The sequence below is a fragment of the Amycolatopsis sp. DSM 110486 genome, assembly GCF_019468465.1.
Classification (GTDB): Bacteria; Actinomycetota; Actinomycetes; order Mycobacteriales; family Pseudonocardiaceae; genus Amycolatopsis.
On sequence record NZ_CP080519.1, the window covers coordinates 9,848,242 to 9,963,584 of the forward strand.

Annotated in this window: 107 protein-coding genes, 4 tRNA genes and 6 pseudogenes (2 of these 117 only partly in view); 43 read left to right on the forward strand and 74 right to left on the reverse strand. The window is 68.2% G+C overall.

Going from position 1 to position 115,343, the window contains the following annotated elements; genetic code table 11:
* From K1T34_RS47495 to K1T34_RS47540, 10 genes and pseudogenes are all read right to left on the reverse strand, one after another.
* Window positions 1-231, reverse strand: the 5' portion of a protein-coding gene (locus tag K1T34_RS47495) for an XdhC family protein (RefSeq protein ID WP_220241364.1). It extends 282 nt beyond the left edge of the window; 231 of the gene's 513 nt are visible here — the first part of the coding sequence; the start codon lies at window positions 229-231; its stop codon lies off the left edge, out of view.
* Window positions 232-266: 35 nt separating this feature from the next.
* Window positions 267-755, reverse strand: a complete 489-nt coding sequence (locus K1T34_RS47500) for an NUDIX hydrolase (protein WP_220241365.1) — start codon at window positions 753-755, stop codon at window positions 267-269.
* The gene (locus tag K1T34_RS47505) at window positions 752-1,897 is read right to left on the reverse strand and encodes a glycosyltransferase family 4 protein (RefSeq protein ID WP_220247782.1); all 1,146 of its coding nucleotides are present in this window, start codon (window positions 1,895-1,897) and stop codon (window positions 752-754) included. Before K1T34_RS47505 ends, K1T34_RS47500 begins: the two co-directional genes overlap by 4 nt.
* 16 nt (window positions 1,898-1,913) lie before the next feature.
* Window positions 1,914-2,831, reverse strand: a complete 918-nt coding sequence (locus tag K1T34_RS47510; RefSeq protein WP_220241366.1) for a phosphatidylinositol mannoside acyltransferase — start codon at window positions 2,829-2,831, stop codon at window positions 1,914-1,916.
* 140 nt (window positions 2,832-2,971) lie between these two features.
* Window positions 2,972-3,595: pseudogene (gene pgsA / locus K1T34_RS47515) on the reverse strand (phosphatidylinositol phosphate synthase); the annotation flags it as partial.
* Between the two features lie 100 nt (window positions 3,596-3,695).
* Window positions 3,696-4,226: a MarR family winged helix-turn-helix transcriptional regulator gene (locus K1T34_RS47520; protein ID WP_220241367.1), complete on the reverse strand. Its 531-nt coding sequence runs from the start codon at window positions 4,224-4,226 to the stop codon at window positions 3,696-3,698.
* Window positions 4,227-4,292: 66 nt separating this feature from the next.
* Window positions 4,293-4,841 (reverse strand): HIT domain-containing protein, encoded by a 549-nt coding sequence (locus tag K1T34_RS47525; RefSeq protein WP_220241368.1) that lies wholly within the window; start codon window positions 4,839-4,841, stop codon window positions 4,293-4,295.
* Window positions 4,838-6,865: a threonine--tRNA ligase gene (gene thrS / locus K1T34_RS47530; protein WP_220241369.1), complete on the reverse strand. Its 2,028-nt coding sequence runs from the start codon at window positions 6,863-6,865 to the stop codon at window positions 4,838-4,840. Before thrS ends, K1T34_RS47525 begins: the two co-directional genes overlap by 4 nt.
* Window positions 6,866-7,045: 180 nt before the next feature.
* A complete protein-coding gene (locus K1T34_RS47535; protein ID WP_220247783.1) occupies window positions 7,046-8,632 on the reverse strand; it encodes a sugar transferase in 1,587 nt (528 codons plus the stop codon).
* A gap of 995 nt (window positions 8,633-9,627) precedes the next feature.
* Window positions 9,628-9,702 (reverse strand) — tRNA-Val (locus K1T34_RS47540).
* 385 nt (window positions 9,703-10,087) lie between these two features.
* Between K1T34_RS47540 and K1T34_RS47545 the strand changes: the two genes are divergently transcribed.
* The 4 genes from K1T34_RS47545 (at window position 10,088) to K1T34_RS47560 (ending at window position 10,886) form a co-directional block, all read left to right on the forward strand.
* On the forward strand, window positions 10,088-10,513 hold the full coding sequence (locus tag K1T34_RS47545; protein WP_220241370.1) for an SsgA family sporulation/cell division regulator: 426 nt from the start codon (window positions 10,088-10,090) through the stop codon (window positions 10,511-10,513).
* Window positions 10,514-10,640: 127 nt separating this feature from the next.
* Window positions 10,641-10,713: transfer RNA gene (locus tag K1T34_RS47550), tRNA-Gly, on the forward strand.
* Window positions 10,714-10,739: 26 nt separating this feature from the next.
* Window positions 10,740-10,810 (forward strand) — tRNA-Cys (locus K1T34_RS47555).
* A 1-nt stretch (window position 10,811) separates the two neighbouring features.
* Window positions 10,812-10,886, forward strand: a tRNA-Val gene (locus K1T34_RS47560).
* Between the two features lie 49 nt (window positions 10,887-10,935).
* Here K1T34_RS47560 and K1T34_RS47565 read toward each other — a convergent pair.
* Both K1T34_RS47565 and K1T34_RS47570 read right to left on the reverse strand, forming a co-directional pair.
* Window positions 10,936-12,267 carry a tyrosine-type recombinase/integrase gene (locus K1T34_RS47565; protein ID WP_370643557.1) on the reverse strand — a complete coding sequence of 444 codons (1,332 nt, stop codon included), beginning with the start codon at window positions 12,265-12,267 and terminating at the stop codon, window positions 10,936-10,938.
* Window positions 12,268-12,300: 33 nt separating this feature from the next.
* Window positions 12,301-12,642 (reverse strand): helix-turn-helix domain-containing protein, encoded by a 342-nt coding sequence (locus K1T34_RS47570; RefSeq protein WP_220241371.1) that lies wholly within the window; start codon window positions 12,640-12,642, stop codon window positions 12,301-12,303.
* A gap of 227 nt (window positions 12,643-12,869) precedes the next feature.
* On the opposite strand from K1T34_RS47570, the pseudogene K1T34_RS47575 reads away from it, so the two are divergent.
* A pseudogene (locus K1T34_RS47575) lies at window positions 12,870-13,157 on the forward strand (Lsr2 family protein); the annotation flags it as partial.
* Between the two features lie 2 nt (window positions 13,158-13,159).
* On the opposite strand, the gene K1T34_RS54530 reads toward K1T34_RS47575, so the two are convergent.
* Window positions 13,160-13,369 (reverse strand): hypothetical protein, encoded by a 210-nt coding sequence (locus tag K1T34_RS54530; protein ID WP_304504335.1) that lies wholly within the window; start codon window positions 13,367-13,369, stop codon window positions 13,160-13,162.
* Window positions 13,370-13,714: 345 nt separating this feature from the next.
* On the opposite strand from K1T34_RS54530, the gene K1T34_RS47580 reads away from it, so the two are divergent.
* From K1T34_RS47580 to K1T34_RS47590, 3 genes are read left to right on the forward strand one after another with little or no spacing between them, the layout of a single operon-like run.
* Entirely contained in the window at window positions 13,715-15,628 is a 1,914-nt protein-coding gene (locus tag K1T34_RS47580) for an ATP-dependent endonuclease (RefSeq protein ID WP_255638076.1), read from the forward strand.
* A complete protein-coding gene (locus K1T34_RS47585; protein WP_220241374.1) occupies window positions 15,625-17,427 on the forward strand; it encodes a UvrD-helicase domain-containing protein in 1,803 nt (600 codons plus the stop codon). Before K1T34_RS47580 ends, K1T34_RS47585 begins: the two co-directional genes overlap by 4 nt.
* 41 nt (window positions 17,428-17,468) lie before the next feature.
* On the forward strand, window positions 17,469-17,696 hold the full coding sequence (locus K1T34_RS47590) for a hypothetical protein (RefSeq protein ID WP_220241375.1): 228 nt from the start codon (window positions 17,469-17,471) through the stop codon (window positions 17,694-17,696).
* A gap of 636 nt (window positions 17,697-18,332) precedes the next feature.
* Here the strand turns inward: K1T34_RS47590 and K1T34_RS47595 are convergent.
* On the reverse strand, window positions 18,333-18,629 hold the full coding sequence (locus K1T34_RS47595) for a hypothetical protein (protein WP_220241376.1): 297 nt from the start codon (window positions 18,627-18,629) through the stop codon (window positions 18,333-18,335).
* A 223-nt stretch (window positions 18,630-18,852) separates the two neighbouring features.
* On the reverse strand, window positions 18,853-19,863 hold the full coding sequence (locus K1T34_RS47600) for a hypothetical protein (protein ID WP_220241377.1): 1,011 nt from the start codon (window positions 19,861-19,863) through the stop codon (window positions 18,853-18,855).
* Between the two features lie 1,217 nt (window positions 19,864-21,080).
* Between K1T34_RS47600 and K1T34_RS47605 the strand changes: the two genes are divergently transcribed.
* From K1T34_RS47605 to K1T34_RS47625, 5 genes are all read left to right on the forward strand, one after another.
* Complete coding sequence (locus K1T34_RS47605) at window positions 21,081-22,091, forward strand: hypothetical protein (protein WP_220241378.1); 1,011 nt, start codon at window positions 21,081-21,083, stop codon at window positions 22,089-22,091.
* A gap of 431 nt (window positions 22,092-22,522) precedes the next feature.
* The gene (locus tag K1T34_RS47610; RefSeq protein WP_220241379.1) at window positions 22,523-23,224 is read left to right on the forward strand and encodes a hypothetical protein; all 702 of its coding nucleotides are present in this window, start codon (window positions 22,523-22,525) and stop codon (window positions 23,222-23,224) included.
* Window positions 23,225-23,382: 158 nt separating this feature from the next.
* Window positions 23,383-23,628, forward strand: coding sequence for a hypothetical protein (locus K1T34_RS47615; protein WP_220241380.1), 246 nt, complete (start codon window positions 23,383-23,385; stop codon window positions 23,626-23,628).
* Window positions 23,621-24,784 (forward strand): hypothetical protein, encoded by a 1,164-nt coding sequence (locus K1T34_RS47620; RefSeq protein WP_220241381.1) that lies wholly within the window; start codon window positions 23,621-23,623, stop codon window positions 24,782-24,784. Before K1T34_RS47615 ends, K1T34_RS47620 begins: the two co-directional genes overlap by 8 nt.
* An 818-nt stretch (window positions 24,785-25,602) precedes the next feature.
* Window positions 25,603-26,211 carry a DUF6192 family protein gene (locus K1T34_RS47625; protein ID WP_220241382.1) on the forward strand — a complete coding sequence of 203 codons (609 nt, stop codon included), beginning with the start codon at window positions 25,603-25,605 and terminating at the stop codon, window positions 26,209-26,211.
* Between the two features lie 200 nt (window positions 26,212-26,411).
* Here K1T34_RS47625 and K1T34_RS47630 read toward each other — a convergent pair whose 3' ends face one another.
* Together K1T34_RS47630 and K1T34_RS47635 are read right to left on the reverse strand one after the other, a co-directional pair.
* Entirely contained in the window at window positions 26,412-27,542 is a 1,131-nt protein-coding gene (locus K1T34_RS47630; RefSeq protein ID WP_255638077.1) for a TRM11 family methyltransferase, read from the reverse strand.
* Window positions 27,539-28,138, reverse strand: a complete 600-nt coding sequence (locus K1T34_RS47635) for a hypothetical protein (protein WP_255638078.1) — start codon at window positions 28,136-28,138, stop codon at window positions 27,539-27,541. The genes K1T34_RS47630 and K1T34_RS47635 overlap by 4 nt, the downstream gene beginning before the upstream one ends.
* 659 nt (window positions 28,139-28,797) lie before the next feature.
* Between K1T34_RS47635 and K1T34_RS47640 the strand changes: the two genes are divergently transcribed.
* From K1T34_RS47640 to K1T34_RS47680, 9 genes are all read left to right on the forward strand, one after another.
* Window positions 28,798-29,796 (forward strand): sigma-70 family RNA polymerase sigma factor, encoded by a 999-nt coding sequence (locus tag K1T34_RS47640; protein WP_255638079.1) that lies wholly within the window; start codon window positions 28,798-28,800, stop codon window positions 29,794-29,796.
* Window positions 29,797-29,999: 203 nt separating this feature from the next.
* Window positions 30,000-30,323, forward strand: coding sequence for a pilin (locus tag K1T34_RS54180; RefSeq protein ID WP_255638080.1), 324 nt, complete (start codon window positions 30,000-30,002; stop codon window positions 30,321-30,323).
* Between the two features lie 3 nt (window positions 30,324-30,326).
* Window positions 30,327-32,651, forward strand: a complete 2,325-nt coding sequence (locus K1T34_RS47650; protein ID WP_255638081.1) for a hypothetical protein — start codon at window positions 30,327-30,329, stop codon at window positions 32,649-32,651.
* A 12-nt stretch (window positions 32,652-32,663) separates the two neighbouring features.
* On the forward strand, window positions 32,664-33,878 hold the full coding sequence (locus K1T34_RS47655; protein WP_220241384.1) for a PrgI family protein: 1,215 nt from the start codon (window positions 32,664-32,666) through the stop codon (window positions 33,876-33,878).
* A gap of 7 nt (window positions 33,879-33,885) precedes the next feature.
* The gene (locus tag K1T34_RS47660; protein ID WP_220241385.1) at window positions 33,886-35,805 is read left to right on the forward strand and encodes a VirB4 family type IV secretion system protein; all 1,920 of its coding nucleotides are present in this window, start codon (window positions 33,886-33,888) and stop codon (window positions 35,803-35,805) included.
* A gap of 62 nt (window positions 35,806-35,867) precedes the next feature.
* Window positions 35,868-38,447: a type IV secretory system conjugative DNA transfer family protein gene (locus tag K1T34_RS47665; RefSeq protein WP_220241386.1), complete on the forward strand. Its 2,580-nt coding sequence runs from the start codon at window positions 35,868-35,870 to the stop codon at window positions 38,445-38,447.
* A 34-nt stretch (window positions 38,448-38,481) separates the two neighbouring features.
* On the forward strand, window positions 38,482-39,573 hold the full coding sequence (locus K1T34_RS47670; protein WP_220241387.1) for a replication-relaxation family protein: 1,092 nt from the start codon (window positions 38,482-38,484) through the stop codon (window positions 39,571-39,573).
* Window positions 39,574-39,639: 66 nt separating this feature from the next.
* Window positions 39,640-40,614 (forward strand): C40 family peptidase, encoded by a 975-nt coding sequence (locus K1T34_RS47675; protein WP_220241388.1) that lies wholly within the window; start codon window positions 39,640-39,642, stop codon window positions 40,612-40,614.
* 212 nt (window positions 40,615-40,826) lie between these two features.
* A complete protein-coding gene (locus K1T34_RS47680) occupies window positions 40,827-41,663 on the forward strand; it encodes a hypothetical protein (protein WP_220241389.1) in 837 nt (278 codons plus the stop codon).
* A 195-nt stretch (window positions 41,664-41,858) separates the two neighbouring features.
* On the opposite strand, the gene K1T34_RS47685 is transcribed toward K1T34_RS47680, so the two are convergent.
* From K1T34_RS47685 to K1T34_RS54190, 19 genes are all read right to left on the reverse strand, one after another.
* The gene (locus K1T34_RS47685; protein ID WP_255638082.1) at window positions 41,859-42,296 is read right to left on the reverse strand and encodes a DUF4262 domain-containing protein; all 438 of its coding nucleotides are present in this window, start codon (window positions 42,294-42,296) and stop codon (window positions 41,859-41,861) included.
* Between the two features lie 530 nt (window positions 42,297-42,826).
* On the reverse strand, window positions 42,827-42,988 hold the full coding sequence (locus K1T34_RS47690) for a hypothetical protein (RefSeq protein ID WP_220241391.1): 162 nt from the start codon (window positions 42,986-42,988) through the stop codon (window positions 42,827-42,829).
* A gap of 36 nt (window positions 42,989-43,024) precedes the next feature.
* A complete protein-coding gene (locus K1T34_RS47695; protein WP_220241392.1) occupies window positions 43,025-43,936 on the reverse strand; it encodes a hypothetical protein in 912 nt (303 codons plus the stop codon).
* Window positions 43,937-44,040: 104 nt separating this feature from the next.
* Window positions 44,041-44,310 (reverse strand): hypothetical protein, encoded by a 270-nt coding sequence (locus tag K1T34_RS47700; RefSeq protein WP_255638083.1) that lies wholly within the window; start codon window positions 44,308-44,310, stop codon window positions 44,041-44,043.
* Window positions 44,311-44,464: 154 nt separating this feature from the next.
* Window positions 44,465-46,222 (reverse strand): VWA domain-containing protein, encoded by a 1,758-nt coding sequence (locus tag K1T34_RS47705; RefSeq protein ID WP_220241393.1) that lies wholly within the window; start codon window positions 46,220-46,222, stop codon window positions 44,465-44,467.
* A 45-nt stretch (window positions 46,223-46,267) separates the two neighbouring features.
* The gene (locus K1T34_RS47710) at window positions 46,268-47,524 is read right to left on the reverse strand and encodes an AAA family ATPase (protein ID WP_220241394.1); all 1,257 of its coding nucleotides are present in this window, start codon (window positions 47,522-47,524) and stop codon (window positions 46,268-46,270) included.
* Window positions 47,525-48,681: 1,157 nt separating this feature from the next.
* Window positions 48,682-51,537, reverse strand: a complete 2,856-nt coding sequence (locus K1T34_RS47715; protein WP_255638084.1) for a BTAD domain-containing putative transcriptional regulator — start codon at window positions 51,535-51,537, stop codon at window positions 48,682-48,684.
* A 53-nt stretch (window positions 51,538-51,590) separates the two neighbouring features.
* Window positions 51,591-51,971 carry a hypothetical protein gene (locus K1T34_RS54185; protein ID WP_255638085.1) on the reverse strand — a complete coding sequence of 127 codons (381 nt, stop codon included), beginning with the start codon at window positions 51,969-51,971 and terminating at the stop codon, window positions 51,591-51,593.
* Window positions 51,972-52,012: 41 nt separating this feature from the next.
* Entirely contained in the window at window positions 52,013-52,459 is a 447-nt protein-coding gene (locus tag K1T34_RS47725; protein WP_220241396.1) for a pilus assembly protein TadG-related protein, read from the reverse strand.
* Window positions 52,456-52,857 (reverse strand): TadE/TadG family type IV pilus assembly protein, encoded by a 402-nt coding sequence (locus tag K1T34_RS47730; protein ID WP_360587546.1) that lies wholly within the window; start codon window positions 52,855-52,857, stop codon window positions 52,456-52,458. Before K1T34_RS47730 ends, K1T34_RS47725 begins: the two co-directional genes overlap by 4 nt.
* A 59-nt stretch (window positions 52,858-52,916) precedes the next feature.
* A complete protein-coding gene (locus tag K1T34_RS47735) occupies window positions 52,917-53,864 on the reverse strand; it encodes a hypothetical protein (RefSeq protein ID WP_220241398.1) in 948 nt (315 codons plus the stop codon).
* 51 nt (window positions 53,865-53,915) lie between these two features.
* The gene (locus K1T34_RS47740) at window positions 53,916-54,326 is read right to left on the reverse strand and encodes a TadE/TadG family type IV pilus assembly protein (protein ID WP_220241399.1); all 411 of its coding nucleotides are present in this window, start codon (window positions 54,324-54,326) and stop codon (window positions 53,916-53,918) included.
* Between the two features lie 17 nt (window positions 54,327-54,343).
* The gene (locus K1T34_RS47745; RefSeq protein WP_220241400.1) at window positions 54,344-54,538 is read right to left on the reverse strand and encodes a hypothetical protein; all 195 of its coding nucleotides are present in this window, start codon (window positions 54,536-54,538) and stop codon (window positions 54,344-54,346) included.
* Between the two features lie 56 nt (window positions 54,539-54,594).
* Complete coding sequence (locus tag K1T34_RS47750; protein WP_220241401.1) at window positions 54,595-55,485, reverse strand: type II secretion system F family protein; 891 nt, start codon at window positions 55,483-55,485, stop codon at window positions 54,595-54,597.
* Entirely contained in the window at window positions 55,482-56,393 is a 912-nt protein-coding gene (locus K1T34_RS47755; RefSeq protein ID WP_220241402.1) for a type II secretion system F family protein, read from the reverse strand. Before K1T34_RS47755 ends, K1T34_RS47750 begins: the two co-directional genes overlap by 4 nt.
* Window positions 56,390-57,760 (reverse strand): CpaF family protein, encoded by a 1,371-nt coding sequence (locus K1T34_RS47760; protein ID WP_220241403.1) that lies wholly within the window; start codon window positions 57,758-57,760, stop codon window positions 56,390-56,392. Before K1T34_RS47760 ends, K1T34_RS47755 begins: the two co-directional genes overlap by 4 nt.
* The gene (locus K1T34_RS47765) at window positions 57,757-58,680 is read right to left on the reverse strand and encodes a carbon monoxide dehydrogenase maturation protein (RefSeq protein WP_220241404.1); all 924 of its coding nucleotides are present in this window, start codon (window positions 58,678-58,680) and stop codon (window positions 57,757-57,759) included. Before K1T34_RS47765 ends, K1T34_RS47760 begins: the two co-directional genes overlap by 4 nt.
* Window positions 58,680-59,384 carry a hypothetical protein gene (locus tag K1T34_RS47770; RefSeq protein ID WP_255638086.1) on the reverse strand — a complete coding sequence of 235 codons (705 nt, stop codon included), beginning with the start codon at window positions 59,382-59,384 and terminating at the stop codon, window positions 58,680-58,682. The genes K1T34_RS47765 and K1T34_RS47770 overlap by 1 nt, the downstream gene beginning before the upstream one ends.
* Window positions 59,385-60,473: 1,089 nt before the next feature.
* The gene (locus K1T34_RS54190) at window positions 60,474-61,052 is read right to left on the reverse strand and encodes a hypothetical protein (protein ID WP_255638087.1); all 579 of its coding nucleotides are present in this window, start codon (window positions 61,050-61,052) and stop codon (window positions 60,474-60,476) included.
* 203 nt (window positions 61,053-61,255) lie between these two features.
* On the opposite strand from K1T34_RS54190, the gene K1T34_RS47780 reads away from it, so the two are divergent.
* Window positions 61,256-61,924 carry a prepilin peptidase gene (locus K1T34_RS47780; protein WP_255638088.1) on the forward strand — a complete coding sequence of 223 codons (669 nt, stop codon included), beginning with the start codon at window positions 61,256-61,258 and terminating at the stop codon, window positions 61,922-61,924.
* A 306-nt stretch (window positions 61,925-62,230) separates the two neighbouring features.
* On the opposite strand, the gene K1T34_RS47785 is transcribed toward K1T34_RS47780, so the two are convergent.
* Window positions 62,231-62,482 (reverse strand): hypothetical protein, encoded by a 252-nt coding sequence (locus K1T34_RS47785; RefSeq protein ID WP_220241405.1) that lies wholly within the window; start codon window positions 62,480-62,482, stop codon window positions 62,231-62,233.
* 1,451 nt (window positions 62,483-63,933) lie between these two features.
* Here K1T34_RS47785 and K1T34_RS47790 point away from each other — a divergent pair.
* The gene (locus K1T34_RS47790; protein ID WP_220241406.1) at window positions 63,934-64,794 is read left to right on the forward strand and encodes a helix-turn-helix transcriptional regulator; all 861 of its coding nucleotides are present in this window, start codon (window positions 63,934-63,936) and stop codon (window positions 64,792-64,794) included.
* Window positions 64,791-64,979 carry a DUF397 domain-containing protein gene (locus K1T34_RS47795; protein WP_220241407.1) on the forward strand — a complete coding sequence of 63 codons (189 nt, stop codon included), beginning with the start codon at window positions 64,791-64,793 and terminating at the stop codon, window positions 64,977-64,979. Before K1T34_RS47790 ends, K1T34_RS47795 begins: the two co-directional genes overlap by 4 nt.
* Before the next feature lie 305 nt (window positions 64,980-65,284).
* On the opposite strand, the gene K1T34_RS47800 is transcribed toward K1T34_RS47795, so the two are convergent.
* Window positions 65,285-65,977, reverse strand: coding sequence for an HAD hydrolase-like protein (locus K1T34_RS47800; RefSeq protein WP_220241408.1), 693 nt, complete (start codon window positions 65,975-65,977; stop codon window positions 65,285-65,287).
* Window positions 65,978-66,062: 85 nt separating this feature from the next.
* On the opposite strand from K1T34_RS47800, the gene K1T34_RS47805 reads away from it, so the two are divergent.
* From K1T34_RS47805 to K1T34_RS47840, 8 genes and pseudogenes are all read left to right on the forward strand, one after another.
* The gene (locus K1T34_RS47805) at window positions 66,063-67,268 is read left to right on the forward strand and encodes a helix-turn-helix domain-containing protein (protein ID WP_220241409.1); all 1,206 of its coding nucleotides are present in this window, start codon (window positions 66,063-66,065) and stop codon (window positions 67,266-67,268) included.
* A 203-nt stretch (window positions 67,269-67,471) separates the two neighbouring features.
* Window positions 67,472-67,792 (forward strand): hypothetical protein, encoded by a 321-nt coding sequence (locus K1T34_RS47810; protein WP_220241410.1) that lies wholly within the window; start codon window positions 67,472-67,474, stop codon window positions 67,790-67,792.
* A complete protein-coding gene (locus K1T34_RS47815) occupies window positions 67,789-68,109 on the forward strand; it encodes a hypothetical protein (RefSeq protein ID WP_220241411.1) in 321 nt (106 codons plus the stop codon). Before K1T34_RS47810 ends, K1T34_RS47815 begins: the two co-directional genes overlap by 4 nt.
* 238 nt (window positions 68,110-68,347) lie before the next feature.
* On the forward strand, window positions 68,348-69,454 hold the full coding sequence (locus K1T34_RS47820; RefSeq protein WP_220241412.1) for a radical SAM protein: 1,107 nt from the start codon (window positions 68,348-68,350) through the stop codon (window positions 69,452-69,454).
* 253 nt (window positions 69,455-69,707) lie between these two features.
* Complete coding sequence (locus K1T34_RS47825) at window positions 69,708-70,538, forward strand: aminoglycoside phosphotransferase family protein (protein WP_255638089.1); 831 nt, start codon at window positions 69,708-69,710, stop codon at window positions 70,536-70,538.
* A gap of 124 nt (window positions 70,539-70,662) precedes the next feature.
* Window positions 70,663-70,926: a hypothetical protein gene (locus K1T34_RS47830; RefSeq protein WP_220241413.1), complete on the forward strand. Its 264-nt coding sequence runs from the start codon at window positions 70,663-70,665 to the stop codon at window positions 70,924-70,926.
* Window positions 70,927-70,980: 54 nt separating this feature from the next.
* Window positions 70,981-71,415, forward strand: a pseudogene (locus tag K1T34_RS47835) (DddA-like double-stranded DNA deaminase toxin); the annotation flags it as partial.
* Window positions 71,412-71,804, forward strand: a complete 393-nt coding sequence (locus K1T34_RS47840) for an Imm1 family immunity protein (protein WP_220241414.1) — start codon at window positions 71,412-71,414, stop codon at window positions 71,802-71,804. The pseudogene K1T34_RS47835 and the gene K1T34_RS47840, both read left to right, overlap by 4 nt.
* A gap of 243 nt (window positions 71,805-72,047) precedes the next feature.
* Here the strand turns inward: K1T34_RS47840 and K1T34_RS47845 are convergent, their stop codons facing one another.
* The 4 genes from K1T34_RS47845 to K1T34_RS47860 all read right to left on the reverse strand — a co-directional run bounded on the left by K1T34_RS47845 (window position 72,048) and on the right by K1T34_RS47860 (window position 75,273).
* Window positions 72,048-73,196, reverse strand: a complete 1,149-nt coding sequence (locus tag K1T34_RS47845) for an XRE family transcriptional regulator (RefSeq protein WP_255638090.1) — start codon at window positions 73,194-73,196, stop codon at window positions 72,048-72,050.
* A 34-nt stretch (window positions 73,197-73,230) separates the two neighbouring features.
* Window positions 73,231-74,031: a hypothetical protein gene (locus tag K1T34_RS47850; RefSeq protein WP_220241416.1), complete on the reverse strand. Its 801-nt coding sequence runs from the start codon at window positions 74,029-74,031 to the stop codon at window positions 73,231-73,233.
* A 527-nt stretch (window positions 74,032-74,558) separates the two neighbouring features.
* Window positions 74,559-75,068 (reverse strand): peptidase inhibitor family I36 protein, encoded by a 510-nt coding sequence (locus K1T34_RS47855; RefSeq protein WP_220241417.1) that lies wholly within the window; start codon window positions 75,066-75,068, stop codon window positions 74,559-74,561.
* Window positions 75,069-75,084: 16 nt separating this feature from the next.
* On the reverse strand, window positions 75,085-75,273 hold the full coding sequence (locus K1T34_RS47860; RefSeq protein WP_220241418.1) for a hypothetical protein: 189 nt from the start codon (window positions 75,271-75,273) through the stop codon (window positions 75,085-75,087).
* 377 nt (window positions 75,274-75,650) lie between these two features.
* Between K1T34_RS47860 and K1T34_RS47865 the strand changes: the two genes are divergently transcribed.
* Window positions 75,651-76,400: an SDR family NAD(P)-dependent oxidoreductase gene (locus K1T34_RS47865; protein WP_220241419.1), complete on the forward strand. Its 750-nt coding sequence runs from the start codon at window positions 75,651-75,653 to the stop codon at window positions 76,398-76,400.
* A 56-nt stretch (window positions 76,401-76,456) separates the two neighbouring features.
* Window positions 76,457-77,533 (forward strand): hypothetical protein, encoded by a 1,077-nt coding sequence (locus tag K1T34_RS47870; RefSeq protein WP_220241420.1) that lies wholly within the window; start codon window positions 76,457-76,459, stop codon window positions 77,531-77,533.
* A 60-nt stretch (window positions 77,534-77,593) separates the two neighbouring features.
* On the opposite strand, the gene K1T34_RS47875 is transcribed toward K1T34_RS47870, so the two are convergent.
* The 6 genes from K1T34_RS47875 to K1T34_RS47900 form a co-directional block, all read right to left on the reverse strand.
* Window positions 77,594-79,870 carry a helix-turn-helix transcriptional regulator gene (locus K1T34_RS47875; RefSeq protein ID WP_220241421.1) on the reverse strand — a complete coding sequence of 759 codons (2,277 nt, stop codon included), beginning with the start codon at window positions 79,868-79,870 and terminating at the stop codon, window positions 77,594-77,596.
* 519 nt (window positions 79,871-80,389) lie between these two features.
* A complete protein-coding gene (gene chrA / locus K1T34_RS47880; RefSeq protein WP_220241422.1) occupies window positions 80,390-81,598 on the reverse strand; it encodes a chromate efflux transporter in 1,209 nt (402 codons plus the stop codon).
* Between the two features lie 23 nt (window positions 81,599-81,621).
* On the reverse strand, window positions 81,622-82,005 hold the full coding sequence (locus K1T34_RS47885; protein WP_220241423.1) for a VOC family protein: 384 nt from the start codon (window positions 82,003-82,005) through the stop codon (window positions 81,622-81,624).
* A complete protein-coding gene (locus tag K1T34_RS47890) occupies window positions 82,002-82,736 on the reverse strand; it encodes an ArsR family transcriptional regulator (protein ID WP_370643558.1) in 735 nt (244 codons plus the stop codon). The genes K1T34_RS47885 and K1T34_RS47890 overlap by 4 nt, the downstream gene beginning before the upstream one ends.
* A gap of 114 nt (window positions 82,737-82,850) precedes the next feature.
* Entirely contained in the window at window positions 82,851-84,161 is a 1,311-nt protein-coding gene (locus K1T34_RS47895; protein WP_220241425.1) for an MFS transporter, read from the reverse strand.
* Window positions 84,158-85,531: a rhodanese-like domain-containing protein gene (locus K1T34_RS47900; RefSeq protein WP_220241426.1), complete on the reverse strand. Its 1,374-nt coding sequence runs from the start codon at window positions 85,529-85,531 to the stop codon at window positions 84,158-84,160. Before K1T34_RS47900 ends, K1T34_RS47895 begins: the two co-directional genes overlap by 4 nt.
* Before the next feature lie 108 nt (window positions 85,532-85,639).
* Here K1T34_RS47900 and K1T34_RS47905 point away from each other — a divergent pair, with 108 nt between their 5' ends.
* Window positions 85,640-86,344 (forward strand): metalloregulator ArsR/SmtB family transcription factor, encoded by a 705-nt coding sequence (locus K1T34_RS47905; protein ID WP_220241427.1) that lies wholly within the window; start codon window positions 85,640-85,642, stop codon window positions 86,342-86,344.
* A gap of 173 nt (window positions 86,345-86,517) precedes the next feature.
* Here the strand turns inward: K1T34_RS47905 and K1T34_RS47910 are convergent, their stop codons facing one another.
* From K1T34_RS47910 to K1T34_RS54970, 3 genes and pseudogenes are all read right to left on the reverse strand, one after another.
* Window positions 86,518-86,850: a YnfA family protein gene (locus tag K1T34_RS47910; protein ID WP_220241428.1), complete on the reverse strand. Its 333-nt coding sequence runs from the start codon at window positions 86,848-86,850 to the stop codon at window positions 86,518-86,520.
* A gap of 62 nt (window positions 86,851-86,912) precedes the next feature.
* Entirely contained in the window at window positions 86,913-87,410 is a 498-nt protein-coding gene (locus K1T34_RS47915; RefSeq protein ID WP_255638884.1) for a hypothetical protein, read from the reverse strand.
* A gap of 58 nt (window positions 87,411-87,468) precedes the next feature.
* A pseudogene (locus tag K1T34_RS54970) lies at window positions 87,469-87,665 on the reverse strand (MerR family transcriptional regulator); the annotation flags it as partial.
* Window positions 87,666-88,188: 523 nt separating this feature from the next.
* Between K1T34_RS54970 and K1T34_RS47920 the strand changes: the two are divergent.
* From K1T34_RS47920 to K1T34_RS54980, 5 genes are all read left to right on the forward strand, one after another.
* Window positions 88,189-88,476: a hypothetical protein gene (locus K1T34_RS47920; protein WP_220241429.1), complete on the forward strand. Its 288-nt coding sequence runs from the start codon at window positions 88,189-88,191 to the stop codon at window positions 88,474-88,476.
* 92 nt (window positions 88,477-88,568) lie between these two features.
* A complete protein-coding gene (locus K1T34_RS47925; protein ID WP_220241430.1) occupies window positions 88,569-89,018 on the forward strand; it encodes a helix-turn-helix domain-containing protein in 450 nt (149 codons plus the stop codon).
* Between the two features lie 389 nt (window positions 89,019-89,407).
* On the forward strand, window positions 89,408-89,773 hold the full coding sequence (locus K1T34_RS47930) for a hypothetical protein (protein ID WP_220241431.1): 366 nt from the start codon (window positions 89,408-89,410) through the stop codon (window positions 89,771-89,773).
* Between the two features lie 64 nt (window positions 89,774-89,837).
* Entirely contained in the window at window positions 89,838-90,134 is a 297-nt protein-coding gene (locus K1T34_RS54975; RefSeq protein ID WP_220241432.1) for a helix-turn-helix transcriptional regulator, read from the forward strand.
* Window positions 90,043-90,351, forward strand: a complete 309-nt coding sequence (locus K1T34_RS54980) for a transposase (protein WP_370643861.1) — start codon at window positions 90,043-90,045, stop codon at window positions 90,349-90,351. Before K1T34_RS54975 ends, K1T34_RS54980 begins: the two co-directional genes overlap by 92 nt.
* A 1-nt stretch (window position 90,352) precedes the next feature.
* Here the strand turns inward: K1T34_RS54980 and K1T34_RS47945 are convergent, their stop codons facing one another.
* The 6 genes and pseudogenes from K1T34_RS47945 to K1T34_RS47970 form a co-directional block, all read right to left on the reverse strand.
* A complete protein-coding gene (locus K1T34_RS47945) occupies window positions 90,353-91,108 on the reverse strand; it encodes a glucose 1-dehydrogenase (protein WP_220241434.1) in 756 nt (251 codons plus the stop codon).
* Window positions 91,108-92,460: a cytochrome P450 gene (locus K1T34_RS47950; RefSeq protein WP_220241435.1), complete on the reverse strand. Its 1,353-nt coding sequence runs from the start codon at window positions 92,458-92,460 to the stop codon at window positions 91,108-91,110. Before K1T34_RS47950 ends, K1T34_RS47945 begins: the two co-directional genes overlap by 1 nt.
* 32 nt (window positions 92,461-92,492) lie before the next feature.
* The gene (locus K1T34_RS47955; RefSeq protein WP_220241436.1) at window positions 92,493-93,518 is read right to left on the reverse strand and encodes a hypothetical protein; all 1,026 of its coding nucleotides are present in this window, start codon (window positions 93,516-93,518) and stop codon (window positions 92,493-92,495) included.
* Between the two features lie 5 nt (window positions 93,519-93,523).
* A complete protein-coding gene (locus K1T34_RS47960; RefSeq protein WP_220241437.1) occupies window positions 93,524-94,879 on the reverse strand; it encodes a cytochrome P450 in 1,356 nt (451 codons plus the stop codon).
* A 408-nt stretch (window positions 94,880-95,287) separates the two neighbouring features.
* A complete protein-coding gene (locus K1T34_RS47965; RefSeq protein ID WP_220241438.1) occupies window positions 95,288-95,539 on the reverse strand; it encodes a hypothetical protein in 252 nt (83 codons plus the stop codon).
* 163 nt (window positions 95,540-95,702) lie between these two features.
* Window positions 95,703-96,134, reverse strand: a pseudogene (locus tag K1T34_RS47970) (fumarylacetoacetate hydrolase family protein); the annotation flags it as partial.
* Between K1T34_RS47970 and K1T34_RS47975 the strand changes: the two are divergent.
* Window positions 96,122-96,460, forward strand: a pseudogene (locus tag K1T34_RS47975) (CoA-binding protein); the annotation flags it as partial. The pseudogenes K1T34_RS47970 and K1T34_RS47975 overlap by 13 nt on opposite strands.
* A 518-nt stretch (window positions 96,461-96,978) precedes the next feature.
* On the opposite strand, the gene K1T34_RS54985 reads toward K1T34_RS47975, so the two are convergent.
* The 10 genes from K1T34_RS54985 to trxB all read right to left on the reverse strand — a co-directional run bounded on the left by K1T34_RS54985 (window position 96,979) and on the right by trxB (window position 107,497).
* Window positions 96,979-98,055 carry a flavin reductase gene (locus K1T34_RS54985; RefSeq protein WP_360592646.1) on the reverse strand — a complete coding sequence of 359 codons (1,077 nt, stop codon included), beginning with the start codon at window positions 98,053-98,055 and terminating at the stop codon, window positions 96,979-96,981.
* Window positions 98,056-98,132: 77 nt separating this feature from the next.
* Window positions 98,133-98,927, reverse strand: a complete 795-nt coding sequence (locus K1T34_RS47985; RefSeq protein WP_220241439.1) for an IclR family transcriptional regulator — start codon at window positions 98,925-98,927, stop codon at window positions 98,133-98,135.
* Between the two features lie 145 nt (window positions 98,928-99,072).
* Window positions 99,073-100,551: an aldehyde dehydrogenase family protein gene (locus tag K1T34_RS47990; protein WP_220241440.1), complete on the reverse strand. Its 1,479-nt coding sequence runs from the start codon at window positions 100,549-100,551 to the stop codon at window positions 99,073-99,075.
* Window positions 100,551-101,693 carry an LLM class flavin-dependent oxidoreductase gene (locus K1T34_RS47995; protein WP_220241441.1) on the reverse strand — a complete coding sequence of 381 codons (1,143 nt, stop codon included), beginning with the start codon at window positions 101,691-101,693 and terminating at the stop codon, window positions 100,551-100,553. The genes K1T34_RS47990 and K1T34_RS47995 overlap by 1 nt, the downstream gene beginning before the upstream one ends.
* A 123-nt stretch (window positions 101,694-101,816) precedes the next feature.
* On the reverse strand, window positions 101,817-103,118 hold the full coding sequence (locus K1T34_RS48000; RefSeq protein WP_220241442.1) for an SLC13 family permease: 1,302 nt from the start codon (window positions 103,116-103,118) through the stop codon (window positions 101,817-101,819).
* 75 nt (window positions 103,119-103,193) lie between these two features.
* Window positions 103,194-103,958: a class II aldolase/adducin family protein gene (locus K1T34_RS48005; RefSeq protein WP_220241443.1), complete on the reverse strand. Its 765-nt coding sequence runs from the start codon at window positions 103,956-103,958 to the stop codon at window positions 103,194-103,196.
* A gap of 26 nt (window positions 103,959-103,984) precedes the next feature.
* Entirely contained in the window at window positions 103,985-105,220 is a 1,236-nt protein-coding gene (gene fdhA, locus K1T34_RS48010) for a formaldehyde dehydrogenase, glutathione-independent (RefSeq protein WP_220241444.1), read from the reverse strand.
* Window positions 105,221-105,274: 54 nt separating this feature from the next.
* Entirely contained in the window at window positions 105,275-106,150 is an 876-nt protein-coding gene (locus K1T34_RS48015) for a glycine/sarcosine/betaine reductase selenoprotein B family protein (protein WP_220241445.1), read from the reverse strand.
* 46 nt (window positions 106,151-106,196) lie between these two features.
* Window positions 106,197-106,535, reverse strand: a complete 339-nt coding sequence (locus tag K1T34_RS48020) for a co-chaperone YbbN (protein ID WP_220241446.1) — start codon at window positions 106,533-106,535, stop codon at window positions 106,197-106,199.
* A 26-nt stretch (window positions 106,536-106,561) separates the two neighbouring features.
* Window positions 106,562-107,497, reverse strand: coding sequence for a thioredoxin-disulfide reductase (trxB, locus tag K1T34_RS48025; RefSeq protein WP_220241447.1), 936 nt, complete (start codon window positions 107,495-107,497; stop codon window positions 106,562-106,564).
* A 521-nt stretch (window positions 107,498-108,018) separates the two neighbouring features.
* Here trxB and K1T34_RS48030 point away from each other — a divergent pair.
* Window positions 108,019-108,963, forward strand: coding sequence for a 3,4-dihydroxy-2-butanone-4-phosphate synthase (locus tag K1T34_RS48030; protein WP_220241448.1), 945 nt, complete (start codon window positions 108,019-108,021; stop codon window positions 108,961-108,963).
* Window positions 108,964-109,148: 185 nt separating this feature from the next.
* On the opposite strand, the gene K1T34_RS48035 is transcribed toward K1T34_RS48030, so the two are convergent.
* The 7 genes from K1T34_RS48035 to K1T34_RS48065 all read right to left on the reverse strand — a co-directional run.
* On the reverse strand, window positions 109,149-110,048 hold the full coding sequence (locus tag K1T34_RS48035; RefSeq protein ID WP_255638092.1) for a bifunctional 5,10-methylenetetrahydrofolate dehydrogenase/5,10-methenyltetrahydrofolate cyclohydrolase: 900 nt from the start codon (window positions 110,046-110,048) through the stop codon (window positions 109,149-109,151).
* 49 nt (window positions 110,049-110,097) lie between these two features.
* On the reverse strand, window positions 110,098-110,988 hold the full coding sequence (gene folP, locus K1T34_RS48040) for a dihydropteroate synthase (protein ID WP_220241449.1): 891 nt from the start codon (window positions 110,986-110,988) through the stop codon (window positions 110,098-110,100).
* Window positions 110,989-111,074: 86 nt separating this feature from the next.
* The gene (locus tag K1T34_RS48045; protein WP_220241450.1) at window positions 111,075-111,899 is read right to left on the reverse strand and encodes a methylenetetrahydrofolate reductase; all 825 of its coding nucleotides are present in this window, start codon (window positions 111,897-111,899) and stop codon (window positions 111,075-111,077) included.
* Between the two features lie 36 nt (window positions 111,900-111,935).
* Window positions 111,936-112,796 (reverse strand): formyltetrahydrofolate deformylase, encoded by an 861-nt coding sequence (purU, locus tag K1T34_RS48050; RefSeq protein ID WP_220247795.1) that lies wholly within the window; start codon window positions 112,794-112,796, stop codon window positions 111,936-111,938.
* Window positions 112,797-113,073: 277 nt separating this feature from the next.
* A complete protein-coding gene (locus K1T34_RS48055; RefSeq protein WP_220241451.1) occupies window positions 113,074-114,432 on the reverse strand; it encodes an aminomethyl transferase family protein in 1,359 nt (452 codons plus the stop codon).
* 51 nt (window positions 114,433-114,483) lie between these two features.
* The gene (locus K1T34_RS48060; RefSeq protein ID WP_220241452.1) at window positions 114,484-115,308 is read right to left on the reverse strand and encodes a fumarylacetoacetate hydrolase family protein; all 825 of its coding nucleotides are present in this window, start codon (window positions 115,306-115,308) and stop codon (window positions 114,484-114,486) included.
* Window positions 115,309-115,311: 3 nt separating this feature from the next.
* A protein-coding gene (locus K1T34_RS48065; protein ID WP_220241453.1) for a VOC family protein crosses the window boundary here: on the reverse strand, window positions 115,312-115,343 show its final stretch. It continues 901 nt past the right edge of the window; the window shows 32 of its 933 coding nt (coding positions 902-933); the start codon falls outside the window, past its right edge; its stop codon occupies window positions 115,312-115,314.

Sequence of the window (115,343 nt, forward strand, 5' to 3'; positions counted from 1 at the left end):
CGCGGTCTTGTCGAGCGCCGGCATCGCGGTGCGGATGTCGCACGCCGTCCGCACGTCGGTGGCGCGCGCGGCGTCCGGCTCGAACAGCACGGTGTGGTAGCCCAGGTCGGCGGCGTAGCTCAGCAGGTACCGGGCCACCGGCGACGCGAACACGACGACCAGGGTCCGCGCGTCGGGGTTCGCTTCGGGAGCGCCGTGGGCGACGGCGCAGGCATCCGGTTCGACGGTCATGCGCCTCAGTCTGCCACCGTCACCCGGAATTCCCGTCACACCTCGGGTTCGGCGAACTCGAAGTACTCCGGCAGCGGCGCCGTCCCGGCGAGCTTGAAGTACCGCACTTTCCGCCGGCGCCGCAGCGCGAGGGTGTCGCGCACGGCGTCGTTGTGCACGCGGCGGGCGATGACCACCCGGTGCTCGGCGTCGGTGAGCTCCTCGGCCAGCACCAGTGGCAGCGTTGCCCGGTCGATGGCGCCGAGGCGCAGGGTCAGCTCGTTTTCGTCGGCCTCGCGTTCGGCGCGGGACGCGCGTTCGGCCCGCTCGGCCGCGGCGTGCAGACCGGGGCCGGTGCCGTCCAGTAAGGCCGCGACGGCCCGGGCGACCACCGCGCGCCGCGCCAGCGCCGCGTCGAGCGCGGCCCAGCCGGCGTCCGTGCGCACGTGGAGGCGGTCGAGGCGGTTGGCCGTCGCGACGAGGAAAAGCCCGCCCAGCACCACGATCGCGGCCAGCACGGGGATCAGCCACGCGAGCCAGGTCACCGCGCGAACTCCCGCTCTGCCGCAACGACCAGCCTCGGGTCGGCGGCGATCGCGGTCTCGTACACGCGCAGCACCTGGGTGACGACGACCGACCAGTCGTACGCCGTCACGCGCTCCCCCGCCGCCGCGGCCAGCGACGCGCGCCGGGCCGGGTCGCCGAGCAGCTCGCGCAGGCCGTCGGCGAGCGCGCCGGCGTCGCCGGTCGCCGCGAGCTGCCCGGCCTTGCCGTCGTCGAGCACGCGGCGGAACGAGTCGAGCCCGCTGGCCAGCACGGGCGTGCCCGAGGCCATGGCCTCGGTGAGGATCATGCCGAAGCTCTCGCCGCCGGTGTTCGGCGCGCAGTACACGTCGACGCTGCGCAGCGCGCGCGCCTTCGTGGCGTCGTCGACCTGGCCGAGCAGCTCGACGTGCGGCCACAGCTCGGGGCCGGCCATGCGCCGGAGCTGGTCCGGGTCGCCGCGGCCGACCACGAGCAGCCGCAGGTCCTCGAACTCCGGCTGCAGCCGGCGCAACGCCTCCAGCAGCACGTCCATGCCCTTGCGCGGCTCGGTGAACCGGCCCACGAACCCGACCGTGCCGCCCGCGCGCGGGTAGCCGTCGAGCGGCGTGGCGCGCGCGAAGAACTCGGCGTCGACGCCGTTGGGGATCTCGACCGCGTCGCCCCCGGCGTGCTCGACCTGCACCCGGCGGGCGAGCGCCGACACCGCGATGCGCGCGGTGATCTTCTCCAGTAGCGGCCGCAGCACGGGCTGGAACGCCGCCAGTGTGCGCGAGCGCGTGGTCGCCGTGTGGAAGGTCGCGACGATCGGCCCGTCAGCCACCTTCAGGGCGAGCAGCGACAGGCTGGGCGCGGCCGGTTCGTGCAGGTGCAGCACGTCGAACCCGTTGTCCCGGATCCAGCGCCGCACCCGCGAGTAGGAGACCGGCCCGAACTGCAGCCGCGCGACCGAGCCGTTGTACGGGATGCCGAGCGCCTTGCCCGCGGGGTGCACGAAGTCCGGCAGCACGGCGTCCTCGTCGGCGGGCGCCAGCACGGACACCTGGTGGCCCCGCGCGATGAGCGCCCGCGCGAGGTCGATCACGTGCCCCTGCACCCCGCCCGGCACGTCGAACGAGTAGGGGCACACGATCCCGATCTTCAGCCCGCCCGCCACCGCGTCAGCCCACTTCTTCGAGGCTGCCGCGCTCGGCGGCCTCGAGGTCGGCGAGCCAGATCTTCTGCAGCATGTGCCAGTCGGCCGGGTGCGCCGCGATGTCGCCGGCGAACGCGTCGGCCAGCGCCTGCGTGGCCGCGGGCACCTCGGCGCGGGCGGTCACGCGGATGCGCGGGTGCACGCGGACCTGCCAGCCGTCCTCGCTGAACCACGAGCCGGCGGGCAACAGCGCGGCCCCGGTGGTGGCCGCGAGCCGCGCCGGGCCCGCGGGCATGTGCGTGCGCTCGCCGAAGAACCGCACCGGGACACCGCTCGTGGTGAGATCGCGGTCGCCGACCAGGCACACGACCTTGTTCTCCCGCAGGCGTTTCAGCAGCAAGCGCATCGCCGCGCTGTCGCCGGTGAGCGGCACGATCTCGAACCCGAGCGACTCGCGGTAGGCCACGAACCGGTTGAACAGCGACTCGGGCTTGAGCCGTTCGACGACCGTGGTGAACCCGCCGAGCCGGTCGGCCAGCCACACCCCGATCGCGTCCCAGTTTCCGCTGTGCGGCAGCGCGATCACCGCGCCGTTGCCCTCGGCGAGGGCGGCGTCGATGTTCTCGACACCCGTGATCGCGGCGCCGACCTTGGAGATCACCTCGGCGCGGTCCATCGACGGCAGCCGGAACGTCTCGTACCAGTACCGCGCATACGACCGCATGGCCCGGCGGACGAGCTCGTCGAGCTCCGTCTCGTCGGCCTGCGGCACGACCCGCGCGAGGTTGGCGCGCAGCTGGCGCACGCCCCCGCCGCCGCGGCGGGTGGCGAGGTCGGCGCCGAGGGCGAACACCGTCGTCCCCATCGGCTCGGGCATCCGGCGGGCGAGCTGCCAGCCCGCCGTGTAGCCGAACTCGCCGAGCCGCTGGGACAGCGCGCTCACGGCTGCGCCCCGCCTGTCTGCACGTCGCCGGTCGGGGCCTGCTCGGCCTGAGCGGTGGCGGCTTGCTCGGCCGACCTGGCTTGCTGGGCCTGCTCGGCTTTCGTGGCTTCCGCGGCTTGCTCGGCTTTCGTGGCTTCCGCGGCTTGCTTTGCCTGCTCGGCCACGGCTCGCGCGGCCTTCGCGACGGCGGCACCGCGCTGCAGCAGCGTGATTACCGACAGCACGGCGAGCAGCCAGAGCGTGATCTCCACCGTGTACGGCACACCGAGGCCGTGCAGGCCGGTGCCGACGAGCGCGATGATCAGCCGCTCGGCTCGCTCGACGAGGCCGCCGTCGGCTTCGAGGCCCGACGCGTCGGCGCGGGCCTTCACGTAGGAGATGACCTGGGCGAGCACCAGGCAGATCAGGGCGGCCGCGGCCGCGCGGTTGTTGTGGTCGACCACGAAGCACCACCACGCGATGGCGGCGAACAGCGCGCCGTCCACCAAGCGGTCGCACGTCGCGTCGAGGACGGCTCCGAACGGGGTGCCGTAACCGCGGGCCCTGGCCATCGCGCCGTCGAGGAGGTCCAGCATGGCGAACCCCCACACGGTGAAGGTTCCCCACAGCAGGAGCCCCTGCGGGAAGAAGACCAGCGCGCACGCCACGGCACCCGCGGTGCCGATCACGGTCATCGCGTTCGGAGTCAGTCCGGCACGGACCAGCGTCCGACCGATCGGATCGGTGACGCGGGAGACTGAGGCACGGGCGAAAATGTTGAGCATCTCGTCGTCTGGTGCACCTGGCTCGAGGGTGGGTGGGCCAGGAAAGCCTATCGACCCGCCGGCACGGGGCCGACGTCCCGCCCCGCGACCCGCCGGGCGATCAGCCTGATTTCGGCAGTTCGACGACCGGGGCCACGAATTCGCCCGCCTCCTCGGCCGCGATCGCGGCCGCGCATTGGGGCCGCAGACCGCCGAGGATCGCCGAGCTGATCTCGCCCAGCTGCTGCGCCTGCTCCGGCGTCAGCCGGTCGAAGAGGCTCTCGCGCACGGCCTCGACGTGGCCGGGGGCCGCCGTCTCGAGCGCCGCGAACCCGGCGTCGGTGAGCACCGCCCACGCGCCGCGCTTGTCGGTGGGGCACGACTCGCGCCGCACCCAGCCCTTGCCCTCCAGCCGCGCCACGGCGTGGGACAGGCGGCTGCGCGAGGAGCCGCGCGCTTCGGCGAGCTCACTCATCCGCAGCCGGCGCCCGTCGGCCTCCGACAGCGCCACCAGGACCTCGTAGTAGGTGTGCGGCATGCCCGAGTCGTGTTGCAGCTGGCCTTCGAGGTGCGCTTGCAACAGCGCGGCGGCCTGGGAGAAGTCACGCCAGACGCGTTGCTCGTCTTCGGAAAGCCAGCGAGGTTCGGACATACCCCCATGTTACCCCTGATTGAGTGCTCAATTACCGCGCCGGTACACTCCCGCGTCCCGTGGTCTTCACCACGCGTCGGCCAGGAGTTTCCTCGTCTCGCCGAGCAGCTGCGGCAGCACCTTGGTGTGCCCGATCACCGGCATGAAGTTGGCGTCGCCGCCCCAGCGCGGCACCAGGTGCTGGTGCAGGTGCGCCGCGATGCCCGCGCCGGCGATCACGCCCTGGTTCATCCCGAGGTTGAACCCGTGCGCCGCCGACACCGCCCGCACCACGCGCATGGCGTGCTGGGTGAACTCGGCCAGCTCGCGCGTCTCGGCCCCGGTCAGGTCGGTGTAGTCGGCCACGTGGCGGTACGGCACCACCATGAGGTGACCGGGGTTGTACGGGTACAGGTTCAGCACCGCGTACACCGTCTCGCCCCGCGCCAGGATCAGCGCCGTCTCGTCGTCGAGGCCCGGGATGCGGCAGAACGGGCAGCCGTCGGACTCGTCGTCGTCCGGCTTCTCCTGCCCCTTGATGTAGGCCATCCGGTGCGGGGTCCACAGCCGCTGCAGCGCGTCCGGGACCCCCACTCCGTCCTGCTCGACGATCTCGGGACCGTCCGCGTCGCTCACCGCAGGATCTTCTCCACGGCCTCCGCGCTCGGCGAGGCGTTCTCGCGGCCGGCCACCCACTCGGCGATGGCGTCGACGGCGGTGTCCACGGACACGCCGTTGATCTGGCCGCCGTCGCGGAAGCGGAACGACACCGCGCCCGCCTCGGCGTCCTTCGCGCCCGCCAGGAGCAGGAAGGGCACCTTCTGCGTGGTGTGGGTGCGGATCTTCTTCTGCATGCGGTCGTCGCTCGCGTCGACCTCGGCCCGGATCCCCTTGGCGCGCAACGCCTTCTGCACGCCGTCGAGGAACTCGACCTGGTCGGCGGTGATCGGGATGCCCACGACCTGCACCGGCGAGAGCCACGCGGGGAACGCGCCGGCGTAGTGCTCGGTCAGCACGCCGAAGAACCGCTCGATCGAGCCGAACAGCGCGCGGTGGATCATCACCGGGCGCTGGCGCGAACCGTCGGACGCGGTGTACTCGAGGTTGAAGCGCTTGTTCTGGTTGAAGTCCAGCTGGATCGTGGACATCTGCCAGGTGCGGCCGATGGCGTCCCTCGCCTGCACGGAGATCTTCGGGCCGTAGAACGCGGCGCCGCCCGGGTCGGGCACGAGCTCGAGACCGGAGTCGATCGCGGCCTGCCGCAGCGTCTCCGTGGCCTCCTCCCATTCCCAGTCCTCGCCGATGAACTTCTCGGAGTCACCGCGGGTGGACAGCTCGAGGTAGAAGTCCGACAGCCCGTAGTCGGCCAGCAGGTCGAGCACGAACTTCAGCAGCGAGCGCAGCTCGCCCGGCATCTGCTCCTTGGTGCAGTAGATGTGCGAGTCGTCCATCGTGAGGCCGCGCACGCGGGTGAGGCCGTGGACCACACCCGACTTCTCGTACCGGTACACGGTGCCGAACTCGAACAGCCGCAGCGGCAGCTCCCGGTACGACCGCCCGCGTGAGCGGTAGATCAGGTTGTGCATCGGGCAGTTCATGGCCTTGAGGTAGTAGTCCTCGTCGTCGAACTTGACCGGAGGGAACATCGTGTCGGCGTAGTAGGGCAGGTGGCCGGAGGTGTGGAACAGCTCGCCCTTGGAGATGTGCGGCGTGTTCACGAACTCGTAGCCGGCCTCCTCGTGGCGGCGGCGCGAATAATTCTCCAGCTCGCGGCGGATGATGCCGCCCTTCGGGTGGAACACCGGCAGCCCGGAGCCGATCTCCTCCGGGAAGGAGAACAGGTCGAGCTCGGCGCCGAGGCGGCGGTGGTCGCGGCGCTCGGCCTCGGCGATGCGCTCGAGGTAGGCGTCCTGCGCCTCGCCCGATTCCCACGCCGTGCCGTAGATCCGCTGCAGCTGCGGGTTCTTCTCGCTGCCGCGCCAGTAGGCGGCGGCCACACGGGTGAGCTTGAACGCGGGGATGAACTTCGTGGTGGGCACGTGCGGGCCGCGGCAGAGGTCGCTCCACACGCGCTCCTTGGTGCGCGGGTCGAGGTTGTCGTAGATGGTCAGCTCGCCGCCACCGACCTCCATCACCTCGTCGGTGTCCACTTCGGACTTGAGGTCGACCAGCTCGAGCTTGAACGGCTCGTTCGCCAGCTCCTTCTTCGCCTCGTCCACGGAGTCGAACACGCGGCGGGAGAACTGCTGGGCACCCTTCACGATCTGCTTCATGCGCTTCTCGAGCGCCTGCAGGTCTTCCGGGGTGAAGGGCTTGTCGACAGCGAAGTCGTAGTAGAAGCCGTCCTTGACCGGCGGCCCGATGCCGAGCTTCGCGTCGGGGAACTCCTGCTGCACGGCCTGCGCCAGCACATGGGCGGCCGAGTGGCGGATCACGCTGCGGCCGTCTTCGGTGTTCGCCGCGACGGGCTCCACCGCGGCGTCTGCCTCCGGCGCCCAGGCGAGGTCGCGCAGCTTTCCCTCGGCATCGCGCACGACGACGATCGTGTCCGGGCCCTTGGTCGGCAGCCCGGCCTCGCGGACCGCGGCTCCCGCCGTAGTGCCCGCCGGGACCACCACGCGCTCGGCGGGGACGGCGGCGGCTGACGGCGGATGCGACACGATCGGCTCCTTCTGGGGCAAGTGACAAGAATGACTCCGGTTGATGCTAGTCGGCGGCCCGCGGGCGCCTCACGCGTGTCGGCGCTAACCGGGGCGGCTCTCCCGGACTCGTCCCCCCGACCACGGAAGCGGCCGCCGACCGGGTGGTCGGCGGCCGCTTCGACGGACCTCGTCGGGCGCTCAGTAGGCGCCGTCCCCGCCGACGACGGCCCGGAAGGTCTTCCACATGATCACCAGGTCCAGCGCGAGCGACCAGTCCTCGACGTAGCGCAGGTCGAGCCGGATGCTGTCGGCCCAGGACAGGTCGCTGCGGCCGCTGACCTGCCACAGGCCGGTGAGGCCGGGCTTCACGAGCAGCCGGCGGCGGGCGTCGGGCGCGTACTGCCGCGTCTCCTCCGGCAGCGGCGGGCGCGGGCCGACGAGCGACATGCGTCCCGCGAGCACGTTGAACAGCTGGGGCAGCTCGTCGAGCGAATAGCGGCGCAGCAGCCCGCCGACGCGGGTCACGCGCGGGTCGCGCTTCATCTTGAACAGCGGCCCGGCGCCTTCGTTGTCGGCTTCGAGGTTCTGGCGGATCTTGTCGGCGTTCGGGACCATCGTGCGGAACTTCAGCATCGTGAAGTTCTTGCCGTCCTTGCCGACGCGGCGCTGCCGGTAGATCACCGGGCCGCGGTCGCCGAGCTTCACGGCGAGCGCGATCGCCAGCAGCAACGGGGAGAACAGCGTCAGGAGGAACGCCGCGCCACAGCGGTCGACGACCTCCTTGACGAGCCGTCGGCCACCGGTGAACCGCGGCGCCGTGACCCGCAGCAGCGGCATGCCGAGCACACCCGAGACGTTGAGCCGCGGCCCCGCGACCTCCATCAGCACCGGCGCCACGACCAGCTCCGCGGCGGTGCCTTCGAGGTCCCACGCGAGGCGCTGCAACCGCTTCGGCGTCCAGTACTGGTCCGCGGTGATGGCGACCACGCGGTAGCCACCGCGGCGCACGTGCCGGGAGAGTTCCTCGAGCCGGCCCACCACGGGCACGCCGTCGATCTCGCCGCTGCCGCGGTCCGTGCCGCCGTCGACCGTGCAGACCGCTTCCACGCGCCAGCCGACGTGCGCCTCGGTCTTCGTGCGGGCGATGAGGTCGGCCACCGTCCCGGGGCTGCCGGCCGCCATCACGGGCAGCAGGCACAGGCCGCGGCGGCGCTTGCGGTGCAGGACCTGGCGCAGCAGGTAGCGCTGGGGGAAGGCGAACAGCGCGATCACGGGCACCACGATGAACACCCACGGCTGCACGTCGAGCGCGCGGAAGAGCAGGCCGCCGAGCGCAACCAGCACGGCGGCGGTGATGAGGCCGCGCCCGAGCGTCCGGTACTCCTCGGGTCCTTCGCCGAGCACGCGCGGGCTCCACGCGCGGCTGACCGGCAGCGCGCACAGCACCGCCAGGGCCGTGCCGAACGCGTGCATGTCCTGCGGTGCCACGCGGTCGATCACGAAGGCGCTGACGCCGATCACCACGAAGGCGGCGACGATGTCACTGGCGATGACCCAGGCGCGGTAACGCTTCTCCCACGAAGCGGGATGCGATTTGGCCGTGGTCGACTCGACGGGCGCGGGCCGGGTCGCGTGCGAGGCCCGCGCGGCATCCGCGGCCGTCGCGGTCTTCACCCTCCCGGCGCCGGCGGGTTCGGGAATCGCGGGGATCTCCGGCATCGCCTGGAGGTCGATGTGCGGCGGCGGTTCGCTGACCGTGGATGTGGGCCGCACCGACTCTTCCATCAGACCTCCCAGGAGCATGGTTCGAAGGTCTCCGCCGGCACGCTGCGTGAACGAGTTTGATCTCGGAGCGTGATCAAGACCCGTACCCGATTCAGCCACCAAAGGAGCGACACACGCCAAGGTATCGGCGGCTATCCGGGACTCGTTACAAGGATTCCAGCCACATCCTGCTGCTCTTTCACGCAAATGAATGGCTTGATGATAACGGGATGATGACGATGAGTAATAAGTGGCAACCTACCGATAACTACGGAATGTAGTCAATCTTCCACCATCCTCGGCGCTGTGGCCGGGGCGTCCCGGCCACCGGGATGTTCCACTGTGGACACTCCGGTCCGGACGCGTCCACTGTGGATTTTCCCGGAGTTCCGGCGGATCGGGCCGCGCCGGGGGGTGACATTCTGCTTCACGGTGTCACGGCGTCGGGTTTTCGTCACACGCGAAGTCTCGGCCGGGCCCCATACTCCCCCGGGGTGCGCGCGCCGGCGCGTCGATCACGCCGTGCTCCCACCGCGGGATCGCCTCGTTCACCCGTCTTGCCGAACCGCGCCCGCCGGCGCACGAGGTCGTTGGGGCGCCTCGGAAGCGCGGCAGGTTCACCGGAACGGCCGCGCCTCGGACGGAAACCTTCGAACGTCGGCGGACTGCGCAGCCGACCCGCGGTCGGAGCGCCGGCGAACTGCGTGCGGCCGTTCGGGTGGTCCGAACACCGACGTGATCGAGAAAGTGCTCAGGATCACATCCTCGGCGCCGGCGCGAGCCCGCGTGCCACAAAAACGCCGCGACCCGTGCGGCGAAGGTCATTTGTCCGCGTGCGACCTGCAAATTGCAGGTCAGGAACCTGTGCCGAGACCGTTGTGGAGCTGTGATCGACCGGATCGGACCGGGTGTCCCGACCGCCGGGCCGGGTCGCGCCACCGCGAGGTGCTGACCTGCGAAGATTCTTGCGCGAAAAACACTCGAGGCCCCGGATCGTGGGATCCGGGGCCTCGATGTGGTGGGCGATACTGGGATCGAACCAGTGACCTCTTCGGTGTGAACGAAGCGCTCTCCCCCTGAGCTAATCGCCCGCTCGTGGAGTGAGGACAACTCTACAACACGACTTTCGAGGGCCTGCAAACGGGTGGTTGGCGGCGAACACCCTGCGTCTACCAGCGAATACGGAGCGAACAACCCCGAGCTAGCCGGGGTTGTGCCGCGGTGGGGCCGCTCGCGCCCGGCTTCGTCATCCGTGCGACGGTGCTATCGCGCGACGGTCGAACCGCGCAGTATGTACGTGTGGTTGCCCAGCGGGCGCCCGCGTAGGGCTGCGCGGCGCGGGCGACGAAGGACGGAACGGTACTGCCGACCACGGACGGGTGATCTCCGGAAAACCCGCGACGGAATCGGCTTTCCGGAGCGTCTCATCGTCGTCCTCGGTCGTCCGGGCCGGGAAGGGAGACGAAGGGTAGGACGATGCGCAACGATCACGTGACGCTCCGCTCGACGGCGGTCTTCGACCTGCTGGCGCCGCGAACCCCGGCGGTTCCGGTCAAGGTTGAACTGCGCTACGACACTCGCGACCCCTACGCGGTCGTCGCCGCCTTCCGCACCGGCCGCGCGGGCTGGGTCGAGTGGGTCTACGCCCGCGACCTCCTCGCCGACGGCCTCCTCGCCGACGCCGGCGACGGCGACGTGCGAATCCGCCCCTCCGTCGAAGACCCCGAGTCCGTGCTCATCGAGCTCAACTCACCCTCCGGGCACGCCATGTTCGAGGCCTCCGCCCAGGAGCTCGCCGACTTCCTCGACCGCACGTACGACGTGGTGCTCCCCGGCAACGAACACCTGTGGGTCGACGTCGACGACGCCCTGACCCACCTCATCCCCAACGATCTCACCTGATCACAGCCCCGCAACCGGGAGATGGCCCCCCGGTGACGGGGCGGTTTTCGGGGTCCGATATGGTTCTCACACACCACGGCGACGGGGTGCCGGGCCACAGGCCGGGCATTCGGGACCCGCGAAGAGTGCGGACGTAGCGCAGCTGGTAGCGCATCACCTTGCCAAGGTGAGGGTCGCGGGTTCGAATCCCGTCGTCCGCTCGAAAGGCTCTTTCGAGGCCTTGCACGGTGGAGTGGCCGAGAGGCGAGGCAACGGCCTGCAAAGCCGTGTACACGGGTTCGAATCCCGTCTCCACCTCGCGCGATTAGCTCAGCGGGAGAGCGCTTCCCTGACACGGAAGAGGTCACTGGTTCAATCCCAGTATCGCGCACCAGCCAAAACCGCAGGTCAGAAGCCCTGTCCCTCCCCGGAGGGGCGGGGCTTCAGTCGTCAGACGGCGATGATCCGGCGATGGCCCCAGGCCCGGGCCCGATCGTCCGTCGAGACCGCAGGTGCGGGAACCACGACACCAGCTTCGCCCGCTCCCCCGGATACAGCGAAGCCAGCGACCGCAGCCAGCGCTCCTCCAACGCATCCAGGATCTCGTTCACCATCGCCGGAGTCACATGGTCGTAAACCCGCGCAATCCCCTTCATCTTCTGCCCCAGCCGCGCCCGCCGCGCCACCTCCGGGATCCCGTCCTCGGTCAGCCACGTGCTGTGCGTGTGCCGGCCCTCGTGGAAAGTGAATGTCGGCAGAATCGGCGGTCGCCGCTCCCCCGCCCCAGCGTCGTCCAACTCGATCCCGTCCCACGCCGGCCGCCAGAACCGGATCCGGAAATTCGACCGCCGCCAGGGGCGCCCCTCCGGCGTGGACAACACGAAGGGATCACGGTGGCTGTCCATCAGCTCCTCGTAGAGCACCGCGATCCCCGACGGCAGCGCCACGAACCGAGTCCCCGCCGGAGTCTTCGTCCGCCCCTTCTTCGGCCGGGTGTTCCCACGCCTCGTCGGCGGCCGCGAGCGACCGTCCAAGTGGTGATCATTACTCTTCCGGCCTCCCTTGTAGACCTTCCCACCGACTTCCTTCAGCGGTGTCCGGATCTCGATCCCGCGGCGTTCGGCGTCGTACTCGTGCCGCTGCTGCCCAACAAGTTCACCCCATCGGGCACCGGTGTAGAAGTCCATCAGGCACAACACGAACCCCGACATCCCCAGACCCATCTCGTAGAGACGCATGGCAGCCCGCAGCGCCTGGGCCGGACTGGCGACCAGCCGCTCGGTGTCGAACTCGCCACTGGTCACGCGGACCCCGCTGCACGGGTTGGCTGGGATCATCCGCGCACGGACAGCGCCGTTGAGGATGGTCGAGAACAACGCGAAGTACGACGACACCGACGACTCCGCGTAATCCTCATGCAGCTCCGAGAGCCACCGCTCGATCTCGACATAGCCGTTGAAGATCGCGATCAAGGGCCACGCCTGCCACTGCGGGAGCAGCTGGTTGTCGAGGAACGATCGGTACTTCGCGGCCGTGTTCAGCTCCAGCCGCGGACGCACAGCGTCCAACCACGCCTCGGCGAAGTCGGCAAACCGGGTTTCGCCATCACGCGGATCCAGCCACAGGTTCCGTCGGATCAGCGCCTCCTGCTCCACGCCCCAGTCCTCGGCAGCCTTCTTCGTGGGAAACCCTGACCTGTTCCCCCACGTCCCATCGGGACGCTTGTACCGGGCACGCCACTCACCCGTGCCGGGCTCTTTCTGGCCGAAGGCCATCTCAACTTCCTTTCTCTATTACTCCGCCCCGCTTCACGCGGCGCGGAAGTCCTGCGCAAGGCCCTCCAGCGGCACCCGCCGTCGCGCCCGCTTCACCTCGGCGGCGCCCAGCCGCACGATCTCGGCCACATCCCCGCGGGTGAACCGGTAGTGCTTGCCAAACCGGTGATGCGGCAGAACACCGGCGGCAGCATGGTCCTTCAACGTCCGCGGCGACAGCTGCAGCAACTCCCCCACGTCTTCCGCCGTCAGCAACGCATCCGGGTCCGCCGGCGGATCCGGCGCGGCTGCACGCACCGCCGCCGCAACCTCTCTGATCGCGGCAGCGACTGCGACGCAACCATGGGCACGGTCTACCCCACTCTCGACTTCCATCACACACTCCAACGCAATTTTGAGTTGCCGCTCACAGCCTCTTCAGGGAAGTGTTCGCCGCAGCACACAACTATTCATGCCAACAATCCAACAAGCCGTCAATAGTACCTCGAAAGAAAAATAGAGAACCTCGTCCTGACAGATACCGGTCACGTGAACGTAATTTCGGGACGTTACTATTCAACGAACCGACACATCACCGGACAACTCAACTAAGGGCGATACAGATGGCCAAGAAAGTCACGATCGAGATCTCCGACGACACCGACGGCTCCCCAGCCGACCAGACCGTCCCTTTTGGACTTGATGGAGTGACCTACGAGATCGACCTCTCCGCCTCGAACGCAGAAGCACTGCGGTCAGCACTACAGCCGTACGTGGCGGTTGCCCGCCGTACCGGAGGCCGCCGAGTCAAACTCGCAGTCGGTCAGTCATCCGAGGACACGAGCAAGGAACCACAACCCGCCGACGCGCACTCGACAACTCAGCATATTCGCTCGTGGGCACAGAACAATGGCTACGCCGTCGCCACACACGGACGGATCGCTCGCCCGGTCGTCGACGCATACCAGGCGTCGCGCGCGACGAGTAGTCCGAGGACCTCGCCAAACACTCGAACCCGAGCGAAGAAAAGGCAACGATCCACGCGCAGCAAATAGCGCTCGACGTACGAGCCATCATCATCCTCCGCTAGTAGCGTTTCGGCGCCGAACGCGGCTTCTTTCACCCGTTTAACTCCGGAAATCCGCTCGCTTGGAGACAAGTTACGACCAACTTCTCGGCTCCTACGCCGCCGGCTGCGGACAGGCCCCACTCCGCCCACCCGCCGTCCATCGAGGTATGTAGTCCAGAGCAGTCATCCGTGTACCGACCCGCAAGCCACTGGGTAAATCGCTCACTCAAACGACCTCGCTGTCCGACAACACCGCGACCTGAGTACTCGATCGAGCGAACCAAACTCACCTTCTGTAACAACACGTAGTCGACGCGCGATCTTTCTGGCGATTGATCGACTTACGACACTCCAGAGCCTCCTCGGGCTGCTGGAGTTCGCCGGGCAGGTGGGGGCACAGTGCGATTGACCTCGGTCGAGGCGCGGAACTTTCGTTCGTTGCGGGATCTTCGAGTTCCGATACGTGAGCACTTGACGGTGGTGATCGGCGAGAACAACGGCGGCAAGTCGAACTTGCTGGATGTCGTGCGGCTGCTGACGGATCCGCTCGATGGACGCCGCGACCGGTACTGGGACGTTGACGATGTCGCGCGGATGCCCGGGGGCGGAGCAACCCAGCTGAGCGCAACCTTTGCGCTGACTTCTCCCGATCAGCTCGGCATCTACAGCCAAGGCGTCCTCGACGACATGGCGTCGGTGCGGTACCAGGTCGCCTACACGCAACCCGTCGGCACGGAAACCCGAGGCAAGTTGACGTGGGTCGCGGGCGAGAGCAGGTCGAGCGACCGCGACCCCGAGCCCGAAGCACGCGGACGCTTGCGGCACGTCTACCTCCCACCGCTTCGCGACGCGCAACGGGAGCTGAACTCGGGATCAGGCAACCGCTTGCGAGTGATCCTGAACTACCTGCTCAACGAGCACGCAGTCCCGATCGAAGATTTCGTCGGCGCCGTGAAGAAGAACCTGGACGCCCTCAGGTCAACCAAGGAAACGGGTGTGGTCCTCGACGGCGCTGAGAACGCCGTACGGGCTCCGCTTTCAGACGTCACCTCGGGCGCGAGTCCGCAAGTCGCCGACATCTCGTTCGCCGATCCCGACCTGTTGTCCATCGCGCGGTCGCTTCGAATCCGTATGAACGACCGGGGACTGAGCCCTCGAGACATCCGAGGATCCGGGCTCGGCTACGCGAACCTGCTCTACATCGCGACCGTGGTCGCGGAACTTCGTGCTGCACGCGATCACGACCTGACGGTCTTCCTGGTCGAGGAGCCCGAGGCTCACCTGCACCCTCAGCTGCAGAGCCTGCTCGTCGAGTATTTGCGCGACGCCGCTGAAGCGTCGGCGAGCGCTCCGGCCTCCGCCGACTACGCCGGCCGCGTCCAAGTGGTCGTCACGACGCACTCACCGCTGATAGCCGCTTCAGTGGCGGTCGAGGATCTCGTGGTTCTCAAGCGTCACCCGTTGCCGGTCATCGCGGAGGAGGCCACGGTCGTTCCGGCGACTGGTGAATCGTACGAAGAACCACTTGCGGCGGCTGAGAGTCGCTACGAATCCAAGGCGATCGCTCTGGCCGAACTCGATCTCGACGGTGGCCATGGGAAGTTGAAGCGTTACCTCGACGCGACGCGCAGTGCCATGCTGTTCGGGCCCCGCGTCGTCCTGGTCGAAGGTATCGCGGAGTCCCTGCTCCTGCCGGTGTTCGCGCGGAAGGTTCTGCCCCGTCCTACCGCCTCGCCGTTGTTTCGTGCCCCTTCAGTCTCAGCTGCCGAAGCGAACGATGCCGACCTCGCCCGCGCGAGCTGGGCACGGTTCGTCGGTACCACGATCGTCGCGATCGACGGTGTGGACTTCGCCCCGTATATACGGGTACTGCTCACCGACGCCGGCTGCGGCCGTATCGCCGAGAGAGTTGCGGTGATCACCGACAAGGATCCTGACCTTAACTACGACCGTCGGGCGAACCTCTTGAAGCTGGCCAAGAGCCTCGGCGCCGAGGACCGGCTCGGTGTCTTCGTGGCGGACCCGACCCTGGAGCCCGAACTACTGCGCGCGGGTCCCGCGAACGTGGCTGTCGCGGAGCAGGCCTTCAATCGGCAGAAGCCCCAAGTCGGCCCGAAGGTGTGGACCGAGATCAACGCCATGGCCGACAAGGAGGAACGCATCACCCGGTTCCAGAAGGAGTTCAAGGACAAGGACCTTCGCAAGGGCGACTTCGCTCAGGACTTCGCCGAGCTCAGCATGCAGACCGAGGACGTCGTCGTCCCCGCCTACCTGAGGGCGGCCATCACCTGGATTGTGGAGCTGCAGTCGTGACCGGACCAGACCCGCGCACGGCGGCCGCAACTCGGCAACAGGAACAGGCGGTTCGACACCCGGCGCCACTCTACGTTTCAGCCTGCCCCGGCGCTGGAAAGACCAGAGTCATCGTCGATCGGCACTTGGCCGACCGGCGAGGCGCTCGAGGCCGGGCCGTCTTGTCTTTTACGAACGTCGCTTGCGATGAGGTCGCACGGCGTTGCCGCCAAGCCGGCAAGCCGGAGCTCGCCGCGTTCCCGAACTATGTCGGGACCATCGACACCTTCCTCTGGCGCTACCTCGTCCGGCCGTTCCTCACGCCCGGCAGGATCTGGCACCGTATCGAGTCCTGGGATCGCATCGATGCCACTGTCGAGGTGGGATTTGGCACGAACCAGCACAAGGTGTTCCTGAACGACTTCAACTGGAGCCGGGACCCGGACGCGCGACAGTGCACCGCACAGCTTCAACCAAAGAAGCGGGCCATCAAGAGCTATACCGCCCTGGCCAAGCAAGGCCGCCTCGATGAAGCCGCTCTGGCGGTGGTGCGAAAGAGAAAAACCCTCATCGACCAGGGCTACGTCACTGGGCATGAAATCAGAGTTCTCGCCCTGCAGACCTTACGGCGGAGACACACCGAGGCCGTCGCGATGCTGTCCGGGCGATTCGACGAGATCGTCGTCGACGAGGCTCAGGACTGCTCGGCTCATGATCTCGCCATCCTCGGCTTGCTGCACGACGCCGGGATCCCCTTGGTCTTCGTGTGTGATCCAGACCAGGCCATCTACGAGTTTCGCGGAGCGCAGCCCGCCAATATCCGCGCGTTCGGGGAGTCACTCGGCGCACGAGTCGACCTCCAGGGAAACTGGCGCAGCAGCCCGGCCATTTGCGGCCTTGCCGCCACACTTCGGCCCGCGACCGTAGCGAGGCCGGCCGACTCACCCGTTGGACCGAACCGCGACGAGCCGGCGGGTATCTTGCTCATCGGCACGAAAGGTTCGCAGCCCGACGAAGCGCTCGCCGTGTTCAACGATCACGCCGACAAACTGGGCATCGCCACCGAGAGACGCGTGGTGCTGGCACACGCCGGAACGACCCTGCCCTCGACGACGGCTACACCAGCCACACAACCTCCCGCCAACTACCCGGCCCGAGTGGCATGGGCCGCGACAATCGCCAAGTCGAATCACAGGAACCCGTCCTTGCGCCACCTGGCGTACGACATCCTCCAACGGGCAATCCTCCGCTACTGGTACACAGAAGCAGACACCGCCGATCGCTCCGTCGAGGCAATCTGTGCCAGCGTCGACGTTGACCCTTGGCGGCTCCGTCAGCTCGCGGGAAAACTGGCAGTAGCCTTACCCGACGTCGACCACGGCACCTTCGCCGACTGGTGCCGGGAGGCAACCAACCAGCTCAAATTGCTGCCGCCAGCCCCCGGCATGTTGCGGCTGGACACGTCCGGCCGCTTGAGCGCTGTAGCCGCGCTCAAAGACAAGACCCCCCGCGCCGCGGCCGGGGTTATCTCGTCGGATTCGATGACCCCAGTACGGACGAGCGTCATCCATCAGGTCAAGGGTGAGGAAGAAGAGGCCGTACTCGTCATCGTGCCTTCGAATGCCCGCACCGATGGCCTCGTCGACGCGTGGATAGCTGGCAGCCACCCGCCCGATGTCGCAGAGAACCTGCGCGTACTCTACGTCGCCGCCACGCGGGCACGACGCCTATTGGCGATCGCCATGCCCGAGGACGCTCAGAAACGCGTTGCAGCACTACTTGAGCTGAAAGACGTGGCGTTCGAGCTGACAACGACCTGATGCGAGCCGATGGCAGAACACGTGCTCATCAGCCTTCCCCAGTGGGCGAGATCGCCGAGGCGGCGTCACAGGAGACGGTTCAACCAAGGCTGACCAAAACGCCGGCGATGGTGAAAATGGCCGTGATGCCCTCCTGCCGTCAGGTCCCGGCGGTCGGCAAGCTGGCGCGCGAACACGCAGCGGCTCGAGCATCAGGCGCACGCCGCAACGTTCGATGGCCCCGTACTCGGGTACCTGTGCAGAACGATTTCTTGACCAAGCGTCGTTGACAAGTTCCAGCAGCGTGAAACGGATCGCCGAGATGCTGACGACGAAGTGGTCAGCGGCATCGGTTCGCCTAAGCCCTGGGTCGGAACGAGGTCGCCAGGTACCTCCCGCTGGCGCCAACGAGCCACGCTGAACCAGGTGGCCTCGTTGATGTGCGGGCTCGTCCGAATCTGCGAAATACTCAACTCGTCGGCTCCAGTCTTACGCACTGGCCGCCGCTTCAATTCTGATATCATCCGTGGGCGATGAAGATCAGCTCTGGGAGCAGGACCGACGCACACGCCACGACGCGTTGTCTTTACGAGGTGACAGCGTGACGTCACGTTCGGGGCTCCTGCTGGTGGGAGCGATCGTCCTCGCTGCGCTGGCCGTGACCATGTTCGTCGCGTTGTCGCCCGCCAATCCGGGTAGAACCGACACGACACCAGGTTCAGACAGGGCAACCGCTCGCCATCTTCCCGGTCACTTGCCGACCATGCCGCCGGCATCCGGTACGCCCGTTCACCTAATGCCGCCCGGGAGCTGACACCAGGTGCGTCGCGCTGCCGACGGGCGCATTGACAAAGCTGGGCGACGGCCATCCTGCGGTCGTCGCCCAGCGGAAACACTCCTGTCTTCAGCGCTGATCGTCGGTAGATTCAGCTGAGGTAGCGCCGGGCGTACTCGTCTGGACCGACGACCACACGGGGTTCGGAGGGTTCGTCTACAGGCCAGACCTGGATGCGGTGCTTCTCGATCGACATGTCCGTCGGCGGGCTTTGCCGGGCAGCTGCGAGGCGATCCCGCACCGCGACCCGGACACGGTTCCAGCCGGCTCCGACAGGAACCGATTCGGGCGTGTCGAGAACGTACAGTTCGCGAAAGTTAAGGCCTTCATCCTCGACTTCAATGTCGCGTTCGACCACCATGTCCCACCCCTCTTCCAGGGTCGGCATCGAGGCCATCACCTCAATTGCTATGTCCACAGTTCCAAACTCCGCACCGCAAATTATTGCGATCCAGTTGTCTTCTCCTGTGGTCAATCCGTCAACTGACTCCGGCCACATGTTCTCCACGCCCGGGCTTGCTCGGACGTGATACTGGCCGTCCCGAGGTCGGAAGGTTAGAACCGTCGAGTATAGATTTCCACCAGGCAATTCACACACCGCTTACCGGTCGTTACCAGACTTTCGTACCGTCTGGCAACACAGCCTGCACCCAGAACGGGTCACTGTCAAGGATCCGATAATAGTCGTAATACCCTTGGGTGAGCCCGCCTTGACTATCATTGGCCGCTTTCGGCACGACGGCGGTCGAACGATCGTTGGCAGCAGAGGCAGGGCCGCCCTGGTAGGTACTGGCCAACGGGTACTCATCACAGCTCGTAACGCCTGGATCAACAACCACTCCCGCGCACGCAAATGCGCGGTTGGCGTCGTCTTTCTTGCCATCAGTGAGCCGAGTCAACGGATGGCTCAGAGACGGATTACCCCAATGGCTCGGAAGTGTGCGAATTGCAGTGAATACATGCTTCGCCACCTCTGTCACTTTCGGGTTGTCGATTGAATTATACTCCACATATGCCGGACCGTTCTGGTCTACACATCCTTGCCCATAGTTGTTTGACAGACTGTCGCAACGGCCTACAAGAGTGTTGGATTCATGATCAGCTATAGTAGTAGAAGCACCCGGGACCGCGACCTCGAGCGCCACGCCCAGGTTGCCATTGAGGACGGTGGTCTGGCCCGCCTGTGGAAGATCCGTGTACTGGGTGTATGTCTTGTTGATCAAGGCCTGCGGGGCAAGCTGGACAGGCTCATTCTCCGCATCGGTTCCTTCAAGCTGCGAAGTAATGCATTTGTCAGGATGATCCATGCACCCGGTCCACATTTGCGCCGTTGTTCCATCCTGCAGTGTTCCCTCGGTATCGGGAACGAAAATCTCAGCGTTGAGCTCCCAAGATGCAGCGCGACTCTGATCAAAGTCAATCGAAGAGTAGATATTCAAGTCAATCCAACCAACGACTTCGTCTACACCATCAACCTCATGTATATGGTTGACGGTCCAGCCTTCGTACGAACATGAGACGAACCGATCAGGATTGGAAGCGTCTGACAGACACGCCTGAGAAACCCCGTTATTCGGCGACGCCTTTCCTCTCGGAACAAGATTACCTACAGGACCAGCCATCGTCGACGCCTGGTAATTCTCTTGCCTCTTCTCCGTGGACCTTTTCACTGCGACGAGGCAGTCAAGGACGCCGGCGTAATGTGCCGACCGTTCCGCTTGCTGGCGACACTTCTGAAGCTGCAGCTGTGAGCCTGGGTCGCGGGAGATGGCATCCAACCGGCTTCCCGATAACACACTCGCGGAAGCGGTAGCATAACTCGAAGCCGACAGGGCAGCCACAACCAGAATAGCTCCAATTAGGACCAGGGCAGTCGAGGGCGATCTTCCTTTACGCATTTTCTCCCCATTTGAGTACCCGCGCGAATTTGCGGACCGAGCGACGCTATCAGGAGTGCAACGGTGAAATCTTGATCCAATCGGATTGACAAACACTCTGAGGGAAACACGTACACTTTGGGCGGTTTGCGAATATTCCCGAGGAACTTTTCACGAAATCGGCTATATTCCCATCTACAGACTGCGCAAAACTTTGACAAAACCATGAACATCTCCCGATTGCGCCGCGTCAAAACATTCCCGAGGAGCGGAACAGGGGGTGACAAAATTCGCCGTTCCCGATCATCGGAACACGCAGTCAACGAAGGGGGCTTCGAGCACGCAATCCTGGCGGAAACCGTCGCGGCTCGCGCGGCGTGGAGCGCGCAGGAACGGATGCCGGAGCTGGAGGAGTATCGGGACCAGTGGGATCGCGACGAACGAGCAAGGCGCCACGCCGCACGGAATCCCTGACGGCGGGCGACGCCCTTGGCCCTGGTGTGCACCATGCCTTGCCCTCGTAGATTGAGGACGTCCATGACCGCTCGACACGATCCTGACGCGAGCCACGAGCCCGACCAGCCCGAGGCCAAGGAAGACGTCTACTGGTCGGCCCGCGCCCTTGCAGCGCTGGCAGCCGGGGTACCCACCGTGGTGTGGGACGAGGCCGCGTGGCAGCTGGAATCAGGGGCCGACGAGAACGCCCAGGCCGACCCGAGACACGCATCGCTTCTCGGTCCGGTTCATTGGTCCGGACGTCGGCGGGACCCGCGCGCTTGTGGGTGCGCAACTATCACGACTCCGAGGGCGGCTTCCTGCCCGCCGACCTTGGGACGACCTCATGGCCCACCTGCCTGGTGTGTCGTTCGCAGATGTCCCGGATACTTCAAGAGCGACCACATCAAGGCTGACGCAGAAGATGGGCGGATCGACGCGCCTCCTGCGACGACGAGGGGCAGGCAATGAGCGATTCACACGGTGGCGCAGAAAGTGGTCCGTCCGGGAACAGTCTGGAATTCGACCCGATCGTCAACGGTGTCGACTTCCTCGACAGCGCGATCTCTCATCTGGCCGAATCCGCGGATCCGCGCCGCTTGAAGTACGCGGTACTGCACCTGCAGGCCGCGATCGAGATCCTCGTCAAGGTCCGCCTGCAGCGCGAGGGCATCGAGCACATCTTCGAGGACCCCTACAGCGCCGACGAGAACAAGCTAAGGCAGGGAGCCTTCCGCAGCGTCACGCTCAACGCAGCGATCAAGCGGCTCGCCAAGGTTGCCGGCGTCCAGCTTACGGCCACTCAACGCGACGCCCTGGACTTCCTCAACAAGGAACGCAACAAGCTCCAGCACTTCGGCTCGACCAGCAACCACGAAGTCGTGACCGCTCGCGCCGCTGCAGCCCTTGACGTGCTGTCCGAGTTCATCCGGCAACACCTCGTTCCGGACGCCCCGGACGACGAGATCGAGCACCTCGAGCAAGCAGAGGAAATCATCGGCGCCGCGCTCACGACCATCGCGGCGGTCAACCGGGCAAGGCTGGACCGACTCGCCCCCGAACTCGAGGCGTGGCCGAGCATCGTCATCCATTGCCCCGAATGCATGCAGGTGGCCTGGACCTTCGCGCCCTTCGAGGAGACCTCGCGCTGCCTGTTCTGCGGTCAAGACTGGAGCCAAGTCGACGGCACCGATGCCGCGGAAGACTACGTCACATCCGTCCTGGGCGAATCACGCTACCTGGCGGCAAAAGGTCGGAGCGGATGGTCGATTTCCGACTGCCCGGAATGCGAGCTCGAAGCGCTCATCGCCGTCGCCACCCGCACAGACCCCAACAGCTTCCTCACCCACGCCTGCTTCTATTGCGGCTTCGTCACGGATGCGGACCTCGGCTCCTGCGGACGGTGCGGTCGTACCACCTCCGACCCCGACGACGTGATCTGCACCGACTGCCTGAACGACCTGGTGGGCGAAGACTGAATGACCGACGCTCGCCGAGCAAGATCGTTGATCTACAACCTGCTGTGGTCTACGCCAGCGTCTCGCCACGGACGGTGCCAATGTGGTGCGGACCGCAACCTTTGCGCGTCGAGTGGATGCATGCCCATCGGCAACCTATGATTGCCGATCTGCTCAATCAGCAGCCGGTTGGCCGTCGGTGGAGCAGATCGAGGTCTAGACGGCGGCGCGGACTCGTCGCCGCTGAATCCGCCGCCCTGCCACCAAAGATCCCCCGCTTCGCCTAGTTGGGTGTTTTCAGGATTTCCCTGAAACTGCTGATAGGAAGGGTTAGCCTCATTGACGGCGGAGGTGTCCAGTACCACGGCCGCCCAGCCCCGTAACTTCCTCGAGACGGGACTTCATGACCGACGACGACACGGTCGAGGCCTTCGGGCCGGCCTGCGCAGCTGTTGCCGATCACCGCGGGGCAGTTGCGCCGGCTGTGGGAGGCGACGCCCGAGGACAAGCCGGTGCTCGTCGGGCTTCCCGACGACGCTGCCCGCGATCTTCTGCTGAGCGGGCTCGACGTCGAGCATCTCGGTTGGGGACGGGGCGCGGGGATGGCAAGCGAGCACCGCTCCCTGGCCCTGAGCACGGTCCCCACGCCGGAGGGGTTGCCGTATTACTTGCGAAAGAACGACGCGATCGCGACCGCCTCCGACGCTTCCGCGGCAGCGTCGGAGGAAGATCCTCAGGCGCCGCCGTTCGCAGAGGCGACCCGGGTGCGAATCGCCCTCGCAGCCCAGTTGGCCGAGCTGTCGGATCTGGACGCCAGCTTCGTCCCTATATATCGCGACGCGTCGCGCGCCGACGGGTCCGCACCCTTGGCCGCTGGACTATCGCCGAGGCTGCTGGGCTCGTGTCCCAGGCACGGGGGGGTGATGGAGCAGGCGGTGGTGACGGCGCGTCTCCGCGACGTGACCTGGGCCGAGGTCGGCCAGGCGCTCGAGGTGACCCCGCAGACCACGCACGAACGCTTCGGCGACGATGTCTCCCGGTTCCACGACGAGCTGCTCTCCCCCGAAACCCGCATTACAGCGGGGAGTTCGGGGAGATCCGGTATCGCCTGGCGCCGGCGGCGCTCGACCCCGCCGCGGCCTCGGCCGAGCTAGACGCCTGGGTCCGCCGCTGCCAGGCCGCGCGGGGCGAGGTGCCCTCGCCGACACCGGGTCCATGCGGGCCGGCCCGCACGGACCCGCAGACGGAGCGGCGCTCGGTCAGCGACCGCTCCCACCGCCTGTGGGCCCTGGCCGAGGCCTCTGGCACCCGCGTGCCGGCGCTGGTCGACCGCCTCGCCCTCGACGAGCGCACCGTCGGAAGCTGGGAACAGATCGCTGCTGGGCAACAACGCATCAGCCGCCCCGTCCGCGACGGGCTCACCATCGCGCGCCGCAATCTCGCCGAGCTCCAGGACCAGACGGCGACCGTGCCGCACTGTTCGCCTGGGCGGAGATCGGTCGTGAACCGGGCTGATCAGTTCGCGGTGTTCGGGCAGAAGGAGGTCGCTCGTGGCTGACCCAACCCCGTTCCCATCCACCGTCACCGGGGCCAGCGCTGGGCTTGTTGCGATCGTCGGCGGTCTGCCGGTCAACCGCTTCGTCGGGCTCGACAGCGAGCAACAAGGAGCTCAAGCCGTGCTTGAGCATGCCGAACAACGTCTGGCCACCGCAAGGGCTCGTGCCCGGGACGCGCGGCAGGAATGGACGTTGTTCTGGATTGCTGACTTCCTCGCGAACGCAGACGTGCTTGCCGCGATCCAGGCCGGGACCCGGCAAATGGACGTGCTGGTAAGCACGGTTGACGTCCTCAACCCGCTCACCGCGAGCGAGCTGCAGCCACACTTCCAGGCGGCCGGCGACGAGTACGACCGCGCCCGCGAGTTCATCGATGCGGAGTTGGAGCCAGCCGAGTTGCTGAGCTCGCAACAATGGCGCCAGGTTGATTGGACGGATTTCCGCTCGCTCATGCGAGACCGGTTGCCGCAGATCGAACGTTCCTACATCTGGGAGACCGCTTTTAGCGCCCTGGTCGATGCACGTGCGGAGGAGCGAGGGCGGCAGGAAGAACAAGAACGGGAGGAACGCCGAGGTGCGGGATCGGTTCTGGGCTTCGCGGCCGCGAACATGGCCTACTTCCCTTCGCCATCCACGATCGGCGACGCCGTCAGCCGCACGCTGAACTCAAATCAGGCTGCGCGGCGGGTGGAAGACGTCCGCAGCCGGCTGGCAACGGGCACGGAACGCGCTGACCAGCAGAGGGAAGATGCAGAGGCGGAGGTCGTACGGCTGAGGGAACGCCGCGACGCGATCGTGCGCCCAGACACGCAGTTGTGGATCGGTTTCGGTGTGCTGCTCTACCCCACCATCGTGAGCATCGTGCTGCCGGTGCTCGCCATGAGCGGCGGACCGACCACGTTCACCAGTGGAATCAAGGCACTCGGCTGGCTTTTCGGGTCCTCGTTGCTCGTGCTCGTGCTGTACATGGCACACCTCGCCACCAGGCTGTCGATCCGCGGCCGACGCCGCGCGGCACCCCGCTCGACGGGAGCTGCGAGCATTTCAGCGAACGAACTCTCGGGCCCAGCAGCGAGCGACGATGCGCCAGAAACCGTCCAAACCGATGGAGACGAATCGGACGCTCCGACCAGCCAGACGGCGTCGTCCGATTCGTAGTGCTGGCGTTCCGCCGACCGACGAAGGTGCTGTAACGCGAGCACGGGTGCGGCCCGAACAGACGTCGACTTCGACCGCCTGCTGTGGCAGCCCGCTGAGGCCCGCTCCTTCAGCAACGACGTTCTGCGAGTCGCCGTGCGCCACGGCGTGCGGACGCGGACGGGCATCGTCATCGACACCGCGGAGTTGGGCTCTGCCGACGAGCTGCGCAACAGCCAGACCGCCTTGGACGAGGCGCAAGCCAAGCTCCACTCAAGCACCAGCAGCCGTACGACGGAACAGCTGATCCCAGGCTGGGCTGAGGAGAACGAGCGGCTCGACGAACCGATCCGGGCCGACACCGAGCACGCGCCCGCGAGCTGGACGAGGAGTTCGGCGCGGTCCTCGCGGCTCCGGCGCGGCCGGCGCTGGCCGAACATTGGAAGCGGCTCGGTCGTCGCTACCCGGACTGACCCGCAGAACCCGGCCGGATCCGAGCGAGCGGGAACCACCGTCACGCCCTGCTGGCCGACCGGTGGATGTGAAAATCCCGACTGGTTAGAACCACCCGGCCGGCGGTGGTGGTCAGAGACTGAAAGAAGGCGTCGTGACCTGGCGAGCCGGGCACGCACCGCGCCGGTCATGACGTGACCCCGTTGCTGGCCTGGGGTGAGGGGTTGTGGTCATGGACGGGACCCACGCATGCTCAGAACCGGTGACAGTGACCTGTTCACAGGTACGCGTGACACCCCTCGACCTTTGGCGTTGCCCGATGGGGGACGGGATCGTGGCAGCGCCACGACCGTTCGGAGGCCTGCACTGTGGAGACGATCGGCCACGTGAGCAAGCGCCGTTATAGGCCGCTGGCCAAGCGAGCGAGCAAGCACCTCGAGGACCAGGCCGCCAGTCAATTCGCGCTCGGGGACATGGCACTGGAACTCGAACCTATGCGGTCGCAGTCTGGTGGCAACGGTGGTGTCTATGAGGCGCTACAGGTCTTCGCAGACGACATCGGGCTGGAGTTCCGTACCCTGCTGGACTACCGCGCGGTGGCCGCGGCCTGGCCCCAACAGCGCCGCTCGGTCAAGGCCAGCTGGAGCGTGTATCAGCGGATGGCGTACCTGCCCGACCGGTTCAAGGTCATCAAAGACCCGCCGTTCAACGACCGGTTGGGCACGCGAACCTGGACCGTCAGCGCCGCTGAGCGTGCCGCGAACCGGGCGCCGCACCGACGACCGGAGGACAAACCCGAGGAACGGGCGGCGCGTGTGCAGGAACTGACGCGGGACGAGCACGTGGCCTCCGCAGTAGCCGGGCAGCTGCTGCGGAGGCCGGAGGTCGCCGGACGGGTGATGGCCAACCCCGACACCCGCCGCCAGCTCTATCGAGCCCAAGCCGACCACGATCGTGCGGCAGTTGGAAACCGGCGCATCGACGCGGGCAGGTGAAGCGGTCCAGCCCTGAAGACGAGACCGGGAGCCTCTGGCGCGCAACGGCCCCGCCCCTGATTCCGGGCGGGGCCGCGCGGCACCGTGCGGAAGTGGTGTCAGGACGTGCGGGCTTCGCGGAGGTATCCGTGCGCCCAGCACCTCGTCAACGTGCTCACAGCGGCACCGTCCAGCTCGTATATCTGATCAGCACGTGCCGGTCAGGCGGCCCAGTGACCGGGCCCGATCATCCCGTACTCGTGATGTATGGAAATCGGACGCGCCGCTCCCGCGGCTGAACGCTGGTCGACGACATCCTGATCGTCCGGAGCTCGCAGGACGATCACGTCTTCGTGAGTGATCAGGTGCAGCGGTAGCCCTGCCGCGCGCTGTTTACGGATGAAGTCACGTTGGAAGAAACTGCCGCGCGCGATCAGCTCGGTGTCCGCGGCCCGTGCGAGCAGGGCAACGCACCGCTCAGCCGGAACCAAACCGGCGGCGATCCCACAGGCAATGACTTGTGAAGGCAGGTCGATCAGCTCGGAGTGCTCGCGCCACGGCCTCACCGTGATCACCACGTGGCCGCTCGGGCGCAAGACACCTGCGCACGCGGTGAGGATGCGGGTGAAGCCGGCCAGCAGGCGGTGGTGACCGATGTTCGCGAGGTTGCCGCGGTCGAGCGCGCTCCCGTACCGGTAGTGGTGCTTGCGGACCTTCCCGTCGTCGGTCTGTTCGCCCGTTGACACCAGCCCGTGTGCCGACGGTCCGTACGGCGGCGACGTCACCACCAGCGCGACCTGCCCGACGTACTCCGGCGGCAGCAGCGTCTGGAGCTGGCGGGCGTCGCCGCGAACGACCCGGGCGTCGTGGTCATGACCACGCTGGCGGGCGAAGCGGAGATTCGCCCGGGCGATGTCGGCCCAGTGCGGCTCGTATTCGACGCCGACCGCGCGGCGGTCGAGGTCGATCGCTTCGACCAGCGTGGTGCCGATTCCGCACATGGGGTCGAGCACGACGTCGCCGGGCCGGGTGTAGTGCGCGATGGCGTGCGCGGCGACGGCGGGCAGCATCTTGGCCGGATGTGCGGTCGACTCCGGCACGTATCGGCCTTTGCGCTGCGCGGCCGGCGACGTCTGGGCGGTCGCCCACACCGACACCGGTGTCTCGTCCCAGTCGGTCGGCGCGGTGGCGGGCGGGGTGCTGGTCGTGTCCGCGCGCTCGGCGGGTGGGGCGGTGTCGAGGGCGTCGATGAACGCGCGTGGGAGTGGCACGGTCGGCTCGTCGACCGTCGACTGCGGTGTGAGGGGCGTGATGGTCATGGCGCGGTACCTGGCTTCCGGTCGTTCGGTCATCGGAGTTCCTCGGGCTGTCCGGCGTCGGCGTGCGCTTGGGCGAACACGAGCACGTCGCCGTGCACGCGGACGTGCGACGTCGGCGATCCGACGTCGCGAGGCACTGCGGTTTCCTCGAGCAGACGTACGCTCGCCGCGGGCGGCTGGAGCCGGCCGTTCCGGATGGGTGTGTGCAGGGTGACGATGTGCTGGAGGTAGAGCAGGTCCGCGTTCTGCGCGGCGGCGATCATCAGCCTTGACGGGTCGTGCAGTCGCCCGGTGGTCCAATCGCCGTGCGTGTAGACGGCGAAGATGCCACCGAAGGTGAGCCTGCGAGCGGCCGCGAGCGCAACGGCCTCGATCGAGGGATCGTTTCGGCGGTCCGCGGGTAGCGCCGTGACGATCAAGTCGACCTGTTCCGTGGCCTCCGGGCACGGCTGCTCGCCATCGTCAAGTTCCGCGTGTTCGTCGTGCGCCGTGGTGCCGCACAGGTAGGTGGCGTCGCTCGCCGACGAGGCGTTCGGAGACCTCGCCACGACGAGCTGGGTGACCGCGACGTCTCGCCCTGCTGCGCGCACCGCGTCGTGTGCGGCGGCCAGCTCGCTGTCGCCAGTCATATCGCTCGTCCCGGTTTCCGCGGCTGGCCAGGGAGCGAGCAGGACACGAGAGCCAGGCGCGCAGAAGCTTGTGACGATTGACTCGATGATCGGCGCGGGCCACGTCGCGGCCGGGTCGATCTGGTTCGGGCCGATTGTCCACACGGTCGGCGGGATCGGCGGCAGCTCGCGTGCATTCGTGGAGAGCGTCTTCGGCTTCGCAGAGTGGCGTGGGCGGCGGCTCGATGTGCCGGGTTCGGGTGCTCCCGGATACGGGGTGCCGTTGGCCGGTCGGGTGCGTTGTGGACGGGTCGAGTCGTCTCGGTTGGACGGGCCCGTGTGCGGGGACGGTGGACGTCGATTCACGAGCGGAACCTCCGGAAGCGGGTTGCCGACAGACCGGGGTCGGCGATGTCTGCGCTGTCGCCGGCTAACTCCGAAAACGAGGTCTGCATGAGACACGTCGCGACGCCGAACCCGAGTTCTCGTCGCCCGCCAACGCGATCGTCCAGTTCGCCTACCCACGGCCGGGCGATGGCCACGATTTCGTAGGTCTATACGCAGGCGTGACACGCCGTTGAAGCGACTTTGACACGGCTCTGACCTGCGTTTGAAGCAGTTTTGATGCGGTCCGACCGGCTTCCTGTCGACATCACATTCCGTCGTTGAGGAGTGCCGTCATGGACTTGCCGTCGTCACCGAAGAAGGCCGCAGCAACGACCTCGTCAGCACACCGCCTACGTGATCGCCGAGCCGAACCCGGGGTGTTCGACACCGCCCGCACCGCGTTCGCATGGCTGGTCACCGGGCCGCATCCGGTAGCCCTCGACGGGCGCCGAATCCGTGGCTTGCCGCCGCGCCTGATGCCGCTGGACGAGGTCGGCGCGCTGCTGATCACCAAGGGGTGTCCACAGGAGACCCGAGATGCCGTCTGGACAGCGCTCGTGACGCGCTCGCGTGCCGAAGCGGGGACGTGGACGGTCGCGTGTGTCGGGCTCGCGCTGCCGGTGCTGGTGCCGGTTGCCGCCAAGCTGACCAACCGGTTCCGCGGCGACGTTCACGATGTCCACTCCGCAGTCCTCACCGGATTCTTGGAAGCCCTCGCCGACGTCGACCTCACCCGGCCGGCGATCCTTGTGCGGCTGCGGTGGGCCGCCTACCGCGCCGGCCACCGCGCGTTGCGCGACGCGCTCGACGCCGCGTCGCCGGTCGCGGATCTCGGTGCTCGGGCATTAGCACCCGAGCACGCAGGCGGACACCCCGACTTCGTTCTGGTCGCCGCCGTGAAGGCCGGCGTACTCACCCTCGCCGAGGCGGCGTTGATCGGCGAGACCCGCTTCGGTGAACTCTCATTGGCCGACGCTGCGCAAGCTCGCGGCCAGAACTACAAGGCGACGCAACAAGCACGCCATCGGGCCGAACGGCGGCTCGTCACCTACCTCACGTCCCTTCGCGACGATCAGAACGTAACGCCCACTAGACCACGCGGCACGGCCGGCACCCACCCCGTGAACCGCACTCGAGCCAACGGCGCGGCCGAGAGGGCACGACGTCCGGTGTCTCCCCGCACCGCGAAACCCGGAGTTGGTGGCTGCGGGGCTCGCTCGCCCGAGCGCCCACGCCCGTCCCGGCCCGAGTCCGGACCGCGCGATGTTCAGGAGGCGTCCTCATGCGACTGACTCACCCGCGTCGCACCCACCACCACCGGCTTCGCCTACGCCCGCCGACCCGCCGCCCCGACCACGACAGGCTCGGCTCGCCCACCGCCTCCCCCACCCGCCGACGGCGCGGTCGCGGGGCAACAGGGCACGTCTCGTGTCGCGACAGTGCCCGTCGCTCGGGCGCATCGCCGCGACCGCCGGATGCCCGTCGCGGCAGGTGGGTGGCGCTGGCAGCGGTCCTGGTGGCGCTGGGGGTGCTGCTGAGTTCCTCGTCGGCGCAGGCCGCCACGGTGCACCTCGCGCTGGCCAAGACCGTGGACGAGGTCTTGAACAACATCCGTAACTGGATCTTGGGGATCCTCAGCGCGATCGCGGCGGCGTTCCTGACGATCGGCGGGCTGCGCTACTTGATGGCCGGCGGCGATCCCGGCGAGGTCGAGAAAGCCAAGAGCGCGTTCAAGCACGCGGGCATCGGCTTCTGCCTCGCCGCCCTCGCCCCGATCGTGGTCGACGCCTTCAAGGCCATCGTCGGCGGCGGGGTGTGAACGATGATCCCGCACATCACCAACCTCGTCGCACCCACCTTGCTGTCGATGCACTCGCGTACGAAGACGCGGCGCCCGCGGCGCCGCTGGTTGCGATCGGCCCCCGTTCTGCTGGTGCTCGTGGCCGCGCTTGGCGGCATGGCGGCGCGCGCCGAGGCCGCGACGGCTCGGTCGGTCGACGCGGCCCCCGCGTTCGCGCCCGCGCAACCGCCGCCTCCCGCGCCGCCGATCCCATTGCCCACGACCGACCCGTGTGAACCGGGCTCGACCGACCCGGTGTGCACGCTGCCCGGCCCGCCCCCGGCGCCGCCGACCGGGTTACCGAGCACACCGCTGGTGCCAGTTCCAGCACCCCCGGCGCCCCCGTCGGCGTCGTGTTTCCCCGGTGCTATCACGTCCGAATGCACACCGCCCGGGCCGCCGACGTCCGCGCCACCGCCATCGTGTGACGGGCCGGACTGCATCCCCCAACCGGTCCCGCTCTACCCGACGCCGGGCCAGTCGCCCGGCCCGGCGGCCGGAGACGATGATCAGTCCGATGACTGCGGCCTGACCGACCTGCGCGCGTGTGTCACTGAGGCGTTGGGCAGCTTCTTCCGCGGCGTGGTCACCGACGCACTGAACCCGCTGTTGGATCTGTTGGGAAAGACGCTGCTGGCCACCCCGGACCCGGCCTCGGTGCCCGGGCTGGCGCAGCTGTGGACCGAGTCGTGGCAGATCCTGCTGGCGGTCTACGGGATCGTCGTGCTGCTCGCCGGGTTGATCCTCATGTCGTATCAGACCCTGCAGGCGCGCTACAGCGTCAAAGAGATCGCGCCGCGCCTCGCGGTCGGGTTCCTCGCGGGCACGTTGTCGTTGTTCATCGCGGGCAAGGCGATCTCGCTGGCCAACGGGCTCGCGCAGGCGGTGATGGGCCAGGGGGTCGATCCCGAGGCCGCGAGCACCGCGTTGACCGACATGGTGTTGAAGACGCTGCAGGGCGGCGGGTTGTGGCTGATCTTCATCGGTCTGGGACTGCTGGTAATGATCGTGGTCCTGCTCATCACGTTCATCGTGCGGGCGATGCTGACGATCCTGTTGATCGCCGCCGCCCCGGTCATCCTGATGTGGCACGCGCTGCCGCACACCGAGGGCATCGCCCGCACGTGGTGGAAAGCCTTCGGCGGTCTGCTCGCGATCCAGCTCGGCCAGTCGCTGGCCCTGGCCACGGCGATGCGGGTGTTCTTCGCTCCCGGCGGATTCACCCAGTTTGGGCCGTCGGCCTCGGGGCTGATCAACCTGCTGATGTGTCTCGGGCTGGTGTGGGTGCTGATCAAGATCCCGTTCTGGTGCCTCGCGCCGGTGCGCGGCAGCGGGCGCTCCCTGTTCGGCTCGCTCGCGCGCGGGCTGCTCGCGTACAAGACGATGGGCTTGCTCGGCGGCGCCAGTTCCCTGCTCGGCGGCGGGGGCCGCGGGCCGCGCTCGGGTGACGAGCGGCCCCTGGCCGATCCCCCGGCCACGCCCACCGGCCAGTTCATGCTGCCGATGACACTGCGCCGCCACCGGCCCACGCCCCGCTCCCCGCGCCTGAGCGACGTGCTTGACACCGCCCGCGGCACCGACCGCCGGCCCGGGCCCGGGCAGCAGTCGCTGTTCACTGCGAGCAAGCCCGGCGGTGCGCGCCGCACGGTCGCGGTGAACCCGCGCGCGGTGCAGCCGAATCCGCTGCCCGGTGCCCTGCCGGCCGATCAGCTCGGGTTCCCGATCACCACCCGCCGCGACCCCGACGCCACCGGACGCCGGTCCCTGGCGGAAGAGCTCGCCGAGCGCGGCGACCGGCTGCCACCGCCCGTGGCGCAGCCCGGTCTGCTCACCGAGGACGGACGGATCAACCGCAACGCCCGTCCGCTTGCGCAGGTGCCGAACGCGTTGATCGCACCGGAGTCCGGGATGCTGCCGCTGCACCTGCGGCCTTCCCTCGCCCGAACGCCCCGGCGCACCGTGGCCGACGACCTCGCCGCCCCGGCACCGCCGCCCACGCAGACCGGGCCTGCGCTGATTACCCCGTCCGGGCGGATCAACCGTGCCGCCCGCGCGACCCGCCGGCACCCGCGCGACGCCTACACGGGCAACCGGCCGATGGCCTCGGGCCAATACCCCCTGCCTCTCGGCGTCCGCCGCGGCAGCACTCCCACACCGCCGGCGGACGCCCCGACCCCGCCGTCTCCGACACCGACACCATCGACCACACCCTCAGGCCCGGCCTCGGGTGCGCCGGTGCCGCGCAAGCGGGTCGGCATCCAGCTGCCTCTCGATCTGCCCCTGCGCCGGGGCCCGAAGAAGAAGTGAGGTGCTCCCGCGATGACCACTCCCGTGCGGGTTCCTGCCGACGTCGACCGTCCCGACAGGGTCCTCGGGCCGCTGACGGCCCGGCAGCTCGCGATCCTCGGCGTCACCGGGGTGCTGCTGTATGGCTTGCACGCCCTGACCCGCCCACTCGTGCCGCTGCCCGTGTTCCTCGTCGTGGCCGTACCGCTCGCCGTCGCCGCGGCGGTGCTCGCGCTCGGGCACCGCGACGGCCTACCGCTGGACATGCTGGCACTCGCCGCGATCCGGCAGCGTTTCTCACCCAGGCACCGGGTCGCCGCCCCCGACGGGGTACGCCCCGCACCGGCCTGGCTGACCGCCCGACAGCACGCCGACCGGCGCGGACCGGGAGCCGTCGAGACGGTGTCCCCGGTTCCGCTGGAACTGCCCGCCGACAGCGTCGACGACACCGGCGCACTCGCCGGGATCATCGACCTCGGCGACGACGGGCTCACGGTCATCGCCACCTGCTCGACGGTCAACTTCTCGCTGCGCACCCCGTCCGAGCAAGAGACCCTCGTCGCCTCCTTCGCCCGATACCTGCACAGCCTGACCGCGCCGGTGCAGATCCTGGTGCGCGCCGAGCGGATCGATCTCGCCCCGCAGATCGCAGCGCTGCGCGCTCGCGCCGGCGGGCTGCCGCACCCGGCGCTCGAGGCCGCCGCCCGCGACCACGCCGACTTCCTCACCGAGCTGGCCGCCCAGACCGACCTGCTGCGCCGACAGGTGCTGCTCGTGCTGCGCGAACCCCTGCGGACCGCACCGCCGGCCCAGGAGAGGGTGTGGCCCTGGCGCCGCCGTGCCGAGGCCGCGCCGCGCGCAGCGAGCGCCCGGCAGGCGGCCGAGCAACGGCTGGTGCGCCGCCTCGGCGAAGCCACCGACCTGCTCGGCGCGGCCGGGATCGTGATCACGCCCCTCGACGCCGCCGCCGCGACCGGGGTACTCGCCGCGGCCTGCAACCCCGACACCCTCCTGCCGCCCTCGGCGGCACTCGCCGCCGCCGACGAGGTCATCACGTCCACCACTTCGTTCTCCGACCTCTACGGCCCCGACCCCGACACCCCGACCGCAACACCACGCACACCCCGGCCAGCACAGCCCGTGCCACCGCAGCGGCCCTCGGCGCCAGCCGTGCCGCCGGGGCGTGGCGGGCCGTGGCTGGGCGAGGACGACGACTGGGACTACGACGACGAGATCGAGAGCAGGTAGGTCAGCCATGGCACGCACCCGCACCTTCCCCGGCCCCGGCCCGTCCGGCTCGGCGGCGGCGTTCACCCCCGACTCGCTCTCGGTCGGCACCCGGCACCTGGAGGTCGGCAACGAGTTCGTCGCCAGCTTCGGCGTCACCGGCTACCCGCAGGAGGTCTTCCCCGGCTGGCTCGCGCCGCTGCTTACCTACCCGGCGCGCCTGGACGTGTCGGTGCACATCCAGCCGGTCGACCCGGCCACCGCCGCCAGCGGGCTACGCCGGCAGCGCGCCAAGCTGGAATCCTCGCGCCGCCACAACATCCGCCACGACCGGCTCGACGATCCCGACCTCGACGCTGCCGCCGACGACGCCGCCGCCCTGTCGCGCCGGATCGCCCGCGGCGAGGGCAAACTGTTCAAGTTCGGCCTCTACCTCACCGTGCACGCGCCGGACGAACAGACGTTGGCCGAGGACGTGTCGGCGCTGCGGTCGCTGTGCGCGTCGCTGCTGCTGGACGCCAAACCCACCACCTACCGAGCGCTGCAAGGCTGGGTCTCGACCCTGCCCCTTGGACTCGACCAGCTGGGCCTGACCCGCACCTTCGACACCCCGGCCGTTGCCGCGGCCTATCCGTTCACCTCCCCCGACCTACCCGCGCCCGCCACGACCGGCAGCGCGCCGGGCGGGGTGCTCTACGGCTACAACCTCGGCTCCTCCGGGCTGGTGCACTGGGACCGCTTCGCCTGCGACAACTACAACTCCGTGATCCTAGGACGCAGCGGCTCGGGCAAGTCCTACCTGGTCAAGCTCGAGATCCTGCGCAGCCTCTACCGCACCGTCGGCGACCACAACCAAGACGCCGAGGGGGTGCAAGTGTTCGTCGTGGACCCCGAGGACGAATACGCCCGCCTGTCCGCCCAGGTCGGCGGCACCTACCTGCACCTGGGGGCCAACGGGATCCGACTCAACCCCTTCGACCTACCCGTGTTCACCGACGGGCGCGGGCACCGCACCGCCCCGCGAAACGCGCTCAAACGCCGCAGCCTGTTCCTGCACACTGTGCTCGGCGTCCTGTTCGGGGCCGAGATCACCGCCGCCGAACGCACCGTGCTCGACACCGCGATCACCACGGCCTACGCCCACGTCGGAATCACCGACGACCCGCGCACCTGGACCCGCCCGGTGCCGCTGCTGCGCGACCTGCGCGACCGCCTCGCCGAAGCCGGCCCGCACAACCCGGTCGCCGCCGACCTCGCCGCGCGACTGCACCCGTTCGTCGACGGCGCCTTCAGCGACCTGTTCGACGGGCCCACGACCGCCACCCCCGACGGGCACCTCAACGTGTTCAGCCTGCGCGACCTGCCCGAGGAGCTGCGCCCGGTCGGGGCACTGCTCGTGCTCGACGAGATCTGGCGCCGCGCCGGCAATCCCGCCCACCGCCGGCCCCGCATGGTCGTGGTCGACGAGGCCTGGCTGCTGATGCGACTGCCCAGCGCGCTGCGATTTTTGCTGCTGTTCGGGCTGTCCGGCCGCAAGCGCTTCATCGCGCTCATGCTGGCCACCCCCAACGGGCTCGATCTGCTCGCCGCCGCCTTGGGCAAACCCATCCTGGACAACTCAGCCACCGTCATCGTCATGGGCCAGCAGCCCCAGGCCGCCGCCGAGATCGCCGCCGCACTGAATCTCTCCGCCGGGGAGCGCCATTTCATCGCCACCGCCGGGCGGGGGCAGGGCCTGCTCGTTGCCGGCACCCACCGGGTCGCGTTCGAGGGACTGGCCTCCCCGGCCGAGCACGAGCTGATCACCACCGACCCCGCCGAGCTCGCCCGCCAAGCCGAGCACGACCCCGGCTCCGTCGACGCTTCCCTGGCCGAGGCCTACCTCGACCTCGGCCCCGCCGAACCCGCCCCCGACGGCGACAACCTGGTCGCACTCGACACCCACTAACCGAGCCCAGCCAGAAGACTTTTGTGTTCTCCCACTGGTTTTCGTTGGGAAGTGACCTCGCCATGCAACTGCACACCGCCGCCGACCCGGCCGAGAATGGCTGGGTGGGGGACTACCTGCACGACCCCGCCCACGCCACGCTCAGGCTGCTCGCTGCGCTGCGCGATGCCGCGGCGCAGTACTCTCCGGTCGCGATTCCCGTTGCCCTGCTGGTGATCGCGGCCTGGGTCGTCACTCGCCGCTGGTGGCGGGCGCGATGCCGGGCCGCGCTGCAGATGGACGCGCGCCGGATCACCGTGCTCGCCCCACCTCAGGTCGACCCCGCCGGCGGCGCCGCCCTCTGGTCCAACCTCGTCGGGTTGCTGCGCCCGGCCTGGCGACGCTGGTGGGCCGGCCAACCGCATCTGGCCCTGGAGTACGTGTTCGGCGAGCACGGGGTAACCGTGCAAGTCTGGGTCCCCGGCGTCATCCCGCCGGGTCTGGTCGAGCGCGCCATCGAATCCGCCTGGCCCGGCGCGCACACCCGCACCCACCCCGCCGCCTCGCCCCTGCCCGCCCTCACCGTTGGGCACCGGCGCCTCACCCTGGGCGGGCACCTGCGCCTCGCCCGCAGCGAAGCCCTGCCCCTCCGCACCGGCTTCGACGCCGACCCGATCCGCGCGCTGCTCGGCGCCCCGGTCGGGCTATCGCGCGCCGAGCACGCCTGCGTGCAGATCCTCGCCCGCCCAGTCACCGGCCGCCGCGTCGCCCAAGCCCGTCGCGCCGCCCGCCGCGTGAACCACGCCAGCACCGGGCGGCTGGCCGGGCGGATCCTCGACGCGTTCACCCCCGGCGCCTCCGCCACCCGCCGTGGACGCACCCCCGAGGCGCGGCGCATCAGCCAGAATCCGCGACTGTCGCTGGAGTACTCCGCACAGAACAAGGCCATCGTCGCCAAACAACGCGGCAGCCAGTACGAGACCCTCGTCCGCTACGTCGCGGCCACCGATCTGCCCGCCGACGCCGGAGTCGAACGTGCCCGGCAAGCCCGCGCCACCGCCCGCGGCCGCGCGCACGCACTCGCAGCCGCGTTCGCCGCCTACACCGAGCACAACCACTACACCCGCAGCCGGCTCCGGCACCCAGCCACGGCGCTGCGTGAGCGCCGTCTCGATCGCGGGGATCTGCTGTCTGTACCCGAGCTCGCGGCACTGGCGCACCTGCCCACCGACGCCGAAATCCCCGGGGTCGAACGCGCCGGGGCAAAAGCCGTCGCCCCGCCGCCAGGGGTCGCGGTACCCGGCCCCGAGGTCCTCCCGCTCGGGCACGCCGACACCGGGGACCGCAGGCCCGTCGGGCTGCGCGTGTCCGACGGGCGCCACCACCTGCACGTGCTCGGCGCCACCGGCAGCGGCAAGTCGACCCTGCTCGCCGGCATGGTGCTCGACGACGCCGCCCACGGCCGCGGTGCCGTGGTCATCGACCCGAAAGGCGACCTGGTCACCGACATCCTGAGCCGACTGCCACGCGCGGTCGCCGAGCGAGTCGTGCTCTTCGACGCCGACTCCCGCCACCGCCCGCCGATCCTCAACCCCCTCGACGGCCACGACACCGACCGGGAGGTCGACAACCTCGTCTCCGTCTTCCGCCGCATCTACTCCGCGTTCTGGGGACCACGCACCGACGACCTGATGCGCGCCGCCTGCCTGACCCTGCGCGCCCAGGAAGGCGTGGCGACACTGGCCGACCTACCCAAACTGCTGACCAACGAGGCCTTTCGCACCCGCATCACCGCCGGCCTGACCGACCCCGTCCTCGCCGGGTTCTGGCAGTGGTACGACGAGCTCACCGAAAGCTCCCGCTCTCAGGTCATCTCCCCGCTGATGAACAAACTCCGCGCGTTCCTGCTGCGACCCTTCGTCAAAGAAGCCATCGCCGGCGGACGCTCCACAGTGGACATGGCCCACGTACTCGACGACGGCGGAATCCTCCTGGCCCGACTCCCGAAAGGCTCCCTCGGAGAAGAAACCACCCGACTGGTCGGCTCGCTGATCGTATCCAGCACCTGGCAGGCCGCCACCGCCCGCGCCCGCATCCCGCAACGGCTGCGCCACGACGCCAGCCTCACGATCGACGAGATGCACAACTTCCTCAACCTGCCCTACCCCATCGACGACATGCTCGCCGAAGCCCGCGCATTCCGCCTACGCATGGTGCTCGCGCACCAACACCTCGGGCAGCTCACCCGCGAACTCAAAGAAGGCGTGTCCACCAACGCCCGGTCGAAGATCTACCTCTCCGCCTCCCCCGAAGACGCCCACGAACTCGTCCGCCACACCGCGCCCCGACTGTCCGACCACGACCTCTCCCACCTCGACGCCTTCCACGCCGCCGTGCGCCTGGTCGTAAACGGACAGCAAACCGAACCGTTCACCATGACCACCACACCCCTACCTCCCGCGATTCCCGGACGGGCACGCGAAATCCGGGCCGCGCACCGCGCACAACGACGAACAGCGCAGCAGGCCGCCCCTATCACGCATGTCGCCACGGCCCCCGCCGCCGCGACCGCGACCGCGACTACACCGTCCCGCCCGGACGCGACCCGTCGCGTGGCGCCGTCGAGGCCACCCACCACCGACCCGCGCCGCAGCCGCCCCTGACCAACCGGACCACCGACAGCCCCGGGAGGCGCTCGTGATCACCACCACGACCCGACAGCACACCCTGCGCGCCCACTTGCCCGGGCGCCCGAGCAGCCGCAGCGCCGGATCCATCGAACACCAAGCCATGCTCGCCGCCCGCCTCACCCACCGCGACAAATGGCTGCTGGCCCTGCTGCACGAACACCGCGTGCTCACCAGCCACCAGATCCAGAACGCCGCCTTCCCCTCCGGCCGCGCGACGCGGAAACGGCTGCGCGAGCTTTACCTCTGGCGCGCGATCTCGCGGTTCCAACCTTTCCAACAGCTCGGCTCCGCCCCGATGCACTACGTGCTCGGCCCAGCGGGCGCCGCCGTCCTCGCCGCCGAACACGGCCTCGAGGTTCGCGATCTCGGTTACCGCCACGACCGGGCCATGGCCATCGCCCACAACCAGCGCCTCGCCCACACCATCGGCGTCAACGACTTCTTCACCTCCCTCATCGCCCACGCCCGCCACGCCCACACCACCGAAACCGCCCTCGCCTGGTGGTCCGAAGCCCGCTGCGCACGCCACTTCGGCGACCTCGTAATCCCCGACAGCTACGGACGCTGGCGCGCCGGCACCCACCACGGTGTCAAGCCCGTGGCCGAGCTCGAGTGGTTCCTCGAGTACGACACCGGCACCGAATCCCTCCCCAAACTCGGCCGCAAACTGGCCGGATACAGCCGCCTCGCCGAGGCCACCGGCATCGCCACCCCCGTGCTCGTATGGCTGCCCACCACACGCCGCGAAGCCGGGGCCCGCACCGCCCTCGCCCGCGTCCACGCCGGCCTCGACAGCCGCCACCTCGTCCCAGTCGCCACCGCGGCCGCCGCATTGCTCAACCCCGCCTCCATGCTCCGCAGCCCTGCTGATGCAGTGTGGCTGCCCCTCACCGCGGAACGGTCCGAGCGGGGCGGCCCCCGATACGGCCTGGACGAGCTCACCCGGGTCTGGCCCGGCCTCGCCCCGCCTGCCGAGCCCGGCGACGAGGACCGCGCCGAGCCACGCGAGGCAGCCGTGGCCACGCCGTACCGACTTCCCGCTCCGCTTCCAATGCCGCCGGCGGCCACACCGAACCACCTCACCCGCCACGAGGCCTGAAACCCACGACGCGGCCCGCGCCGCCGTGGCTCGCACCTGCGGCGTCGCCGCGAACGGAGGACCCGCATGGCAGACAAGATCCCCGCAGGGCTGGGCGCTCTCTTCGTTATCCTCGCCACGCTGTTCGGTAGCGGCGCCGGCGCGGTCCTCCAGGCCGCGAGTGACACCACACCCTCCGCATCATCGGAATGCACGCCCGACGGATCGCCGACCGGCACCGTGCCGGACCTCACCGCCGAGCAGCTGACGAACGCCGCCGTCATCGTGGCAGTCGGCAAGAAACAGGGCGTGCCGCCACAAGGATGGATCATCGCCGTCGCCACCGCCCTCCAAGAATCCGGGCTGCGCAACCTCATCTACGGCGACCGCGACTCACTGGGGCTGTTCCAGCAACGACCGTCCCAGGGCTGGGGAACCCCCGCCCAGATCACCACACCCGCCTACGCCGCCGCCGCGTTCTACCAGCGCCTCGCCACCACACCCGGATGGCAGCAGATGAGCGTCACCGACGCCGCCCAAGCCGTCCAACACTCCGGATTCCCAGGTACCTACGCCAAACACGAGCAGCGCGCCCGCGCGATCGTGGTCGCCCTCGTCGGCGTCCGGTGCCAACCCGCACCCACCGGCGGCTCCTCCGGCCGCAGCTGCGACGCAATCCAGGCGCCCAACCCGGCGGCGCTGGCCGCGATCAACTACGCCTGTGGGCAGCGCGGCCTGCCATATCTGTGGGGCGGCAACGGGCCCCAAGACCACGGATTCGACTGCTCCGGGCTCACCACAGCCGCCTACCGTGCCGCCCGCATCACCCTGCCTCGCACCGCCGACGCCCAATACCGCACCGGGCCTCAACTGCCGGCGACAACGCCGCTGCTCCCCGGCGACCTCGTTTTCTACGGCACCGTTGCCCACGTCCATCACGTCGGCCTCTACCTCGGCGGCTCGACGATGATCGATGCACCCGACGAAGGCCAGGTCGTGCAGATCCAGCCCTACCGGCACTCCGGAGACGACTACCTCGGCGCGACGCGGCCCGCCCGGTGAATGCCGCATTACTACACAACACTTTGCATGGTTCATCGCACTACGCCGTCCGCGCGTCCACACGAGACAGACGTCTTGTTTGGACGAATCGCTTGACATACAGCCACGCACGGAGCGTCCATAGTGAACGTGGCCGCCGAAGCGCCCGTCGGGCAAGACCCCAAGCCGGGCCACGAATCGTCATCACATCCGACACCTACATGGAGTTCGCCATGTCCCCCAACAATCACGCCACCCACGGCACAGCCTCGGTCGCGACCACTGGGCGCCACCTTCGTGCCGTGCCGCAATCCGGCCAAGACAACATGTCGAACGCAGAAAGCAAAGTGTTGGCGGCCCTGATCGCCAACCCCGACTCCACCTCAGCCACATTGGCGAAGGCGGCACAGGTCGGCCGCTCCACAGCGGGGAAGATCCTGGCACGCTGGGACCACGAGGGCCGCGCTCTGCGCACCTCCGGCGGCGACAAAAACTCTCCCGGCACCTGGAAAATCGCGCCCACGGCAAGCCCCGAACCCGCCGTCGGGCCCATCGATAAATCCGACGCCAGCTCCGCAACCGAGACCGACGACGGGCCCGTCGAAGCAGACGACCACGCGCCACCCGTGACGGCCGTATCGTCCCCCGGCGACGGCATTCCCGTCAGCAGTCCGCTCCCTTCCACCGACAGTGACAGCACCACACCATTGCCCGTCGAATCATCGGGCGGCCCGGCCGATGGCAGCACCACGGCCGTATACCCGGCTGGCAATGCGCCCGCAGATTCGACGGGCGACGGTCCGACTACCAACGGCCGCCTGCCCAAGGGCGCCCTGCGGGCGCTGGTCCAGCAATACCTGACTGATCGCCCTGGCCAGGACTTCGGACCCGCCAAAATCGGCAAAGAGCTTGGCCACTCGGGCGGCGCCGTGAACAACGCCCTCGAAAAGCTCGCCGCCGACGGATACGCATTCAAAACGTGCGAGGCGCCGAAACGCTTCACGATCAACCCGGGCAAGACCGACGTCACGCAACCCGCCATCGTCGCCGACGACGACAAAACGGCCTGACAAGACGAAAGAACAGGGTAGGGCCGCCACACGATGTGGCGGCTATACCCCGTTCTTTCGTGCCGACGCGTGGCATCACCACAGCGGAACGGGTTACGCAGAAGGCGATGTGGCAGTTACAACGACGGTGGGTGCGAACGGCGTGTCAGCCGTTCGCACCCACCGTCGCGGAGCCAGGCGGTGCGCGAGGCCTTCTCACTCAACGGTCCGGCGACCCAGGACCGGTTGTCCTCCGTGGCCGTTCTGATACTCCGGAGACCATGGGAACCGCCCGGCCGCGTCGGCATACACCAGTTGCATCGCACGGACTGTGGGGCCGTAGATCGCCACCGCGACGTTCAGATGAACCGACGGCTCCGCGAGGGCAACGACCTCCACCTCCGCCACGCCACGCACGCTGATGTACTCGCCGGGCTGCAGAGGCCCGTCACTCACCACCCTCTCGGCCGTCGTCGCCAGCAGCGTCTGTCCTTGTAGGGGCGACAGTCCGGCCACCACCAGCTCGGGCAGCTGCCAAGCCGTCAGTCCGATCGTGTACGTCCAGGACGGGCGAGAACCTGTCGTCAGTACATGCTGAATGCACCACCCGTAGTCATCGACCCTCGCGCGTACCTTCTCGATGTACCTCGACAAATCCGATCCTTCTTGACGTGCACACATCGGTCGCTCTTCCTCTCTTTGTCTGCAATCGACAGTGCTGGGCCTTCAGTGTTCGTCGCGGCTGTCTCGTCCGGACCTGCGCGGCGTTCGTGCGGTTCATCGTCGCGTTCGGCGCGACGTAGCAGGTATGCGACGATGACAACGGGGGTCCAGGGTCCGGGCAGCGCCATAGCCAGCAGTGCCCAAACGAGGCGGTGTTTCCGGTCGCGCGGCGCCGCTTCCGCTGTGGCGGTCTCGGCACGGCAACGACTCCGTCGGGACTTACGCCTCATGCTGTGCCAGGTAATCGATCAGTTGTCCATCACCGTCGACGAAAAACACCGCTCCCGCGAGCCCCCAGGGGAACCGCGCCCAATCCAAGCCATCCGAGGGTTGCAGGTCAGCAATGTTGCGCACGGACCGGGACGAGCTCGCGACGAACGGCCTTGTGCTGCGGCTCGTTAGAGTCCGTCCCGACGGACGTCCACCATGTAAAACTGCTTGAAATTCGGCTTCCATGGTTGTCACACCTCGACGTGCTCGGGGATGCGTCCATTGCTGCGGGCGGCGAGCAAGTCACGGTGGATTCGGTGCGCGAAGGCGCCGAACGAATCGCAGGCCGCCGGGTCGTCGGAGCGGCGTTCGCCGATGGACACGCCTGGCGTCCAAGTTTCGTCGAAGAACATTCGTCTTCCTCCTGGTATCGGTGAGTGTGTGGAGGGTCAGTCCCAGAACGCGTGTGTTTCGGCCACGGTGGTCACGGTTCCGGGGCCGCGCCCTTCCAGCAGCAGGTCAGCGACGAGGTCGGGGGCGACGACGCGGGGAAGCAGCCGGAAACGGCGGTCGTCGCGGTCGTGAGGGTTGGTCCAGTCGAGCGCGGCGGCCGCCGCGAGGATCTCCTCGTATGCCTGGAGGTCGCGCGGGGCGGGGTTGGGGCTGTTGTCGGCTTCGTTGTCGAGGTTGTAGATGTAGAGGCAGATCTCGTCCCTGGCGGTGTTGGCGACGGCGGCGTATCGGGCTTGGGCCCAGACCGCTGACGTCGGTGTGCGACTCAGGCGCGTCGCGTCGTTGACGATCCACACGGCCAGCGCCTGTAGGTCGAGGGCAGCGGTGTCGGCGTAGAGCGAGCCGTATACGCGGTCCACGGGCGAAAGGCTGACGCGAGGCCGGCGTTCCGCGGAGACGGTGACGATGTGCCAGAGTCCGCCGTTCGTGACGCCGTACCGATCGGGGGCGTGGTAGAGGACGCGCCCTTCGTCGAACGTGTACCCGTGCCAGTGCAATCGGAGGTCGCACCGGTCGTCACCCCGGGGCGCGACGTCGGTGAGCGCCCGCAGGGCGTCGGGGTCGGCGTGCTCCGGCGCCCCGCCCAGCCCCGCCGCCGCCCAGACGGGGACAAGGGTGTCGACGGCCTCGTTGAACTCCTCGACCGTCGATGCTTCGAGCATGCGTCGCCCGGCGGGCAACACGACGAGAGTCGACGGGTCGGGCGGCGGGTTGAAGCCTTCGGCGGCGATCACGGCGCGGACCGCACTGGCCGTGGGGCCGCGTCCGTTGAAGAACCCGGCTCGTTCGCGGGAGTCGGTGCCGCGTTTGAGCGCGGGTTGACTGTTGTTCTCGGCTGTGTCGATCACGAGGTTTCCGTTCGAGGGCAGGCGGGTGGTTGGTCAGCGCGGGGTCCGAGTCGCGTCCCGCAAGCGTTGGGCGATTTCGTGCACGGGTGCCGTAAGGATCATGGTCAGCACGACGACGGCGGAGCCCTCGTCTCGCGGGCGTACGGGTACGCCGTCGATGCAGACGTGGTTGCCGTCGGCGGCGACGATGCGCCAATCGGTCTGGCGGATTCGCTCGACGCAGCAGTAACTGTCGACGAAGGCGCCCTCACGGGTGACCGTGCGATAGAGGACCCGTGCGCGTCGGCGCGATCGGCAATAATCGTGGTCACCTGGCAGCCGTTCTCGGTGGACGTGCGTGCCACCATGTCGACCTCACCGTCGTAGTTCGTCATCACTGCTCCTTTTGCATTTGTCGTCGAAGTAAAATCCGCAAATGGACTCGCCGGCCGAGGCCATCGAATCGCCACCAGGCGGCGCGCCCGGCCGACGTCGTTGGTCGGTGCGCACGGGGTCTGGTGCGGTGGTCCCGCCCCGGACCCCGTGCGGTCAGCGGGCGGCGCGCAGGGCGGCGGTGGCGGCGTGCCCGATGGCACGGGCGGTCGTCGTGTGGTCAGTCAGTACGTGGACGGTCGCCCCGCTGAGCGGTTTGTCGTTGGCGCTGGTGGTCAGCCACAGCGCGGCGCAGCCGGACTCTCGGAGCCGGTCGAGCTTCTTCTGGCCCTTGCGGCGGGGTTCATGCCGGTATTCGCCGTCGGACACGATGACCACCAGCCGTGCCGCGCCGGGGCGGGACAGGCCGAGGGCGCCGTCGAGGGCGTCCAGCGCCACGGGGATGTCCTCCCAGTTGTCGTTGGAGTAGAACTCGGTGACCTCGGCGGGCGGCCTGCCGGGGTGGGTCAGCGGGCGGACGTGGCGTCCGAAGATCACGCTGGCGGTCTGTGTGGGCACCCTGGTGTGGCGGGCGGCATTGGCCAGAATCCACGCCGCTGAGGCCACGTGTGCTCGCGCCCATCCCATTGATCCGGACACGTCGCACGCGATCCCGACCCGCAACGGCGGCACTATGACGGGGGTCCGGGTGACGCGGGTGAACGGTTCGGCGGTCACGACGGCCCCGGCGGCGCGCTGGGCTTCGGCGGCGCGCACCCCGCGCATCCGCAACCGTCCCGGGGGTACCTCCGAAGTGGACTTCGTCGCGACGCGTTCCCGGATTCCGGCGGTGTCCAGCGCCCGGGCCAAGACTCGTGCGGCGGTGCGCTCGTCCTGTTCGGGCGGCCGGGTTCCCGCCGTTTTCGTGCCTCCTCGGCGGGGGCCTCCGGCGGCGAAGACCAGCCGCGCGGACTTCCGTGCGGTCCGCTCTGCGGCGTCCTCGGCTGCCCTCTCGGCGGCGGCGACGGCGGCGGGGTCCTCGGGTGCCTTTTCCTGCGCAACGTTCGCGGCGACTTCGTTGAGGACGGAGGCGATCGCGTCGGCCAGAGGCGAAGGGTCGGCCGTGGGTCCATCGGGATCGGGGGTGCCGGAGGGGTCGGGGGGCGTGCCCGGTTCGGCGGGCGTGTTGGGGTCGGTGCCGAGGATCTCGCACCATCGGCGGCCGAGGTCGAGCATGGTCGTGGCGTCGTCGTCGGCGGTGCACAGCGCTTCCCGCCACACCGCCCGCAGCTTGTCCAGTACCTCCGCCCCGAGGACGTCCTCGACGACGCTGGCGACCTGGGCGACCTCTGCGCGGGTGAGCACGCCACCGTCCGCGCGGCCCAGTAGCAATGCGGCGGTGTGTGCGGCGTCCGCAGGAGTCAGCTGCGGGGCGGTGGCGGGGTCGGCGAACAGGTGTAAGTCGGCGGCGACGATGCCCTTCACACACGCCCGCAACCAGTGCCGGTCATCGGGTCGGCGCCGCACGTGCGCGGCCTCCATGCGGGGCTCTTCCAGCAGCATCGCAGCGGCGACCACGGCGGGCGGTGCGTCGTGCGGGGGTTCCCACGCGGTGTGTTTGGCGTGGCCGCATTCGTGGGTCAGGGCGCCCCACGCCGGGGCGTAGCTGGCACGATCGGACAGGTTGGCGGGGTCGATGGTCGCGGGGTCCACGCCGAGGTGGTTGCCGTCGACCTCGATCAGTGCGCGGGCGGGGTAGAAGCAGGCCGGGGCGCCGCCGCCCGCGCCGGGAGCGACGCTGACCAGCAGGTCGTCGCGGTCGGCGATGATCGGGACTTCGTCGGCCAGCGCCACGGACAGGGTCAGCCATTCCGGCCGCGCGGGGAACACGGCGGGTCCGGTGGCGGTCGGGTCGATGGTGATGTGGGTGGTCACGTCTGAGGTCCTTTCGCGGCGGTTGTGGGTCGATTTGGTGGGGTGTCAGGGTTTGGTGGTAATGCGTGCGCCGAGGGCAAGGGGCTCGACGGTGCGGCCGAAGGCATCACGCACGACGGCGGCGACGGTGGCGCGGTCCTCTTCGGGTGCGATGCCGACGAAGTTCCCGGCGGCGGCGTCCGCGCCCAGCACGGCGGCGATCTTCTTGAACGCCAACAGTTCGCGTAGTTGTGGCGCCCACCCGACCTCGCCCCGTTCCTGCCGGGTGGCGAGGTTGCGGGCTACGCGCACCGCTTTTTTGTCCACGCCCAGCTGGTCGGCGAGGTCGTAGTCGCTGGACACCTGAACCTGCACGGAGAACCGGGACGCCAGGGCATCGGTGAGCACCGCCCCATGTACGCCGGGGTTGTGACCGGCGACGACATAGAACCCGGGCGTGGCGTCGACGACCTCGCCGCCGTTGGCCTTGATCACGATCTGACGACGTCCGTCCATCGCGGGGTAGACCACGGCCAGCACGGTCGGCGGGATCAGAGTCGCGTCGTCAATGAATAGCGGCGCCCCGTCGCGCATCGCGCGGACCAACGGGCCGTGCACGAACACGAAGTCACCGTCTGGGGTTTTGGTGTAGTCGCCGACGAAGTCGGCTACCACGGTGTCGCCGTCCCCCTGAACCGTGATGCAGTCGGGAAACGCCGCTTCCACCACCGACGTCTTGCCCGTGCCCGGCGGCCCGTACAGCAGCGCCGCAACGCTGGCGTCCCGCAACCGCCGCAACGCGGTCACGTCCGGCACGCCGGACAGTAACCGGGGGTGGTAGTCCATGCCGTTGGGGCGCATAACGGGACCGGTCACCAGGTGCGCCGCGCTGGTGGTGGTGACGCCCGTGCCAGTCGATCCGGGCGCGGTCGCTGCTGCGGCACCCGGCGCGCCCGTCGGCGGCCGTGACGGTGTCGCGCGGGATTTACGGGACGCGTGGGGTGCGCGGGGCGACCCCGGGGCGATCACAGACGCGGCGACGGCCGCCGTGGTTGCGGTCGCCCGGTACATCAGCGGCGTGGCGGCGGCGATCGCAGCTTCCCCCCGGTCCGCGAGTGCCTTGCACGCGTTGCCAACCGCCCCGGATGACCGGCGCAGGACGTTCGCGATCTCACGCGGTTTCAGTTCGGTGTGTGCGTTGTCGGCCAGGACTTTGGCGACCATGGCGCGCAATTCACCGTTGCGCAGTCGGGTTGTTGCGCTGCCCGCCGGTGCAGCGGGCGCGGTGACGGATGATGAAGCGGGCGGCGTGGGCGTGGTCATCCTGTGCGTTCCTTTCGGCCGTGTCCGGTGTGCGGTGGCGGGTCGGGTCATTGGTGTTGCATCGTGTGAGCGGGCCGGTGCGAACGTTCACGCGTCGCGGTCGGGAAGGAAGGGGAAGTTCCTAAGCCGCCCGATGATCGCCGTCCGTGCCCGCTTCGGCGTCTTGGCGTGGTCCTGCAGCCAAAAGCAGCTACAAAACGCGGTGGCAGTCCCGTCGGGGTTGGTGATGGTGTCGGAGTAGCACATGGTTTCCCCGTTCCGTGATGCGTTTTCGGGATGACCTGTCGCGCAGCCCGATTCAGAGGCGGTGGCTATTTGTTTTCCGGCCCGGTGACACATCAAACGTAACTCGACCCCGGGCGGTGCACAACAGTTTTCCGCGACCAATTCGGGGGATTTTTTCGAATGTGGATATCGATTTCCATTCTGTTTACGCAGGTCAGGATGGATCAGCTTCGCTCGACGCGGGCGGGCCGGCCTCGAACAGGAATACATAGAAACAATTGTTTGAAATAGGAATATGACGCCATGAGGAGGAGTCAGGGAAGGTGATTTGAGTGCCGTGGTGATGACCACCGAGCGACCGCCACCCCCCTGCTGCGGCGACGCCGGGGTCAGATGTGTTCTCCTGCTTGGTGTCAGGCGAGTCTGGGACACCGTTGGATCCCCGATCGTGCACGGTGACCTGCAGAAACGTCGCGGATGGGTGGATCCGCCTTAGGCGGTCGCTGGAGCGGGTACCGGGCCGGTAGGGGTGCCGGAACCCGCGTTGGCGCCTGGTCCTCGGGGCGGCGGGTCGGCCGAATTTGCCTGCGAGGGCTGGCCACGGGAGCGAGTTCGACCTAGGGCGAATGGCACAGCGTCGGGGCGCGATACGCAGCGAGCCCGACGTGACACATTGATGAGGACGAGTCCCTGACGTGCACAGAGAAATGGGGAACGTCGTCGTCGACGGCGAAAATCGAATGGAGATGGTGCCACAGTTTTCTTTTTCTTCACGGTCGACGGACGCTCGCGTATTGACGCTAGCATCGTCTCGCCGCGAACAGCGGGACGATATCGAGGCATTTTGGTGTTTCTCGAAAATGCCTCAATCGAGTCGGTCGAGTTCAGCCGGATACTTCTCGGCAAGAGACGGAAGGGAGTGTCCTGCCCGTTCAGGCACAGTGGGGCGGTTCGGTCGTATCCGTGAGCGGGAGTCCCTGGGCGTGGTCGCGCAGCCGGCGTGCGAGATCGATGGTGTCCGCGGTCGGTGCTGTGTCCACTTCGGTCAGCCGGGTCTCGAGCAGGCTGAGGGTGCGGGAGATGGCGTCGTGGCGACCGAGTGTGTGTTGCAGGCGCATGATGTCGCGGTAGAGCAGTTCATTGTGGGGGTCGAATGCACGCGCCGTCTCGAGCAGGTCAAGGGTGTAGTCGGGGTCGTCCGCGACGCGAGCGCGCGCGAGTGCGGCGACGGCGTCAAGTGCGTCGCGACGGGTGGCTTCGCGGGCGGAGACGAGCCATTCACTGTCGAGCCCGTCGGCCAGCGTGCCACCGTAGCCGGCGACGACCATCTCGCAGGAGTGGGTGCGGTCGACTGGTGCGGTCGCGGTGCGGCGGCGAGTGACGGCGGTGGCGAAGCGCCAGTAGTCGACCTTCACGAGGTCGGGGTCGAGCCTGTAGCGCCCGTGCTCGATCAGCACCAGGTTGCCGATGGCGCCGTCCGTGGCGGTCGCCAGCGCCCGGCGGATGCGGGAGAGCACGGTGCGCAGGACGCTGGCCGGGTTGCGAGGTGGGTCGTCAGGCCAGAGGGCGTCGACGATCGCGTCGCGAGCGACGCCGGCGGGGTGCACCGCGAGGAACACGACCAACTCCAGCAGCCGCGCGGAGAGGGCGCTGGTGAGGTCGGTGGTCGCCTCGGGGTGCTCGGTGCCGGTCCGCCAGCGCAACGTCGGGGCCCCGAACACGGTCAGCTCGATCGAGGCGTCGGACACCGTCGCGTCGGGGATGGTCGGGGGCACGGGAGACGAAGGCGACGCGGGGCTGGTCGGCGAGTGGGAGTCGTGCGAGCCGGCGGTGGTTTCCAGACCATTGGAAGCTTCGGCGGGTTCGGGTGTCATGGCCGGTGCTGCGGGCGCGCGCGGGCTGGTGTTCGGGGGAGGGTCGGCCGGTTCGGTGGCGGTGCGGCGCTGGACCGCGTGCAGGAAGGAAAGCAGGTCGCGGGCGGCTGTGTCGGGCAGGGTGAAGGCTCGGGTGCCGCGCAGCGACTCGCCCGGGCCGGGATCGGTGGCGGAGATGATGCCCGCGGCGGTGACGTAGGCGGTCACGCCGGGGCGCCACTGGCCCAGCAGCACGGCGGTCATTCCGGCGGTGCCGTGATTGTCCAGCAGCTGCTGCAGGCGCGCTTGGCGGCTCGCCTCCTGCGGCGGTGTCGCGATCAGCATGCGGGGCCGGTGTAGCTCGGCGGGGTCGGTGTCGAGCCGGGTCAGAGCCGCCTCGAGGTCGGTCGTGACGGTGATAGCCCGGGGCAGGCTCGTGGCGGGTATCGGCAGGCCAGCCACGCGAGTCAGGTCGGCGGCGGGGAGCAGAACCTCCGGCGCGGCGTCCCCGGCGGGCGCCGGCGCGGTGAGGAGAGTGAGCAGCAACGCTCGGGCCGCGGCATAGGCGCCGGGCCCGACGAGTCCGAGCCCGTGCACCTGGGCCAGGTCGAGCGCGATCTGCATTCCGCCGCCGAATCCGGCAGCCCCCGTCTCGCCGCTCGTTCGCGCGCCAGATGCGGCGACGGCAAGGTCGACTGCCGAGGGCACTCTCGTCGGGCCGGCTCCTGCGCTCGCGCCGACCACCCGTCGAGCTCCGGTCGTGAGCACCTGCGCGGCGCCGCTCCCCTGGCCCCCCGTCAGCTCCGATCCGGCGACGGACTCGTTGTCGCCACAGTGCGGCTCAGCCGGGGGACGTGTGTCCAGGGCAGGATCAATGTCGTCGTCGCCGGGGTCCGCTGGGTCGGTGACCTCGAGGTCGTTGTCGCGCTGGGCGCGCAGGTGGGCCTGGCGCAGCCGGTAGACGATCGGAGCGGCCGGAAGGTCGTCGCCGCGGTGACCGCTGCCGGGCTGGTAGCGCGCGTGGCGCCGCCGGCGGGCGAGCAGCAGCAGCGCACTCACTGCGGTCGCCAGCCCGAGCCCGATGAACACCTCGCCCTCGCCCCAGGTCACCGCTCCCCCGCTGTGCTCGGTGCGCGCGATCTCCGGGCCCGGCGCGGCGTCCGAGGCGGGCGGCGCGACGGCCTGCGGGGATGGCCCCGTCTCCGGGCTCGGGAGGGTCGGTGCGAGGTGGTGCGGAGCGGCGGGTTGAGCAGGAGCGACCGGGCTGGGGGTCGGCTCGGCGGCGGGCAGGCGAAGAAGGTCACCCGGGTGGAGCAGGTTGGGGTTGCGCAGAATTCGTCCGTCGGGTTGTGTGCTGCCGCGGTTGAGCGCCCAGATCTCCGGCCATCGGTCGCCGTCACCGAGGCAGCGCTGCGCGACGCGCCACAGCGAGTCGTGGACCCCGTTGCCCGGCTCGCGCACGCGTTCAGCACCAGGACCCGCGGGTTGCGCCGGCCGTGTTGCCTCGGTGTCTGCAGCGGTGGCGCGGTCGACCGCCGCAGCGGCGGACGTGGCGTAGCTCTGAAGATGTCCGGGCGAGGGTGTGCTGGCGGGTGCCGCGTTGGCCGTGCGGCCGAGCAGCGCGACCAGCAGGGTGCCGACCAGCGCGGCAGCGACGCGGCGCACGGGCCCGCTGTCCTGCGGCCGGCGCGCGCCACGCACCACGTCCACCGCGCACGCGGCGACGTCGAGGATGAACACCGTCCACAGCAGCCACGCCACGCAGGCGAGCGCGTTGAGCAGGAAGGTGCTCGACATCGGTGTCCGCAGCAGCGCTTCGAGCTCGTCGAGGCTCGGCACGTGATCGGGCAACGGCCACCCGACGCCGTAGATCAGCACCAGCGGAAGCCCCGCCAGTAGAGCCACGAGCAATGCGGTCGCAAGCAGGCCGCGCACCGTCCAACCCAAGAACCGGACGGTGCTCGCGGCACGGTGACCAGGAGCGAGCATCAGCTGGGTTCCGCGCCTGCGGCAACAGGATCCGCTGAGCTGAGCTGCGGCGGCTGTGCGGCGGTTGGCAGGCCGTTCGTCTTCGGGTCGGTGCGCTTGCGTTTGCGGCCGCGGACGGGCTTGGCGGCCTGGCCGTGCCACCGGGCGAGGTCGGCTGCGGGGATGTCGGTGATCTGGGCCAGCTCGGCAACGTCGATCACGTCCGCGGCTGAGGTGAGGGTGGCGCCGAGCTCTCGTTCGAGCTCGGCGAGCTGGCCGGCGAGGTCGCTGTGGCGGCGGGCCAGCTCGCCGATCATGTTGGCTGCCTCGGCCCGACGGGCGCTGCGCGCGGAGTCGGTCTCCTCGATGCGACGGGCGATCTCCTGTTCGGAGGTGACCATGCCGGTTCTCCCTTCGTTCAGTGGACTACTCGTGGTGTAGGTCAGGGCTCGATGGCGGTCACGCCGCGTTGGGGGTGGGCGGTGCCGCGGCCGTGCGTGCGGATGTCGCGCACGCCGACTAACGACATCAGCTGAGTTCGGTAGGTGGCGGTGACCTCAACGGTCACGGTGTCGTCGCCGACCTCGACGCTCCCGGTGGCGCCGACGCCGGCGAGGTAGGCCTGGGCGAGCTGGTGCGCACGGGCAGGGTCGAGGCGGACCTGACCGGTGGTGCGGTAGGCGGTGAGGTCGAGGGCTTGGGCGCCGGCGCGGGCGGCGGACTCGGCTTGCCCGCCGGCGCGGACCTTGCCGGCCAGCGCGAGGCCGCCGTCCAAGCTCAGGCCGGCCAGGGCGAGCAGCGCGACAAGCAGGACGACCACCAGGACGGTCACCTGGCCGCGTTCGGCGCGCCACCAGCAACCCCATCCGCCCTCGGACTGGCGGGTCATGGTGTGGCTCCGGTGGATTGGGAGCGGAAGGTGTCGACGACTTCGCTGGCGGTGGAGATAAGCGTCCTCGTGGAGGGGACGCCGAGGAGCGCGGCTTGGCCAAAGTCGACACTGCAGCGCACGGTAGCCGTGACGCTGCTAGCCGGGGCGAGGGTGCCAGTCAGGGATGTGGTGATTTCGCGGCACACGATCCCCGCCTCGGCGAGTGCGTGGCTGGCGGTGTCGGCCGCCGCGGTGGTGGCGGCCGCGATGGTGCGTTGCAAGGTGGCGGCGCGGGCGGCCTGGTGGGCGGCGTCGTCCAGCCGCAGCCGCGCGTCAACCCCTCGGTGAACCACCACGGCGACGAACACCAGCAGCATCACCAAGAACGGGGCCAAGATCACCGTCTCGACGGTCACCGACCCCTGCTCATCGGCCCACCACCGCCGCAGCCGCCAGACGGCAGGGACCAGGCGGCTCATGGTGATCCCCCGTTGTCATCCGCACCTCCGGTGGCGCGCCGAGAGGTGACGCCGCCGGCGTGTGGCCAGGTGGAGCGCGGCCGCTCCCACGGAAAGCTGCCGGCGCCGGTGACGTCGCGGGCGGCGGTGATGTAGGCGAACACGCGTTGCGGGAGTTCTTCGGCGACCTCGGCCAGCTGGTGCAGAAGGTGGCTTCCGGGCAGTTCAGCGAGAGCCTGGTCGGTGCGCGTGGTCAGCTCGGCGGACCGGGCTTTGGCCTCCCACGCGCGGGTCAGCACCAGGCAGCCGTGCAGGTGACGGGCCACCTGGTCCAGGCCGTCATCGATGACGGCGACGGCCTCGCGTGCCGCGGCGACGAGCGCGCCGGTGTCGGTGTCGGGCTCGGCGGTGAGTTCGGCGGCGAGGCTGCGGGCAGCGCGGATGCGGTCCAAGCAGGCCAGGGTCTGCCACACGAGGTGATGCACCTCGGCGCAGAGCTGCGGGTCGAGCCAGACGCGCGCCGTGGTGCGGTGCAACTCGTCCACGCCGGCGATCAGATTCCGCACGAGCAGGTGGCTGTCGGGGCCGAGGTCGGCGAAGTCCCTGCTGCGGAAGAAGAATTCGCCGCGGACGCGGTCAAGACGGCACGGCCGGGCCGGCGGATGGCGGTGGTCGGTGGGCATGCGCAGGAACCGGCCGACCCCGACGGCCAGGACGACCCCGGCACCCACAGCGGTGAGCACGCTCAAGTTCGCGATGACCTCGGCCCATCCGGGCGGCGCATGGATCACGTCCGGCGCGGCAGCTCCGACAAGTCCGATGAGGAGGGTCTGCGGCAGCAACAAGGCACGAAGGCGTTCACGGTGCCATCGGCGACGTGGTGTCTGCGGGTTGAGCAGCAGCGTATCGGGTCCGTCCTGGAAGGTTCCGGTGCGCACCGGCGTGGTGGTGATTCGTGTGGTCATGGCATCTTCCGTTCGCGTGCCGTGCCGCTTGTGTGGCTGCGGCGTGAAGAGTCAGTGGGCTCCCGGGATGTCGGGGACGAAGCGTTCGACCACGCCGGCGGCTTCGGCGTGGACGTGCAGGTGCAGGCCGGGCACGACCGCGGCGGCCTCGCCCTGGACGACGACCGACACAGCCGTCGGTCCGCGGGACACGGTCAGCTGCGGGTTCTGCAGCGGTCCGTGGGCGAGGTCGTCGAGCAGTTGTTGCCCGGCCGTGCGCCCGGTGTCGGCGGTGCCATCCTGGGTGCGCGCGGCGGCGAGGGCTTGGGCAGTGGCGGCCTGGGCGACGTGAGTGGCGTGGGACCACAGCGCGAACTGGATGATCGCCATCAGAGCCAGGAACAGCACCGGGATGACGATGACCAGCTCGGCGGTGACCTCGCCGCGGTCACCCCGCAGCGCGCGCTCGAGGCGCGCAGTCACCGTGGGCGGTGACGCGGTCAGCTGCCAAGGTCGATCGAATTCGCTTTCGCGGTCAGCTTGGCCACGATGATCGCGACAATGGCGATCGCGGCGAGGGCCAGCAATGCGGTGACGATGACGGTGGTGGTGATCTCCCCGCGCTCCGGCTCGGCCCGCAACACCGTGATGCGTGCGCAGAGGACTGTCCACAGGGTGTGCATGTGGCTCCACATCAAACTTCCTTCGTTGTCGCGATGCCTTTTGTCCCAACAAGATGGCGCCGTCACAGCTAGAGTCCATTGAGGACTTGGAGTACTGCTGGGTAGGCAATGAAGGTCAAGAAACCGAGGAACAGCAGAGCCACGGGCAGGGCCATGCGTTCGGTGGCGGCTTGGGCCTCGGCTTCGGAGTCGGTGAGCTGGTGGGTGCGCAGGGCCCGCGCTTTCGCGGCGAGCGACGCGCGGATACGGGCGCCTTCGGTGCCGGCCAGCGCGAGCGAGGCGGCGAGCTCGGCCAGCTCGGTGATGTCGAGTTCTTCGCCGAGCTGGCGCAGGCCGGCCCAGGGGGTGGTGCGGGTGAGCTGGGCGGCATGCAGGGCGTGGCGGACCTTGCCGAACGCAGGTCCGTGGCCGACGGTGACGGCGTCGATCAACGCAGCCTCGACACCGGCGCCGCCGGCGAGGGTGATCCACACCAGGTCGAGGAACGCCGAGAGCGCAGCACGAAACTCGCGCCGGCTGCGAGCCGCCCTCGCCCGGACATCGAGGTCGGGCAGGAGGAAGCCCAGCGCGGCCAGGACGATCCCTCCCGCCAGCGACACCTCGGTGCTCAGCGCCGTCCCGGCCGCGGCGAGCAGGGCCTGCAGCAGCCCCGGCGCCAGGAGCCCGGCGAGGGCGAGGAGGCCTTTGACGGCGAGGTGGGTGTCGGCGCCGCGGCCGACGATCCGCAGGTCGGTCTCGATCGCAGCGCCGGGCAGGCCCAGGGCGCGCAGCGCCGGCACGACCAACCGACCCCACCGTCGGACCCACGCAGCGTCACGGGTCGTCGTGATCGGCTCCGCGGATGGTGGTGCGAGCGCGGCGAGACGTTCGCCCAACGCAGGGTGGGGCGGCAGGACCCAGGCCAGCAGCAGCCAGAAACCGCCACCTGTGCCGACGCCGAGCAGGAGCGCGGGAATCATCGGCGGTCACCCCCGTCCGGCCGTTCCTCGGCCACGCTCGGGATCGGTGTTTCCAGGGTGAGCGGGCGATTCTGGCCCGTGCTGGTGGCGATTTGCGTGAGCCAGGCGAACCCGGTCGCGAACACGGCGCCGATGAGCAGGAGGACAAGCTGGCCGCCGGCCGTGTTGTAGACGTCGAGGTAGGCGCGGTCGAACACCACGACGCCGCCGGCGAAGACCAGCGTGGTGGCGACGACCACGCGGACCGAGGTGCGGATGCGGGCGCGGCCGGACTCGATCCGCATCCACGTCGCCGCCTGCTCGCGCGCGGTGGTCGCGAGCGAGCTGAGCAGGTCGGTGAGCTGGTGGGCCTGCCGCTCGGCGGCCAGCACCAGGGCGGCGAGGACGAGGTCGGCCATCGGATGGTCCAGTTCCCCGGCCAGCTGCCGCAGTGCCGGCGCCAGACGCTGCCCGCTGGACAACCTGGCGGCGAGGCTGGTGATCTCGGGGCGGATCGGGGGCGGGGCGAGGCGGGCGGTTTCGAGGATGGCTTGCTCGAGCCCCGCGGCGGCGGACAGGACGTCGCGCAGCATCTCCGTCCACCCGGCGATCGCCTCGATCCGCGCCATCCGGCGCGCGAGCACGCGGTCGGGGCCGACGAGCCGAGGGAGGAACCAGACCGCCGCCGCGGCCAGCACCACGCCGACCATCCAGCCGGTCACGGCTGCGGCCACGATGCCCGCGCCCAGCGCCACGGCCAGGCGCAGCAACACCCGTCGATCCCGCAACCGGCGTGCGAGCGCCCGGATACGGCCGACCTTGAGGCTCGTGGGCGTGTCACGACGTGGGACGGAGAGGATGAGCAGCACGCCGCCGGCGGCGCCCGCACCGAGACCTGCGGCGATGACGGTGGTGGGGTTGATCGTCATGACGTCCACCACCCCTCAGGCTGGGTGAGCAGGGCCGGGTCGAAGCCGGCGGCGACGAGGTCATCGAGCGTGTCGGCGCGCAGCGCGCCCGCCACGGGCACGGCGCGGCGGTCGGGTCCGCGGCGGTAGATCTCGTTGGAGATCACCGCCGGGCCGTCGGCGTCGATGACCTCGCGGATCGAGGCGATCACCCGGGTGGTGCGGTCGGCGGCGCGGTCGAGGTGGACCACGAAATGCACCGCGCTCGCCACCAGCAGTGCGGTCGCCTCCAGCGACAGTCGTTCCGGGCCCTGGGCGGCGTAGGAGGCCAGCCGGGTGAAGGCGATCTTCGAGCTGGACGCGTGCAACGTGGCCATGGAGCCGTCGTTGCCTTGGGACATCGCGTTGCACATCGGGATGACCTCGGGCCCCCGGATCTCGCCGACGATCACGCGGTCCGGGCTCATGCGCAGGCCCCAGCGGACCAGCTCGGCCTGATCGATCGCGCCCTCGCCCTCGACGTTCGCCTCCCGGGCCTGCAGCGCGATGACGTCGGCGTGCAATCGGGGATCGCGGTCCAGCCCGAGTTCGAAGGCGTCCTCGATGGTGACGATCCGCTCCGCCGGGTCCATCTCCGAGCCCAGCGCACGCAGCAGAGTGGTCTTGCCCGCGCTCGTGCCGCCGGTGATCAGCACGTTCTTCCGCGCCCGCACCAACGCGCGTAAGAACCGCTCCAGCCCGGCGTCGATTGTGCCGCGGCGGCGCAGCTGCGCCAGCGACGTGGTCAGGTAGCCGTGCCGGCGGATCGTGCATGCCGTCACTCCGGCCGCCGTCAGACCCAGCACAGCGAAGAGGCGTTCCCCGCCGGGCAACTGCAGGTTCAGCGCGGGCGAGCCACGGTCGAAGCGCCGCTCCTCCGAGGACGCGCGCGCCGCGAGCGTGCGGATCTGCTCGGTGAACTCCTCATTCGATCCTGCAACCGGTGAGGCCTGGGTACGGCGGCCGTCGGTGTGCTGGAGAAACACCCGGTCGAAGCGGTTGACCACGATGGTCTCGACCGTCGGATCGGCCAGCAACGGCTGCAACCCGCCCAGGCCGAACACCTCATCCAACACCTGCTCGACCAGACCCTGCTCGGTCGCGGCAGTCGGTAGCGCGCGGCCGGCGAGCAGCTCGGCTTCGCTGTGCGCGACCATTTCAGCCTCGAGCACCTCGCGGCCGATCTCCCGCCGCCGCGCCGAGCTCACCGGGGCGCCGTTGGCAGTCTCGCCCTCGATGCGCGCTGGGAGGTTCGCGGTCAGTGCGGTCCGCAGTCGTGTCCGCAGGCGCTGCTCGGCGCCGCTCTCAGCTGGCTGTGCGCTGACGCGGGCCGGGTCGATGGCGGTCATGCCGGATCCGTTCCGACAAGCCGAAGGTGATGACCGTTGTTCTCCAGCGTGGTTGGCCAGGCTGGCGGCGTCGGCACCGGGCGGAGTCGGTCCAGCGGCGGTTCACGCAGCTGAACCACCTCCCCGCCGGGCAGACGGACCTGCTGCGCCGGCACCCCCGGCACGCCCACCGCCGCGACGGCCGGCGACCGTGGCGCCGCCGTCGCAGCCAAAACACGGGCAAGCGCGGTGACCGACTGCTCGAACCCACCGGAGCCGCGTCGGCGGACGCGGGAAGTTCGCCGGCCGCTGAACGCGGCGGCACCGACCGGGTCATCCGGGATACGCCCGATCGCCGACACGCCAAGCTCGCGCTCAACCTCCGCGGTCGCGTAGCCCTGGCCGGTCAGCAACAGCCCGGGCCGCGCCGTCCAGCCGGCCAGTTCCGGCAGCCGCGCCGCGGCATGAGCGAGGTCCTCGACACGAGTCCGGCACATCAGAATCAGGGCGTCTGCCCGACGGGCGATCGCCTCGGCCGGCGAGCCGCGGTCAACCCGGCCGCAATCGGCCAGCACCACCACGCCCGGAACCCGCGCGAGCACGTGCAGCACCGGGCCGGTGTGCGCGGTGACCATCGTGTGCAACGCAGCGCGCGCATGCGGCCCGCCGGGCGGGGCGACCAGCACCCGCGGTCCGGCCGGCAGGGGCTGGGTGTGCTCCCACACCGCCGCCGGGTCCTGCACGCGACGCACGACCGCCGCCAAGCTCACCAACCCCGGCGCGGTCGGCAGCCCGAACCGCAGCGCGAGGTCGCCACCGGACGGGTCGACCTCAGCAACCAGCCGGCAGGTGGCCTCTGGGTGCGGCCACCGCGCGGCCAAGCCCATGGCCAGCGTGGTCACGCCGGGCGAACCCTTCACCGAACACAACGCGATCAGCATCAGCGACCACCACCCGCAGGCTGAAGCACCAACGCCAACTGCGCGGCCGAGGCCTGCGCCAGCTGCGCCGCGCTCGCAGTGTCGAGCTCAAGCGACACCACGCAGCTCGAATCCGCGCCCGCAGGCGCGACACCGAGAATGGTCGCCAACCACGATGTGCCCGGCGCCGTTGCCTGGTCCCCGGCGCCTGGCGTTCCGGCCGCCGTGACGACCACCGCGACCGCGGCACCAGCCGCGAGCTCCGGCGGGAACTGGCCCGGCTCCAGCCCAACCGCCACCACAGCACGCCCCACAGGAATCGCCGCAGCGCCGACGGCGTCCGGAGTCAGCAGCGCGCCGGAGCCGAGGCTGGTTGCCATCGGGCGACCCACGACGCTGGACGCCTGACCCGCGGGGATGACCATGACCCCCGCCGCGGGCGAGACGTCGACGCTACGCAAGTCCGTCGGCACCAGCACGTGCCCCAGCGCCACCGGACGCGCCACAGCCAGCACTGGCTCGCGGTGGGCGTTGTTGCCGGCCCACCACAGCGACCCGCCGACGCACACCACGACCAGCAGCACCCCGGCCACCAGGTGCGGCAGTCGCCGCCGGCCGCGTCGAGCCGCCGGAACTCGGCGCGATCCCGACGAGTCAAGCCACGACACCGTTCGGAGCTCGTTCGACGACGAGCGCCCCCGGGTGGGGGTATCCGTGCTGGTCATGATGCAACCTCCAGGCATAGATCACCTGCACCACGAATTCGCGAAAACGCAGTCAGGAGGGGAAAAGAACGACTATTCGATTGAGAACTCTCCGGCCCTAGCCGGTTCCCAGCGCTTGAGCTTCAGCGACTCGCAACGCCGCCGACGCGCTGGTCGTCAGGTCCGGGAATGTCCCCGACGCCCCCGCACCGGCCCACGCGATCCGCCACGAAACCGTGGCAGTCACCCGAAATTGTTCCCCCGGAGCTCCCGCCGAGGACCGCTGGTACGTGTGACCGCAGTCCGGCGACGCCGCCCTCGGATCACCTCTACTAGTGAATGGCGTGCCCGGCCCGGTGCACGTCACCGTGCTGCCGTCGCCCATCGACCACACCACCGACACCGGCGTCGCTGTCGCGGTCACCGAGACCGCCGGCACCGCCGCAGTCGCCGTCCTCGACAACCACCCATCCCGATCGAGCCACAACCACGTTGGCAACCGCACCAACTGCGTCCCCGCCGGACTCGATGCGATCAGCGGACTCGGCAACCGCAGCTGCGCCCGCGCCTGCGCCGCCAGCTCCTCCGGCGACGGCACCGGCGCCGCACCTGGGGCTTGCCCATCCGGAATCCACACTGGCGCGCGGAACAACGCGTCCCGTGCCCCAGTGCCCGAGCAGCGATAGACGTACCACGCGCCGCCCCCGTTCTCGGCCTGCGCTGATACCACGTGGCCCTGTTCAGCCGAGCGCAACGACACAAGACTCACGCCGCCCGCGCCCGAGCTGTAGCTAGCGGTCTTCACGCCCGACGGAAGTTGATAGTCGCTGCGCACGTACGAGCACCGCGCGCGATCGTCTTGCCCGACCTTGGTGTCGCCTGGCGGTGCCGAAAGCGCTGGTCCTTCGGGTTCATGCGGCGACCTCGGTGCACCTGGCCCCGGCGCTGGAGAAACATCGCGTCCGCCTTGCCCTGCACCGAGTGCACAACCCGCGTAGGCCGCCTGACCACAATCGACGTCTCCGAACCAGTCGCCCGCAAACGCAGGCCCCACGCACGCGAGCATTGCGGAGCAGGTCAACATCGCCGCTGTAGCAGCTCGCTCGACGCTCAGCATGATCCGGTTCCCGCTACCGCGAACCGAGTCACCCGCCAGGATCCGTCGATGCCCAGTTTGACCTCGGCGTTGATCAGGTGCTTGCCGCCGGGCTCACTGTCGGCTGGCTTGCCCGTGTCGGTCCGGTACTTCAACCAGCCGCTCGCGTCTGAGCAGTCACGGATCATGACGGTCTTCGGTGCGCTCTGCGAATCCACAGACTGAACAACCGGCACACCGACAGGATGCCCCTTGGTGATCAGGCGGTTCGCGTGGTCGGCGTACATCTGGCGCGACAGCACCGAAAGCGCGTCGCCCGTCGTGTGATCAGCCAATCGCGACGACTGCCAGTCAGACGTCGCCGCCACCGCCGCGACATCGTCCCACATCGCCAAGTACGCCGTGGTGGCGTTTTGCGCCGCGGCTTCTGCAGGAGACGTAGTTGCGCGGCTCGGGGTCGACGCTGGCACGCTTGGCCTGGCGGAAGCGGGAGCTGAGGCTCCACCAGAACCGCACGCGGTCGCACCCAGGCCGATCCCGATCACCGTGACCAGCGCGGCCGTGCGCATGCCCTTGCTCGAAAGACGCGTCATCGCTGGCCCCCAGGTCGCTGGTATCCGTTGCCCGCACGTGCACGCGTTCCCCGGATGGAACACGTCGGGCTTGGCATTCGTGCAAGGTCGACTTTCCCGTTTTGAGGTCGGCACTCGTGAACTCGTCGGTGAAGTTCACCCGATGGGCTGGGCACGACCATGTGCGAAGCGCGAACGGCGGTTGTTGTGTACATCTTGATCAAGTGAGAACCGAGGTCACCGTGCAGTTCGCGCAAATCCGTGGGTGGTCGACGCTGGGCGCCGTCGTCGTTGGTCTCGTACTGGGGGCAGCAGGAAGCCTGCTCACACGCCGGTTCGTACCGCCCGGCCACGTTGCCGCCAGGTCGTGGTGGCTGGGGGCACTGATCACGGCTGTTGTGCTGGGACTCGTGGCCTGGCGCGTTCGCGCCGGCGGCGAACCCGTGGTCGACGGATACGTGGCGGTGCTGGCGGTCCCGCTCGCAGTCATCGACTCGTGCGAGCATCGGTTGCCACGCGCGCTGTTGTGGCCACAGCTGGGCGGCGCTCTGCTCGGGTTCTCGATCTTGTGTGTCGTACGGAACGACTCCGCGCCTGGTGTCCGCGCCGTCGCTGCACTCGCAGCGGCCGCTGGCCTGTTTCTCGTCCTGGCCCTCGTGACTGCCGGAGAAGTGGGAGCCGGGGACATCAGCGCAGCTGCGGTGGTCGGGCTGGTGACGGGATGGCTCGGATGGCCGTTCGTCGGCGGTGCTCTCCTGACGGCCTCGGTCCTGGCGCTCGTCCTCGTCGCCGTCCCGGGAGTCAGGCAACGCAACGCAGCGGGTGTGGTTCTGGTGCCCTTTGGGCCGTGTCTCTACGCAGGAGCCCTCGTGATGGTTGTGGCGGCCGCGTAACTCAGGGACGACGGGCCCCGCCGAGATTTCCAGGGCTGGGGTGGCGCGAATAGGGAGGGGCGCCACCCCAGCGCGCGATGTCGAGCGCAGACCTACCGGCCCCCCGACGGGATCGGCAGCTCGAACAGATGACTCGACTCGCATACCTCCACGATGAGGTGCCGAGCTCCGTGAAGGAACTGAACGGCGAGCACAGCGGTGTGCTGATTTTGTGCCGCTTTTGTGCCGGTTGTGTCATGGTGGAAATCGTTTTCGTATCTGATCGCGTCACCTGGTCGACGCAGTCCGGCCGCGCAGGGCCCACACTCACGCGCGCCGGTGACGAATCTTGTCCGACGCTTCAACACCAGACGCCGTGAGCTCAAGTCGCTGGGTCGTCGGTTCGGAGGCGAGGTGACCAGACGCCATCAGCTTTGAGCACGCCTGAGCAACCCAGTCCGCCACCGCCTGTCCTCCGTCGGCGATGAAGAACTCGTCGTACCGACGCAGAGTTCCGCGCTCGACTCGGCGCAGGGCGCGCTGGGACGGCACATCGATTTCTGTTTCTTCTATGTTCACGCTGCTTCTCCGACCACCAGGCGGGACCGGACGGACGCGTGCTGACCGCTGAGCGCCACGCCAAACTCCTTGTCGAGCAGCACAGTCTCACGACTGGCCGGTTCAGTCCCCTGTGGACTACCGGAGTACACGTGGAGTGGAACAGACGACGGCCCAGGATGGCTACGAGGCGTAACCTCGCCCCCGTGTGTTGACCTGTCCAGCCGCGCGTGTATCTCGATTGCCGTTCGCAGCAGCGCACGCAGCTGACCCACTTCCGACGGGCGAAGAATCGCGGCACCAGACGCGTCGAACGTCAAACGCGGACCTCGTTCATCTATCGATACCCGCACGCACGAGCGTCGTCCGTCACGGTCACGGCACGACACGGCCCATGCGCGTCGCCCAGCCTTCCAACCAGCCCTGATCAACACAGCCAGAACACCATGCCGGTTGCGCACCTTCCGAGCCCGCGCCGACCGCGCTTGCCCGCCGTCACCGCCCACTTCGGCGTCACGCCGAAGCAACGAGCCCGACCTCGCGCGCATCACTGGTCCCTCATCGTTGCTCGCGCTCGACACGAGTCCTGGCTTTCGAACCGCCACCGTCGTTGAGTGTGCATCCACCGGAGTGGCCACGGCCCGGCGCCCATCGTCAAAGTTCGGGACTACCGAGGCGACGCGGGGCTCGAATGACGAAAACCACGGGCTGTTCGGGTTGCGTCGGTTCGGAACCGGTGGTGGCACCCGACCGGGAACCCGCCTCGGCAACAACGGCATCGGACCTTCAAGGTCAAGGCCGCTCTCCTGCAATGACAGAGGAAAGCACTGCGGGCAGTACTCCAGCGCGGGGCGCGCGGAACGGGTTCGAACGCAGGCGACACCGCACTCCGATAGGCCAAAGAACCGCCCGCCGCCGCACAGCCGCTCTTCGTTGCCAGGCAAAACCAGGTGGAGGAACCTGCCGCTCCACAGCCCTGGCCACCTCGTCTGCTGCGCGTTGAGGTCGTCGTTCATCAATCCCCTCCTGCACTGAGGGCGACGGACCTGGCAGCGGCCGGGGATGCGCCGCCTGGTCCGCCGCGTCCGAGGGAAGCGAGCGGCGGAGCGGAGCACCACAGCCTCCGGGGTCCGCCGACGGGCTGGTCTCCACGCCCCGCCACTCGCCTCATGAACCCGGGCGCCTCTGCGGGTAGGCGTCGCCCGGGCGAACTCGAAGGAGGTGAATCCGCTCCGGAACCGGCTGCCGCATCTGCGGGCCGGCGGCTCGTCGCGGGACGGAGGACCGGTGCCACCGCGTCGTGTACGGCATCTCCGGTCATGGCCACCCCTTACGCGGTTCCGTCCACCTTCGTCGAACGTTGCCAACGTTGCTTTGTTGACAGCATCAATGTCAACACCGGAAACATTGGAGGGCAATGACCTGTTCGGGTGATGTGCGCTTCACGGCGCCACTGCCCTATCCTGTGTTGCATGCCTGGCAACACGGCGACAATCAAGTCCAAAGCAGTCGGCGCCAAGCTGAGGAAGCTGCGAACAGATCGCCGCCAATCGCTCCGAGCTGCGGCGGCTGACCTGGGCATCGATCCCAGCACATTGCTTCGCTACGAGACCGGCGAGCGAGGCCCGAAGGCCGAGACGGTCGCCCGAATCTTGGGTCACTACGGCGTCAACAACGGCCTATACGACGAGATCATGGGCATGCTCGCCGATGTTGACGCCCCGCAGTGGCTCGCGATCTCGTTGCCAGAGCAACGGCAACAGACCGCCGCCCTGCTCGAGTTCGAAGCAGCGGCCGGCACCATCACCGAGGTTGCGCCGCTGCTGATCCCCGGCCTGGTGCAGAGTCCGGATTACACCCGCGCGATCATGTCCGGTGGCACGGTGCCGTCCGACGAGGTCAGTCTCCGCGTTGCAACTCGCCTCGGTCGCCGAGAAGTCGTGAGCATCGATAGGCCCAATCCCGCGAACCTGGTCGTGCTGGTTGGCGAGGCCGCCCTGCGGCAGGTGATCGGGACCAAGGACATGATGGTGGAGCAGCTGGACTACCTGTTGAAGGTCGCGAGCTGGCCACATGTCGACGTGCGGGTGGTGCCGTTCACCAGCGGTTGGCATCCCGCGTTGGAGGGTGCATTCACGCTGATCGACCCGCGAGCCGACGACGGGCTCTCGATCGTATTCCTCGAGAACCGGCGAAGTGGGCTGATCCTGCACGAGGACAAGGACGTGAAGGCGTATCGCGAGGCAATCCCACTCGTCTCGTCAGCCGCGCTGAGCCCCGCAGCTTCGATCGAGTTCATCGCCGATCTTGTCAACGGAATGAGGACACCATGACTGCGCCGTCAACCGCCAGCAGCTGGCGGAAGCCGCGTCGGAGCCAGAACGGCAACAACTGCGTGGAGGTCGCGCTCGCCCCGACCGAGGTCGGCGTCCGCGACACGAAGGATCGAGATAGCGGGCAGCTGTCGGTCACCAGCACGGCATGGCGCGCGCTGATCAAGAACTTCTCACGCGAGTGATCGAACCATCTCGATGCCACGGTGAGTTTCCACCGGGGCATCGGCGTGCTCGGAACGGATGCTCCGGCGCAAGTCCGCTCACGAACCTCCGACAGCTGTGCGTCGACCGACGAGCGTAGTTCACACCTTGGGGAATTCGTGATCACCGTCCTCGCTGGAGCTGTAACTTCAAAGACGCCCTCAGCACGCCCTCCCTATAGCGTGCGGAGGGCGCTTCGCATGGACTGGAGGTCCGTCCAAGCCTGGGGCGACGGCTTTCAGCTCTATCCACGCTGCGGAAGCACTCGAACCGTCCACGCCGTGGTTCAAAGCTGGGGGAAGGCGCTCAGGTTCGGGATGACATGCGTGGCGCCGGCGGCGCGGAGCTCCTCTTCGGGGGTCTTGCCGGTGGCGACGGCGATGATCACGACGCCCGCAGTGAGCGCGGCTTTCACGTCGTTAGATGTGTCTCCGACAAGCACAGTGTCTGGGTTCGCGAAGCGTGTGCCGGTGCGTTGTTCGGCGCGCTGCTGCGCGATCGTCACCAGCATCGACCGGTCAGCGTGGTCGTCCCCGAACGCGCTGGCTTCGAGGTCGAGGTACTTGTCTAGGCCGAAGACCTCCAGCTTGATCCGCGCCACCGCTCGCAGGTTGCCGCTGAGCACCGCCTGGTAGACGGCCGGGTCACCTGCCAGCCGAGCCAACGTCTCCTCCGCGTCTGGCAGCGCGCGCCCCGTTGTTCGCAGCTCGTCGCGGGCATCCTCGTACTCCTGCACGAGAGCGTCCGCCAGGCGCCCGACCTTGTCGGCCGTGGGTTCGATGTCGTTGATGCGCAGTGATTCGGCCATGATGTCCAGCTCGGTTCGGCCGGCGATCTTCGCCAGCTTGGCGAGCGGCCGGCCCGTCACGGCCGGAAAGGCGCGGTCGTAGATTGCTCGCCCCACGCCGCGGGTCTCGATCAGCGTGTGGTCGACATCCCAGAGCACCAGGGTGCGGGGAGAGCGATGGGGGACGGTCATGCGCACAAGTCTGCCAGCCGTGACGGCGCGTATCGGCCGCGTTACCATTCGCGCAGGTCAAACCTGACGAGAGGGGCAGGGGCAGGTGACCGACGAACATCTGGCGCACGTGGTCGGCAGCCGCGTCCGGTTCTTCCGGTCGACGAAGCCGTTGACGAAGACCGTCGTCGCCGGCCTGGCCGGGATCACGCCGGACTACCTGTACCAGATCGAGCGCGGTGTCAAGATGCCCACGATCCCGGTCCTCGTGCAGCTGGCACATGTTCTGGATGTCGAGCCGGGCGACCTGCTCAACGAGATACCTCCGGCTCGCCGCAAGAAGGTCACCGGCAACGCCGGCGACGCGCTGCAGCGAGCCCTGACCCGGCCGGCAGCTCCGGCTGACGCGCCCATTCTCGACGATCTGCGCGAGGACGTTGTCCGCGCCTGGCACACCTGGCAAACCTCGCCGCACCGCTACAGCGAGCTGAGTGCCGAGTTGCCCGAGATGATCGCCGGGGCGCGGGCGGCGGTGAACAGCAGCGACGCCCGCGACCGGCGAGCGGCGCACCGGTACGCCGCAGACCTGTACGGCCTCGTGCGCACCGTCACCAAACGGGTCGGTCGCGGCGACCTGTCCCTTCTCGCCGCCGACCGTGCACTGCGGGAAGCCGAGGCCGCCGACGACCCGATCCGGCTGGCCGCCGCACGCTGGAACCTGGGCCAGGTGCTCCTGGCCGACGGCAGCGTCGAGGGCGCCGAAGAGGAAGCGGTCGACGCTCGCGCCAGCCTCCAGCCCCTCATCGAGCACGAGAACGTCGACGCGCTGGCGCTGTCGGGCTCGCTGTTGCTGCTCTCGGCCATCGCCGCCGTCCGGAGTGGCAATCGCTGGACAGCCAGAGATCGTCTCCGTGAAGCAGTCCCTCTCGCCCAGCGGGTCGGCGAGCACAACGCCTGCTGGACGGCTTTCGGCCCGACCAATGTCGCGATGTTCGCGGTGAGCATCGAGGTGGAATCCGGGGAAGCCGTCGAAGGGCTACGGCTGGCCGAGACGATCGATCACGACCGGTCTCCGTCGGTTGAGCGCCGTGTCGCGTTTCTCGTCGATCAGGCCAAGGGCTACACGCAGCGCCGCGACTACTCGGGCGCGCTGCTCATGTTGCAGGCCGCAGAGGCGGAGGCTCCCGAGGACATCCAGTACCGGCCGGCCGTGCACGGCGTCCTCGGAACCTTGACCGATCGGGGTCGCGGATCCGTCGCGCGGCAGGCCGCGTCACTGGCGAAGCGCGCAGGGCTGCCGACGGTGTCGTGAAGGCACCCGAGCTGACAGTTCGAGTTACCGGCAAGTAGCGCTTTTACGGTTGCCCTTGGCAGCTCGGCGGCCGGCCGACCTCGGCCTGCAGCCGGGGCGCGGACACCTTCCCTCCGCGGGAGGGCTCCCCTCACGTTCGCGCCCGACGTCCCGGTCGCCGGGCTGCCGTCCATGGCAGGACCCGAACGGAAGGACAGCCAACGGTGAGCGATCACGCGGCAATATCCCCGGAGGAGGAGCCGCATCTGGACGCGCTCCGCCGTGCAGTTGCGCAGGGGTTTACCCCGGTGCCGCTGGCGAACGTCCCCGTCCTGTTCTACGAACGTCCACGCGGCTGCGTGGTGGAGACGATCAAGATCGAGTCGATGACCAAAGCCACTGCAGCTCACTGGAGGCCGGGCGACGACAGTCCGTGGGACAACGCACAGGGTCCCATCTGGCAAACAGATGGCGACGTGGCGACGGTCATCAATGAATTGCTGACGCTTCCACACCCCGACCCGGACCACATTTTTCCCCGTTGACCGCCGACCCCCGCACGACGGAAGCGGTCGACTCGAACCTCAAACCTGGAAGTCGAATGTCCGCCACATTTACGTTGACCACCGACGAGTGGAAGATTATCTCCGCCCTGAACGAAAACCCTTCCGGGTTGACCTGCTTGAACGTTGCACTCAAGCTCAAGATTGACGAGAAGCTGACCTACAGGATCTTGGTTGGATTGAGCGCGAAGGGTCTGACGTCGAAGGAGCACCAAGAGTCTGGTCTGGGGGTCAAAATGCTCATACATACCAGCACCGATGTCGGGCGTCGACTTCTCGCCGAGTTAGAAGAGGTCTAGGTTCTCGTGTCGAGCTCTCCCAGGCAGTGGCGACCCCACGAACCTCATAGTCTCGGTTCAAGGATTCCCGACTCACCAGAATGGGAATCCACAGCCCGCCCGCGACCCCTGCACGACTGGATAGTTCCGGAAATGACACCAGCGTGGCCCCTTGAAGACCGAGACGATTCATAAACTCGCGACCGACGCAATTCCAACTCGATCGACCTAATTCCGGTCGTATCCCTAGGAGGAATCAGTGCACCAACTCATCGCCAGCCCGTTCCTTGGCGAATATCTCGTGACACGCCCCGACAGCGAGCGTGGAGTCAAAATTCCCCAGGGTCGCTACCGGCAGCTGAAATCCGCTGAAGCCGGGGAACTCGTGCCGGAATGGCTCGAGCAGGCGGTGGCGCAGTGCTGGGGTCTGAACGTGTCCGGCCGCGCGCTGAGTGACGTCGTGCTCATCCGAAGCGAGTCGGCGCACGGGTTCGGCCGGGCCAGCTACGAGCTCAACCTCGGCTGCAACTACGACTGCGAGCACTGCTACCTCGGCCTCAAGCGTTTCGAGGGTCTGTGCTGGTCTGATCGTGAACGGCTGCTGCACATCATGCGCGACGCCGGCGTGCTCTGGCTCCAGCTCACCGGCGGCGAGCCGCTGATCGACCGCCTCTTCTCCGAGACCTACGAGTTGGCGTGGGACCTCGGCATGATGATCGGCATCTCGTCCAACGGATCGCGCTTGCACAACCCCGACATCCTGAACCTGCTCACGACCCGCCGGCCCTACCGACTCACGATCAGCGTCTACGGCGCGACCGAGGCCAGCTACGACGGCCTGACCCGCCGCCGCGGGTCGTTCCGGAAGTTTCAGAGCGGGCTCGCTGCCGCGGTCGAGGCCGGGCTGCCGCTCAAGCTCAACATCGTCGTCGCACGGCAGAACGAGCACGAGGTCGCCGAGATGCAGGCGATGGCCGAAGGACTCGGGATTCCCTATCACGTGTTCACCAACATGAGCCCGACCATCTACGGCGGACCGGAGAGCCTGCCCGCTCAGTCTCGGGAATTCCAACGACAGCGCAAGCCGTTCGGCGGCTGCAACGCCGGAGTGACGTTCTTCCACGCAGACCCGCACGGCGTCGCCTCGATCTGCAAAGTCGGGCGCGACCCCTCGGTCAACCTGATGTCCGAGGGCGTCGCAGGGTTGACCAATCTGGCCGGAATTGCCGAGAAGCTGCAGACCCGCACCGGCGGGTGCAGCGGGTGCACCCTCTCCGGCACGTGCTGGGTCTGCCGTCCGCTCGCGAAGCTGTACCAGCAGGCGAAGGCGCCGCTGGGCTCGTACTGCCAGCACCGAGGGAGGTGAAACCTCCTGACCGCTGTCCTGATCGACCTCAAGCCGCCATCCGCGATGGCAGCCGACCTCGGCGAGATCCAGATCGTCCCCGATCTGGAAGCCCTGTCCGAGGAAGGCCGGTGCAACTGCGCCGCCAGTGACGACAACCCCTACTGACCGACCGCGGGCGGGCGTCGGGGCGTCCGACGCCCGCGCCCGCCCGACTCTGGCTTACGCTCCAGATCACCAGCGCTTGCCAACCTCACGAGGACCGACACCACCCATGGCCATCCCGCGCCAGCACTGGGAAGAACTCCCCGAGCCCGTTCACGACGCCGTCGAAGCCCTGCTCGGGCCCATCCAGACGGCCACCACGGTCGGCCTCGGGCAGAACTCGGCCATCGCGGCGGTCCTCGCGACCCCGCAGCGGCGCTTGTTCGTCAAGGGCCTGCGTACCGACCAGCGTGCGGTCGTTGCCCAGCAACGCGAAGCGTCGATCAACCCACACGTCCGCACCGTGGCACCCGAGCTCCTCTGGCGGCTCGAGATCCACGGCTGGGATCTGCTGTGCTTCGAACACCTCGACGGTCGGGCCGCCGACTACTCCCCTGCCTCGCCTGATCTGCCGCGACTGGTCGACACCATGCGCCGACTGGCCGCCCTGCCCTGCCCGGACCTGCCGCCCACGGTCTTCCGACCTGCGCAACTGCGGTGGGCCGAACTCATCGACGACCCCAACGCCCGCCAGCAACTCGCCGGCGACACGATCCTCCACACCGACTACAACCCCTCGAACATCATCGTCACGAGCACCGGCGATCTGAAGATGATCGACTGGGCGTGGCCGACCCGAGGAGCCGCCTGGATCGACCCGGCATGCCTGGTCCCCAGGCTCATCGCCTGGGGTCACACACCTGCGAGCGCCGAAGCCGTCGCCGCGCAGTGCCCGGGCTGGACCGACGCCGATCCAGCGATCATCGATCTCTTCGCCGCCGGCCTCACGACCATGTGGGACGCCATCGCTCACGACGAGCCGGGTGAAGACTGGAAACAGACCCTAGCCACGTCGGCCAAGCAGTGGCTCGAGCATCGGACCGCACCCGCCTCCGCCTGAACCTGGCTCGAAAACCGCCAGGTCATCTACTCGAATTTCGGTAATCACGCGTTTCTGTCGGACGTCGCCCTCGTATTTGATCTCTGTCACGCATCGCCACGAGACAGCCCGGAGGAATCGTCGTATGGCCAGCCAGCTCCAGGAAGCCGCCAGCCAGATCCAGGCGCTCGCCAGCAACTTGCCTATGACCGCCGTCCAAGCGATCACCCAGGAACTGGAGAGCGTCGCCACCCACGCCGCCGCGATCGTCGGCGGCACGCCACACGAAGCGGTCGTTACCCAGATCCAGCAGGTCAGCCAGGAGATCGGGCAGTCTGTCGGCGCGCAACTCCAAGGCCTCGCGCAGCAGCTTGAGCAGGTCGCCGCCGCGATCGCCGGCGGTTCGTAGACATCTTCTGGAGCGCGTCCGGCAGGGCCGCCTAGGAAGCATCCGCCATCCGGTCCCGCGAATCAGCAGCGAGTACAGCAGGCCCGAGATCGGGTCGGCAGCGCGCCCGTCGGATCATCGCCGGCGAAGGGCGATTGGGTGCGCTCCGACGGCTCGAACGTCGAGCTTCAGAGCGGAACCCGCGACGAGTACTACCAGCAGGCAATCGAGTTCGTCGCCACGAATCTCCCGCCTGCCCAGCGAAAGGTCGCACGCCTCGCCTCACACATGGAAGTCAAGGTCGCGATCGAGATGAGGAACAACGGCCTCACCGAAGAGACCGTCGTCATCGACCGCTCGGTGTGCGGCACCAGGGACTTCGATAATTCGGCCCCGCTGACCTGCGACAAGCAGCTCGAGACGACCTTCCTCGCCCCCGGCTCCACGCTCCACGTCGCGCAGCCGGACGGCAGTACCATCACCTACACAGGACGGGAGGAACAAACATGACCCTGACCGCTTACGGCCCCACCTACCGAAACGGTGAGGAAGGTGGGTTCAACCTCGAACTCACCAGTGACGACGACGTGCGCCGGCTTGTCGACCTCCTCGCCCCGGACGACGTCTCCACCGCCACCATCGAAGCCGAGCACGGCGTCGTCGACGCCCACGTGCATGGCGACTACGGCTACCTCCTCTACAACGGCGAGGAGATGATCTCCGCCTTCACCGACGGAGACCCCGCATCGCCTGAAGTCACCGACTCCGAGACAGGATTCCCAGCCGGGTCAGGGGTTCCGCTCGATCTGTTCATCAAGGCGCTCGTCGAACTCCTCCACACCGGCCGGCTACCTCAGGCAGTTCGGTGGAACGGCGCGGCGCTGCCTCAGACCGACTGAGGCACGGCATAGCCGTCAGCAGTACCAGCAGGTGGCCCAGCCGGCTCGCCACCTTCGCGCCGGAGCCTTCGACGGCCGATGAGCTCCCGGCGGACCAGCGTTCCTGCCAGTCACCCAGCAACAGCCTCGCCTTCGCAGTCGTGGAGCCCGACATCTACGACACGCGCTTCGCGCCATGCCGACAACTTCAGTAGGCACAGCAGCTCTGAGCAGGGGGATCCGTTACTAGCGCTGCAGGCATCGTCAGCCGTCGCGTCGGCGCCACTCAAGCAGAGAAATCACCTGCCCATCACCTTCATCCCGACCTGTCTCTTGTTCTGTCGGAGCCAGGTCGACACTCGGGGTGCGCGACGTCACAGTGCGGAAAAGTTCGGACGGGACTCGACATTGTTCTATGAGCTCTTCCGCACCGATTCCCTCGTGATCGAGGAGTTCCACCGCGCGCGGAAGAAGCGATGGTTGTTCGATCGTCGTCACGAGGCCCGGCTCGTTCCGCCGCCATCCCCGGCTCGAGACTGTGGTCATGGCATTGCGGTATGACACGTCGCTGAGGCGTCCGAGACGCCTGGCCCGGTATAGCAATGCCTGCATACTGACGCCCCACTGCTCCTTCAACCGCGCCAGGGTCCGCCAGGCGCTGCTGTTCATCATGGTCGGCAATTGGTCAAAGATCTGGTCAGCTGGCATCAGCAGCGCGGCGGCGAACCGGTGTGCCTGATCTTCGACAATCCGCCCGCCGGGCTCGGCGTCGCTGTGCATCACCAAGTGCCCGAGTTCATGAGCGACGTCGAAACGTTGCCGGTAGTAGTCACGTTTGATCGGGTTGAGCACGACTACGGGACGCAGCTTGCTGTCGAACGAGTAAGCGTCGACTGACGCCGCTTGTGGCGGGCTGAACACCACGAGCACTCCATGGTTCTCAAGCAGGCGCACCAGGTGCCCCATCGGTCCTGGCTCCAGCACCCACGTGTCGCGCAGGGCGCGCGCGGCTCGTTCCGGGTGGTCGCTGGTGCGATCGTCGACGGACACCGGATAACCCGGTACATGGGGCTCCGGGAACTCAACGTGACGTTCAAGACTCAATGTGATGTCCACCGCGAGCTGGCCGTAGGCATAGGCCTGGTCCCTGGCGAGCTGCGTGGTCGACCGCAACGAACGGAAGTGCGGGGTGGAGCTGACGGATGCGACATCTTCAGGGCGAACCGCGAAGAAGCCGGGGTCTACGGACAGTCCCAACGCCAGCTGTCCGACCGTGGCAGCAGTGGGGTGCTTGGCGCCCGACTCCCAGTTCGCCACCGCTGTCGCGCTCTTGCCGATCTTCGTCGCGAGCTCACTCTTGCGCAGACCAGCTAGGTGCCTGGCCAACGTCAGCCTGGCACCGTCGAACGCCATGACGACCTCTGCCGCCCGGTCTCCTGATGACCTGTTAGAGCCCACCTGCACCACTGTCGCGATCGTTACGTCGTTCTTCCGCGGACCGGCGCAGCCGGACCGGAGCATCCGACACCGTGCTGGGGCCGGTCGGCAGCGGCGTTCCGCCAGTCCGGCGCCCGCCATCAGCCGGGAGCATACCCAAAAGATCTTGCTTCCAACGCCAGGCCTGGCCGCCACCCGAGTTCAGACGAGCTCGGCCGAAGACCAACTCGATGTTCCCACTGATCGGGTCGAGACTGTGCGCAACGACGTACGTGACAAGGTCCAGATCCTCATCCAAGACCTCGAGTCCGCCGAGCTCTTCCAGGAACGCATCCTCGAACAAGGACGGCTGTGAAGGCTCCGGGTCACGCTGGCCTGCCACGCGTTGTTTGGTCGGGCTCTTCTGCGGCCACGGCAGTGAGTCCAACTTTCCGAAGTCGCACGACGCGAGAAGGAATCGCAGCTGCTCGAACACCCAACCCGGGCTTCCGTTCAGGTTCGAACGGCGCACGAGGCCTGCGTCCAACTTCGGCATCGTGTCGATGTCCCGCCGAGTAAGCCCCTCGAACAGAAGATCGAGGTCAGCATCGTCATCACCCGATCGCACTGCGTATCGCTCGCACGCGAACACTCGATCGAGCCGATCTCGAAAGAGGGTGTAGCGCATGCTGCCGAGCAATGCTGCATCGTGCCCCTCGGCCTCGGAGTAGATGTCCAGCGCGCCACTCGTAGCGGACAGGTACGCCCATGTGACTCCCTGGAGCACACCTGCGCCACTGAGGCTCTCGATCACGTCCTGCGGTTCACTCACAAGAGGAAAGCTACACCATGGCCAGTATTTTGCGCTTCAAACTCAACCTATACGGCGTGTTGCGCGTTGCCTTAACAACCTGGCACACAAAGTAGTCGTCGACAACATCGACACTGTCGACAAGGCCGCGTCATCCCTCCACGGCCTCCTGCCCCATCTCTCACGCGTGTTGCCGAGTATCGCCTTGACCTCGGCGATGTCGGCACAGGCGGACTCAGGTCGGCTGGCGCGTCCCGATCTGGCGCGCGGCGCGGATCACTTGCTCGAAGTAGGCGCTCGGCGTACTGAAGTTGCGAGGCTGCGATGCGTCCCCCGCAGCTGGTCCATGAACATGGCCGCCTCGGCTTCGACGGAGAATAGTTCCCGCCGGATGCGGGCGATGCCTGCTGTGTCGCACAGACCGCGATCGGCGGCAGGTGCCGGGCCGCCCGGACTAGAAGCCCAAGCAGCAGTGTGCCCTGCGCCGATTGCGGGACCACGCAATCAACGCAGGGCAAAGGAGAATCCGCGTGCAAATCGGTGCTCTACTAGAGGCGCTTCACGGATGAGTCGAAGTTGTTGCCGCCGTAATAGGTGAAGTTGTACCGGGAGTTCGGCGGATCACAGTTTCGTCGGCCGGTGTAGTTGTACCCCTCGTACAGGCAGAAGTTCCACGGTGAGCGGTTCCACTGCGCGCTCGCGGCCTTGTCCAGGCCCTGGTTGGCGAGGTTCGGCGAGCCGGTCTTGAAGAAGGCCATCGCTCCTGCACCGTCGTAGCCGTCAAAAAGACAGTAGTAGCCCTGTGGGCAGCGGTGCCATCCACCAGCCTGGCCCGTTACGACTCCGTTGCTCTTTCCCGAGCCGACGATGGACTGCTGGACTTCGGCCCGGAACGCACTCTCCGACCAACGCGCGGTCGCAGCGTGCGCGGGAGCCTGAACGAGAACGCTGCCGGCCAGCAGCAATCCGAGCGAGGGCAGGAGACAGCGGGCTGTTTTAGACATAGGTGTTCCCTTCGATGAATTGCGTACTTTCGATTCGAAGGACTTGCCGACCACTCAAGCCCCGCGCGACCTACCGCTCAGGCCGGCTGGCTGCTCCGCGGACGGAGGCAGCCTCGCGGACCTGCTTCCACGATTGGCAGCGGTCACACCAGGCGTAGCCGGGGCCAGCAGCAGGATCGGCCGCCAGGTCGTCGAGGGTGTTCTCGTCCGCATCGCTGACCGTGCTGCGGTGACCGCATTGCAGCGTGTAGTGCGCCACGTTCCTCCTTCTGTGTTCGAGCGACATCTCGCCCGGAGAGCCCGCTGGCGGGCCCGCGAAGTCGCCATGGCGGGTGGCGTCCGGCGACGACGGACGCCACCCGGCCGGCATGCGGATCGACCGAGTGACGCGGCGGAGACCCGGCGGTACGCGTCACGCTGAGGGGGTTGCCGGTTCGCATGAGTCCACTGTGGCCATTCGTGCACACGACCGGAAGCGATGAGCGAACACAGCCGTGTCCTGATTGTGTGCCGACGTGGTGACAGTCTTGGCAAGAAGAAAACAGTTGCCAACGAACAGCAATCCGCGCACTCCGTGGCTCCGTGATCAACTCTGCGGTAGCGTCGAATTCGAACCTGGCGAACAGAGGGGGATGGATGGGCAAGCTGTCTGGGCACGTCGCCGTGGTGACCGGTGGAGCGCGCGGCCTGGGACGCCAGATCGTCGAGGCCATGGCGGGCGAGGGCGCCGCGGTGGCGATCGCCAGTCGTCACGGCGATGCATGTACGGAAGCCGCTGAGCAGATCAGGCGGGACCACGACGTCGACGCCATCGGCGTCGAGTGCAACATCGGGTCCTGGAGCGCATGCGACAGCCTCGTCGAGACCGTCTACGCGAGGTTCGGCCGCGCCGACGTGTTGGTGAACAACGCCGGCATGGCGCTGCCGTACCGGACGATCGACGACCTTGACGAGCGAATGTGGCGCAAGGTGCTCGAGGTGAACCTCCTCGGCGCGGTCTCGCTGTCTCAGAGCTTCGGCGCCAGGATGGCCGAGGCCGGCAGCGGATCGATCATCAACATCACGTCAACCGGCGCGGTTCGACCGAAAGATCCCTTTGTTCCGTACGCGGTGGCCAAGGCGGGCCTGAACACCTTGACGCAGGCGCACGCGCAGGCGTTCGGCCCGATGGGTGTTCGAGTGAACGCCATTCAGTGCGGCCCATTTCGGACACGAATGGCCGAAGCGTGGGATGAGAAGGCTGTTGCCGTTCTCGAACGCACCGCCGCTCTGCGCCGGATTGGCGACCCGGAAGAGATCCGCGCCGCAGCGGTGTACCTCGCCACCAGCGACTCGGCGTTCGTGACCGGCACGATCCTTCAGCTCGATGGTGGCGCGACCTTCTGAGCCCTCGAAATTCGCTTCGCAGTGTCCCGGGTGGACACGCCGGATAGGATGATCTTGTGAGCGCCGGAGAACAGGCCGCATCGGGCCGACGGACGTTTCGCGACCTCGGGTCGTGGATGGTCTTCGACGCACAGAGCCGCTTGTACGCGATCGGCGAACGCCTGTACGACGGGGTGTCGATCAACAACTCCGACAACGCGGCCCGCAAGCTACTACCGCCGCTGATTGCCCTGGCTCGGCGCACCCGCGAGCCCGTCCACCAGGAGCGCTCGTACGCCCGCAGCACGTTCGAGGTCCTGGTCAAGCCGGTGCTCGGCGGGCGAGACGGAACGCCCATCGCCTTCCTGAGCCGCTACGTCTATCCAGGCGACCCACTCTCAGCGGCGCCCTTGGTCGCCGCTTGGGAGTGGGAAGAACCCTCCGCCGGCTCCGACGGATCGCTTCAGCACTGGTGGGGTGCTGACGCACCCGCGCTCTACGGGGTGGCCCCGCCATCGCCAGGCTGGGAGGGCGGCCGCAGCGGGCGCGACCCGTACCGGTTCATGAATTCGATCCTGGTCGAGGACCACCGCATCCCCACCACCGCAGTCATCTCCGACTTCCGCAGTTCGGCCGTCGGCACGCCCCTGATCAGATACATGGAGCAGCAGCACGCTGCAAGCGGCGAACGGCGGGTCATCCGTGCGGTGGGGCAGAAGAAGTCCGACCGCCTCTACGCCGGCTTTTCGATGCGGGTCGACCCGGCCGCGGCAAGGCAGGCCGTGGAGCCCCCGCTGCTCCAGCAGCTCAGCGCCTGCGCGGCCCTCATCGAGGACCCGCTGATTATCGTCGACTCGATCCTCGACGCGGTCGTGATGACCAGCCCTGACTACCCCGCCGAACAGTCCCCGATACCCGACAAAAGCAAGCTCGCCGAACTGCTGGAACCGGAGGACGTCCACGCTGTGCTCAAGCTCGTCCGCGACGCTGCGGCTCATCCGGCGAGCCGACTTCCGGCGGTGGCCGCCCGCGTCAGGAGAGCGGACGGCTCGGTGTGGCGGGTGCGCGTCCACGCAGTGGGCGTCAGCGCCGGCACCACGCCAATCGGCCAGTTCGTCATGTGCCGCCTCGAACCTGGCGACGACCGACCTTAGCGGCCGAGAGGTCGCCGCCCTGATCACAGCACCGGCGACGGCCTCTCGTCCACCTGCTGATCAAGAAGCTGGCGCATCCGGGGCGTTCAGGACCGCGTTGAGCGACGCGATCTGCGCTTGGATGTCGAAAGCGCGCGGGTCGTGCAATGTCTCAAGGATCTCGGCGGCCTCGCGATATGCCTCGCGGGCGTTGCGGTCGTGGCCGAGCTTGCTCAGGACTTCGCCCCGCACGGTCAGAGTGTCGGCTTCCGCCCAACGCTCGCGGCTTGTCCGCCGCAGTTCGAGAGCTTTGTCCAGATGCGTCAGCGCCGGCCGATAAGACCCATGCTGCAATAGCAGCAACCCGAGCTGGTGGTGGGCCAAGCTGATCGCGCTCTTCGTGCCAGACCGCTCCGCCAGCTCGAGGGCATCGTAGGCCGTCTCCGCCGCCCTTTCGTCCTCCCCGAGCTGCTGCTGCTCGCCCGCGAGCATCGCCTTCGACACGGCGACGCCGAAGTCGAGGCCGGCCTCGGAGAAGAGCTGTTCGGCGCGCGCATACAACTCGCGGGCTTCGTCCGCGTGTCGAAGAGACGCGTGCGCGGACGCAAGCGCGAACGCCGTCCAAGCCTCCAGGAGGTCGTCCCGGTCATCGGCCCCGAGTTCTCCCTGCAGCCGCAGCCCGGTCTGGAGCAGCAGGATCGCATCATCGGTATGGCCCACTTCGTGCCGGACCCAGCCCAGGCTCAACATGCTCCGCGCATGTCCGGCGCGGTTGTCAGCCCGGAGCGCCGCCGCCCGCCCGTCTGTGGCCGCAGCCAGCCAGGCACGCCAGTTCTTGGTGATGTAGAAGTACGGGAGCAGCATGGCCGGCAACTTCCAGCCGAGGTCGCCCGCTGCGACGCTACGTGCGACCCACAGGATGGCCTCGGCCTCGATTCCGAACCAGGTCAACGCGGCGTCATAGTCGTTGCGCCCGAACGACAGCGGCACGACGTCCTTGACGGAATCCAATGCGAGCCCCGTGCCAGCCCAGTCTGGCGCCAAGGCGTTGCTGGCCGCGTGGGTTGTCGCTGCGTACCAGTGCAGCAGCCGGTGGCGAGCCCTGTCGAGCTCACGTGGCGGTTCGTCGGCGCCGGCGCGTTCGTGGGCGTAGGCGCGCAAGAGGTGGTTCATCCGCATGCGGCCGTTCTCGACGAGCTCGACGAGGTGTGCGCGGTGCAGGACGTCGAGTGCCCGGCCGGCTTCGGCAACGGTGATCTCACCCAGCGCGGCGGTGGATTCCGGGCTGATCACGGCTGTCGGGCTGGTACCGAGCAATCGGAAGATTCGCGCCGGTTGTGACGGGAGCGCCAGGTAGGACACGTCCAGCACGGCGCGGATGTTGACGGCCGGGTCGGACGAGGTGAACAGTGCCAGCCGTTCCGGCATCGTGGAGAGCTGGCCGGCGACCTGGTCGAGGGTATGGCCGCCGTGCTTCGCGTACTCGGCCGCGATGCGGATCGCCATTGGGAGCCGCCCAGCGCACCTCACGATCTTCTCAGCCGCGCGGAGGTCGGCATTCACCCGTGCTTCCCCCACACGACAGCGCAGCAACGTCATTGCCTCGTCGACGGGAAGAGGCGGCAGCTCGATCTGCACCGCCCCGGTGTGGGTCAGCAAGGCGCCCTGGTGCTCTCGGCTGGTCACGATGAGAACACTTCCCGCGCCGGGCAGCAGTGGCCGGACCTGCTGGTAGTCCGCCGCGTTGTCCAGGATCACGATGGACGGACGGCTTGACAGGCGAGACCGGTATCGCGCCGCGCGTTCTTCGACCGTCCCCGTGAGCTCGGAGCCAGGGGCTCCCAGCGCACGCAGGAAGCCGTCGAGCACTGCGCCGGGTTCCGCCGGCCTACCGGCCGCCAGCCCGCGCAAGTCGACGAACAAGCAGCCGCCCGGATATCGCTCCTGGACCTGCGACGCCCACTGAATCGCCAGTTCCGTCTTGCCCGCCCAGAAGCCGCCTTCGATGAGCACTGTGACCGCGGTCCCGTCCTCGTCCCGGGCTGCCACGGCATCATCCAGCTGACGGAGATACCCCTGGCGGCCGGTGAAGTCCGAGGCCGGCGGGGGCAGCTGCATCGGCCGAACGTGGCCGCCATCGAGCCGCTGCTCAGTGGCTATCCGCACCAGTTCGCCGTCGGCGCCGAGGACTTCATCCAGCCTGTCCACCACCGCCGGCCGCCGGCCTCGGTGGCCGTTGAAGACCTTGGAGACGTAGCTTTCGCTGTAGCCCGCCTGGCTCGCGATCTCCCTGAGCGTCAGGCCCTTCTCTCGACACAGCCGCCGCGCGGCCAGCGCGAAGACGCTTTGATCCCTCATCAGTTGCCTCCCCAAGCAACAGCGCGTTCCGGCCGGCAGAACCCTGCAGCTGCGACGCATCAGCGCACATTGTCTCCGAGCAGGGTGTTCCGACGGCGAAATCGATGTGATCAAAAACCGCTCCGACGTTCGCCGGATGCAGGTTTCAGAGTCAACTTCACATCAAGATCGCGACCGATCATGAAGAAGCCTCATAACCGATCTCCTCCCACGCCGATGACCGTGTCTTCAACCAGCGGGCCAGGCTCAGCCACGCGGCCGCCCTCCCCTCGAGGCGACTCGATCAGCAGGCCTCCATAAATACCTTGATCAACTTGGAAGCATCAACACCGTTGCTGAGCATTAACTCTTCCGGGTGATAGATGTCAGTAGTTTCACCTATGCGACCACACAGATGCGCGGCGAGACACCTGAGCAATGGACCTTTATCGTCACGGACCAAAGCTGGTCCGACAAGAACGTGTGCTCGAAAGCAGCGGTGCCGTTGCTCGGTTCGACGGCACCTGTTCAGCTGTGCGGTCAGTGAGGGACTGCTGCTCCGGCGATCGCGAGCAATGACCCAGCTCCCGCGGCGAGGAGCAGGGTGGTGACGACACCGCGTTTGAGCGCCAGCAGCAGGATCGCGGCGCCGAGCAGGATCGCGTACTGCCAGAGCTCGGTGAGGCTCAGCGCCAACGGGATGGCTGAGCCGAGAATCGCGCCGACCGCGGCAGGGCCCGCGCCGTCGAGGAACGCGCGTACATGTGGATTACCGCGTAGCCTGTCGAAGTGTCGGGCTCCGAGCAAGATGAACGTGAAGGACGGGGTGAATGCGACGACTGAGGCGAGGATGCCGCCGGACAGCCCCGCCGCGGCGTAGCCGACCACGGCGACCGTTTGGACGACCGGGCCGGGGGTGATCTGGCCGAGGGCGACCGCGCTGAGGAATTGGCCTCCGGTCATCCAGTGGTAGGTGTTGACCGCGTCGTGCTGCATGAGCGGAATGATCACGAAGCCGCCGCCGTACGACAGTGCGCCCACCTTGAGCGCCACCCATGCCACCGTCAGGAACACCCCCGCTCCTGCGGCACTCGTGACTGCGGTGGCCAGCGGTTTCGCGGGCAACGCGAACAGGGTCGCGGCCGAACCGCTGCGGTGAGCGCGTTGCACGGTCAGTTCGATGACGCCGCAGGCAAGCAGGACAAGCACCAGCCACGGCCCCAAAGTCGCCGTCGCGGTACCACCGGCAACGACGTACAGGCCCCACCGCACGCGGCTCGTCATGCCCGCGCGACGCCAGCCGGCCGGGATCAGGCCCACGCCGGCGTGCGCGGCGACGGCCGCCACCGCCGCGCCGGCACCCGCACCGGCGCCGCGCACCCACGTCGGCGGGGACCCCACGAGGAACAAGGCGGCCAAGCCGAGGATGACGATCAATCCGGGCACAATGAACGCCGCCCCGCCGACCAGCGCGCCCACCCGGCCGCGTACCCGCCAGGCGGTGAAAATTGCCAGCTGCGTGGAGGCCGGGCCCGGCAGCAGGTTGCACGCGGCGATCGCGTCCTCGAACTCCTGCCCCGATAACCACTTCCGCCGTTGAACGCGCAACGCGCGCAACAGAGCGATGTGTGTGGGCGGGCCACCGAATCCGATGCAGCCGATCCGGCCCCATTGCCTCAGAACGATGCCCAGGCTGGGCGCCCCGTCGGTGGTGGATGGTTCAGGTGCGTTCGCAGTGTGGTCGAACATCGGCTCCTGCTCGGGGTCCGGGGTCACCGCCCGACGGGTTGGAACACTTCGACCGGGTTGCCGGCCGGGTCGTCGAACACGATCTGGCGGCCGCCAGGGCCCGTGATGACGTCGCTGCGGAACCGCACCCCGGCCTCGCGCAGCCGCGTCACCTCGGCGTCGATGTCGTCGACGATGAAGTGGATGCGGTTCCATCCGCCGGGGCCGGGCTTGCTCCCGTCCGGCATCGGGCGTCCCGCGGAGCTGGCCGGGCCGCTCAGCAGCAACCGCAGGTTCCCGCGCACAACGTCGGCGAAGGCCGGCACCGCGCTCGAGCGCACCGTGAAGCCGAGCTTGGAGGAGTAGAAGGCGACAGCGGCTTCGACGTCGTCGACGAGATACCGCACGCTTACCAGTTCTGTGGTCATGTTTGGCTCACCTCTTCGGGAGTGGTTGCCATCAGGAATCCGATCCGCGTATCCAGCTCTGCGGCGACACGGCGGAAGGCCGGGTAGCTGTCCGCCTCACGTGCCGGGTCGGGGATGCTCCAGTGGATCATCCGAGGTCGGCCGGGAAACTCCGGGCAGACCTCACGAACCCGGTCGCACAAGCTGATCACCCAATGGAAACGCCGCTGCCGCAACGAATCCAGATGCGTAGGCTCGTGGGTAAGCGTGATGCCGTACTCGGCCATCGCGCGCACCGCCTCCGGGCGCAGTGGTTTCGGATGACTGCCCGCGCTGGCCACCTCGGCCCCGGTGCGGTGGCGCAAGAGCGCCGCGGCCATCGGCGACCGGCCGCTGTTGCCGGTACAGAGGAACAGCACCCGCAGCCTGGCCGGCCCACGGGCCGCGCGCGTGACACCGAGCCCAGGATGCAACGCAGCGCCGGCCTCGGCGAGCGCGTCCGCACACCGGCGAAGGTCGAGGTGGTAATACGTGTCGCGCCCATCGAAACTGCTCCGCCGCGCGGTGACCAGCTCCGCCGTGCGCAGCTTGCGCAGGTGGTAGGACACCAGGTTCTGCGGCTGCCCGACGGCATCTACCAGCTCCCGCACACGGCGGTCGGTGTGCGCGAGCTCGCGCATCAGCCTCCAGCGCAGCGGGTCGCCAGCCAGCCGCACGAATGGCGGCGGCTCAGATGGACCAGTTGCCGACACGCAGCTGACGATACATCAATACAGATTGATGCATCTACCCCTCGGGCCGGCCCGCACAGCCAAGTTTTGCCGAACGAACCGCCGGAGAGCGGCTGTGCGAGCGAGCGGCACCGCTCAGGACGGTGAGGCGTTCGGGGGCTTCGGTTGCTCGCCGGTTCCGGTCGTCGCCGCTGGATGGCTGGTTTCGGTTGCGGCGTGCGGGGTGGTGATCCAGCGGGCGGCGAGCAGGCCAGATGCGGCGGTGAGGATGGCGGCGGCGATCACGGTGGTGTTGAGGCCGAGGGTGTCGGCGAGGATGCCGGCGAGCAGGGCGCCGACCGCGTAGCCGGTGTCGCGCCAGAAGCGGTAGGTGCCGAGGGCGTTGGCGCGCCAGGCGGGGTGGGCGTGGTCGGAGATTGACGCGATGAGTGTCGGGTAGACCATGGCGGTGCCCAGGCCGAGTGCGATGGCGGAGATGATCCCTGCGAGCAGGGGATCGGCGAGCAGGGCGAGCGCGAGCGCGAACCCCGCGGCTTGGACGAGCATGCCAGTGACGATGAGGGGTTTGCGGCCGATGCGATCGGAAAGGTGCCCGCTGGGGATCTGGCCGAGGCCCCACAACAGGGGGTAGAGCCCTTTGATGAGGCCGACGGCGGCGAGCCCGAGTCCGTGCTGGGTGAACAACAGCGGGAACACGCCCCAGATGAGACCGTCGTTGAGGTTGTTGACCAGGCCCGCCTGGCTGGCGCCCCGCAGGGATCGGTTCTGCCAGGTGGTACGGGCGAAGGTGGCGGCCAGACGGGCGGATTGGGCGCCGTCAGCGGGTGCGGGGTGGTGGGACAATTCCAGGGCGACGTGCGCGGCGGTGTCGCGCACGACGAGGGACAGGCCCAGTCCTGCGGCGACGAAGACGACCCCGATGAGTTCGGGGAGGGGGCGAAGGCCGTGGGTGGCGGCTAGGTAGCCGGTGAGCAGGGCGACGGCACCGACCGCGACGTAACCTGCGGCTTCGTTGAGGCCGGTGGCCAGTCCGCGGCGGGCCGGGCCGACGAGGTCGATCTTCATGTTGACGGTCATCGACCAGGTCAGTCCCTGGTTGAGGCCGAGCAGCACGTTGGCCGCGATGATCCAGCCCCAGGATGGCGCCCAGGCGAGGGCGAACGGTACGGGGATGCCGATCAGCCAGCCGGCGATCAGGAGCTGCCGGCGGGTGAATCGGGCGGTCAGGGCCCCGGCGGCGAGGTTGGTGAATGCCTTGGTCATGCCGAAGGCGATGATGAAGGAGAACACGGCGAGGTCGCTGGTCAGGCCGAAGGTCTCGGTGCCGATCAGGGGCACGGTGGTGCGTTCCAGCCCGACGAGGCCGCCGACGCAGACGTTGACGATGACGAGCAGGGTGAATTGGAGCCAGTTCTCGCGCAGGCCCAGCCGCACCCCTGCGGTCACGACGGCTGGGTCCCGCCGGTGAGGTTCAGGTCGTGGGCACGGACGTAGTCGCCGGGACCCCCGTCGAGCACCGTGAGATCGGTGCGGCCGGCGCGCTCGAGGAGGCTGGCGGCGGTCATGGCGCGTTCACCGTGCCCGCACGCCACAACAGCGCCGGGCGGGACGTCGGCGGCGTGTGTGGTCAGGTCGCCGAGTTCGAGGTGGATCGCGCTCGGAACGTGACCGGCGCGATACTCCTGCGCTTGGCGGATGTCTACATAGGATCGTGTCGGCGCGTGGGTGGCGGTGGCAAAGGCAGTGCTGCGAACCGGACCGCCCGCGTCCGTCCAGGCAGTGATGCCGCCGGCCAGCTGTCCGGCCAGTCGTTCGTAGCCGATTTTGGCGGACTGCCAGGCGATGTCGGCGGGGTCCTGGTCGGGATTGAGGACGAATACCAGTGGGGTGGTGTGGGGCATCAGCCAGCCCAGCCATGTCGCGAATTGCTCGCGCAACGGGATGGACACCGCGCGGGGGATGTGGGCGGTGGCGTAGTCGTCCGCGGGGCGGGCATCGATGACGGTTGCCCCGTCCGAGAGGAGCGCCCGCACCGTGGCGGCGCTGAGCGCAGCGATCGGCGGAGTGCCGGCCAGGATGGCCGGGCCGCGCCGGTTCGCTTCGGCGAGGCGGGTGAAGTACGCCGGATACGTTCCCAGCCCGGCGAGCAGAACATGGACGAACGCGTCCTCGTGGGGTGCCGCCAGCAACGGGTTGGCGCGCTTCTGCTCCCCGATGGTCGACGTGCGTTCGCTGCCGGGTGGGGTGGAGCAGAACGACCCCGCGCCGTGGGTGGGCCACACGGCGACGGCGTCGGGCAGGGTGATCAGGCGTTGCAGCGACCGGTACTGGGCGCGGGCCAACTGCTCGGTCCGTGCTGGGCCGAGCAAGTCCGTGCGAGCCGCGGAGTTGACGATCAGCGAGCCGCCGGTGAACACGCCGAGTTCGCACGCGCCGTCGAGCAGCAGGAACGACAGGTGCTCGTCGGTGTGGCCGGGGGTCGCGAGGGCCCTCAGTGTCAGGCCGCCGAGATCGACCTCGTCACCATCAGCCAGCGGGGTGTGGTCGAACAGGCGACGTCCCGCCGCGGAGGCGAGCACCGTCGCTCCCGTGTCGTGACCGAGCTGCACGGCACCGGAGAGGAAATCGGCGTGCAGGTGCGTGTCCGCGGCGAAGGCGACCCGCAGACCACGCCGTCGCGCGGCCGTGTGGAGGGTGCGCAGATCCCGGGACGCGTCGACGGCCAGCGCGCTGCCGTCGCCCAGATCCACCAGGTAGGCGCTGTTGCCGAGTCCTTCGTCGACCAGCGGGAACAGGTGATCGTCGGTGAAGCTCACAACGTTCTCCAACCTTGCCGGAGCGGCGCGCGACCGTCCCTGTGCGTGCCGCGTGACGTGTCCAGCGTCTGATATACATTAATCCATAGATTTATGGAGGATGGGAAGATGGCGGACAACACCGCGACCGATCCGGACAGTGGTTCGGTGAAGACGGCGGCCAAGGCGCGGTTGTACGAGGCGTTCGCGGTCAGCGGGAAGGCGCTCGCCAACGGCAAGCGCCTGGAACTGCTCGACCTGCTGGCACAGGGCGAGCGCACCGTGGACGCGCTCGCCACCGCGTCGGGGCTGAACCTGACGACCGCGTCCGCACATCTGCAGACCCTCAAACAGGCAGGCTTCGTCGCGACCCGCCGGGACGGGGTACGGGTGCACTATCGCCTCGCCGGCGAGGACGTCGCGCAGCTGTTCGCGTTGCTGCGCACCGTCGCCCAGGCCCATCAGCCGGCGGTGCCGCATGCGCGTGAGGCCTACCTCGGTGCCGCGCCCGACGAGGAAATCACCCGCGAGCAGTTGCAGGTGCGCGCGGCAGCGGGGGAAGTGGTGCTGCTGGACGTCCGGCCGGTGCACGAGTACCGGGCGGGTCACATCCCGGGCGCGCTGAGCGTCCCGGTAGAGGAGCTGGCGGACCGGATCAACGAACTACCCGACGGCGCGGACATCGTCGTGTACTGCCGAGGCGAGTACTGCGTACTGGCCTACGACGCGGTGCGGCTGCTGACCGACCGCGGCCGCCGCGCGGTCCGGCTGGACGACGGCATGCTGGAGTGGCGCCTGGCCGAAATGCCCGTCGACACCGGAGACCTCGCATGACCGAACACGCAATTCCCGCGGCCGACACGGCCGGAGTGCTTGCGGGGTGGGCCGGTCTACATGGACTACAACGCCACAACGCCGACCGCTGGAGCACTCCCCAGTGACGTCGAGACCGCAGTGTAGGGCCAAAGTGCGCGCCACACGCCACGATCGGCGGTCCGACCAGCTGGTCAGCCGCGCGGGGCGTACATGATGACCCCGACGCCGGTGAGGCAGATGAATGCTCCGATCACGTCGAAGCGGTCGGGGCGGTAGCCGTCGGCGATGACACCCCACAGCAGGGAGCCGGCGACGAACACGCCGCCGTACGCGGCCAGAATGCGGCCGAACTGGGCGTCGGGCTGCAGGGTTGCGACGAACCCGTAAAGGCCGAGGGCGATGATCCCGCTCCCGATCCACAACCAGCCGCGGTGGTCGCGGACGCCTTGCCACACGAGCCAGGCACCACCGATCTCCAAGATGGCGGCGAGCACGAACAGCCCGATCGAACGCAACACGAGCACGAACAATCCTCTCGAAGCGCGGGCAGTAGCGCGCGCTGTGCGCACAAGACTGAGGCGTGGGGTCAGTCACCGAAGACGTCGGCCAGCAGCGGCGCTGCTTCGGCTGGCGCGTGTACGTCGAACTCGAGCACCTCGCGGCGGAGGCGCAGGGTGAATCCGAAGAAGGCGCAGGATTGCTGCTCGGCGGCTGCGAGTTCGGCCACGCGCCCGGCCAGCTCGGCCGGGAGCCGGAACAGCAGCCCCTCATCGGTCGGCTCGCGCTCTGCTCTGGTGAGCAGCTCACGCCACTGCCCGATGCGCTCAGCTTGTTCTCCGCCCGTCAGCAGGCATGCGATCGGCGCGGACTCCGGCTCTTCCGCCGGCCGACGCACGTTGAACTCAACGGGCACCGGCGCCGGCTCCGCTACCGGCGGCTTCTGGTGCAGGAATCCGCAGCCCGGGTCGCACCGGCCCGGGCGCGGCGGACCGTCGATCTCGTTCAGTGCCTCGCGCAGGCGATCGGTGAACGCCTCCAGCTCGGCGGCGCGCTGCTGGGCCTCGCCGAGGCGAGCAAGGAGCATCGGCCGCAGCCGTGCGCACGTCGGTGCACAACCCGTCCTCCCACACACCCAGCAGGTCACGGATCTCCTCCAGCGGCAGCCCGAGGTGCTTGCCGGTGGCGATGAACTCCAGGCGCTCCACCGACTCCTCGTCGTAAAGCCGATACCCGACTCCGACCGGCGTGCGGGAAGCAGCCCAGCCTGTTCGTAGAACCGCAACGTCGTCGGCTTCACGCCGACTCGCTCTGCCAGCTGGGAGATCCGCAACGTCGTCACCTCACGACCGTAAACCTTCCAGCCGACTCGAAGGTCAACCGCAAAACAGCACAGCCATCCAAGGGGCGGGGTTCAGCTGGGCGGCAAGTCGCGCCGATTCGGGCTGAGGGCGGGCATCTCGGGCTGAAGCGCGGGGAAGACCTGCTGCGGAGCACAGCACGAGCATCCGTCCTCCTCGGACTTCCCCCCGGCCGGAATCTGCTGCGCCGAAACCGGTTCGGGTGCCGTGATGCCCCGCAGGGGCCGCAGCCGCCCGGCTCGGACGCCGTTGCCGATGACGAAAACTCGGCCAGTTCGTGCACGAACACGACCGTGGCGAGGCTCAAGACACCGAATGCGGCGAGCGGCACCAGCGTCCTCTTCTCGGAGTGGCTTGCGCAGTCGGCTTCCACCGGGGCATCGATCGCACCTTTCGCCCCAACGGCTGCTATGTCGCCAAGAGCCACCGCGGATGAGGTGGGCGCAGCGTTTGTGCCGCCGAGCCGTTGTCGACCGCGCCCGCCACGCACTCGTCGACCTTCCGATGCTGCAACCACCACACCTCGACCGTGGCGCCAGTCTGCGCGAGTTTCGCCTCAACCATCGCGTGCTGATCACCGCGGCGCGAAGGCTGGCCGTCGAGGACCCGGCCACTGAGCTGTTGACCGAGGCGTTGGACCGGATCGCGGTGTGGCGTTCGGCCTGGGCCACCGTCCCGGCCGAGACGCAGTTCGCCGCCTACACGCAGCTGAGGGCAGACTTGTTCGATGTCGAGCGAGTCCTCGCTCAGCTGATGGGGTGGCAACCCTTGTCGCCGGTGGCAGCACGGTGAAGCCACGCCCCTCCCTCAGCTCCGGACAGCGCGAAGCCCTGGCACGGGAATCGCGGCATGCCGATCCGGTCGTTCGGGTCCGCGTCGCCGCGGTGCAGAGTTGGTTTTCGGGCCAGCCGTTCACCGAAGGCGCCGCGCGTGCCGGAGTCTCCACCTCCACGGTCCGCCGGTGGGTCCGGCGATTCATCGAGCACGGTCTCGGCGCGCTCGCAGGTGAGGCACCGGCGCGCCCGGCCCGGCCCGCGGCCGGGACGGATCCCCGTGGTCACAGCTTCACCGAAGCATCGAAGACGTTTCTGGCCGGAATCGGGGCGGAACTTCACCTCGCCCGCTCCGAGCGCGGGTGGACCCGGCAGCAGCTGATCGAACGCTGCGGTGTGGAGTACTCGCCCGAACGGGTCGCGAACTGGGAACACGGCCTCCGGGCCGTCCCGGTCGTCGCCTTGGCCATCACGTGCCGGGCGCTGGAGATCTCGATGGCCGAGGTCGTCGGGCGCAGCTACACCAGTGCGTTCGACCGCTTGCCGCAGGTCCCGAAATGACGCCCCGGTGGGCAGTCCCCTCCATACGCCACCGGCGACTGGGCAGAAACCAGGACGCAGGAGGGGACTTCAGCCGACGCCACACTCGAGCCGGCCGGTCGGCGATTTGCCGGCGCCGACTCCTGGAACGTAACCGATCTTCCAGCCCGCACGGCGCACTGTCACCGCCGCGGGGTAACACGGAGAGTTGGGTGAGGATGGCACGCCACCCACGAGAGTCGCGGGGCACGTCACCTCACCCGGGCGCAACCCCTGTTTGGCCGACAGCCGCCGACCTCGACCTCGTCGAAGACCCATATCTCGACTTCCTCGACCGCGTCCTCAAGGGACTGCGAAACCTCGACCGCACATCACCACCCCAACCACGACCAGCACGCCGGGACGACCCCATGGACCTCAGCACCGAACACGCAGCAGCGGCGCTCAACCGGACCTGCCTGCAAGCGCTTCAGCTCACCGACGCTTTGATCAACGGAAACTCCACAGTGGACACTATTCGTCGAGTATCCGAGCAACTGGCCGATACGGCCGAGATCCTGCAAAGCTACGCCGGCGACCTCGAAACCGGCGTGGTCAACGAACACCCGATCCAGCTGCCGGCACCGGACGACACCGACGAACCTCGATCGGATCTCAACGGTGACGGCACGCGGCCTCCTGTTCCCGAAGTGGCCGAGGCTCGACCGGCCACGCCGCGACGATCCGGGACCGCCGACCGTCACGGATCGCGCCGTGCGCCCCGCAGGCGACGCTGACGCGCCGCAGAGCTCGTCCGCCGATTCACCACGCCCTCGCCGATCTATCTCAGGAAGACTCCCAGTGAAGATCCGTTCCCGCGCGACCCCACCCGCCGCCTTCGCGCTCGGCGCCGAACTTCACCGGGCCCGAATGCGAGCGAAGTTCGGCCTCCGTGAACAGGCGGACCGGGTAGACGTCCCACCGGCCAACATCAGCCACTGGGAAGCCGGATCACGCAGGCCGTCACCGGACATGACGTCGTATCTCCTCGGTCTGTTCAAGGTGGCTGGACCCGAGTACAAACGCCTCCGGGAACTCGCCTCGAACGTGCACAACTCCATGCACGTCGAACACCGCATCCCCGCACGAACCGCATGACCCGCCTCTACGAACGTCGGGTCCCCGTGGTGGTCGCCCGCCCGCGTTCGACTCGCTCGATTACCGGGGCCGCAACGTGATCGAACGCCGCTTCAAGCTGCTCAATCAATGGCGTGGCCTGGCCACTCGCTACGGCAAGCTCGCCATCGTTTACCGATCCGCGATCGTTCTCCATGCCGTGATCCGCTGGACCAAGGCATCATCAGACACGCCCTAGCTCACTGCGCCACCAGCCCACCGTCGACAGCCCACGCCTGCCCGGTCACGAAAGACGCGCGGTCCGACAGCATCCACGCCACCGCCTCGGCGATCTCCTCCGGCTGTGCGGCCCGGTTGATCGGCTGCATCGCCGCGATCTGCTCCTCCGTGACTACCCCGGTGGCCACCACCTGCTCGTACATGCCGGTGCGCACGGTGCCCGGGCAGACGGCATTGACGCGGATCCCCTGTGTCGCGTATTCGAGAGCGGCGGCGCGCGTCAGGCCGACGACGCCGTGCTTGGCCGCCACGTAAGCGGACAGGCCGATGCCCATCCCGACCAAACCGCCAGTCGACGACGTGTTCACAATGGACCCTCCGCCGGCGCCCAGCATCCGGCGGATCTCGGCCCGCATGCAGAGCCACACGCCTTCGAGGTTCACCGACATCACCCGGTGCCAGTTGTCCCGAGTGGACTCGGCGACGGACTCGAAAGCACCGTCGACACCGGCGTTGTTGAACGCCCCATCGAGCCGGCCGTAAGCCGCTACCGCGGCCGCCACCATCGCTTCGACATCGTCCTCAAGGGCCACATCGGCCTTCACCGCGGTAGCCGTGCCGCCCTGTGCCACGACCAAGTCGGCCGTCTCCCGGCACGTGCCGTGGTCGATGTCGGCGAGCAGCAACCGCGCGCCGTACCCGGCCAGCACCAGAGCGGTACTGCGGCCGATGCCGGAGCCGGCACCGGTCACGATCACAGACTTGCCCTCGAGCATCAGTGTTTCCCCCGCGTGTGGACGGTCATCGGCAGCCGGTCGAGGTGCACGATGCTGGAGATCACGGTCTTCGGGCGGAAACCGGCGAGCAGGTCCAGCCGGCGGCCCGCGACGATGCCGGCGATGGTGATCTTCATCTGGACCCCGGAAAACGCGTCGCCGATGCATTGCCGGTTGCCGAGCCCGAACGGCATGAACGCCCGCCGCATCCGTTCGGTCGACGCGTCACCAAGCCAACGGTCGGGGTTGAACCGCAACGGATCGGCGAAGATCTCCGGGTCGCGCTGCAAAGCCGCGGGACTGTAGAGCACCTCACTGCCCGGCTCGATGGTCACGCCGCCGAGAGTGACGGGTTTGACCGCGCGGCGCATGAGAATCCACAGTGGGTGGTGCAGCCGCAGGTTTTCCTGCACAACAGCCTCGGTGAGTGTCAACGCGGGCAGATTCGCCGCCTCGATGTCGCGCCCGTCGACAACCTCGTCGACCTCCACTTCGAGCCGTTGCCTGAGCGAGGGGTCGCGCGCGATCTCGTACATCGCCCACGTCATCAGCGTCGCCGGCGTCTCGATGCCGGCGATCAGCAGCGTCATGATCTGGTCGCGGATCTGCGTGTCGGTCAGCGTCGTGCCGGTCCGGGCGTCGTGCGCGCCCAGGAGCAGGGACACGAAGTCGCCGAGGTCGCCGTGGTCCCTGCGGTAGACGGCGACGAGGCGCGCGGCGGCGTCACGCAGGTCGGCGCAGGCGGCGTCGAAGCGTCGGCCGACCGGGGTTGGCACGCGCGCGAAGAAGTCGGGCAACAGCGTGCGCTGGCCCAGCCCCTGCAGCAGGGCCGGCAGCTGGTCCCGGGCCAGCTGCACCACCTCCCGCGCCTCCGGGGCGAGAAACATGGTCTGGCCGATGATCTCGCTCGCCATCACGTGCATCTCGCGGTCCATCGCGACGGTCTCGCCGGGCCGCCACGTCGCCGCCTGCTCACGGACGACGTCGCTCATGATGCGGATGCTGCGCTGGATCTGTTCCCGATGGAACGCCGGCTGCACCATCCGGCGCTGTCGAAGATGCTCGGTGCCTTCGGCGGTGAACAATCCGTCGCCGACATACGGGCGCGCCTTCTGGAAGATGCGCCCGCGGTCGAAGCTCTTCGCCTCCTCCACCATCACGGCACGCACGAGCTCCGGCGAGTTCAGCACGAGGAACGGCCTCGTGCCGATCCGGATCCGCACGATGTCACCGGCGGGCTGCAACGACGTGAGATAACCGACGCGGTCGCGGCGCAGTAGTGAAAGCGTGTGCCCGAGCAACGGGAGACCACCCGGCGCGGTGGGAGCCTGGCGAGCCAGGAGCATGGTCATGGAACGCTCCAAAGAGGAATGTCGAGTCGAAGTCAGGCCGTGGTTGGCCAGTCGAGCAGGTCCTCCACATAGGACGCCTTCGCGCCATCGGGAGAAGCCTCGGAGGGCGAGAATCGGATGGTGCCGGTACGGTCCCAGGCCTCCATGCCGGCCGCCCACGACTGCTGGTCACGCACGCACCGCAGCACAAGCTCCGGCGCCTCGATTTCCAGCGCCGCCATGACTTCCGGCAGCTCCCGGGCCGCCGTGAGGTGATCGTCCACACGGGACGCTATCCGCGCGGCCACGGCGTCGATCGCGCCCTGCACGCCCAGATGCTCGTGGTGGTCCAGCACCGTGACGAGGTTGATCGGATCGCCCTGCTCCATGTGCAGCGAGTGGATGTCGTTGATCCAGCACATGATGTCGGCCGTGCCCAGCACCAGGGTCTGGTAGTGCGGCGTCCGGTACAGCACGTCCGGCACCGTCGCGCCTTCGACCAGCTCCACGAGGTCTACAGTGGGCAGTACTGTGGACGCGTCGCGGCGCACCGAGATGTAGTCCTCGACGGTCGGCACGGTCCCCGACAGCCGATAGGCGTTCTCGGCCAGGTGCCCCGTGAGCCACCGGTCCAGGTTATGACGCAACCGCGTTGTCCAGTAACCCGGTCGACCGGCAACCGTGCGCTCGAGCAGATCCCGCAGCGCCGCGACAAGCGGATGGTCCTCGTGCACCGTCGCCCGCTCGTCACCGCCGATGATGCGCCGCATGCTCGCCACGAGACCCTCGTAACGCTCGGCGCGGCCGGTCGTCACACCGATGTTCTGCTGGTCGTCGGTGACGAAAAAGAAGCTGTTCCAGTCGGTGATCAGCGCGAGACCCTCGAGCGAGGCCCAGGGGGTGAGCGTGGCCATGATGCGGCCGTAACCAAGGGCCCGGAACTTCGCCGCCACCTCCGGCGAACGCAGCAGGCCGAACTTGCGGCACCAGGCCTCGGTGAGCTCCTGAACGTGCGATGCGTCGGGATGACTGGCAGTTTCGAACGGCAGCCGCAGATCCGGCATTTCGTAGGTTCCCATGGCATTCACACCGAAGCCGGGAGCGTGCGCCGGCTGAAGATCATCGGCAGCTTGTCCGGGCGGATCAGCGCGCTGGCCACCTCGCGGACTTCCGTGCCCTGCGCCAGACTCAGGTTCCAGCGCGAGCAGATCACCGAGGCGATCATCGTGAGCTCCATCGTCGCGAACACCTTGCCGATGCACTGGTACGAGCCCGCGGCGAACGGGATGTAGGCGCCCTTCGGAATCCGCTGCGCGTTCTCCGGAAGCCAGCGGTCGGGGTCGAAGCGCAGCGGGTCCGGGAACCAGCGGGCGTCGTGGTGCAGCAGGTACGGGCTGTAGATGAGCTCCGCGTCGGCCGGGATGGTGGACCGGCCGGCGCGAACCTCGGTCAACGTGCGCCGCGAGAACAAAAGCGGCGTGTGCAGCCTGAGTACCTCGTCGATCACGCGGCCGAGGTACTCCAGCGCGGGCAGGTCGTCATACTCCGGCGCGCGGCCGGCGAGGACCTCATCGAGCTCGGCGTGCACGCGCGCGGCCACCTCGGGGTTGCGGCCGATCTCGTACAGCACCCAGCCCAGCGTCGCCCCGGGTGCCTCGACGCCGGTGAGTGCCAACGTCATCACCTGCGCGTGGAGCTCCTCGTCGGACAAGCCATTGCCGTCTTCGTCGCGCACCGCGAGCAACGCGGATAGCACGTCGCCGCGGTCCTGCCTCGCCGCGCGATAGGCGGAGACGACCTCGTCGATCGAGCGATTCATCCGGTTCATGGCACGGGTGAAGCGGATGTTGCCGGGAGTGGGAACCTTTTCCCACGCCGGTGGCAGGACGATGCGTTTGAGCAGGCTGTGGGTCAGCAGCCGCATGCCGTGTTTGATCGCGTCGGCCGTCTCGGCGTTGGCGGTGAACTTGAACAGGCTGCGGGTCAACGCGGTCAGGGCCAGGTCGTTCATGACCTCGTCGGCCGCCAGCGTTGCGCCGTCCTGCCAGGAATCCGCCGCTTCTTCGGCCGCGGTGCGCATGATCGACGAGTACTCCACGAGGCGCTCGCGGCTGAAGACCGGCTGGAGCAGCTTGCGCAGCCGCCGGTGCTCGTCGCCTGACGCGGTCGCGATCCCTTCGCCCAGGCCGGGTTTCAACCGTTCGAAACAGAGGCCTCGCTTGTACTCGAGGTCGCCCGGTACCAGCACGTCGCGAGTGGCGTCGGGGTCGGCGATGACGTAGACGGGGAAGTTGCCGAATCGCACCTTGACGACGTCGCCGTAGCGAGCCAGCGCGGGAAGGAACTCCAGAGGTTTGCGCAGCACCGGGACGATGTGACCGAGGACCGGCCACGCTCCGGGAGCTTCGACGGCCTCGTGCACCTCCACGGGAATCCGCACTTCATCCGTCCTATATGGACACTTCGTAGGAGCAACGGCTCTTCGGGGTGCGACCTCGGGATATTCTTCGGCGCGTGACATCGAGCCCCCTGAAGGGTGGAAGTGGTGGTTCGCGAGCCCCGGAAGGCGGGTCGCGACTCGTCGAGGCTCAGACCTCGTGCTCACCCGATTCCAAGCTTCGCAACGGAATCTGTCAAGGACCGCCGCCCGGATCACCCGCTCGACGTATTCCGTCGCTATGGATCCGAGTTCCTGTTCACGCCCCGAAGGAGTGTTCTTTCGTGCGAAACAAGGAAGAACTGACGCTTGTGAGTGACGGCGAGCACCCCCGTAATGCGAAAATGCCCGTAAGTGTCGATCGGGCACGAGAAACGCCCGCACGCGCGTTGTCCGCGGTGAGCGCAGCGCCTATAGCATGACCACGTCGAGGTGAGCGAAGTCCGCCGCCACGCGGGAGCCGGTACGCACGCCGACGGGTTCGGTGAGGCCGTCGGTCACCACGAGCAGGCCTCCCTCGACGTCGCCGAGGCCGGCGAGCGCCTGATGGCCCACGGCGGCGCCCGTGGCCGTGTCGACGATCTGGCCGTCGACTTCGAGCAGCACGGCTTCCAGAGTGAGGTCGAGCCCCTCCGGCGGCACCCCGACCGGGCCGAGACGCACAGCCGTGACGACACCGTCGCCGAGCGCGCGACGCCGCCGTAGACCCGGGAGACGGCTTCGAACGCGGTAGCGCCGGGACCCACGGCGCCGTGCCGCAGCCGGAAGACAAGCACCGGTTGGGCCCGCATCCCAGCGACGACCGGAGCCGTGAGCATCGCGTCGGTCAGCACGCGTCCTCCTCCGCCGCGAACACCGCGGTCACACTGCCCAGTCCGGCCACGTTCGCGACGACCGTGTCCCCCGGCCCCACCGGAGACGCGCGGGTCATCGACCCCGGAAGCACCACGTGCCCCGGCTTGAGCGTCACGCCGAGCGGGCCGACAGTGTTGGCCAGCCACACGAGCGCGTTCACCGGCGAACCCAGCACCGCGCCGCCCGCGCCGGTCGCGGCGAGCGTGCCGTTGACATGCAGAGTGCAGCCCGCGAGCCGAAGGTCCACGTCGAGCAGGTCTGTCGGGCGGCTGCCGAGCAGCACGCCGCCGGCGCGCGCATCGAGCTCATCGCCGACAACCTCGGTGAGATGTACGGCTCGAAGATCGGCTGACGCGGAATCCACCGTTCGCCTGGCGACGTTTACCGGGCTTGCAACCCGAACAAATCCTCGCGAACGCCACGACGATCGCTGTCGTGGGCCTGAGCCGCGACTCGGCGAAGGCCGCGCACGGGGTTCCCGCCACGCTGCAGGCCCACGGTTTCCGCATCATCCCCGTGCACCCGTCGGCCACGGAACTGCTCGGCGAGAAGGTCTACCGCTTCCTCAAGGACATCCCGGAGCCGGTGGACCTCGTCGACGTCTTCCGCCCGGCCGCCGAGGCCCCGGGCATCGCGGCCGACGCCGTCGCCATCGGCGCGAAGGCGCTGTGGCTGCAGCAGGGCATCGTCTCCGCCGAGGCGAAGCGCATCGCGGAAGAGGGCGGGCTGGCGGCGCGTGGCACTGGCGCACCAAGCGTTGCCCTCCGGTCCTTCGCCAGTGAAGCCGGCTGGGATGGTCGCCGCGGGCTGGCCGGTGAAGTCGAACGGGAAGGTGAACGAAAGCCAGTAGAAAGCTTCGATCTGGCGGCCGTGAATGTACAAGGACCCGACACCCGAGGACTGGGCGAAGCTCGATCGCGGCGACTTCGACCCGCCGCAGCTCTCCCCGAGCCGGCCGGGCAGTCCGATGGACGTCGATCCCTGGTGATCGTTGTCCTTCGCCAGCTCAGCGGGTCCGGGGACCAGCTGTGAGCCGTGGTGGCTCTGCTTGGGTGACAGGGATGGCTTCGATGTCTGTCACGTGAGGTGAAGCATCACGGTGTTCGGTGAGCCTCTGACTACGGCGTTGAGCCATGGGTGTCCGAGCGATCCGCGGTTCCGGCCAACACCGTGGCCGCCCGTTGAGATCGTCACCGATTAGGACCAAGTCGAGCTCAACTGCGACTACGGAACGGAGCACATCAGAATCAACGCGAGGCAGGCTCTGCAGCGGGCACCTCGACCAGACGTGGAAAGCGCGACCGGTGGAACACCAACGGCCGGGTCTCCGGACCGGTGCGGAGACCGATGATCCGCAGAAGAACAATGTGGTGGTCACCGGCGGGAATCTCGTCCTCGATCGTGCAGTCCAGCCACGCGGTCGCTCCCGTGATCAAAACGGCACCCGCATCAGTAGTGTGGAGAGAAAGCCCGGCGAAGCGATCCCCGGTTTTCGCCGACAACGACCGGCACGCCGACTCGTGCGCCTCACCGAGCACGCTCACGCCCACCCGTCCGGCGTCGCGCAGCCGAGGCCAGGTGCTCGATCCGTTGTCGACGCACACGGAGACCAGAGGCGGGTCGAGGGATACCGAGGTGAAGGAACTGACCGCCATGCCGGTCGGCTTGCCGTCGACCAGGGCGCACACTGCCGCGACGCCACTCGGGAAGCAGCCGAACGCGTCCCGCAATGCGCGGCCGTCCGCGGTTTCGGCGGGCGTGAACGGGGGCGCGATCGGCCCGGTCGGCGCCACTTCGCCGCTAGCCCGGGCAGCGGCGAGCCTGGCGGTTACCGGAGCCCATCGTCGCGCGTATGACTTGAGCGCCACGGAGTCGTCGACGGTATTCTCGGGGAGGTAGAGACCCGGGAACTCGCATGTGGCGCCCAGTTCCGCCAGCACGGGCTTGAGCAGGAGTTCGGGAGCCATCGCATGCGCCAACCCGGCACCGACCATGAGCGGAACCACCACCACTCCCTGTAGTCCCGGTCCGTCGGCGAACCGGTCCAGGAAGAGTTTCAACAATCCCGTGTAGGTCCCGCCGACCGTGGGGCTCGCGACCACGACGACCGATGACCGCGCAACGGTCCGGACAGCGGCCTCGGCCGACTCCTCGTCCACCGGCACGAGTGCCAGGTCGAGCACGTGGTCGACCGGGCGCCCGGTGAGCGCCTCGGCGAGCTGCCGGGCGGCGACGAGTGTGCGCGAGGCCGGCTTCGGGTTTCCGACGACAACGGTGGTAGTCATGTGAGCTCCCAGGCGAAGAGGATGGCGGAAGGCCGCCATGCGTGGGCTGGTTCCGGGCGCCGGGCCAGTCTCGCGGCGTTAATCGTGCTTCCCCGCTTGAACAGCCCGGGAAACTGTCAGTTGGCGACGAGCGCGATCCGGGTCGACAGCTCGCCCGCCGACTTGAGGACCGCCTCGACGAGCTCGGTTTCGCGGTCCGCCGGCACCCGGCGGTTGATGGAGACGACGCTCAGCCCGGCGACGACCTTGCCCTGGTCATCTCGGATCGGCGCGGCGATGCCGATCGCGTCGGGGTCGAGTTCACCTCGGGTGACCGCGAAACCGGCGTTCCTGATGTCGCCAAGCCGGGCGGCCACGTCGCTCGGGGAGACCACAGAGGCCGACGTGAGCTCGGTGAAGGGGTGCTCAGCGAGCAGGCGCTCGCACTCGTCCGGCGGTTCCCACGCGATGAGTACCCACGCCGAAGCCCCCGCATTCAGGGGCAGAACGGTTCCCCGCTGGTAGGACAGCCGGACGCGATTTTCCGGCGGTTCCGCCTTCTCGAGACAGACCACCTGCGCACCTGACCTCCGCGTGAGGAGCACCGTTTCCCCGATCTCGGCGGCGATCCGCTCCATGATCGGCAACGCGACCGCCGACAGACCGTAGGACGAACGAGCCAGCCGGGCAAGCTCGAACACTTTCTGACCTAGACGAAAGCCGCCCTGAGGATCGTCCTCGAGGTAGCCGGCGCGATGGAGGGTCGACAAGTAGCGGTAGGCGGTCGACCTCGCGACGCCGAGTTCGCCGGCGACGTCAGCACTACGGATCCTCAACCTCTCCGTGGCGAACATGCCGAGGATATCGAGCGCCCGGTCCGCGGTGCTGTTCTTGTCGCGGTAAGTCGTGGAGCGGTTACCCGCTTCAGTCATAGACCGCTCTGCCCGTACCATGAACCCCCGCCACTTCGTCCGATTCCTGATCTGCACGCCGGCCTTGTCGTGCGTGATGTGCCGTCCTCCGAGACTCCGGCCCGGCCCGCGCGTCGGATCACGCGGGCCGAGTCAGACCCGGAGATCACAGCTTCACGTTGATCGACTTGACCTCTGTGTAGCTCAACAGTTCGTCGATCGACTCCTCCCTTCCGAGACCGGACGCCTTGAACCCACCGAACGGCATTCCGAGGAAGTGCTTGCCCGTCTCGTTGATCCAGACGTATCCGGCGTCCAGACGCTGGGCGACTCGCAATGCACGCCGGACGTCGTTCGTGTACACGCTGCCGGTGAGGCCGTACCGGACGGAGTTGGCGATCGCGACCGGGTCCTCTTCGTCGCTCCAGCGGATGACGGAGAGGACTGGGCCGAAGATCTCCTCCGTCGCGACCTGCCAGGTGGCATCGACGTGGTCGAGAATGGTCGGCTCGAGGTAATTGCCGATGTCAAGACCGGCAGGACGACCGCCTCCCGTGACGACAACGGCGCCCTTCTCGATCGCACCGGTGATGTACCGCAAGACCTTCTCGTGCTGCTCACGGCTGACGAGTGGGCCCTGGTCGCTAACGGGATCCAGCGGGGAGCCGATCACGTGGTCCTTCAGACGCTCGACCATACCGGCGACGACTGCGTCGGCGATCGACTCATGCACGAGCAGCCGCGAGGTGGACCCGCAGGACTGCCCGGACCAGGTGAAGTTCATCCCCTGGACGGCACCGTGGGCCACCTCGACGGGATCCGCGTCGGGATACGCGATCAGGGCGTTCTTCCCGCCCAGTTCGAGGCTGACCTCCTTCACGCCGGTCTGAGCCGCGTCCCGCATGATGCTGCGGCCCGTCGTCTCACTGCCCGTGAACCCGATCCGGGCGACTCCGGGGTGCCGCACCAATGATCGGGGAACGGCCGGCCCGTCGCCCACCACAATCTGCACGACGCCTGGCGGAAACACGTGCTGGATCAGCCGCGCGAGATGCAACGCCGAGAGCGGCGTCGCTTCCGCCGGCTTGAGGATCACGCAGTTGCCGGCGACGAGCGGCGCTGCGAGCTTGCTGATCGCGAACAGGATCGGGTGGTTGAAGGGGACGATCTTCGCGACCACGCCGTAAGGCTGGCGGACGGTGAAGTGCAGGTCCCCCGTCGGGAGCGAGAAGCCCTTCATTTCCAGGGCCAGGCCGGCGAAGTAGCGGCATAGGCCCGCGGCCATGTGGACGTCGCCTGCCATCACGGCCATCGGCGCGCCACCGTCGACGGCGTCGAGCAGCGCGAGGTCGTCGATGTTCGCTTCCACGACGTCCGCGAGTTCGCGGACGCGTGCTGCCCGCTCGAGGACATCGAGGTCGCGCCACGCGGGAAACGCCGATTCGGCGTGGGCGACAGCGTCATCGACCAGTTCGGCGTCCGCGTCGGGAACTGTCGCGATCATCTTCCCGTCGATAGGGCTCGTCACCTCGAAGGTCCGGTGTCCGGGCGCCTCGACGAGGCGACCACCGACGAGGAGGCGCCAGTCGGCGGAGAGAAGTTCGTGTACCCGGGTGCGGTTCGACTCGGTCGTTCCGATGACCATCAGCGAACTCCTGCCTGCTCGAGCAGCGGATAGGTTTCCGCCTGGAACCGGGCCATGTCCTGCACGTAGCGGGGCCACGACAGCAGGACGCCGTCGAGGCCGGTGCCGGCCAGCGCGATCAGCGTGTCGGCAACCTGTTCCTTGGTGCCGACGATCGGGTATCCGGCCCAGCCCGCGATGAAGTGGTACTTCATCGCCTGCAGTGTCTCCGGGGAGATCGACTGGGAGTTCATCCCCATGCTCGAGGTGAGGTTTTCCGCAGCGGCCCAGTCACCCTTCTGGTTCACGTAGTAGTCGAGGAACTGCTTGGCCTGCGCCTCGGTGTCCTCCTGGACGACGTATGCGTTGGTCCATACCTGGATCTCGCGGCCGTACTCCTCGCGGGCCAGCCTCTTGAACTCATCAACCTTGGCCTTCATGCCTTCGGGACTCTGCTGCGCGATGTCCGTCACCACGAACACCACATCGCAGTTGCGGGCGCCGAAGTGCCGTCCGGCTCCGGATCCCCCGGCGTTCATGAGCACCGGGTGCGGCGACTGAACCGGACGAGGCGCGAGGACGGCGTCGGTGATGTGGAAGTACTTGCCGTCGAAGTCGACGGGTTCCTCGGAGGTCCACAGCAGACGGATGACGTCAACCCACTCCTGGGCGACATAGTAGCGCTCGTCGTGCGGCAACTGCTTGGCGCCGAACATCTCGATCTCCGGCGCGTGCCAGCCGGTGACGATGTTCAAGGCGAGGCGCCCACCCGAGATGTGGTCGATCGTCGTCGCCTGTTTCGCCGCCATCACCGGGTGGATCGTCGGGACGTGCGAGGTCACGAACAGGCCGGCGTCTTCCGTGACGCTGCTCAACCCCGCGGCCCAGGTGAAACACTCGAATCCCGCCCCGTTGAAGTTCGTCTCGCCGCCGAAACCGCGCCAGCGCCCGACCGGCACCAGGGCTTCGAACTCCATCTGGTCGCCCATCTTGGCCAGGGACAGCGTCTGGTCCCAGGTCGCTTCGAGAACACCGTCGACAGTGGTGATGGCACACCCGCCCGACAGGTTCGACGAGAAGGTCCCCAGGTGCAGCTTGCGGTCGTTGTACACCGGGTGCCGTGCTTCGCGAAGCTGGTCGGCCCGGCTCATCTGTGCAGTCATTTCGTGCTCCTCTCCGAACCGGGCCGAACCGGCCGGCCGGCCATCTCACCCGGATACAGCGGGGTGTTCGCCGTAACGATGTACATGATCCGATTTCCTCTCAGGAACGTGAAGGAACTGCGCTCACAGCCAGCCGGGCAGTACCAGGACAGCCGTCGACACCACGGGAGCGACCACGACCAACGCGAGCGACCACCGCATCAGTCCTTTGTAGACCGACTCCCGGAGTTCCGCCGGTGCGCTGGCGACGACCAGTGCGCTCGACGACGACACCGGGCAGATGTCGACTGTGGTCGCGGAGATCGCGATCGCCGCCGCGAACCCGAGCGAGCCCACGGCTCCGCCGGCGAGGAGCGGGAGGATCAGCGAGATCGCCGCGGTGATGATGGCCGCGCTGGAACCGACTGCCGAGAACGCGGCGCTGATCAGGCACAGCAGGAACGCGGCGAGCACCGGCGACCCGAGCGAGCCCAGGAACTCCCCGGTGGCCTTGATGGTCCCGGCCTTGCTGAGCAGGTCGATGTAGGTCACCACGCCGCAGATCATCACGAGCACCGACCAGCTGATCTGCCCGAACGCGTCCTTGTTGGCGGACTGATGCGCGAGCTGCAGCACCGTGGCGATGACGATCGCGAGCATCCCGACGTCGAGTCCGAAGCCGAGGAGCCCGACGACGAGGGCGGCGATGCCGAGCAAGGTGGTCCGCCTCGCCGGAGTCAGGGTGAGTGCCGTCGGCTTCTCGTCCAAGGGCACCTCGCCGCTCACCGGCGCCGCCTGAGCGGCAGCGCCCGGACCGCCTCCCGCCGCAACCACCAGACGGCGCCTTGCCCACGGCCCGTCGTAAGCGAGGTAGGCGACCACGGCCAGCACGCACGAGAACGCGGCCGTTGTGAGGTAGAGACCGACGGCTGAGATCGCGATCCCGTTGCGCGCCAGGGTCGAGTTCACGATGGTGCCCAAGAGGGTGATGGGTGAAAAGCTTCCCGCGATGCCGCCGAAGAGCACCATGAGGGCGTTAAGAATCGGCTTGATGCCGAGCCGGTGGGCCAGCCCGAGCGAGAGACCACCGATGACGGCTGAGAGCGCAGGCAGAATCGCGCCCAGAGACACCGCGGCGAATGTGACGACGAACAGCGCCGGCGGCACCGCCCTTCGGCGACCACCGACGACCCGCACCAGCCACTGGACGAGCAGTTCCATCGTGCCGTTCACGGTCGCGATGCCGAACAGGTACGTGACACCGAAAACCAGCAGGAACAGATCGCCGGGGAATCCCGCCAGAACGTCGGCCGGACTCTCGCCGTGCATCAGGGTGCCGAGGAGAAGGGCCGCGACTAGTGCGAGCACACCGATGTTGACCTTGGTCGTCGTGCCGACCAGGAACACCAGGACCAACAGCGCTATGGCGACCAGGTGAAAGGCCACTGCGTCCTCCTTTGGACGTGCAGAGGTGCCTCTGACTAGAACGGTGGGGAACTGCGTCATTGCCGGAGCCAGGGGCTAGCCGGCACCCCATCCGGGGTTTGCCTTGCTGACCGAGCCGGCCCAGAGATTCCAGACGCGGTCGACCCCGCTGTCGACCGTCTCCGCGGCAAGCTTCGCCTCTTCGGAGCTGAGGTAGGTCACGGACCCGAGCCGCATGGCCTCCGCCTGGAGGTGAGCGTTCTGGACCGCGTACACCGAGCGGTAGACGACGTGGGGAAGGGAAGTCGCCGCGACCGAGGCACCGTGCCCGCGCATGAGAACGACCGTCGCATCCGCGAGGGACGCGGCCAGCGCGTCGCCCAGTTCCGGGCTGTCCACGAGCATCGAGCTCGCCGGCCCCGCGGTGTCGCGGATTTCGAAGGTGGGAACGTGCTCGCCGAGGAACGCGGCAACGTGGGAAACGGGCCGCAGCGGGGTTCCGGTGACTCCGAAGGGGATGAGCGCCGGCGCATGGTTGTGCACGACCGCTCGGACATCGGGGCGCGCACGGTAGATGCCGGCGTGGATGTGGCGTTCCAGGTAGCTGCGGCCTTCGCCGACGGTCTCCCCCGTCGCGACGTCGAGCTCGAGGACGTCCGCCGGCCGGACGGTGGCGGGTGCCACCGAACGGGCGACGAGGAACCGGTCGTCGCGCTCGTCCGAGCGCACGCTGACATGCCCCCACCCATCGACGATCCCGTGTTGGGCCAGGATGTGATTGGCCTGCACGAGCTGCCGGCGCAGTAGGTCGTTGCCCGCGTCGCGGGCGTTTCCGGCGGCCCTCCGGGCAGATACGGACACAGCATTCTCCTTCGGTGCCCGGCGGGTCATCCGCGGGAAGCGACAGTGGTGCCCACCGTGCCGTGCGGGTCGATGACGAACTTCTGCGCGACTCCGCTGTCGAATTCCGCGTACCCGCGCGGTGCCTCGTCGAGGGAGATCGCCGTCGCGTTGACGGCACGGGCGATGGAGACCTTGTCGTGGAGGATCGCGTTCATGAGACCGCGGTGGTACCGCATCACTGGGCACTGCCCGGTGGTGAACGACAGCGACTTGGCCCACCCGAGCCCGATGCGCAGCGACAGGGAGCCCTGCCTGGCCGACGCGTCGGCGGCACCCGGATCGCCGGTCACGTAGAGCCCGGGGATCCCCAGGCTCCCGGCAGCACGGGTCACCTCCATGATCGAGTTGAGGACCGTCGCCGGCGCCTCTTCCGCATCGGGTCCGTGCCCACGGGCCTCGAATCCGACCGCGTCGATCGCGGCGTCCACTTCCGACTCGCCGATGATCTGATCGAGCTGTTCGGGAAGCGTCGCATCGGCCGTTAGGTCGACGACCTCGCACCCGAAACTGCGCGCCTGGTCGAGCCGGGCCTTGTTGAGGTCTCCGACGACCACCACGGAGGCTCCGAGGAACTGCGCGGAATGAGCCGCAGCGAGCCCCACCGGACCCGCTCCCGCCACGTACACGGTCGAACCGGGCCGCACGCCCGCACTGACCGCGCCGTGGTAGCCGGTCGGGAAGATGTCCGAGAGCATGGTGAGATCGAGGATCTTCTCGAGCGCCTGGTCACGATCAGGAAAACGCAGGAGGTTCCAGTCGGCGTAGGGCACCATGACGTACTCGGCCTGTCCGCCGACCCAGCCGCCCATGTCGACGTAGCCGTAGGCCGAACCAGGCCTGTCGGGGTTGACGTTGAGGCAGACGCCCGTGTGGCCTTCCTTGCACATCCGGCAGCGGCCGCACGAGATGTTGAAGGGGACGGAGCAGACGTCTCCGACGGCGACGAATTCGACATCCCGGCCGACTTCGACGACCTCACCGGTGATCTCATGCCCGAGGACGAGACCCGCCGGCGCCGTGGTCCTCCCTCGCACCATGTGCTGGTCGGACCCGCAGATGTTGGTCGTGACGACCTTGAGGATCACGCCGTGCTGACATTCACGCCCGACGTTCGCGGGATGGACCCCTGGGCCGTCCTTCAGGACGAGACCCGGGTAGTCGACGGAGCGCACCTCGACTTTCCCCGGCTCCACATACGTTACTGCCCTGTTCCCGGTCAACCGACCGTCTCCTCTCCGTTGAGGCTGGGTGTTCGTGGGTGGATCCTGGCCGCGTCAGCAGCCACAAGCGATGTCGAGCTCCGACTCCCGCCCGGCCAGGCCCTGCCCGTCCTCGATGTGCGTGGCGACTCGGGCGCGGTGGACGTCTTTGCCCTGCTTCGCGTACAACTCCCGGACGTCGTCCTCCCACGCGCGATCGGCCGACCACGTTTGGGGCAGGTCGTTGATGGCCCAGGGTATTGCCGGAGACTCGACCGTCTTCAGGGTCGATCGAAGCACGGCACGCTGCATTTCGCCATCGTGCGGACGGCCGACCGTGGCGCCGAGCGGAAAGTCGGCGAACGCCGGCCGCGCGGGCTTGAACGCCTCCGCCATCTCGCGCAGCGCGGTCATGGTCACACACGGCAGACCACGAGCTTCGAGGGCTCGCGCCACGAGGTGTGTGGCGCGGTGGCACGCCGGACAGAACGGGACCAGGAGGACCAGATCCACACCCTGTTCCTCATACACGTCGGCGATGGCGGGCACGGTCTTCTCGACGAGCTCGCTGTAGAGCGTGATGGACCCGAGCATCGAGACCGCAGCCGGCGCGAGCTCGGCGAACAGTCCCTCCTGCTGCAGTTCGGCGAGCCGGTCCCGGGGAAAGACGACGTTCAGATCCTCGGTCGCGAAACCACGGATGGGCGACGGGTGGTCGAACTCGAGCTCCGCAGTGGGCACGTCGAGGGGGACCAGCCGGAAGGACAGGTCGTTGATCTGGTTGAACGGCCGCTGAGTCGGCAGGTGCGCGCCGACTGTCGCGAAGAGCCCCACTCGCGCGTCCGACAGCGCCTTGCCGAAGGACGCCGGCGCGACCGGCTCGAAGGATGGAAGCTTCGCATACTCGTCGAGCCCGAAGCCCTGCATCATTTCCACGTAGCTGAACGCCATCGCACTCTCCTCATCGTGTCATCGGAACGGACCCAGCCGACCTGGATCAGGTCGTCTGTCCGCCGGCCAGGGCCTCCTCCAGCGCCGCCTGCAGTTCCCCCGGCTTGCGCGGCTGGATCTTCGCGGCCAGCTCGCCTTCGGTGAACAGCAGCGCCGACGGGATCGAGCGGATGTCGAACCGCTGGGCCAGCGCCGGGTCGTCGTCGATCACCACGCGGCGCACCACCATCCCCCACGGGTTTGCCTCCGCGAGCTGCCGCACGTCGGGATCGATCCCCCGGCAGACGGTGCACCAGGGTGCCGTGAAAACCACCAGAGCCGGTTGAGAACCCGCAACTGCCGCGTCGAACCCCGCGGTGTCGAGCTTTTCGATAGTGATGTCCATCCGATTCTCCTTTGCTGCGTCCGCGATCAGGCGGCCCACTCGCTCAGCCAGCGCTCCGCGTCCATGGCACCGGCGCACCCGGATCCGGCTGCGGTGATGGCCTGCCGGTAGGTACTGTCGACGAGGTCTCCCACCGCGAAAACACCGGGCACGTTCGTCGCGGTTCCGGGTGCGGAAACCTTGACGTAGCCGGCCTCGTCGAGCTCCACCGCATCGCGCACGAGAGAGCTTCGCGGGTCGTGCCCGATCGCCACGAACACCCCGTCCACGGTCAGCGTCGAGCGCTGCCCGGTCGCCGCGTCGCGTACCGCTACGGTTTCGACGCCCTCCCCTCCGGCGATCTCCTCGACCTCGGTGCCGGTGAGCCAGGTGATCCCCGGAGTCGCCTCGGCTCGCCGAAGCATGGCCTTCGACGCCCGGAACTCCGTGCGCCGGTGGACGATCGTCACCGAGCGGGCGAACCGAGTCAGGAAAATCGCCTCTTCCATGGCCGAATCTCCGCCGCCGACAACGGCGACGTCGCGATCACGGAAGAAGTAGCCGTCGCACGTGGCGCACGTACTGACTCCCCGGCCGACGAGGGACTGCTCACCCGGGACCCCGAGCATCCGCGCACTCGCGCCCATCGCGAGGATGACCGCTCGTGCGCGGTACTCGGCGCGGTCTGTCGTCACGACCTTCGTCTCCCCGTCCAGGAACACCTTTTCGACTCGTTCGCCGACGAGGTCCGCACCGAAACGACGAGCCTGCTCGCGCATCCGCCCCATGAGGTCAGGACCCTGAACCCCCTCGGTGAACCCGGGGAAGTTCTCAACATCGGTCGTGGTCATCAAGGCGCCGCCGTGCTCGTAGCCCTCGACCACGATCGGGCTGAGCTGAGCGCGGGCGGCATAGATCGCAGCGGTGTACCCGGCAGGGCCGGATCCGACGATCACAAGATCACGCACGGGTTCGCCAGTCACGGGCCACCTTCCTTGTCCTACTCTGCAGGACCCACAGACCGTCTATCGAGACAGAACATTGCCACGGCGCACTCCGGCAGTCAAGAGCTTCCACGGTTCGCGGCATCGGCAACGGCAAGGAAAATTGGCCGCGCCAGTGGTGGGTCGTCCCGCGACACGTCTCGATGTCAGGGGTCGGAGACGTTGTGATGCAGGAACTTCCCGTTCACCCCGCCTGGCCGACGCACAAGTGCGGTAGTCCGAAGTGGACTCCTGCGGACCACAGGGTTGACAACATGGATTTTAAGTCCACAGTGTAGTGACGGCGGCCATCGTCACAGAGCCACCGTGCCACCGTGGAGCCCCTGATTCGGTCCACAAAGGTCACGTGGCGCCGTCACCAACAGGCCCTTCATCACACGAGGAGCAACGATGCCGATCGTCTTCGCCATGATCGAGGACACGATCATGCAGATCGTGAAGGCCCCCGTGCCTCTCGCAACCGGTCACACCGGACCGGAACCCCGATCGGAGGCCGGATTGTGAACGACCCTTACGACAATCCGATCCGCGTCGGGCAAGCGATCAGCGCGCTCGGCAAGGGAGAGCCCGTGGTCATTGCCGGCGAGGACCGCAGCGCAATCGTCCTGGCGGCGTCGCTTGCTTCGACGACCTGGACCGCATGGACCGTCAGGCACAGCTCAGGCCTGCTGTGCGTTGCCCTGCACGATGATCTGGCCGACAAACTCGACTTATCCCCCCTCCGGCCCGCTGCGGCGGATACCGGCACCGTCTACGCGGTCTCGGTCGATGCTGCCGACGGGGTGACCACCGGGATCAGCGCGGCAGACCGGGCCCACTGCGCCCGCGTACTCGCAAACCCCGCTTCCCGGCCCGCCGATCTCACCCGCCCGGGTCACGTGATACCCATTCGTGTGTCGCGCACAGCGGGACGCGCGCACTATGGCCTTCCCGAAGCCGCACTGGACCTCTGTGCGCAGGCAGGGCTACCCGAGGTGGGTCTGCTCGCGACGATGGTCACCGACGTCGGCCCACTTGCGACGATGTGTGAGGCTCGCGCGCTCGCTGAGGAGTACGGCCTGGTTGTGGTTACCCAGGACCAACTCGCCGGAAGGTGCCTCGAAAGCAGGATCAGGCGAGTCGAGTGGATCGAGTGGCCGAGCCGGTCCGGCGTGCAGCGAACCGGTGTATACGCCGACGACACAGGACTACAGCACTTCGTCGTTTTCGGCCATCGGCCTGGGCCCGCCCATGTCCACGTCGAGTGCCTGCAGGGGACCATCGCCGCCGGCGCTTGCCACTGTCGGGCACATCTCGACACGGCTCTCGCGCGGCTCTCTGACGAGGGCGGGATGCTCGTCTACCTCAGACCATCCCGGCACGGGCGTCACCAGGAGATGGGCCGAGCCGAAACAGCCCTCAGCACTGTGATTCAGGCATACGCCGAACGAGAAGCCGCACGCTGATCCATCCCTTCCGATTTCCTGCCCCTGGCGCAGGCGCCGTCTCCACACGAAGCGCCGGGCACGACGATCGTGGCGGGCACGGCGGTACGGGCGGTCGCCGATGAGATCGTCCACATCGTCGGCCTGCCGCGCGAGACCCGGCCGGTGAAGACGGTGCCCAGCCGAATACGGGGGGCGCCGTCCATTTAAGCGGTTCTAGCCGCCGTGCCGGCGGTCACGGCCGCCTTTTCGGCCACCTCGATGAGGTTGCGAAAGAGCATCGCGACGGTGGTCGGGCCGACTCCGCCGACGCGCGGGGTGATCGCACCAGCGACCCTCGCACAGCTCTCGTCGACGTCCGGGAGCAGCCGTTTGCCGTCGTAGCGCACTCCACCACCGACGACGACCGCGCCGGGTTTGACGTGCTCCGGCTGCACGATTCCCGGTACCCCGGCCGCCGCGATGAGGATGTCCGCTCGGCGGGTGTAGCGGTCCCAGTCGGGCACTCCGGTGTGGACCACCGCGACGGCCGCGTTCGCCGTCGGCCGCTTCTGTGCGAGCAACAGGGCGAGCGGGCGGCCGAGAGTCGCGCCGCGGCCCAGGATCACCACCTCCCGGCCGGCGACAGGGATTCGGTGGTAGGCCAAGAGCTCCTCGATGCCGGCGGGGGTGCACGGCAGCGGGCCGGGCAGGCCGACGGCGAGGCGGCCCATGTTCGTGGGGTGCATGCCGTCGACGTCCTTGGCCGGGTCCATCTCCGACAGTGCGGCGTCGTAGTCGAGGTGAGCGGGCACGGGATACTGGATCAGCATCCCGTGGACGGATGGATCCTCGTTGTACTCGCGGATGGTGGCGACGAGTTCGTCCTGCGAGGTGTTCGCGGCCAGATGCGTATGCGGCGACGCGAGACCGAGTGCGGCGGCCTGCTTCTGTTTGATCCTGATGTATCCCGCCGACGCGTCGTCGTCACCGACGAGGATCGTCGCGAGGCTGGGCACGACTCCTGACGACCGCAGGTCGGTCGCGCGCGCAGTGACGTCGGCAAGCACTCGCTGGGCGACCGGCTTGCCCGGCAGCAACCGAGCCATGCCATCCTGTGTGGACATTTATCTCCTCGTCTTCTCGGCGTGCAGGGTATTTCGGGAGCCCTACGGGTCACCGGCTCCCGGACGAGACCGGTGCACTTCGCCCGGCCAGACCAGGCCGCGATGGCCCGGCGTCGCGCACGTGCGAGCTGGCAACCGGCGGACGGGTGTGTGCGAGTACCGCCTCGGCGACGTGCAAGGCGTCAAGGGTCGCGCGCACGTCGTGCACTCGCACGCAGTGAACACCCGCCGTCGCCGCGAGGAAGGAGACGGCCGCGGTCGCGATGTCCCGCTCCACGGGGGGCGGGACGGGCCGGCCCCCAGCCGCCAGAGCAGCGCCGAGGAACCTCTTCCGCGAGGCACCCACCAGCACCGGGTGCCCGAGCGCCCGCAGCGCGCCGAGGTGCCCGAGCAGCTGCCAGTCGTGCGGCGCGTCCTTGGCGAAGCCCAGCCCTGGATCGAGAACCAGCCGGTCGGCTGCCACGCCGGCGCCGAGAAGTGCGTCCCTTCGCCTGGCCAGTTCGCCGACTACGTCGGTCACGACATCCTCGTAGACCGCGTGCCTGCCCATCGACTTGCTCGGTCCACGCCAGTGCGTTGCGACGTAAGGGACGTCGGCCTCCGCGACGCAGCGCACCAGTTCCGGGTCGGCGAGGCCGCCACTGACGTCGTTGACGATCGTGGCACCGGCGTCGAGCGCGATCCGCGCCACCGACGCCTTGGTCGTATCGATGCTCACCACGGCACCGGCTGCCGTCAGCTCACGAACGACGGTGCGCACCCGTGCCGTCTCTTCCCGGGCTGAGACCCGCGTGGCACCGGGCCGGGTCGATTCGCCCCCGACGTCGATGATGTGGGCGCCGTCGGCGACGAGACGCAGACCGTGCTCGATCGCATGTGCAGCCGTCGGATGAGCCCCACCGTCCGAGAACGAGTCCGGCGTGACGTTGAGAATTCCCATCACCAGGCAGCCCGCTGGACCAGTCCGCCCCGACGTGCAAAGGAGTAGCCCGCTCGAGCCGGGTGGATCGCCACCTCGCGCCGTGATCACTTCGCGAAACGCCCTTGCCACGAGGTCGCCGACTCGATCTGGTTGAACGAGAACAGATGGATGCCCTCGATTCCGAGGTTGTCCGGACCGAGTTCGTCGACGGCCGCCGACAGCAGCTCCTCGGGCCGGTAAGCGCTTCCCCTCACCAGGTTCCTGATCATCCCGTGCTGCTTGCGCAGGTAGCGCAGTGACGACCCGACGCCGATCCGCAGCGAAACGTCGACGAGCTTACGGATCTGTACGGGTCCGGCGAGACCGATCCACAGTGGGAGGATGACGCCCGCCGACCGCGCCGACCGCAACCAGGCGAGGAGAACCCCGACGTCGAAGCAGAGCTGGCTGACCATGTAATCGGCGTTGTCCTGCTTTCGCAGCAGGTCGGTCAGCAGCTCTTCCTCCGGGATCTGGGGGTGTCCCTCGGGATAGCAGCCGACACCGACACTCGTGATCCCGTGGTCCAGCTCCGGCAGCGCCTCGAGAAGGTCGGCCGCCCCGGAGTACGGGCCGGCGGGTTCCACAGCATCTCCGCCGACGACGAACAGGTCGGTGATCCCGGCGTTGCCGAGCCGCTCGAGGAACTCGGCCAGCTCGCCGCGCCCGGTCACCTGCCGTGCCGCAAGGTGCGGGATCACCGAGTAGTCGTTTTTCGCGAGGAGTTCGGCGAACTCCACCGTCCGCTCGAGCCCGAGCTTCGAGGAGCAGGTGACGGTGAAGGTCGTTCCGGCCGGCGCGGCGAGGAGTTCGTCCTGCACTCCGCGAAGCGGGATCGCCTCGATGTGCGCGGATCTGACGAGCCTGTCGACGGCGAGGGAAAGGTGCATTGTGGACTCCAGCGGTAGTGGGCTTTCCGGCGCGGATCAGCGGAAGACGACCGTGCGCTGACCGTTGAGCAGCACCCGGTTCGATGTGTGCCAATGGACCGCGCGGGCCAGCGCGAGGCATTCGGTGTCCCGGCCCAGGGCAGTGACCTGTTCAGCCGACATCGCATGGTCCACCCGGGCGACCTCCTGCTCGATGATCGGCCCTTCGTCGAGATCGGACGTGACGTAGTGAGCGGTAGCGCCGACGAACTTCACGCCTCGGTCGAAGGCCTGGTGGTACGGCCGGGCGCCCTTGAAGCTGGGCAGCATCGAGTGGTGGATGTTGATCGCGCGGCCCTCAAGCCTCTTGCACAGGTCCTCGGAGAGGATCTGCATGTACCGCGCGAGCACCACCAGGTCGACCCGGAGTGCATCGACAAGGTCGAGCAGTTGCTCCTCCGCGTCCTGCCGGGTGTCGGAGGTGATCGGGATGTGGGTGAACGGCACCCCGTGGTTCCGGGCGAGCGGGCCGAGGTCGGGGTGGTTGGACACCACGCCGACAACATCGACGTCAAGCGCGCCGGTGTGGGCCCGAAAGAGCAGGTCGTTCAGGCAGTGACCGTACTTGCTGACCATGATGAGCACCCGCTGGCGGTCCGCGGCAGAGGAGAACCGCCACGACATGCCGAACTCGGCCCCGACGGCTGCGAACTCCGCGTCAAGCGCCGAGAGGTCGAGGCGGGTGAGTTCGTCGGGCAGGGCGAACTGGGCCCGCATGAAAAAGCGGCCCGTGGTGCGGTCTCCGAATTGGCTTGACTCGACGATGTTGGCGTCACGATCGAGGAGGAATCCAGTGACGGCGTTGATGATCCCCGGGCGGTCCGGGCAGGACAAGGTGAGGACGGCATCGGACGGCATGTGATCTCCTACGTTCCGGACCCTCGCGGCCGCGCCGCCTAGAGGGCTGCTTCCTGGTTGTGGCCGACGTCCGGCGACACGGACCGCGTGCTCGCGTGCTCGCGAGACGACTCCGCGGCCGGCAGGCGTCGACGGCAAGCCGGGGACCCGCCGAAGACCGACGGCCCAAAGGCTCGTTCCGGTCCCGGCGGGCAATGGGTGGCCGGGCGGTGAAGCGGTGAATGTGCACCGGCCTGCCTCTGGACGAAGCAGCCCGCTCGGCGTGAAACCGCCGGTGTCAGCCGGCCAGCGGGCGCGTGCTCATCGTGGCGCGGATCGTCGTCTGGACATGGCGTTCCACCGACTTCTTGGCTGTGCCGCCGCCTTCCTCGCCCCAGACGATGAGCACTTCGGCACCGTCGTGCACGTGGCCTTCGTCGATGAATCCGACCGACATCCACGACCCGACGTTCACGGTGTACGCGGACAAAGTGGACCGTCCGACGAGCTCGTCGCCGACGAGCACAGAGTCGACGTGTACCCGCGAATATCGGGCAAGCGGCGTCTCGAGGTATTTCGCTCGCTGCTCGCCGTCGAAGAGACTGCTCGCATAGACGCGGCTGACGTCCTCCTCGTTCCACTTCAGCCACACCTTGGTGCGGCGCGGCTGGTTCGCGAGCTCTTCGAGCGCAGTGCGCCCGATGAAGTCGTGGTCGAACTTGACCAGGTGGCCGTAGCCGAACTGCCACGGCGTGACGTAGTAATCCTCGATGCGGTCCGAGCGGAAGCTGCCTCCGATCGAAAGCCGGCCCTCGTAGCCGTCACCGGAGAGCCATTCTCGGTACGGCTTCATCCGCTCGCCGGTATAGACGGCGGCGGTGGGCTGCGCCGGGTACCCGGATTCGGTTCCCCCGGTGTAATACGCGAGAGCGCCGCCCTGGACCAGGCCGAACTCCTCGCCGGCGGCGAGGATCGCGTCCCGGACCGCCGGCCCGTCGGCGACGGGACCGAAGATTTCCAATCCGATCGACTCGGCGCCCGGCACGCCCGCCATCGTGTGCGACAAGGCTCGCGCCCGGACGCCACCGAGCTTCAGATCCGTCATCGTGAAGAACTTGATGCGGTCGATCGGGCCGCCCTGGGCCTTCTCGAGGATGTCCCAGGCGCGCGGTCCTTCGATCTCGTACCGGAACGTCAACCGCTTGCCCGGGTTCTCGGCTGTCCGCTCGTCACGAGTCACCTCGACGTCGTAACCGCCCGTCTCGGCTTGGTACTGCACCCAGTTCGCGGCGGCGGTCGGTCCGACGAGGTTGACCTCGTCCTCCTCCAGACCGAACAGCACCGCCGTGCCGATGAGGCGGCCCTCCTCGTTGCACGCCACGAAATGCTTCGCCTTGTCCCGCCCGAAGGTAGCGAAACTGTTCGTTCCGGTGTCCGCGAAGAGCCGTTTGACGTCGGGACCACGGAAGTAGACGTCGGTCATGTGGTGCGACTGGTCGAAGAACACCGCGGTGCTCGTCCAAGCCCGCTGCTCGTCCTGCCAGGTCGTGTATTGGTCCGGGTAGTCGAACTTGAACCGCTTCGACGGGGCGTTGCGCAGCATCTCGACCGGATTGCCGATCCGACGCAGTTTTTCCTCGAGACTCTCGTTCGGCATTGAAGGAACCCTCTCGGTGTTCAGGAAGTGGTGAAGTGGGTGCGCGGGTGGTCAGTCCTCCCGGCGCACTCGGTTCGTCAGCGCTCCGACGCCATCCACTTCGACGGTGATCACGTCGCCGTGGGTGAGAAAGCGCTGGGGTTCGCGGCGGTAGCCGACCCCGCCGGGAGTCCCGGTCAAGATGACGTCGCCGGGCAGAACGGTGGAGAACTCGGAGACCACCGAGATCAAAGTCGGAATGTCGAAGATCAGCTTCGCGGTATCGGACTCCTGGAGCTTTTCGCCGCCGAGCACGGTGCGGATCCCGGCCGCCGATACGTCCGTCTCTCCGGGCGTCACCAGATAGGGGCCGAGCGGCGTCGAACGCTCCCAGGCCTTTCCCTGCAGCCACTGGTGCGTCTTGTACTGGTAGTCGCGCATGGTCACGTCGTTCGCCACGGTGTACCCGAGCACGTGGTGAAGCGCATGTTCCCTCGGGATCCGTCGCCCTGGCCGCCCGATGACGACGGCCAGCTCGGCTTCGTAGTCGACTTGCGCGGACTCTGCCGGGAGCACGATGTCGTCCCGCGGCCCGATCAGGCTGGAAGCGAACTTCGTGAACAGCACCGGATACGTCGGCAGATCCCGGCCGGTCTCGCCGACGTGCGTCAGATAGTTGAGTCCGACGCAGATAATCTTGTCCGGGGCGGGGACCACCGGGCACAGGTACACGTCGTCGATCGCGACAGCCTCGGCAGGCAGCTCCACCGCATTCGCCAACGTGTCGACGTCGGTGTGCAGCCCGAGCGCCTCGATCCCCGCCAGGGGGATCAGGCGGTCTCCGTCGACGCGGCCGACGCGACGTTGCCGGTTGTGTTCGTAGGTGGCGTATGCCATCGCTCAGCGACCTCCTTCCGTGGTCTTCCGCCAGG

Coding starts and splice junctions, on each gene's coding strand:
- K1T34_RS47520 (WP_220241367.1), bottom strand. CDS start 4,226: ATGTCCGAACCTCGCTGGCTTTCCGAAGACGAGCAACGCGTCTGGCGT.
- K1T34_RS47535 (WP_220247783.1), bottom strand. CDS start 8,632: ATGGAAGAGTCGGTGCGGCCCACATCCACGGTCAGCGAACCGCCGCCG.
- K1T34_RS47545 (WP_220241370.1), top strand. CDS start 10,088: ATGCGCAACGATCACGTGACGCTCCGCTCGACGGCGGTCTTCGACCTG.
- K1T34_RS47565 (WP_370643557.1), bottom strand. CDS start 12,267: ATGGCCTTCGGCCAGAAAGAGCCCGGCACGGGTGAGTGGCGTGCCCGG.
- K1T34_RS47570 (WP_220241371.1), bottom strand. CDS start 12,642: ATGGAAGTCGAGAGTGGGGTAGACCGTGCCCATGGTTGCGTCGCAGTC.
- K1T34_RS47595 (WP_220241376.1), bottom strand. CDS start 18,629: ATGCCGACCCTGGAAGAGGGGTGGGACATGGTGGTCGAACGCGACATT.
- K1T34_RS47600 (WP_220241377.1), bottom strand. CDS start 19,863: ATGGCTGGTCCTGTAGGTAATCTTGTTCCGAGAGGAAAGGCGTCGCCG.
- K1T34_RS47605 (WP_220241378.1), top strand. CDS start 21,081: ATGAGCGATTCACACGGTGGCGCAGAAAGTGGTCCGTCCGGGAACAGT.
- K1T34_RS47630 (WP_255638077.1), bottom strand. CDS start 27,542: ATGACCGAACGACCGGAAGCCAGGTACCGCGCCATGACCATCACGCCC.
- K1T34_RS47635 (WP_255638078.1), bottom strand. CDS start 28,138: ATGACTGGCGACAGCGAGCTGGCCGCCGCACACGACGCGGTGCGCGCA.
- K1T34_RS47640 (WP_255638079.1), top strand. CDS start 28,798: ATGGACTTGCCGTCGTCACCGAAGAAGGCCGCAGCAACGACCTCGTCA.
- K1T34_RS47650 (WP_255638081.1), top strand. CDS start 30,327: ATGATCCCGCACATCACCAACCTCGTCGCACCCACCTTGCTGTCGATG.
- K1T34_RS47655 (WP_220241384.1), top strand. CDS start 32,664: ATGACCACTCCCGTGCGGGTTCCTGCCGACGTCGACCGTCCCGACAGG.
- K1T34_RS47660 (WP_220241385.1), top strand. CDS start 33,886: ATGGCACGCACCCGCACCTTCCCCGGCCCCGGCCCGTCCGGCTCGGCG.
- K1T34_RS47665 (WP_220241386.1), top strand. CDS start 35,868: ATGCAACTGCACACCGCCGCCGACCCGGCCGAGAATGGCTGGGTGGGG.
- K1T34_RS47675 (WP_220241388.1), top strand. CDS start 39,640: ATGGCAGACAAGATCCCCGCAGGGCTGGGCGCTCTCTTCGTTATCCTC.
- K1T34_RS47680 (WP_220241389.1), top strand. CDS start 40,827: ATGTCCCCCAACAATCACGCCACCCACGGCACAGCCTCGGTCGCGACC.
- K1T34_RS47690 (WP_220241391.1), bottom strand. CDS start 42,988: ATGTTCTTCGACGAAACTTGGACGCCAGGCGTGTCCATCGGCGAACGC.
- K1T34_RS47700 (WP_255638083.1), bottom strand. CDS start 44,310: ATGACGAACTACGACGGTGAGGTCGACATGGTGGCACGCACGTCCACC.
- K1T34_RS47710 (WP_220241394.1), bottom strand. CDS start 47,524: ATGACCACGCCCACGCCGCCCGCTTCATCATCCGTCACCGCGCCCGCT.
- K1T34_RS54185 (WP_255638085.1), bottom strand. CDS start 51,971: ATGGTCACCTCCGAACAGGAGATCGCCCGTCGCATCGAGGAGACCGAC.
- K1T34_RS47725 (WP_220241396.1), bottom strand. CDS start 52,459: ATGACCCGCCAGTCCGAGGGCGGATGGGGTTGCTGGTGGCGCGCCGAA.
- K1T34_RS47735 (WP_220241398.1), bottom strand. CDS start 53,864: ATGACCACACGAATCACCACCACGCCGGTGCGCACCGGAACCTTCCAG.
- K1T34_RS47745 (WP_220241400.1), bottom strand. CDS start 54,538: ATGTGGAGCCACATGCACACCCTGTGGACAGTCCTCTGCGCACGCATC.
- K1T34_RS47750 (WP_220241401.1), bottom strand. CDS start 55,485: ATGATTCCCGCGCTCCTGCTCGGCGTCGGCACAGGTGGCGGTTTCTGG.
- K1T34_RS47755 (WP_220241402.1), bottom strand. CDS start 56,393: ATGACGATCAACCCCACCACCGTCATCGCCGCAGGTCTCGGTGCGGGC.
- K1T34_RS47760 (WP_220241403.1), bottom strand. CDS start 57,760: ATGACCGCCATCGACCCGGCCCGCGTCAGCGCACAGCCAGCTGAGAGC.
- K1T34_RS47765 (WP_220241404.1), bottom strand. CDS start 58,680: ATGCTGATCGCGTTGTGTTCGGTGAAGGGTTCGCCCGGCGTGACCACG.
- K1T34_RS47770 (WP_255638086.1), bottom strand. CDS start 59,384: ATGACCAGCACGGATACCCCCACCCGGGGGCGCTCGTCGTCGAACGAG.
- K1T34_RS54190 (WP_255638087.1), bottom strand. CDS start 61,052: ATGACGCGTCTTTCGAGCAAGGGCATGCGCACGGCCGCGCTGGTCACG.
- K1T34_RS47790 (WP_220241406.1), top strand. CDS start 63,934: ATGCCTGGCAACACGGCGACAATCAAGTCCAAAGCAGTCGGCGCCAAG.
- K1T34_RS47795 (WP_220241407.1), top strand. CDS start 64,791: ATGACTGCGCCGTCAACCGCCAGCAGCTGGCGGAAGCCGCGTCGGAGC.
- K1T34_RS47800 (WP_220241408.1), bottom strand. CDS start 65,977: ATGACCGTCCCCCATCGCTCTCCCCGCACCCTGGTGCTCTGGGATGTC.
- K1T34_RS47825 (WP_255638089.1), top strand. CDS start 69,708: ATGGCCATCCCGCGCCAGCACTGGGAAGAACTCCCCGAGCCCGTTCAC.
- K1T34_RS47830 (WP_220241413.1), top strand. CDS start 70,663: ATGGCCAGCCAGCTCCAGGAAGCCGCCAGCCAGATCCAGGCGCTCGCC.
- K1T34_RS47840 (WP_220241414.1), top strand. CDS start 71,412: ATGACCCTGACCGCTTACGGCCCCACCTACCGAAACGGTGAGGAAGGT.
- K1T34_RS47845 (WP_255638090.1), bottom strand. CDS start 73,196: ATGGCGTTCGACGGTGCCAGGCTGACGTTGGCCAGGCACCTAGCTGGT.
- K1T34_RS47865 (WP_220241419.1), top strand. CDS start 75,651: ATGGGCAAGCTGTCTGGGCACGTCGCCGTGGTGACCGGTGGAGCGCGC.
- K1T34_RS47875 (WP_220241421.1), bottom strand. CDS start 79,870: ATGAGGGATCAAAGCGTCTTCGCGCTGGCCGCGCGGCGGCTGTGTCGA.
- chrA (WP_220241422.1), bottom strand. CDS start 81,598: ATGTTCGACCACACTGCGAACGCACCTGAACCATCCACCACCGACGGG.
- K1T34_RS47885 (WP_220241423.1), bottom strand. CDS start 82,005: ATGACCACAGAACTGGTAAGCGTGCGGTATCTCGTCGACGACGTCGAA.
- K1T34_RS47905 (WP_220241427.1), top strand. CDS start 85,640: ATGGCGGACAACACCGCGACCGATCCGGACAGTGGTTCGGTGAAGACG.
- K1T34_RS47915 (WP_255638884.1), bottom strand. CDS start 87,410: ATGCTCCTTGCTCGCCTCGGCGAGGCCCAGCAGCGCGCCGCCGAGCTG.
- K1T34_RS47920 (WP_220241429.1), top strand. CDS start 88,189: ATGCTGCAACCACCACACCTCGACCGTGGCGCCAGTCTGCGCGAGTTT.
- K1T34_RS47930 (WP_220241431.1), top strand. CDS start 89,408: ATGGACCTCAGCACCGAACACGCAGCAGCGGCGCTCAACCGGACCTGC.
- K1T34_RS47945 (WP_220241434.1), bottom strand. CDS start 91,108: ATGCTCGAGGGCAAGTCTGTGATCGTGACCGGTGCCGGCTCCGGCATC.
- K1T34_RS47950 (WP_220241435.1), bottom strand. CDS start 92,460: ATGACCATGCTCCTGGCTCGCCAGGCTCCCACCGCGCCGGGTGGTCTC.
- K1T34_RS47955 (WP_220241436.1), bottom strand. CDS start 93,518: ATGGGAACCTACGAAATGCCGGATCTGCGGCTGCCGTTCGAAACTGCC.
- K1T34_RS54985 (WP_360592646.1), bottom strand. CDS start 98,055: ATGGCGGCCTTCCGCCATCCTCTTCGCCTGGGAGCTCACATGACTACC.
- K1T34_RS47985 (WP_220241439.1), bottom strand. CDS start 98,927: ATGACTGAAGCGGGTAACCGCTCCACGACTTACCGCGACAAGAACAGC.
- K1T34_RS47990 (WP_220241440.1), bottom strand. CDS start 100,551: ATGGTCATCGGAACGACCGAGTCGAACCGCACCCGGGTACACGAACTT.
- K1T34_RS47995 (WP_220241441.1), bottom strand. CDS start 101,693: ATGACTGCACAGATGAGCCGGGCCGACCAGCTTCGCGAAGCACGGCAC.
- K1T34_RS48015 (WP_220241445.1), bottom strand. CDS start 106,150: ATGGCGTTCAGCTACGTGGAAATGATGCAGGGCTTCGGGCTCGACGAG.
- K1T34_RS48020 (WP_220241446.1), bottom strand. CDS start 106,535: ATGGACATCACTATCGAAAAGCTCGACACCGCGGGGTTCGACGCGGCA.
- K1T34_RS48035 (WP_255638092.1), bottom strand. CDS start 110,048: ATGTCCACACAGGATGGCATGGCTCGGTTGCTGCCGGGCAAGCCGGTC.
- folP (WP_220241449.1), bottom strand. CDS start 110,988: ATGGGAATTCTCAACGTCACGCCGGACTCGTTCTCGGACGGTGGGGCT.
- K1T34_RS48045 (WP_220241450.1), bottom strand. CDS start 111,899: ATGCACCTTTCCCTCGCCGTCGACAGGCTCGTCAGATCCGCGCACATC.
- purU (WP_220247795.1), bottom strand. CDS start 112,796: ATGCCGTCCGATGCCGTCCTCACCTTGTCCTGCCCGGACCGCCCGGGG.
- K1T34_RS48055 (WP_220241451.1), bottom strand. CDS start 114,432: ATGCCGAACGAGAGTCTCGAGGAAAAACTGCGTCGGATCGGCAATCCG.
- K1T34_RS48060 (WP_220241452.1), bottom strand. CDS start 115,308: ATGGCATACGCCACCTACGAACACAACCGGCAACGTCGCGTCGGCCGC.